88 protein-coding genes, 1 tRNA gene, 3 pseudogenes and 1 riboswitch (1 of these 93 running past the window's edge) are annotated in these 115,343 nt (G+C 55.5%); of the genes and pseudogenes, 41 read left to right on the top strand and 51 right to left on the bottom strand.

The genetic code is table 11. The annotated features are described in order from the left end of the window. The 11 genes and pseudogenes from OHL22_RS25000 to OHL22_RS08495 all read right to left on the bottom strand — a co-directional run. Positions 1-555 (bottom strand): annotated as a pseudogene (locus OHL22_RS25000) (nucleotidyl transferase AbiEii/AbiGii toxin family protein); the annotation flags it as partial. 478 nt (positions 556-1,033) lie between these two features. Further along, positions 1,034-1,321, bottom strand: a complete 288-nt coding sequence (locus tag OHL22_RS25005) for a type IV toxin-antitoxin system AbiEi family antitoxin domain-containing protein (RefSeq protein WP_377819331.1) — start codon at positions 1,319-1,321, stop codon at positions 1,034-1,036. A 736-nt stretch (positions 1,322-2,057) separates the two neighbouring features. Then, positions 2,058-2,690, bottom strand: a pseudogene (gene ribB, locus OHL22_RS08455) (3,4-dihydroxy-2-butanone-4-phosphate synthase); the annotation flags it as partial. A gap of 280 nt (positions 2,691-2,970) precedes the next feature. Continuing rightward, a complete protein-coding gene (locus OHL22_RS08460; RefSeq protein ID WP_263335497.1) occupies positions 2,971-3,693 on the bottom strand; it encodes a cupredoxin domain-containing protein in 723 nt (240 codons plus the stop codon). Further along, a complete protein-coding gene (locus OHL22_RS08465; protein ID WP_263335499.1) occupies positions 3,690-5,201 on the bottom strand; it encodes a hypothetical protein in 1,512 nt (503 codons plus the stop codon). Before OHL22_RS08465 ends, OHL22_RS08460 begins: the two co-directional genes overlap by 4 nt. Before the next feature lie 46 nt (positions 5,202-5,247). Beyond that, positions 5,248-7,122: a sensor histidine kinase gene (locus OHL22_RS08470; protein ID WP_263335501.1), complete on the bottom strand. Its 1,875-nt coding sequence runs from the start codon at positions 7,120-7,122 to the stop codon at positions 5,248-5,250. Beyond that, complete coding sequence (locus tag OHL22_RS08475) at positions 7,112-7,849, bottom strand: response regulator transcription factor (RefSeq protein ID WP_263335503.1); 738 nt, start codon at positions 7,847-7,849, stop codon at positions 7,112-7,114. The genes OHL22_RS08470 and OHL22_RS08475 overlap by 11 nt, the downstream gene beginning before the upstream one ends. Before the next feature lie 63 nt (positions 7,850-7,912). Then, entirely contained in the window at positions 7,913-9,211 is a 1,299-nt protein-coding gene (locus OHL22_RS08480; RefSeq protein WP_263335505.1) for an O-antigen ligase family protein, read from the bottom strand. Between the two features lie 15 nt (positions 9,212-9,226). Then, the gene (locus tag OHL22_RS08485) at positions 9,227-9,685 is read right to left on the bottom strand and encodes a c-type cytochrome (protein WP_263335508.1); all 459 of its coding nucleotides are present in this window, start codon (positions 9,683-9,685) and stop codon (positions 9,227-9,229) included. Positions 9,686-9,698: 13 nt separating this feature from the next. Then, entirely contained in the window at positions 9,699-10,136 is a 438-nt protein-coding gene (locus tag OHL22_RS08490) for a cupredoxin domain-containing protein (RefSeq protein WP_263335510.1), read from the bottom strand. A gap of 110 nt (positions 10,137-10,246) precedes the next feature. After that, a complete protein-coding gene (locus tag OHL22_RS08495) occupies positions 10,247-10,540 on the bottom strand; it encodes a c-type cytochrome (RefSeq protein WP_263335512.1) in 294 nt (97 codons plus the stop codon). Between the two features lie 278 nt (positions 10,541-10,818). On the opposite strand from OHL22_RS08495, the gene OHL22_RS08500 reads away from it, so the two are divergent. Beyond that, positions 10,819-12,549 carry an ATP-binding cassette domain-containing protein gene (locus OHL22_RS08500; RefSeq protein WP_263335514.1) on the top strand — a complete coding sequence of 577 codons (1,731 nt, stop codon included), beginning with the start codon at positions 10,819-10,821 and terminating at the stop codon, positions 12,547-12,549. An 89-nt stretch (positions 12,550-12,638) separates the two neighbouring features. Here the strand turns inward: OHL22_RS08500 and OHL22_RS08505 are convergent, their stop codons facing one another. Both OHL22_RS08505 and OHL22_RS08510 read right to left on the bottom strand, forming a co-directional pair. Continuing rightward, a complete protein-coding gene (locus tag OHL22_RS08505) occupies positions 12,639-13,700 on the bottom strand; it encodes a hypothetical protein (RefSeq protein WP_263335518.1) in 1,062 nt (353 codons plus the stop codon). A gap of 116 nt (positions 13,701-13,816) precedes the next feature. Then, complete coding sequence (locus OHL22_RS08510; RefSeq protein WP_263335520.1) at positions 13,817-14,755, bottom strand: phytanoyl-CoA dioxygenase family protein; 939 nt, start codon at positions 14,753-14,755, stop codon at positions 13,817-13,819. A 528-nt stretch (positions 14,756-15,283) separates the two neighbouring features. Here OHL22_RS08510 and OHL22_RS08515 point away from each other — a divergent pair. The 6 genes from OHL22_RS08515 (at position 15,284) to OHL22_RS08540 (ending at position 21,859) form a co-directional block, all read left to right on the top strand. Then, on the top strand, positions 15,284-16,483 hold the full coding sequence (locus tag OHL22_RS08515) for a nucleotidyltransferase family protein (RefSeq protein ID WP_263336870.1): 1,200 nt from the start codon (positions 15,284-15,286) through the stop codon (positions 16,481-16,483). 8 nt (positions 16,484-16,491) lie between these two features. Further along, positions 16,492-17,292: a class I SAM-dependent DNA methyltransferase gene (locus OHL22_RS08520; RefSeq protein WP_263335523.1), complete on the top strand. Its 801-nt coding sequence runs from the start codon at positions 16,492-16,494 to the stop codon at positions 17,290-17,292. Positions 17,293-17,323: 31 nt separating this feature from the next. Beyond that, positions 17,324-17,986: a GTP cyclohydrolase II gene (gene ribA, locus OHL22_RS08525; RefSeq protein ID WP_263335525.1), complete on the top strand. Its 663-nt coding sequence runs from the start codon at positions 17,324-17,326 to the stop codon at positions 17,984-17,986. Between the two features lie 220 nt (positions 17,987-18,206). Further along, entirely contained in the window at positions 18,207-19,637 is a 1,431-nt protein-coding gene (locus OHL22_RS08530) for a B12-binding domain-containing radical SAM protein (protein ID WP_263335528.1), read from the top strand. 12 nt (positions 19,638-19,649) lie between these two features. Beyond that, entirely contained in the window at positions 19,650-20,633 is a 984-nt protein-coding gene (locus OHL22_RS08535; RefSeq protein ID WP_263335530.1) for a class I SAM-dependent methyltransferase, read from the top strand. Beyond that, positions 20,630-21,859 (top strand): amidohydrolase family protein, encoded by a 1,230-nt coding sequence (locus OHL22_RS08540; protein ID WP_263335531.1) that lies wholly within the window; start codon positions 20,630-20,632, stop codon positions 21,857-21,859. The genes OHL22_RS08535 and OHL22_RS08540 overlap by 4 nt, the downstream gene beginning before the upstream one ends. A 6-nt stretch (positions 21,860-21,865) precedes the next feature. On the opposite strand, the gene OHL22_RS08545 is transcribed toward OHL22_RS08540, so the two are convergent. Next, positions 21,866-22,609 (bottom strand): class I SAM-dependent methyltransferase, encoded by a 744-nt coding sequence (locus tag OHL22_RS08545; RefSeq protein ID WP_263335534.1) that lies wholly within the window; start codon positions 22,607-22,609, stop codon positions 21,866-21,868. Positions 22,610-22,791: 182 nt separating this feature from the next. On the opposite strand from OHL22_RS08545, the gene OHL22_RS08550 reads away from it, so the two are divergent. Continuing rightward, entirely contained in the window at positions 22,792-24,078 is a 1,287-nt protein-coding gene (locus OHL22_RS08550) for a glycosyltransferase (RefSeq protein ID WP_263335536.1), read from the top strand. A gap of 48 nt (positions 24,079-24,126) precedes the next feature. On the opposite strand, the gene OHL22_RS08555 is transcribed toward OHL22_RS08550, so the two are convergent. Then, entirely contained in the window at positions 24,127-25,215 is a 1,089-nt protein-coding gene (locus tag OHL22_RS08555) for a phosphoenolpyruvate carboxykinase (ATP) (protein ID WP_263335539.1), read from the bottom strand. A gap of 938 nt (positions 25,216-26,153) precedes the next feature. On the opposite strand from OHL22_RS08555, the gene OHL22_RS08560 reads away from it, so the two are divergent. The 5 genes from OHL22_RS08560 to OHL22_RS08580 all read left to right on the top strand — a co-directional run bounded on the left by OHL22_RS08560 (position 26,154) and on the right by OHL22_RS08580 (position 33,494). Next, on the top strand, positions 26,154-28,487 hold the full coding sequence (locus OHL22_RS08560) for an SLBB domain-containing protein (RefSeq protein WP_263335543.1): 2,334 nt from the start codon (positions 26,154-26,156) through the stop codon (positions 28,485-28,487). Between the two features lie 99 nt (positions 28,488-28,586). After that, positions 28,587-29,900 carry a GumC family protein gene (locus OHL22_RS08565; RefSeq protein ID WP_263335545.1) on the top strand — a complete coding sequence of 438 codons (1,314 nt, stop codon included), beginning with the start codon at positions 28,587-28,589 and terminating at the stop codon, positions 29,898-29,900. Continuing rightward, a complete protein-coding gene (locus OHL22_RS08570; RefSeq protein ID WP_263335548.1) occupies positions 29,897-31,123 on the top strand; it encodes a glycosyltransferase family 4 protein in 1,227 nt (408 codons plus the stop codon). The genes OHL22_RS08565 and OHL22_RS08570 overlap by 4 nt, the downstream gene beginning before the upstream one ends. A 40-nt stretch (positions 31,124-31,163) precedes the next feature. Beyond that, entirely contained in the window at positions 31,164-32,621 is a 1,458-nt protein-coding gene (locus OHL22_RS08575; RefSeq protein WP_263335550.1) for an exopolysaccharide biosynthesis polyprenyl glycosylphosphotransferase, read from the top strand. Positions 32,622-32,690: 69 nt separating this feature from the next. Then, a complete protein-coding gene (locus OHL22_RS08580) occupies positions 32,691-33,494 on the top strand; it encodes a WecB/TagA/CpsF family glycosyltransferase (RefSeq protein WP_263335552.1) in 804 nt (267 codons plus the stop codon). Positions 33,495-33,593: 99 nt separating this feature from the next. On the opposite strand, the gene OHL22_RS08585 is transcribed toward OHL22_RS08580, so the two are convergent. The 3 genes from OHL22_RS08585 to OHL22_RS08595 are packed head-to-tail and all read right to left on the bottom strand — an operon-like array spanning position 33,594 to position 39,408. Then, positions 33,594-35,024: an efflux transporter outer membrane subunit gene (locus OHL22_RS08585; RefSeq protein ID WP_263335555.1), complete on the bottom strand. Its 1,431-nt coding sequence runs from the start codon at positions 35,022-35,024 to the stop codon at positions 33,594-33,596. Next, positions 35,011-38,196 (bottom strand): efflux RND transporter permease subunit, encoded by a 3,186-nt coding sequence (locus OHL22_RS08590; protein WP_263335558.1) that lies wholly within the window; start codon positions 38,194-38,196, stop codon positions 35,011-35,013. Before OHL22_RS08590 ends, OHL22_RS08585 begins: the two co-directional genes overlap by 14 nt. Before the next feature lie 12 nt (positions 38,197-38,208). Then, entirely contained in the window at positions 38,209-39,408 is a 1,200-nt protein-coding gene (locus OHL22_RS08595) for an efflux RND transporter periplasmic adaptor subunit (protein ID WP_263335559.1), read from the bottom strand. Positions 39,409-39,569: 161 nt separating this feature from the next. On the opposite strand from OHL22_RS08595, the gene OHL22_RS08600 reads away from it, so the two are divergent. Beyond that, positions 39,570-40,181 (top strand): TetR/AcrR family transcriptional regulator, encoded by a 612-nt coding sequence (locus OHL22_RS08600; protein WP_263335562.1) that lies wholly within the window; start codon positions 39,570-39,572, stop codon positions 40,179-40,181. A 150-nt stretch (positions 40,182-40,331) separates the two neighbouring features. Here the strand turns inward: OHL22_RS08600 and OHL22_RS08605 are convergent, their stop codons facing one another. From OHL22_RS08605 to OHL22_RS08625, 5 genes and pseudogenes are all read right to left on the bottom strand, one after another. Continuing rightward, positions 40,332-43,544, bottom strand: coding sequence for a DNA polymerase III subunit alpha (locus tag OHL22_RS08605; RefSeq protein WP_263335564.1), 3,213 nt, complete (start codon positions 43,542-43,544; stop codon positions 40,332-40,334). Next, positions 43,537-44,523 (bottom strand): DNA polymerase Y subunit UmuC family protein, encoded by a 987-nt coding sequence (locus OHL22_RS08610; RefSeq protein ID WP_263336897.1) that lies wholly within the window; start codon positions 44,521-44,523, stop codon positions 43,537-43,539. Before OHL22_RS08610 ends, OHL22_RS08605 begins: the two co-directional genes overlap by 8 nt. Positions 44,524-44,598: 75 nt before the next feature. Then, positions 44,599-45,048, bottom strand: a pseudogene (locus tag OHL22_RS08615) (Y-family DNA polymerase); the annotation flags it as partial. Further along, entirely contained in the window at positions 45,045-46,106 is a 1,062-nt protein-coding gene (locus OHL22_RS08620) for a RecA family protein (protein ID WP_263335567.1), read from the bottom strand. The pseudogene OHL22_RS08615 and the gene OHL22_RS08620, both read right to left, overlap by 4 nt. Positions 46,107-46,407: 301 nt before the next feature. Next, a tRNA-Glu gene (locus tag OHL22_RS08625) sits at positions 46,408-46,485 on the bottom strand. Positions 46,486-46,644: 159 nt separating this feature from the next. Between OHL22_RS08625 and OHL22_RS08630 the strand changes: the two genes are divergently transcribed. The 3 genes from OHL22_RS08630 (at position 46,645) to OHL22_RS08640 (ending at position 52,125) form a co-directional block, all read left to right on the top strand. After that, positions 46,645-47,412, top strand: coding sequence for a queuosine precursor transporter (locus OHL22_RS08630; protein ID WP_263335568.1), 768 nt, complete (start codon positions 46,645-46,647; stop codon positions 47,410-47,412). Positions 47,413-47,656: 244 nt separating this feature from the next. Next, positions 47,657-48,745, top strand: coding sequence for an efflux RND transporter periplasmic adaptor subunit (locus tag OHL22_RS08635; RefSeq protein ID WP_263335572.1), 1,089 nt, complete (start codon positions 47,657-47,659; stop codon positions 48,743-48,745). Between the two features lie 170 nt (positions 48,746-48,915). Beyond that, entirely contained in the window at positions 48,916-52,125 is a 3,210-nt protein-coding gene (locus OHL22_RS08640; protein ID WP_263335573.1) for an efflux RND transporter permease subunit, read from the top strand. A gap of 81 nt (positions 52,126-52,206) precedes the next feature. Here the strand turns inward: OHL22_RS08640 and OHL22_RS08645 are convergent, their stop codons facing one another. Further along, a complete protein-coding gene (locus OHL22_RS08645; protein WP_263335577.1) occupies positions 52,207-52,548 on the bottom strand; it encodes a ComEA family DNA-binding protein in 342 nt (113 codons plus the stop codon). A gap of 261 nt (positions 52,549-52,809) precedes the next feature. On the opposite strand from OHL22_RS08645, the gene OHL22_RS08650 reads away from it, so the two are divergent. From OHL22_RS08650 to OHL22_RS08695, 11 genes are all read left to right on the top strand, one after another. After that, positions 52,810-53,184: a phosphoribosyl-AMP cyclohydrolase gene (locus tag OHL22_RS08650; protein ID WP_263335581.1), complete on the top strand. Its 375-nt coding sequence runs from the start codon at positions 52,810-52,812 to the stop codon at positions 53,182-53,184. Then, on the top strand, positions 53,177-54,052 hold the full coding sequence (gene hisG / locus OHL22_RS08655) for an ATP phosphoribosyltransferase (protein WP_263335584.1): 876 nt from the start codon (positions 53,177-53,179) through the stop codon (positions 54,050-54,052). Before OHL22_RS08650 ends, hisG begins: the two co-directional genes overlap by 8 nt. Positions 54,053-54,152: 100 nt before the next feature. Next, entirely contained in the window at positions 54,153-55,457 is a 1,305-nt protein-coding gene (gene hisD, locus OHL22_RS08660) for a histidinol dehydrogenase (RefSeq protein ID WP_263335586.1), read from the top strand. Then, positions 55,454-56,545, top strand: coding sequence for a histidinol-phosphate transaminase (gene hisC, locus OHL22_RS08665; RefSeq protein WP_263335589.1), 1,092 nt, complete (start codon positions 55,454-55,456; stop codon positions 56,543-56,545). The genes hisD and hisC overlap by 4 nt, the downstream gene beginning before the upstream one ends. Beyond that, complete coding sequence (gene hisB, locus OHL22_RS08670) at positions 56,542-57,138, top strand: imidazoleglycerol-phosphate dehydratase HisB (protein ID WP_377819346.1); 597 nt, start codon at positions 56,542-56,544, stop codon at positions 57,136-57,138. The genes hisC and hisB overlap by 4 nt, the downstream gene beginning before the upstream one ends. Beyond that, a complete protein-coding gene (gene hisH, locus OHL22_RS08675; protein ID WP_263335592.1) occupies positions 57,138-57,740 on the top strand; it encodes an imidazole glycerol phosphate synthase subunit HisH in 603 nt (200 codons plus the stop codon). Before hisB ends, hisH begins: the two co-directional genes overlap by 1 nt. A 248-nt stretch (positions 57,741-57,988) precedes the next feature. After that, positions 57,989-58,261, top strand: coding sequence for a YcxB family protein (locus OHL22_RS25010; protein ID WP_377819484.1), 273 nt, complete (start codon positions 57,989-57,991; stop codon positions 58,259-58,261). Then, complete coding sequence (gene hisF, locus OHL22_RS08680) at positions 58,255-59,034, top strand: imidazole glycerol phosphate synthase subunit HisF (protein WP_263335595.1); 780 nt, start codon at positions 58,255-58,257, stop codon at positions 59,032-59,034. Before OHL22_RS25010 ends, hisF begins: the two co-directional genes overlap by 7 nt. Continuing rightward, positions 59,028-59,714 carry a 1-(5-phosphoribosyl)-5-[(5-phosphoribosylamino)methylideneamino]imidazole-4-carboxamide isomerase gene (locus tag OHL22_RS08685; RefSeq protein WP_263335601.1) on the top strand — a complete coding sequence of 229 codons (687 nt, stop codon included), beginning with the start codon at positions 59,028-59,030 and terminating at the stop codon, positions 59,712-59,714. The genes hisF and OHL22_RS08685 overlap by 7 nt, the downstream gene beginning before the upstream one ends. Positions 59,715-60,371: 657 nt before the next feature. Continuing rightward, positions 60,372-62,243 (top strand): ABC transporter ATP-binding protein, encoded by a 1,872-nt coding sequence (locus OHL22_RS08690; RefSeq protein ID WP_263335604.1) that lies wholly within the window; start codon positions 60,372-60,374, stop codon positions 62,241-62,243. 132 nt (positions 62,244-62,375) lie between these two features. Beyond that, a complete protein-coding gene (locus OHL22_RS08695; RefSeq protein ID WP_263335608.1) occupies positions 62,376-63,542 on the top strand; it encodes a pyridoxal phosphate-dependent aminotransferase in 1,167 nt (388 codons plus the stop codon). A gap of 31 nt (positions 63,543-63,573) precedes the next feature. Here the strand turns inward: OHL22_RS08695 and OHL22_RS08700 are convergent, their stop codons facing one another. Further along, positions 63,574-64,719: an FUSC family protein gene (locus OHL22_RS08700; protein WP_263335611.1), complete on the bottom strand. Its 1,146-nt coding sequence runs from the start codon at positions 64,717-64,719 to the stop codon at positions 63,574-63,576. A 231-nt stretch (positions 64,720-64,950) separates the two neighbouring features. On the opposite strand from OHL22_RS08700, the gene OHL22_RS08705 reads away from it, so the two are divergent. Together OHL22_RS08705 and OHL22_RS08710 are read left to right on the top strand one after the other, a co-directional pair. Next, positions 64,951-65,826, top strand: a complete 876-nt coding sequence (locus OHL22_RS08705) for a hypothetical protein (RefSeq protein ID WP_263335613.1) — start codon at positions 64,951-64,953, stop codon at positions 65,824-65,826. A 79-nt stretch (positions 65,827-65,905) separates the two neighbouring features. Continuing rightward, entirely contained in the window at positions 65,906-66,892 is a 987-nt protein-coding gene (locus OHL22_RS08710; RefSeq protein WP_263335615.1) for a 2-hydroxyacid dehydrogenase, read from the top strand. A 121-nt stretch (positions 66,893-67,013) separates the two neighbouring features. Here OHL22_RS08710 and OHL22_RS08715 read toward each other — a convergent pair whose 3' ends face one another. The 14 genes from OHL22_RS08715 to OHL22_RS08780 all read right to left on the bottom strand — a co-directional run bounded on the left by OHL22_RS08715 (position 67,014) and on the right by OHL22_RS08780 (position 86,663). Then, positions 67,014-68,612 carry a S10 family peptidase gene (locus tag OHL22_RS08715; protein WP_263335617.1) on the bottom strand — a complete coding sequence of 533 codons (1,599 nt, stop codon included), beginning with the start codon at positions 68,610-68,612 and terminating at the stop codon, positions 67,014-67,016. 98 nt (positions 68,613-68,710) lie between these two features. After that, entirely contained in the window at positions 68,711-71,056 is a 2,346-nt protein-coding gene (locus tag OHL22_RS08720; protein WP_263335621.1) for a TonB-dependent siderophore receptor, read from the bottom strand. Between the two features lie 68 nt (positions 71,057-71,124). Beyond that, a riboswitch (TPP riboswitch) is annotated at positions 71,125-71,225 on the bottom strand. Between the two features lie 37 nt (positions 71,226-71,262). Further along, the gene (locus OHL22_RS08725; RefSeq protein WP_263335625.1) at positions 71,263-71,826 is read right to left on the bottom strand and encodes an HD domain-containing protein; all 564 of its coding nucleotides are present in this window, start codon (positions 71,824-71,826) and stop codon (positions 71,263-71,265) included. A gap of 11 nt (positions 71,827-71,837) precedes the next feature. Beyond that, positions 71,838-73,253, bottom strand: coding sequence for an MFS transporter (locus OHL22_RS08730; protein ID WP_263335629.1), 1,416 nt, complete (start codon positions 73,251-73,253; stop codon positions 71,838-71,840). Positions 73,254-73,558: 305 nt separating this feature from the next. Beyond that, positions 73,559-75,424 (bottom strand): CRTAC1 family protein, encoded by a 1,866-nt coding sequence (locus tag OHL22_RS08735; RefSeq protein WP_377819352.1) that lies wholly within the window; start codon positions 75,422-75,424, stop codon positions 73,559-73,561. A 123-nt stretch (positions 75,425-75,547) separates the two neighbouring features. Beyond that, positions 75,548-76,195 (bottom strand): hypothetical protein, encoded by a 648-nt coding sequence (locus OHL22_RS08740; protein WP_263335634.1) that lies wholly within the window; start codon positions 76,193-76,195, stop codon positions 75,548-75,550. 52 nt (positions 76,196-76,247) lie between these two features. Beyond that, complete coding sequence (locus OHL22_RS08745; protein WP_263335638.1) at positions 76,248-76,787, bottom strand: hypothetical protein; 540 nt, start codon at positions 76,785-76,787, stop codon at positions 76,248-76,250. After that, positions 76,784-77,434, bottom strand: coding sequence for a response regulator (locus OHL22_RS08750; protein WP_263335641.1), 651 nt, complete (start codon positions 77,432-77,434; stop codon positions 76,784-76,786). Before OHL22_RS08750 ends, OHL22_RS08745 begins: the two co-directional genes overlap by 4 nt. After that, the gene (locus tag OHL22_RS08755; RefSeq protein WP_263335645.1) at positions 77,431-80,694 is read right to left on the bottom strand and encodes a sensor histidine kinase; all 3,264 of its coding nucleotides are present in this window, start codon (positions 80,692-80,694) and stop codon (positions 77,431-77,433) included. Before OHL22_RS08755 ends, OHL22_RS08750 begins: the two co-directional genes overlap by 4 nt. 246 nt (positions 80,695-80,940) lie before the next feature. Then, on the bottom strand, positions 80,941-81,969 hold the full coding sequence (locus OHL22_RS08760) for an alpha/beta fold hydrolase (protein ID WP_263335648.1): 1,029 nt from the start codon (positions 81,967-81,969) through the stop codon (positions 80,941-80,943). A gap of 8 nt (positions 81,970-81,977) precedes the next feature. Then, positions 81,978-82,763: an outer membrane lipoprotein-sorting protein gene (locus tag OHL22_RS08765; RefSeq protein WP_263335652.1), complete on the bottom strand. Its 786-nt coding sequence runs from the start codon at positions 82,761-82,763 to the stop codon at positions 81,978-81,980. Continuing rightward, a complete protein-coding gene (locus OHL22_RS08770; RefSeq protein WP_263335656.1) occupies positions 82,760-83,440 on the bottom strand; it encodes an ABC transporter ATP-binding protein in 681 nt (226 codons plus the stop codon). The genes OHL22_RS08765 and OHL22_RS08770 overlap by 4 nt, the downstream gene beginning before the upstream one ends. Beyond that, the gene (locus tag OHL22_RS08775; RefSeq protein WP_263335659.1) at positions 83,433-84,566 is read right to left on the bottom strand and encodes an ABC transporter permease; all 1,134 of its coding nucleotides are present in this window, start codon (positions 84,564-84,566) and stop codon (positions 83,433-83,435) included. Before OHL22_RS08775 ends, OHL22_RS08770 begins: the two co-directional genes overlap by 8 nt. A gap of 156 nt (positions 84,567-84,722) precedes the next feature. Then, the gene (locus OHL22_RS08780; protein ID WP_263335661.1) at positions 84,723-86,663 is read right to left on the bottom strand and encodes a family 20 glycosylhydrolase; all 1,941 of its coding nucleotides are present in this window, start codon (positions 86,661-86,663) and stop codon (positions 84,723-84,725) included. A gap of 413 nt (positions 86,664-87,076) precedes the next feature. Between OHL22_RS08780 and OHL22_RS08785 the strand changes: the two genes are divergently transcribed. Together OHL22_RS08785 and OHL22_RS08790 are read left to right on the top strand one after the other, a co-directional pair. Beyond that, positions 87,077-88,759: a nitrite/sulfite reductase gene (locus OHL22_RS08785; protein ID WP_263335663.1), complete on the top strand. Its 1,683-nt coding sequence runs from the start codon at positions 87,077-87,079 to the stop codon at positions 88,757-88,759. Positions 88,760-88,807: 48 nt separating this feature from the next. Then, on the top strand, positions 88,808-90,376 hold the full coding sequence (locus OHL22_RS08790; RefSeq protein WP_263335665.1) for a glycerol-3-phosphate dehydrogenase/oxidase: 1,569 nt from the start codon (positions 88,808-88,810) through the stop codon (positions 90,374-90,376). Positions 90,377-90,554: 178 nt separating this feature from the next. On the opposite strand, the gene kdpC is transcribed toward OHL22_RS08790, so the two are convergent. The 5 genes from kdpC to OHL22_RS08810 all read right to left on the bottom strand — a co-directional run bounded on the left by kdpC (position 90,555) and on the right by OHL22_RS08810 (position 95,371). Beyond that, the gene (gene kdpC, locus OHL22_RS08795) at positions 90,555-91,121 is read right to left on the bottom strand and encodes a potassium-transporting ATPase subunit KdpC (protein ID WP_263335669.1); all 567 of its coding nucleotides are present in this window, start codon (positions 91,119-91,121) and stop codon (positions 90,555-90,557) included. An 11-nt stretch (positions 91,122-91,132) separates the two neighbouring features. Next, positions 91,133-93,184 (bottom strand): potassium-transporting ATPase subunit KdpB, encoded by a 2,052-nt coding sequence (gene kdpB, locus OHL22_RS08800; RefSeq protein ID WP_263335673.1) that lies wholly within the window; start codon positions 93,182-93,184, stop codon positions 91,133-91,135. A gap of 13 nt (positions 93,185-93,197) precedes the next feature. Beyond that, the gene (gene kdpA / locus OHL22_RS08805) at positions 93,198-94,925 is read right to left on the bottom strand and encodes a potassium-transporting ATPase subunit KdpA (protein ID WP_263335678.1); all 1,728 of its coding nucleotides are present in this window, start codon (positions 94,923-94,925) and stop codon (positions 93,198-93,200) included. 1 nt (position 94,926) lies between these two features. After that, a complete protein-coding gene (gene kdpF / locus OHL22_RS25015; protein ID WP_377819362.1) occupies positions 94,927-95,016 on the bottom strand; it encodes a K(+)-transporting ATPase subunit F in 90 nt (29 codons plus the stop codon). Between the two features lie 136 nt (positions 95,017-95,152). Continuing rightward, a complete protein-coding gene (locus OHL22_RS08810; protein WP_263335681.1) occupies positions 95,153-95,371 on the bottom strand; it encodes a hypothetical protein in 219 nt (72 codons plus the stop codon). Here OHL22_RS08810 and OHL22_RS08815 point away from each other — a divergent pair. From OHL22_RS08815 to OHL22_RS08840, 6 genes are all read left to right on the top strand, one after another. Further along, a complete protein-coding gene (locus tag OHL22_RS08815; RefSeq protein WP_263335684.1) occupies positions 95,370-97,010 on the top strand; it encodes a UxaA family hydrolase in 1,641 nt (546 codons plus the stop codon). The two genes, OHL22_RS08810 and OHL22_RS08815, sit on opposite strands and share 2 nt — an antisense overlap. Positions 97,011-97,173: 163 nt before the next feature. Continuing rightward, positions 97,174-97,665: a DUF695 domain-containing protein gene (locus tag OHL22_RS08820; RefSeq protein ID WP_263335686.1), complete on the top strand. Its 492-nt coding sequence runs from the start codon at positions 97,174-97,176 to the stop codon at positions 97,663-97,665. Positions 97,666-97,724: 59 nt separating this feature from the next. Next, a complete protein-coding gene (locus tag OHL22_RS08825; protein ID WP_263335688.1) occupies positions 97,725-98,114 on the top strand; it encodes an RbsD/FucU family protein in 390 nt (129 codons plus the stop codon). A gap of 76 nt (positions 98,115-98,190) precedes the next feature. After that, positions 98,191-99,366: a mannonate dehydratase gene (gene uxuA / locus OHL22_RS08830; RefSeq protein WP_263335691.1), complete on the top strand. Its 1,176-nt coding sequence runs from the start codon at positions 98,191-98,193 to the stop codon at positions 99,364-99,366. 65 nt (positions 99,367-99,431) lie between these two features. Then, a complete protein-coding gene (gene uxaC, locus OHL22_RS08835) occupies positions 99,432-100,856 on the top strand; it encodes a glucuronate isomerase (RefSeq protein WP_263335693.1) in 1,425 nt (474 codons plus the stop codon). Positions 100,857-100,887: 31 nt separating this feature from the next. Beyond that, entirely contained in the window at positions 100,888-102,201 is a 1,314-nt protein-coding gene (locus OHL22_RS08840; RefSeq protein WP_263335696.1) for an MFS transporter, read from the top strand. A gap of 9 nt (positions 102,202-102,210) precedes the next feature. Here the strand turns inward: OHL22_RS08840 and OHL22_RS08845 are convergent, their stop codons facing one another. The 4 genes from OHL22_RS08845 to OHL22_RS08860 form a co-directional block, all read right to left on the bottom strand. Continuing rightward, positions 102,211-102,867, bottom strand: a complete 657-nt coding sequence (locus OHL22_RS08845) for a LutC/YkgG family protein (RefSeq protein ID WP_263335698.1) — start codon at positions 102,865-102,867, stop codon at positions 102,211-102,213. After that, complete coding sequence (locus tag OHL22_RS08850; RefSeq protein ID WP_263335701.1) at positions 102,860-104,332, bottom strand: LutB/LldF family L-lactate oxidation iron-sulfur protein; 1,473 nt, start codon at positions 104,330-104,332, stop codon at positions 102,860-102,862. The genes OHL22_RS08845 and OHL22_RS08850 overlap by 8 nt, the downstream gene beginning before the upstream one ends. After that, complete coding sequence (locus OHL22_RS08855) at positions 104,329-105,063, bottom strand: (Fe-S)-binding protein (RefSeq protein ID WP_263335703.1); 735 nt, start codon at positions 105,061-105,063, stop codon at positions 104,329-104,331. The genes OHL22_RS08850 and OHL22_RS08855 overlap by 4 nt, the downstream gene beginning before the upstream one ends. Positions 105,064-105,266: 203 nt before the next feature. Continuing rightward, entirely contained in the window at positions 105,267-105,704 is a 438-nt protein-coding gene (locus tag OHL22_RS08860; protein ID WP_263335706.1) for a VOC family protein, read from the bottom strand. A gap of 208 nt (positions 105,705-105,912) precedes the next feature. Between OHL22_RS08860 and OHL22_RS08865 the strand changes: the two genes are divergently transcribed. After that, positions 105,913-108,816: an FAD-binding and (Fe-S)-binding domain-containing protein gene (locus OHL22_RS08865; RefSeq protein WP_263335708.1), complete on the top strand. Its 2,904-nt coding sequence runs from the start codon at positions 105,913-105,915 to the stop codon at positions 108,814-108,816. A gap of 9 nt (positions 108,817-108,825) precedes the next feature. Here OHL22_RS08865 and glpK read toward each other — a convergent pair whose 3' ends face one another. The 3 genes from glpK to OHL22_RS08880 form a co-directional block, all read right to left on the bottom strand. Beyond that, on the bottom strand, positions 108,826-110,337 hold the full coding sequence (glpK, locus tag OHL22_RS08870; RefSeq protein WP_263335710.1) for a glycerol kinase GlpK: 1,512 nt from the start codon (positions 110,335-110,337) through the stop codon (positions 108,826-108,828). Positions 110,338-110,419: 82 nt separating this feature from the next. Then, the gene (locus tag OHL22_RS08875; RefSeq protein ID WP_263335713.1) at positions 110,420-111,058 is read right to left on the bottom strand and encodes a hypothetical protein; all 639 of its coding nucleotides are present in this window, start codon (positions 111,056-111,058) and stop codon (positions 110,420-110,422) included. A 94-nt stretch (positions 111,059-111,152) separates the two neighbouring features. Then, entirely contained in the window at positions 111,153-112,580 is a 1,428-nt protein-coding gene (locus tag OHL22_RS08880) for a DUF2252 domain-containing protein (RefSeq protein WP_263335716.1), read from the bottom strand. Here OHL22_RS08880 and OHL22_RS08885 point away from each other — a divergent pair. Next, positions 112,579-114,057: a UbiA family prenyltransferase gene (locus OHL22_RS08885; RefSeq protein ID WP_263335717.1), complete on the top strand. Its 1,479-nt coding sequence runs from the start codon at positions 112,579-112,581 to the stop codon at positions 114,055-114,057. The genes OHL22_RS08880 and OHL22_RS08885 overlap by 2 nt on opposite strands. Positions 114,058-114,403: 346 nt before the next feature. Further along, a protein-coding gene (locus OHL22_RS08890; protein WP_263335718.1) for an efflux RND transporter permease subunit crosses the window boundary here: on the top strand, positions 114,404-115,343 show its beginning. It continues 2,336 nt past the right edge of the window; 940 of the gene's 3,276 nt are visible here — the first part of the coding sequence; the start codon lies at positions 114,404-114,406; its stop codon lies off the right edge, out of view.

Genomic DNA, 115,343 nt, shown 5'->3' on the forward strand with positions numbered 1-115,343 from the left:
GGAAGAGCCGTTTTGCGGCGTCGAAAGGTACGTTGAATCGCGCTAACAAGCAGCTCACTCTCGAAGTGGAAAAGCTCCGACAAGGTCTTCAGATCGTGAAAGTCCTTCATACGCGTATTTGCCATTCCAAACTTGACCATAGCTTCAAATTTCTCGGCAATGACTGTCTCGCGCAGATAGGAAAGTAGCTGCGGTGCAGGGCTTTGCAGCAATGTTGGAAAGTCCGCTTCGATGGGACCCGGCGTTACGGCATCACCAAACCCTATCTATCTGCACTGGTAGACGAGCCGCCTCCATAAAACCGGTGAAAGTCACTCGGAGACCTTCATAGTCCTGCTCCTCTTTGATCTTCTCCACCTGGACGGTATTTCGGTCAAAACGAACGCCATCATCCTCGACCGTCATGTCGCAAATCTCATCGAAGATCTGCTGATATCGTTCGGAGCTGTTATCGCCCATCGACAGAAAGTCGGCGTCTCTTGTGGGACGGTATCGCTGTTCTGTCCATAGCTCGAATAGCAGCGCTCCCTTGAGTACAAAGGAGTCTTTGTACACCGACTTGCCGATTCTGTATAGGATTCACTCTAGCCCATATTTGGTGAGGAGAAGATTGAAGTCTTCCTTCCGTTCTCGGGCGCGATTGAGAAGTCGTTGTTTGATGGACGCCGCGACGTTGGTAGGTCCAGCCTGGCTCACGTTAGCGACTCCATATAGGGACGGATAACGTTGCTCACTCGGCAGACTTTTGCAGCCTTCCAAAGCTCATCCATTGTGGCCTTCTTTTCGCGATAGACAGCTCGAAGCGCCTGAATCGCGATCTCGGTTCCAATTTTGGACCGGAACTTGAAACAGTCGGCTACGGTCTTGGCTGGGCTGTAGATGCGAAGCTGCAGGCCGTCTACAGCATGGGTCTCAATACCAAAGTCAAAAGCTGGCCTCGAAACGTGAACGATGCGAACGAGTGGGAACTCGATTTTGGGAGTCCAAGTGCCCCGTTCGATTGCGAGCCAGATCTCCGACGGATTCTCCGTGGTTAGCTCGTTATAACGAAGCGCAGAGGAAAGACATAGAACACCAGGGGTACTCGTTTTGCAAGCTCCACGTAGGCTTCCTTATCGGAGATGGGAGAGTTCCTGTCCCGGTAAAGGCCGCGACCAATGCGTTCGAGCTTACCCGATTTCGCAAGGTTCCAGAGATGAGAGCGCGAACCCGCTAGAGAAGATAGATCCTTCGGGCGTACGATCTTCCGTTGTCGAACTTCTCCTGCGATGCGATCGGCCTTCGTCTCCATAAAATCAATAATTTGCCAAAACCTATACATTTGTTAATATGTGTAAATGTTTTGTTAACCAGCGGATGTGTAGAGATTTGCCAGCAAATCAACTTCTTCGGAGGCCTTCAACACGTACGTGCTGCAACAAGCAGCGTATGTTCATAGCCTCGATCAAATCGGAAGAGATGTAAGTTGCTCCCGCCACATGCACAGTTCATCGCCGTTCGAGGTTTTCAGCGAATGTAATGCTTTCAACATATGTTGAAAGCATTACATTCGCTGAAAATCGTGCAGAGACCCAGAGATCTGGAAAGCCATCACCCTGTGCCGGGAAAGGAAAATACAACCCCACAGTAGCCCCACAATAAGAATTACCTACCATTACTTTTCAAGGGTTTTGGCTGCCGACTATTCCCCACTTAACTTGTTGATAATAAATTATTTGTTTATCTCATAACCCAAAGGTCGTCGGTTCAAATCCGACCCCCGCAACCAAAAATCCTATAATTTACAAGATTCACCAAAATCAGTAAGTGAACTATAAGGGAACAGCGGCTAGATCTGATCCATTTTCGTTTTCCGGCATTTTCCCTCGCCATTTCTACGATCTGAGCGTTCGCCGGACGGATCACGCTGGGCATCGAATTCCGACCATTACTCGTCTTCATCGCGATGCTGGGGCTTAAGGAAATCGATAGCACTACTATGCCAATGTGTATGATTCTGGTCTTGCGGAGTGCCCCTGACTCAGGCTGGCTTCCGATAAAGTCAGGACCTCTGGCTCGATATACGATTCCTGCTGCAAACGATAACGAATTAACTCGGCGACAGTGATCATTTTTAGATTGTGTATGTCACAGAATGCAACAAGATCGGGAACTCTTGCCATAGTTCCGTCTTCGTTCATAATTTCGCAAATCACGCCAGCAGGAGTCATGCCTGCCATGCGTGTCAGGTCAACTGCCGCTTCTGTCTGACCGTTGCGCACCAGAACGCCGCCCTCCTGGGCACGCAGAGGAAATACATGTCCGGGACGCCCAAGATCGGAGGGGCGTGTAGCGGGATCGATTGCACACAAGATTGTTTGAGCGCGATCAAAGGCTGAGATGCCCGTAGTTACTCCACGGCCCAAGGCGTCAATGGACTCCGTAAATGCTGTCCTGAACTGCGCAGTATTCCGGGAGGTCATCTGGCGGAGATCAAGCTCATCAAGCCGCTTCTGCGTCATTGCAAGACAGATCAGTCCGCGCCCATAGCGAGCCATAAAGTTGATGGCCTCCGGTGTAATGGCTTCCGCAGCCATGGTCAGATCGCCTTCATTTTCCCGGTCTTCATCATCGACAACTACGATCATGCGTCCGGCGCGAATTTCTTCAAGAGCGGATGGAATGTCTGCAAACGGTGCGTTTCTTTTCATACGATTACTCCTCGATGCCCAGGACCCATGCTGAATGCTTCGGAAATAGTGCCAGGTAGAAAAGGATTGCCGCTCGCTGTTTTCTTGAAGGAAAACGGCTCGCAACAACCTTTCGTTACCCTACATCTTTTCCGAATCCGGTATAGACGGAAGAGGATGTCCTCGTGCTCCAATCGTCATCTGCCGTCAATCTAGGCTGCGACAGAGATGGAGTTGTCACTTCACTGTCATTGGATTGTCACAAAGCCAGAAATGTATTTCTTAAAGCTCACAGCTTTAACTATGGAAGATCTGAATACGGAGAGGTGGAATCCTGAGCATAAGGCTCACCGTACATGTTCGTATGAGAGCCTGCTCGCGCAGCGGCAATAGGCGCCCTTATAGTGCCCAGATCAACAACGCTTGATGTGAGCCGCACAGTGCGGCTCAATTTATCCAGAGAAGATTGCGGTACGCCTTCAATCCAGAAGTGCAGCTTGTATTCTCCGGGAGGAACATACCGTAATAACATCGTGTCTTCCGCATCTGCGATGGCGTAGAGTGGCGTGGCCAGTGAGATGATGACAGCGCTCATCTCCGGATGAATATTGCAGAAGATATAAGAGACACCGGCACGTGAGAAGGTAACCGACTTGCTCGATCCGGCCTCATAAAGCCCCAGATTGAATCGCTTGCCATCGAAGAGCGAGAAGACATTGTGAAAAAAAGGATCCTGGTTCGGAAAGGTAACGACACTGCCCACAGGAATCACCTGAAGATGCGGAAGGAAGGTGCGGTTCTTTTGCAGCAGTGTGTAATGCTCATGCGGAAGAAACGAGGCGCTTGTCGTTCCCGGCATTGGATCAAGCCAGATCACAGCCGGAACTGCGCGATGTTTGCCTTGCAGCGAAGAGGCAATGCGAAGATGCAGCTCTGCCGACGACACTTCCTGGGTGTGCAATGATCCGAGCACCAGCGTGGCGCTGGTGAACATCCAGATCCCGAAGATGACCAATCGTTTCAAAACTTGTACCCTGCGCCCACGCCGATGATATTGCTTGTCGAGGACGAGCCTGTGACAAGCGTGCTCTGAAAATGCCGGTATTCCAGCGAGAACAAAAGATACGCACTGGGGCTGTAAATTACATTTCCAGTGTAGGTGCGGGTTCTGTCCAGGTTTTGGTACAGAGTATTGCCTGAGATGTTGTAACGCCGCAGCTCATTGGCAAACACGTCATCGATTCCAAAAGCAGCGTTCAGCTCCAGCCTCTCCGCAAGTTTTTCTTTAAGCTGCGCCCAGCCTCCAACGTCGTCCAGCGGGCGAAAGTAGTATCCGGTCGAGTCATCGTTTGGCTTCAAGGCGAAGTCCTTGTATGCGCCTCCTCCCAATCCGCCGAGTGCCAGGCCCCGGTAGAAGCTGCCCGTAAATTGAAGCCTGGCCGGCAGAAGCAATCCCGCGTCGAGCGTGGCTGCCCATGAGTCGAATCCGTGATTGACCAAAGTTGAGGAATGCGACGCAAAATATCCACCTATGCCGAAGTGGTTATGGGGCTGGTCATTGCTTGCATGGTCTCCCAGCAAAGCAATGTGCGTTTCTACGCCGGGCCACCGGCTCTGCTCCGCACTGCTTGGCGGTGATGTAGTTGTTCCTACTTGTTCCGTCGTAAGCGGCGCATCCCCTACATCGACCAGAACAGCCTGTAGCCGGATCGTCCGTCCGTGCAAGGCTTCTACGTCCTGATTAATGCCAACCTGCGGATTCCACGTCCACAGGTTCCCCGACCATGCGAGTGCCGGGATGGCAACCGCTGTGAGAGAGGTGGGTGTATCGGGAGTAAAGATTGGGTGATCGAGGGAGAAGTAGGCTTCCGTATGATTCCACCGGAGCCCGGCGTGAGCGGTGCGAAGCCGGAGGATTGCCGAGTTGGAGTTGTAATAGCCGGTGTAAGGGCCTGTGCTGGAGGAGCTGCCGTTAAAGTCCACACGCAAGTCGGCATAGCTGCTTGCTCCAAACAGATGCGGGCCGCGTGCATCCAGTCCCAGTATGCTCTGGCGAATAGATGCACCTGTGCTGCCAGAGCCGGGGATCGCCACAGTCGGCGTTGCTGGCATATCAACCGCTCCGGTATTGACAAAACTATTCAGCAGCAGCAACCCGGTGATCTTTACCGGATAGCGTGACGCGCTTTCCACCTTGACCTGCTCCTGCGTGGCAATTTGGGTTTCATCCATCGCCTGACGCTCCCGTATTTCTTCTACCGCGGCACTGAGGTCGTGCGCATCGCTAGAAGACGAAGCAGGATCAGCGGACTCACTCACCGCATCGGTCTTACTTTGTGCCATCTGGTGCTGCAGTTCGATCAATTGTCTGCGCATCTCTGCCAGCGCCTGCTGTGACTGTTCTAGTTGGGCTTGTGTGCGCGCCAGGGCTTCGGTCAACTTCTGCACCTTCTGCTCCAGAGGTTCGGGAGCTTCACTCTGCGCATACACAGAGGGGATTGCTGAGCAAGCAGCAAAAATCAGGAGAGGCAACGCTCTCCATCGGCCACGGAAATCCAGACCGAAAGGCTGAGTCTGTTTAAATCCGTATATTCCCATCGGATATCACCTGATCGTGAATGCCGGCCTCTGGCAGAAGTGCTGTATCTTGCAGAGAAAGCACGCGCGCGACGGTTAATTGAAAGATCGTTTCTCCGGGACGGCTGCTCAGCAAAACGACATCTCCTCCATGCTCCACGGCAATGCAGTTGGCGAGAGTCAGTCCAAGTCCGGTTCCCTTCTGCTTGCCTTCGCTCACAAAAGGTTCAAAGAGGCTCATGCGGATATTTTCCGGCACGCCTGGACCATTATCCGTCACACACACAAGGATGCGCTGTTCTTCGGTCTTCATTGCCACGTGGACGCTGGCCTGAGCGCTGAGGATAGCAGCCTGGCATGCATTCAACAGCAAGTTAAATACTGCCCGCTCGATCTGCTTGCAGTCGACAACAGCCATTGTTTCTGCCGGATTACCGTAACTGGCTGTCAGCATCACGCCTTCTGCGTCCGGATGAGATCGAATCAGGTTCACCACCTGCTCAACCAGGGTGGCCATCAATTTCGGCTGCCTTTGTATATTGGCGCCGGTGCGGCTAAAGATCAGCAGGGACTCGATCATGTCTGCCGTGCCGTTTACCGCTGCGCGGATGTCAGCGAATATCTCGGCGCGTTCTTTGTTGGACAATCGATCGGAAGCGAGGAATTCGGCATTGGCAAATATAGCGGCAAGATAATGCCGCAGGTCATGGGAGACAGAGCTAGCCATGCGTCCAATCGTCGCCAACCGCTCTGATTCGAGTATGGTCTGGTTTGCTGTCTGGATTTCACTGCGCATTGACGCAAACGCAATGCTCAGTTGCCGCACCTCCTGCGTGCCGTGGCGCGGCACTTGGTGTTTTACATCTCCAAGGCCAAATGCACGCACACTGCGCGAGAGCTCTTCGAGAGGGCGCGTAACCAGCCGCGAAATCGCAGCCATCAGAGCCATTCCGGAGAGAAGCGCGAGAATGCCGATCACAAGCACCATGCGGTCGATACGGTTGATCCACTGCTCCGCAGGCTCAAGAGATTTCAGAACTACCAGTTGCAAAGGATCTGTGGCCGTAGCGGAGAGGTCTTTGGTAGTGGCCAGGAACCGTGAGTCTCCAAGCTTTACAGCTACGGGCGCCTGCGGCATTACAGAGAGCGAGCCAGACTGCTGCACAAGACCTACCTGGAGTTTTGTGGCAAGCGTGCTTGCTAGAATCTGGTGTCCGCTGAGGAAGGTGGCTTCGACCCCTGTGGGCTGGCTGATTTGCGGCACCGTGCGTTCAATCGAAATGCCGCTCAGCACATATCCCAGCAGCGTTCCATCCCGATCGCTGCCGAAATAGAGCGGACGTAGCGCGCAGGCATACAGCGATTCACCATCGATCAGATATTGCATGCGGGGCGAAGCAAGCAGGCGTTTCATGCCTTCGCGGAGGGTGTTATCGGCTGGTGCGCCTTTGACGTAGGCCGCAACAACCCTCCCGCTTGGGTCGGCAAGCATGAATAAATCAGTGCCGCTCAACTGCCAGAACTCGGCCGCCCCATCCTGGATCGTAAGGTCATCCCCGCTTGTCATCAGAGCCTTCAGCGTGGGCAACTCTGCAATCAGAGCATTCTCGCGCGCAAGTGCTCCAAGTCTCTCTGCCTGCAGATTTTGAAAGGCTATTACCGATTGATCCAGATCCCGCGACAAGTTGCTGGATACTTGCTCGCGCAAATGGTGGCGGATCAGCAGCAGACTGACGCCAGTTACAAAAGCGATTACCAGCGCCATGCTGATGACCAGGAGCGCGTAGGTGCTGAATCCTTGCTTCTCTCCGGCGCGCGTTTGTATCTGCGCGATTTCGTCCTCGGAGCGCGGGCCGCGCTTGGTATCAGGGGACAAATTTGTATCCTGCACCATAAATGGTCAGCAGATATATTGGATTCGCAGGGTCCGGTTCCAGCTTTTGACGAAGTTTCAGGACCTGGTTATCCACCGTCCGCGTCGTTGGATAAAGATTGTATCCCCATACCTCGTTCAGCAGGATGTCGCGTGTCAGTACCCGCTCGACATTTTCCGTAAAGAACTTCAATAGCTTGAACTCATGAGATGTAAGCACGACAGGTTTTCCGCTGCGCTTGAGGGTCATCTTTCTGAAATCGACTTCACAGTCGCCAAAACGATAGACGACGTCCGACGTGGGCTTGCGTTGCCTGCGAATGGCTGCCTGTACCCTCGCCATAAGCTCCCTGGGGCTGAATGGCTTGGTGACATAATCATCCGCGCCCAGTTCCAGCAGCAGCACCTTGTCCGCGACTTCGGTGATGGCGCTCAGAACGATGATAGGAATATCGCTCGCAATGCCCTTGAAAGTCTGACAAAGCTCCCGCCCAGAGATATTCGGAAGAATTAAATCAAGAACCACTGCGAGAGGTTGTTCACTCCGGAACAGATCCAATCCAGTGCGCCCGTCACCGGCAACGACTGCCGTGTAGCGTTCTTCTGCGAAGATTCTGCGCAACACCTTCTGCATCCGAGGATCGTCTTCGACAATAAGGATCGTGCCCAGGCTTGTTTCCACAGGAAGATCGGGTTGGGTGTCTGCTGTCATCTCCGTGCCATGGACCATGATTTTAGTTCCCTTCTATCTTTCTATTTTGGCTGATTCATCGTTGTCTTCGGGAGATATAAGCTAGAAATTACAATCGGATGACAATTCAGGCGATATATTTTGCGGCGCCATAACTGCCGATTGAGTGCCACGCTCAGTTGTAATCGCACCGATCAGGACTACGCTCCACAGTGGAAGAAGAAGATCGAATGCTTCCGCTTCGTCAAGACCTCGGATCACAATAAAAAGCAGGAAACAGAGCAGGAGCGGTTTCGTCGGTTCCTGTACCAGTCTGCGTAGCTGACGGTACAGGCTTCCATATATACCGGCTAGCACGACTATTCCTGCTGCACCATACGCATAAAGTTGCTGCAATACCTCATTCTCTGCATGCCGCGCCTCAAATTGCTCGTTTCCAAAAGGTGGCACTACCTTCCACCAAGCATCGAATCCATGCCCAATCCATGGAGTCCAGGCGTGATCGAAAACCGCACCAAGTGCATATAGCCAGATTGCGATGCGGCCGGTCAGCGTCGTCGCCTGATTGCCAGCCGTTGTGTAGACATCATAATAAGCTTCAAACAGTCCCCAGAACACCAGTGTGAGCACTAGAGCCAGGGAAATCAATGCTGCCTTGGTCTTCCGGCTCATTGATCGATCGCAAAACAGAAGAACGCCCTCGCTGATGAAAAATGCAATGATCGTTGTTTTGCTCAGGCTGCGAACCAGCGTAATCGTTAGGAATAGCGCGGGAATTCGCCATTTTCCATCGTTGCGGCGCGCGAGATATTGGGCGAAGAAGATCGCGAATGCGCAGACGTTTCCGATTTCATTGGCATTGAAATAAAGCTCGTCTCCAAGCCGTAGGTCGTCCCTCAACGGCATGATCCATGCAATGAGAGCCAGGAAACATGTGCTCCAGATAAAACCCTTTAGCAAGGACTGCGATTCTGCAAACGCGGATTCGCGGCACAGGAGCAGGGAAACGATGCCGACATCTGCGGCCAAGCCAATCCAGTAAGCTAACGAATTGACTATGGAAGCAGTATCGCTCCACAACAGACTACAAAGCGACAGAAACAGGAAAGCCAGCACCCACCGAAACGTGGACGCCTGCGCCAGCCGCTGAAAGACTGCACGCGATGAAAAGTCAGTATCAAAGCAGACAACGCCGAAGAGCAACAGGTCAATGCCGATGGCCATGGCGGTTCCTGTGCTGGGTTCCAGCCCAATAAGCCAGATGCCGAGTAGCGGGAGCGCAAGCCGGAAGGAAAAAAAGAAACCTGCCGCAAAGGCGAGCCCCTGCAGGGAGACTGGTTTTGCGGCTGTTTCTTCGATGAAGATGCTTGAGCTCACATCCTTCTCTTCCGCCGAAGCCATCAGGCTCCAGCATTCTCAATGGGTATACATGTCTGGAATCCCCTGACTTCCTGCCGGGGGTAAATGACGAAGATATGTGACGATCGACCATAACTCGTCATTACTCAGTGTGCCCTTGGATCCGGGCATGCCCGAAGGCTGTATCCCGTAATCGAGAATCCACTTCAGTTGACCGTCTGTATAACTTTGCACTTCAGGCGAAGCCAACGAAGGAATGGGTGGCGAGATGTGATCGGCGAAGGGAACACCGGTATTCTGCCCATCCATCCCATGACAGGCAACGCAGTAGTGGGAAAAGGCTTCTTTCCCATCAGCAAGTGTATTCGCATCATTTGGCAGAGGGTTCTTTTCGTCTTTGTTGCGGATGAGCAGGTGATGCTTGGCGAATGTAACCGTCTTGGTCTCGAATGTTCCTGGCTGGGTAGCCTTGCACCCAACCAGGCCCACTGCTACGAGCCCGCATAAGATGCTCATAGATAGCCGCATCTTATGCCACCACATGAATCTTGATAATCATTTCGCCATGGCCGGACCCGCAGAAGACCGAGCAATGGCCAATGAAATCTCCCTCCTTATCCGGTGTGAACTCAACTTGTGCTGGATTGCCTGCTTTTGCCTTCACATTGACGTTCCACTCGCGGATGCGAAGTCCATGCGTCACGTCTCCACTTTTGAGCACCAGAATAACTGGCTGTCCCCTTTTTACAGTGATTTCGCCGGGAGTATAGGCAAATCGCTTCGCCGTTATTTCAATTCGCTGCGGCGAAGCCTGGGCCAATAGCCTGGTGCCGGATACCGCTCCCATCCACAGTCCAAAGCCACACACCAGCAGTATGCATTTCTTCTTCATGAAGTTCTCCTCAATATTTGAATGCGCCATACAGGCATGCCAATGGACAAAGCTTGGACCGGCAGGGATCTGCATTGGCTGACCTCAGCCCACCGTATCCGGATCAGGGAAAAGTCTTGTCACTATGCCGTTGTTTAAAGGTCAGTTCCTTGTCATCGATAAGGATCAATGTCGTTGGAGGGCGATTATGGGTTGAGAAACCGCAACAGCGCCGTGTAGTCATCTTTGCTGAGGTTGGCCCGTACGCGCATGTGCATGGCAATCGTGCCGGATATGCTGGGACCAAATCCTTCCGGCGCGTTATGGCAACGGGAGCAATTCTGTTTAAAAACCTGTTGCCCTCTGTCAGGATTCACTGCATGTACCGGCGGCGAAGGCTTGCTTGGCGGGCTCTGCTGTTTCGTCTTTGTTTGCCCCGTGGCAGTGGTTGCTGCTGCAAGCACCAGGAGTACTGACAGCAGCGGTGCGGCGAACTTCATGGTCTATGTCCTTTCAGCACTGGTGTGCGTGGAGTGCGCCGCGAGGCCAAGATCGGCACGAATAGACAGCATGAGGTCCATTTGCAGGGACGCAATTGCTCCACAACCAAAAGGTATGCGTGGGCCTCTGCTTGCATGTCACGGAGGCGTCTGAAGCATGTCATTAGATTGTCTTTGCGCCCAGACTGCAGATCTTCTGCTTAGCCCGAGACAATTGGTTGACAATTGAAAGACCCATATCTGACAACTCCGTCACAATGCGCCAGTAGGCTCGGAATGTGACCAACCACTCATCCATACCCCTACCTCGCAAGGCCGATGAAGCGGAAAATACTTCTGCAGGCAGGTCAAGCCTTCGTATCGCATTCGCGTTGCTGAATACACGGCAGCGGCTCGCATTGGCCTTGCTGATCGTTGCGCGGATTGTTGTTGGGCTATGTGATCTCGCTGTAGCCGCAGCGATGTATCTGTTATTTCTATTGCTGCAGGGCCGTCCCATACCGCATTCACTCTGGTGGCTGCCCGGAACGACCCTTTCCGCTGCAACGGTTACATCGATTCTTGTCGCTCTTCGCGTCGGAATGGATATCTCTTCAGGCCGTGCGGTCGTCCAGTGGATATTCGGGCTTTATACGAACCTTCTTCTTCGACTCACTCGTGGGTATAGTGAGATGCAGTGGAGCCGTTTTGTAGCATGCAACCGCGGCATACTATCGAATCATGTTCTTCATACCGCCCGTGACGCGGCGGAGTTTTATCAGCGGCTCATCGACCTCACTGCCGCAGCAGTCATTGTCACGACGATGACTGCAGCGCTCGTCTATCAGAGTCCGCTTGCAGCCTGTGCGTTCGCAGTTGCACTCGCTGCGTTCTTTATAGCTCACAGGTTTTTCATTCGCAGCAGAGTTCAGCAGGCAGCATCCAGCCGAGAGACCTCTCTTCGCATGCTGCAGAGAAGTCTTGCGGATATGTTTTCGTCGGGTAAAGAAGTTCGCACCTATCGGAATGCCACCTTCTTTTATGAGCGCATCCGGAAACAAGCAGAAAGCATGGCCGGCAGCAGCATTCGCGCTGTGTTTCTCCCTCAGGTTGGCGGCAGCCTAGCCGATCAGGGCGCGGTGTTGCTCTTTCTCTGCATTATTATTGCGGTTCAGCTACGTCATGGCGATGCAAGGCAGGTGCTTTCGCTGCTGGCATTCTATTTTGTGCTTTCGCGTCGTCTCATACCTCTCATCAGCCAGATATCTCTTATCTCCGGCCAGCTGGAAAGCTCTATGGAAAGTGTTAGGTTAGTCAGCGACGAGGTGGGCGAATGTGAAAAATACCGCGAGCTTCCTACAACAGTGCGACTACCTGCGTCTGGTTTTGTTCTGCAGCTTCACAAAGTAAGCTTTGCGTTTTCTCATGGATCGTCCATTCTGCGGGATATAAGCTTCGAGCAGCTTGAAGGAGAAATGATTGTCTTATGCGGGCCATCGGGCATGGGCAAAAGCTCCCTGCTGAACCTGATCGCCGGTGTCTCTGAGCCCGTTATGGGTGAGCTTTGCGTGAATCGTGCCAGGATTTCCTATGTCCCGCAGGAGGTACCGTTACTCGACGACACGATCCGGAACAACCTGCTGTTTGGAATAGAGAATCGCAGCGACGGAGAGCTGATGCATGCACTCAGCGCCGCAAATCTCGATGAGTTCGTAATGGCGCAACCTTTGGGGTTGGAAACAGGAGTAGGCGATAATGGGGCGCTGTTTTCAGGCGGTCAACGACAGAGGCTTGGACTCGCACGTGCGTTTCTGCGTGGCAGTGATCTGCTCCTTCTGGATGAGGCGACCTCGGCTCTGGATATGGAGAGCGAGAGACAGGTTCTCGAAAACTTGAAAACCTCGGGAAGGGCTGTTCTGTTGGTCACACATCGCATTCCGCTTCGTGCATTCGCGCAACGCGTCTTTCTGTTATTGGACGGAACTCTGGTCGAAGAGACGGAAGAATCGACGGCAGCCTGCAAAAACTAAGTCGGCATACACGCCAGGCAGCGCCTGCATACGCTGCCTGTCATAAGCATATATAGAAGAGAAATTTATATCCCAGGGGCCTATCGCTGCTATCTAGCTTTCCAGGCCGGAAACAGGAAACGATAAACGATACCGGTTTCCCAAATATTTTCATCACCTGTAGAGGCAAACTGACGCGAATAGCTCGTGATGATCCTCGTACTGTGTAGCAGATTGTAATCGAGCCCGAAATCTGCGCGTTGCGTGTTGACCAAGGGCAGCCCATCGCTGGCGATCGTATCGCGGCGGAAGCTCTGCTGTATGCGAAAGAGCGGCTCAAAGCGGCCAATCCAGCTATTCAGGCCGCCAAAAGCCTGCGTACGATAATCGGCCTCTATCCAGTAGCCTTGCGCATGAAAGCCTCGTGCAAATTCTGAGCGAAGACGAAATGCAGTATTCGCCGGCTCCCACCATGCATGCGCGCCATAGAAATGTTCCCGCACTCCCTGCAACTGCTTGTCATAGGAAAGACCAACCTCTAAGCGTTTTTCCGGCAGATACAGGCTGGCGCGTGCACCAGCAGATCGCTGCGTGTCGAATTGTTCATTTCCGCTACGAGCGGAAAACCATGCCTTGTAATCAATGGAATATTTCGGCTTGGAAACGGCGGATCCGGCCAACATACCCCCAAGGCCGGTTCCGGTTGACAGTGTTCCAAGGCTGGAGATCAGTGGGCCATCCTGAAAATTGCTGATCCAGATAGGAGACAGGCGGTCGTTGTAGGTATTGAAGGGAAGCAGAAAGCTGCCGCCGGTAACAGTCACATGAGGCGAGAGAAAGTAGCTCCCTTGCAGATAGGTAAGCGCAATAAAACCAGTGCCGCTGTATCCGGACTGGCCATCTCCCTTTGGTGAATAACTCTCATCGAGGTAGGCTCGTGACTCTATCAGAAAATGCTTGCCGACAGGGGCGGCTAACAGCGGTTCGATCACAAATTGGTAGTTCGTGTTACCGCCGGTGGTGTTGGTGAAAAATCCACCGCCGCCTGATAGCAGCGGAGTGTCCTGTGCGCGGCTCTGCCAGGAGGTGCAAAGCAGGAACAGTGCGAAGGTCATAAGCCCAATGATTCGGGGCTTGCCGAGGAAGCGAATCTGCGATATCGAAGGCTGCATAGCAGTCACGATAGCGGGCAGTGTATATGGGCGTGTCTCCAGATCTTCTGCTTATTGTCAGTTGATTGTCATCCTGAGGCGGACCGGTCTTGAACGATATTGCGATTCTGCGCCTGTCAAGCGAGCTGGCACAACATTCGCGCATAACGCGCTCTTTTTTCCGGTGGTTCAGCTGTTTGCGAAAGCTGCTCTATCTCAGCCTCAGAAGGTTGAAGCGTGAGAGGCAATCTCTTCCAGTAATACTTCAGCTTGTCGGATCTCCATCCGGCGTATGTCTTTTCCCATGATTTTCCGGATTCACCGGAGAACACCAGATTCGCGGGATTAAGCGAGCGACGATAATCCTGAAATCTGCAGTCCAATGAAATGCGCATTCGATCAGAAAGATTTGGAGAAGCCGCATGCACAGTCAGGCTGTGGAAAAGAAGCACATCGCCAGCGTTGATTTGGCCGCTCACCCAGTCGTCTTCTTGCAGCGTATCGGACAATATCTCTGGCACATGCAGATTTTCATCGGCATGCTCTACATATCCGGCGCGATGCGAGCTTTCCAGAACTCGGAGCGGACCTGCATGGACAGGGCAATCGTGAAGTGGAATCCAAGCAGTGAAGCATTCGGTGTCTCCGCCCATGAAACGGTAATCCTGATGAGCGTGTACGGTAAGCCGCTCACAGTTTGGAAAGATCAGCCGTCCAATCGGCTTGGGGTGTACCAGAACACGCTCTCCCACAATCATCTTCATAGCTGACTGCAGCGCTGGATAATGCGGCAGCGCATGGAATGATTCGAGATCAAAAACAGTTTGATACGTGCTCTTGAACTCTGGATCAGGATCGCCGCATGCTGCATCCGGATTGGCGAAACGTTCCAGTGGATCATGCCCGGGCAGCAGCCAGCCTGCTGCGGAAAGAACCTCCGTGATCGCGTTGAGTGTGTGGGAAACATCTTCTAGCGACAGCAGGTTGCGAATCAGCGCATAGCCTTTCGTGTGGATCTCGTTTTGTAGAACTGAACCGCACAGATCACGCGCTTGTATTTCATGAAATTGTCGCATGGTTTCTCCTCTTTTGAATCAGTTCTGCTCTTCCTCGCTCGCAAACCTGCAAGGAGCAGGATCCCGCGGCGTTTTAAAATGCCGTGCAGCGCTGCAATCAAAATAGTGATCTGCTGTGGTTCGCGTGTCTCCGCATCGTCGTCTCTTTGTCAAAGAATTGTCATGAAGCAGCAAGCAGCGGAAACAAAGAGTTTCGTATAACTCTCGATTCAGGCGGTCGCGCAGCGGTAGAGCGCGATAAGAGAGTGACAATCGTCTTACATCCGCATGACAAATCTACGTGTTCCGCCGGATAGTCTGCTGTTGATTGTTCTCCAGGCGACTGAGTCGCTTGGGAGTACCCGAGGTGAAACTAGATTGTCACAGCGCTCTGTCTCTGAACATCCTGGTATCCATGAGTGGAGCGGTGCAGGTAAAAAGGCAATATCCTCACCGCATGGTGCTTCCGAGCTCACCCTGCTCCATGGCGTAATGCCAAGGAATACTCCTTTGCAAAACCGTGAACAGTACATACGCGAAGCCATCTTGATGAGCTTCTGCGACCCATATCCGCAGCGCTGTTCCATACTAGGGAATCTCTCTCGAAGAGAATGGGAAAGATCGCTTCGCTGGCTCGATATCAGCGGATTGGCGCTCTATTTTCTACATCGCATGATTGAGCTGCGCCTCTCTAATGATCTGCCTGAGTTTGTCTTGGCGCGCTTACGCAAGAACCTGGAAGATAACGCAGAGCGGACACAAAGCATGATTGCCGAATCGATAGCGATCCAGCGCGAGTTTCAATGTTCCAGCATCTCTTACGCTGTTCTGAAAGGGCTGTCTCTATGGCCGAGCTCCGTACCGGCACCGGAGCTCCGATCGCAATTCGACCTCGATTTTCTTATCGCAGAGAGAGATGCCTCCAGGGCAAGAAGCATACTTGAGCAGAGCGGTTACCGGCTTTACCACGCAAGCCGCAGAAGCTTGGAATTCAAGCGTAATGAGAAGCCTGGGCTGTCTCTTAAAGATTTATATAAGGCGCAACCATCGCATGCGGTAGAGCTGCATATTGAGCCGGACCGTGCGGGACATCCCACCCCGCTCGACAGAATCGAGATGCGTACACTCTATGGATGCGAGATGCCGGTGCTCTCTTCGATAGATTTGTTGCTGGGGCAAGGACTGCATGCATACAAGCATGTGTGCAGCGAGTTTTCTCGCGCCTCTCATCTGCTGGAGTTTCGGCGCCACGTTCTGGCACACTTTCATGACTCCGATTTCTGGGCCAAGCTCCAGACAACCGCCGAAAACAATACTAGAGCGTCGCTCGGACTTGGCGTGGTCACACTGCTGATCACGCATGTGATGGGTGATTTCGGTCCGCGAGCGTTGACAAAGTGGACTGTGCATTCACTCCCGGAATCCGCTCACCTATGGATAAACAGGTACGGCAAGCGCGCTGTTTTGGGAAACTTTCCCGGCACCAAGCTATACCTGCTTCTGCAAAAGGAGCTTGAGGTTGCCGGAGTTCCAGCAAAGCGTCCACTACGGAAGGTATTGCTGCCTCACCGTCTGCCACCTCCCGTCATCCAGGGATTCCCCAAGGAGACAACCGCCGTGCGGCTTGCGCGCTATCGTATGCAACTCGTATTCATTCTGTCTCGTCTTCGCTTTCATCTTATGGAAGGACTTCGTTTTGCATGGGAGTCTCGCAGTTGGCGTCGGCAAAAGGGTCGTCTGGCATTATGATGACCTCCTTGCGTCCTTCTGCAGAGGCATTCGATTCAATTGCTCCGGTCTTCGATGATCGCTTCGGGCAATGGCTCAGTGTTGCAGCACAGCGGCGAATGGTGCGCACAGCGCTGCTACAGGAGTTTCCCGCAGGCGGACGAATTATTGAATTAGGCGGAGGCACGGGAGAAGATGCGCTTTTTCTCGCACAACAAGGATTCAGGCCTTTCCTAACCGATCCTTCACCCACAATGATTTCGCTCGCTAGCGCCAAGCTGGCTCCATTCCATGCTCAGGCAGAAGTAGTCGCCGCAGAGGAATATGACGACTTTGCGTCGCGCCATGTTGCAGCAAACGGCACACTGTTCGATGGGGCATTCTCGAATTTTGCGCCACTCAACTGTGTCGCCAATCTGCAGCCGGTTGCAAGCGGACTTGCAAAATTGCTGAAACCAGGAGCCCCCGCCATGCTTGTTGTATTTGGAACCTTCTGTCCAGGCGAGTGGATAACGGAAGTTCTGCGAGGACGCCCCGGGCATGCATTGCGTCGCTGCCGCAGAGATGCAACACCTGCGCGTATTGCCGGGCATAATTTTCATGTTGTCTACCATCGGCGTACTGATCTGATGCAAGCGTTTGCGCCATGGTTCGTTTTGGAAAAACGCCTTGGCATTGGCGTTGCTTTGCCGCCCAGTGCGGCAGAGCCATGGATATCAGGCCATCCGCGCCTTCTGCGGCTAATGGAAACGATTGATCGCGCCGTTTCTCGAAGGATGGCGATCTTTGGTGACCACATTCTCTACCAGTTTCGCCGCACCAGCGTGTAAGTGGTACGGCATACAAAGGCAGGATATACAGATGCCTCTCAGAAAAATTGCTGACATAAAGTTTCCAACCTGCCACGCTAATTTTCGCCTTCTGGCATTTGAGCGTGACCGTATTGGCGCGCAGTTTGCGGAGGCGCACACGGAGACGGCATTAGCCTTGATACTGGGTGATATTCACAGTGTTCCTCCCATTGTTCGCATTCATTCTCAGTGCATCACGGGAGATGTTTTTCATTCTCTGCGTTGCGATTGTCATGATCAACTTCATCTGGCACTCAACAGGATTGTGGAAGAAGGTGTGGGCGTCCTAATTTATGAGCAGCAGGAGGGCCGGGGAATCGGCCTGTTAGAAAAGCTGAGAGCTTATGAGCTTCAGGAACAGGGATTCGATACCGTTGATGCAAATCTGCATCTCGGCCACGAAGTTGACTTGCGTGATTACGCGCTGCCCACGGAGATTCTCCGATTTCTCACTGTACGTTCCGTTCGGCTGCTAACCAACAATCCAGATAAAATGAACGCACTCCATGCCGCGGATATTGCAATTGTGGAGCGGATAAGCGCGGATGTTCCGCAAAATTCGCACTCGGCGAGCTATCTTTCCGCCAAGCGTGAGCGTCTGGGCCACCTGTCCGGTCAAGAGCCATTCCAGCTTCAGCACGTAGCAGACACTGTCTTTGCCGCAGCCAAATGACATTGAGTTGACAATTCCGCGACAAGCGCAAACGCGCAGAAAACTAACCTGAGCGATGAGTGCGATACGTGCAAGCAGAGATCCTTTCGCATGCGCATGCAGAAATGGGCTATGCCTGGAGTTGCCTGCGCGCAGCCGGATGTTTAGAGGTGAAATTGTGGCACAGGTATTGGTAACACATTCGTATCATCTCCCTTTTGACTCGAAGCAGCTTCGCAAAATGCAGCCGTACGCTCCACTCGGCACTCTCTATGCGGCTACCGCCTTGCGTGAGAGCGGCATATCCGTAGAAGTGTTTGATTCCATGCTGGAAGACCCCTCCGCAAAACTGCCGGTTCTGTTATCGCAGCATCGGCCGGATATCGTAGTTGTCTATGAAGACGACTTCAACTTTCTTTCAAAGATGTGCCTCACACGCATGCGCGAAGTAGCGCGGGAGATTGCCTCCGCAGCGCGCGCTATCGGTGCCATTGCCATTGTGCACGGGTCTGATTCCACAGATAATCCTGAGTTGTTCCTGGACAGCGGATTTAACTATGTCTTATGTGGTGAAGCCGAAGAATCGCTTGTGAGACTGTGCTCCGCAATTCTATGCGGTGAGGAACCACCTCGAATCGATGGTCTCGTGAAGCGCGACGATGCAGGAAGAATCGTTCGCAGCACGGTGCCACTCGCAAGAAATCCAGACTGGTCCTCCCTCCTGCTTCCGGCGCGCGATCTGATTGATCTGGAGTCGTATCGTGAGGCATGGAAGACGGCACACGGATATTTTTCAGCCAACATGGTGTCGAGCCGCGGATGCCCTTATCACTGCAACTGGTGCGCGAAACCGATCTCTGGCAACAAGTTTCATCTACGGGCCGCCGCTGCCGTCGCGGAGGAGATGCGAATTCTCAAAACAGTTATGCACGTTGATCATATATGGTTCGGCGACGATGTCTTTGCATTGAATCACCACTGGATACATGAGTTCGCGGAAGAGTTAACAAAAAGGGATGCAGTCGTTCCATTCAAAATTCAGTCACGAGCCGACCTGATGACGGAGCAGACTGTGCAGAATCTCAAAACTGCCGGATGTGCCGAGGTATGGATGGGAGTCGAGTCGGGATCGCAAACGGTACTTGCCGCTATGGACAAAGGTCTGAGCCTTAGTTCTGTGGTAGCTGCCCGCAGCCTTCTCGGACAGGCAGGTATTCGTGCCTGCTTCTTCCTGCAGTTCGGTTATCCAGGCGAGACCTGGAACGAGTTGCGGCAGACCATCGATTTTGTACGGCAGACGCGTCCCGACGACATCGGCATCTCATTTTCATATCCGCTCCCGGGAACGGTATTTTACGAACGTGTTCGTCAGGAACTAGGTTCCAAGCGCAACTGGGTTGACAGCGACGATCTCTGCGTCATCTTTGAGGCTGCTTATACTACAGATTTCTATCGCGCTGTTCGTGATGCATTGCATGCGGAAGTGGATTCCTGGAGCGATCCAGAAGATGAGACCGCAGAGGAGCGGATAAACGCTCTGTGGAAACGAGTCGCCGTACTGGAGCCCAAAAGCCGGAATACCGAAGCCTTCGTACAGGTTTCTTCTGCTCCTTCTCGTGTCTCTTCCGCGTTTGTATCTCTTGAATCTCTTGTGCCGGCAGAAAGAATCTGAATGGTGCGTTCAATGAAAATGGAAAGTTCAGCAAACACGCCACATCCGGATACGAATACTGTGGTTGAAAATGAATGGCCGCGGGATGTACGCCTGCAGTGTCCGCAATGTGGCGTAGGCATCGAAGCGGGTAACAGCTGCGCTTGTGGATCTCTGCTTCGTGTTTGCAACGGCATCCTCGATGCGCTGCTGCCGGCGCGAAGGGCACATTATGCGCGTTTTATGGAGGATTACGAAAGAATACGAATGGTGGAAGGGCGCGGCAGTATAAGCGAAGACTTTTATCTCGCGCTTCCCTATAAAGATATCTCTGGCAGAAACGAGCATCAATGGCGAATTCGCTCGCAAAGTTTCGACTGCCTCATGCGCCGAGTGTTGAAGCCAAACCTTCCGGAGGCTGGAGCGCGCATACTCGATCTTGGCGCAGGTAATGGTTGGATGAGTTATCGTCTTGCGGCGGCGGGCTATCATCCCGTCGCCGTAGATCTTCTGGTGAATGATTTCGACGGGCTCGGAGCGATCAAACATTATCACTCTCGTCTGCGGGGCCTCTTTCCGCGCATCCGCGCAGAACTCGTACATCTCCCATTGCGGCAGAATCAGTTTGACGCGGCGGTCTTCAATGCCTCCTTTCATTATGCGGAAGACTATACCGCATGTCTGCGCGAAGCTTTTCGGTGTGTGCGAGAGGGTGGCCTCGTTATCATCAGTGACACGCCGTGGTATTCCAGTGAGCAGAGCGGGCAGCAGATGCTTGCAGAACGTCGCAGTTCTTTTCTTGCGCAATTCGGTTTCGCCTCGGATTCAATAGCAAGCCTTGAATATTTGACACACGAGCGTCTCTGCACGCTCGAAGAGCAGTTATCAATTCGGTGGACTGTCTATACGCCGAACTTCGATCTGCGCTGGCGCATGCGTCCCCTTATAGCCCGGCTACGACACAGGCGTGATCCTTCAAGGTTCCGCATTTATGCTGCGCGGAAGCCTGCAGCATGACGGAGAGCATACAACAATATTCGTTCACGCTTTATGGAGCACGCTACGTAAAAGGACCATGGGAAAGCATTGCTGCGACAATTCAGATCAGAGCAGGGAGCATCGCTGATATTTCCCAGACCCTCTGCCATGGGCCTATCTCGCGAAACGATATCGATCTTGACGGGTTCTTGCTCATGCCCGGCCTCATCAATGCGCATGATCATCTAGCATTCGCACTCTTTCCTAAACTTGGAAATCCCCCTTATCGCAATTACATCGAGTGGGGAGAGGATATTCACCGGCAATTTTCCGAATGCATAGCGAAGCATAAAAGCATTCCGAAAGATGTACGTGTCTTGTGGGGCGGTATACGAAACCTGCTTTGCGGCGTCACCACGGTTAGCCATCATGACGCGTTCTCACCGGTGATGCTAACGAAGGGGTTTCCGGTAAAAGTAGTGCAGACGAATGGCTGGGCGCATTCGCCCGCGCTCGGCGGAAACCTGCATGCTGCACGCAAAGCTACGCGACCTGGAGGCACATTTGTCCTTCACGCCTGCGAAGGGATTGACGATCTTGCGTATGAAGAACTTTGGAAGCTTGACCGAGTCGGCTTACTCGATGCTGAAACCGTTCTCGTGCACGGTTTGGCCATTGATGCCATCGGGGTTGAGCTCATGCGTCAACGCGCAACATCTCTCATTGTTTGCCCCTCCTCAAACAATTTTCTCTTTGAACGTTTGCCTGATATATCGCTCCTTGCAAAAATAGAAAAGATTGCCCTTGGAAGCGATTCTCCACTAACCGCGGAGGGAGACCTATTGGATGAGCTTCATTTCATAATGCGTTACTGCGGTGTCGCCCCGCATGCTGCATATCGCATGGTTACGGAGACTTCATCTGAGATCCTCCGTCTGGAAAGTGGTACGGGACGTATAAAAATAGACGGCCCGGGCGATCTGGTTGCTATACGAGATACGGGCCAGGATATAGCGGCCAGGCTGCCTCAACTCTCACACCGAGATATCGAGCTGGTCATCATAAACGGCAGTGTGCAGCTTGCCTCAGAGGCACTCATAGACAGACTTCCCCATTCTCTAAAACAGTGTATGGAACCGTTGTGGGTGGACGGATCGACTCGCTGGCTGCGGGCACCTGTCGGCATGCTATTGGAGCAAGCGGAAAAGGTTCTCGGCATAGGTCAGGTGAAGTTGGGCGGTAAATCCATTCACATTCCGGTGTAGAAAGAATCAGCGATCTGGCTTGCGAAACAAAAATGCAGCCACAAGCTTTAGACCGATATGATTTCTATAAGCCTTCATGCCGATACCGCGGGCATAGAAATCACGAATCGACGGCCCGACTACCCCGTCCCGCTGTGCAACCAGAGACAGGCACGCAGCGCTGGCAAGCACGGCGTGATCACGGTGGACGTAATGCACAATTTCGTGCGCAGTTCCTACTGCATCGGTAAACGTGCGCTGGTGCCCGGCAGCCACCGCATCGGAATGAAAGTCAGTTACAAAGACATGCCCTCCCGGTGCGCAGACACGTGCCAATTCCCGATAGGCAGATTGTGCATCCGGCAAATGTCCCAGGACCAGACGACACCACACCATATCAAAGGTGTCCGCCATAAAGGGCATGGCTCTTACATCTCCCCTCACTGTATTGCGGCAGCCGCCAGCGGCCAGCATCTCCGGACTTGCATCCAGGCCGACAGCATCGGGAATATGAGCGATGCGTCTTCCAACCCCGCAGCCTGCATCCAGCAACTTTGTCTGTGACAGGTTGCCTAGCATAGTTCGCGCCAATTCTTCATCCAGAAAGCTGGTTGCTGTTTCATCTGAATAGCAGGAGGCCCAGAGGCGATAGCCTTCGTACGCATCGACTCTGTCTGCGATCGCACGCTGCGGTTTGCCATGCAGCCACAGGATGCGGGAAAGCTTGCGCTTCATTCGATCGTAAAAGCTAGCGGCGCGGAAGTCCTTCATTGCTTTGCATGGAGCATATCGTTCTCTCCGCTCTCCATATGTCATCGGATTGTCAGAACATTGTTCGTGCCGTCTCGAATGACATTTTGCAAACAACTTTCTCTGCGATGCATGGAAACATAAATGACGTGCAGCATGATGCTTAGTCAATTCCATTGTGCTTGCAGTCTGGAAAATAAAGTATGGCTCATTTCGGAGTACTGTCCTACAAAGGAGCCGGTCATCTGAACCCGCTTATTGCCCTGTCGCGGCAATTAATGGTGCGCGGGCACGGAGTTACATTTTTTTTGAATGCCGAGATGGAGAACTACATAGACGCTCGCGGGTTGGGATTTGTTCCCATTGGCGCGTCCAATAGCGACCATGTAAAACATGAAAAACCTTCCGGAGGTATCGCAGTTCTTCGCTACCGGATGCGCCGTACCATCAGCGAAATGGAAATGTTCTTGTATGAAACACCATCTGCGCTGCAACGCGTCAAGGTGGATGCACTCATTATCGATGAGTTGGCATTGGCCGGACCTACTGTGGCACAAATCGTGAATCTTCCGTATTTCATCCTCTCCACATCCGTCCCACATAACTTTGGCTGGTCTGCTCCACGCCACATGATGCCCTCAAGGTCTTTGCTGGATCGCATTCAGTGCGCGCTGCTTGAGGTTTCGGTGCTCGATATGAGAGGCCCGGTGCTTCATAGTCTGGATCGGTTTCGGTATAAAGCTGGTCTCGGTTCCATTCGAGAGATTCGCAATACCTTTTCTGAACTGGCACACATCACGCAATTACCACGATGTATGGATTTTTCGCGTTCGCACCTGCCAGCCAATTTCTGCTACGCCGGACCTTTCATCGATGAATCCGCAAGGCCGGCAATCTCCTTTCCGTGGGAGCGACTTGATGGACGGCCTCTGGTCTATGCATCGATGGGAACCACACGGAGATGCGAAGCAACAGTCTTTCACCGTATAGCAGAGGCTTGCGAAGGTCTCGATATACAACTGGTTATATCGCTCGGAGGCCGTCGTGATCCTGGCATCTTTCAAACACTTCCTGGAGATCCACTCGTTGTAAGCGAAGCTCCACAACTCGATCTCTTGAAAAAAGCCGCGGCAGTAATTACGCACGCTGGCCCCAATACTGTATTCGAGACGCTCATGTACGGTAAGCCTATGGTGGCTATCCCCACGGCATTTGATCAGCCAGCAATTGCAGCACGACTTGCATGGCGAAAGGCAACGATCGTATTACCGCCTGGAAAACTCTCAGCCAAACGCCTGCACACTGCGCTGAGAAAAATCCTGGAGGACCCAAGCTACAGAAAAGTAGCCGAAGAAATACAAGCGGAGTTACATTCGCATCGCGGCTTGGAACGCGCAGCGGAGAGGATCGAAACAGCCTTCAAGCAATACACAGAAAGTAGAGCATTGTCGAACATTCATTCTGCCGAACCTCGGGTCGAAAAAGAATAAATCGGTCGTGCGAACAGTCCTAACGGATAAAAATGCATTCGAAGAATTCTAGACAAAATCCTGCACCAGGAGATCCAACTGCTGTATGGCATTGGCAACGCCGGAATACTGCAGCTCATATGTAGGAACAGGAGAAAGGATTTCCAATATCTTTTCGTGTTTTTCGCGAATCTCTCCAGCGGAAAAAAGTTCCTGCCGGCTGCGCAACGCGGCCGTTCCTGCGGGTAGTCTTATCAGCGTTGCCGTCGACGTGGCAATACGGTTCAGATAGACAATCGCATGCACGCTGGCCTCGGCAGAAGCCTCAAGAATGGGAAGCTTGGACGTCGGCACTTCGATCGAAGGCTTTCCCTCCATACGGGGCGTAATTGCGCAATGTTCTAACTCAGGAAAGAACTCTTTCGCAGCAGGCCGAAAACGAACACGGTGCGAATGTCCAATGACACGCGGTTGTTTCAGTTTATTGATCAGATAACAGGTATCGTCCGAGGTATAGGTCCAGCCGTCTCTCGCACATGCATACGCCAACGTAGACTTGCCTGCGCCTGAATCACCAAACAGCAGAATCCCCTTTCCGTATTTGCTGACACACGCGGCATGCAGATCGGTAACGACCGAAGCGCCCAGCAGCAGGTACACAACTTTCTCAAGAAAGTTATAGCGAAAATAGAGCCTGTTCCGAAGCGAAGATTGTGTCAGCCAGAGAAAACTGACGCACGTCTTCAGATCGAGGAGTGCTTGATTTTCTGCATCAACAACTAGCGAATATAAGTGGCTGTATTCGCGTCGCACAGGTTCGGACAGACACTCCGAGGTACCGCCCTCGGTGATACCAACTCGCACCCGTAGAGCGGTATTTCCGCGACACAAGCGTCTGTGGCCAAAGCTTTCTGCTGCCGCATGCAACACATCGACATTATTCGTAAGAATCTCCACCGCAAATCCCAGCGGATAAAAAGTCTGGCGAAGCGGCAGATTCATATCGGCCAGAAGTGCAGCACGCAATTCTTGATGTTTAGCAGATCCACCTGTCAATCGCTTTTTTTCATGAACAGAGGTAGTGGTCACATCTTCGTATTCATTGCCGGCGGCAGACAATGGCGTTCGTAATTGTATAGAGGAATCAACGGATGCCATAGGAACTCCGGACAAAGAATGGCTGTTGCGATCATGCGTATTACACAGGATCTGCCTCGAAGGATAGCGTGTACATGTCTCGATGTTGTCACCGCAGCGTAATGCAATTGTCACTCCTGCTGGTATGCGTTCTTACAGACAATTCAGCGTTTGGCACGCAATTTCTGGACAACAAAGGAGTGACAATTCCCTGACGAAGGCATGACATGCACGGCGCATGTGTTCTTTACGTTCGAAAAAGTAAGAGAACAATGTCTATGCCCCTGCTCTTCAATTTCTGCGTGTCCGCTATCTTAATCAAAGTCCGATCATCGCGTACGAACAGCGATGCGGCGCTTGCTTCTCGGATTCTGCGCGTTGTCTTCGCATTGGTGGCCCTGTCATGCGCATCGGCCCATGCGCAGTTTCCATCTTCTTTGGCACAAGCGCAGGATTCGACGTCACCACAGTCAGACTATGGCGATAATAACGCCGCTATTCCTATGCAGAGAGGAAGTACATCTTCTTCCGAAGATAGTACGTCTTCATGGGGTCTAGGCAGTCTCGATTCCGGAGCCGCACTTTCCGCCGATCAGATCGTCCATATTCTGGAACAAAACCCTGACTTGGCAACGGACCTGAAATCCGAGCTGTCGGATCGATTGCAGCAACAAGGGGTGCAGGTTGACCCAGATGGTATCTCGGATCAGATGCTCTACAGTCAGATTGCCGCAAGCCCCGATTTGCGCGCGAACATCACAACAGTTCTGCGAGCCCGTGGATACATATCGGAGGATAGTCTTAGTTCGGCCAGGCTCGGCTCGGCAGCAGAAGATGACACTGATCCACACGTCCAGTCTGATGAGAATCTATCAAAATCTAACACCGAAGGAAGCGCTCAGACCACAAGTGGATCTCGCCTTACAAGCGACGCCGATAGGGCACTTGTGCTTCAGAACATGCCTACAGCCCACAACGGCAAGAAGCCTTCGGAAAGCCCTCGCGGCGAAGAGGAAACTAATGCATCCACGGATCTGCCAAAGGTCGTACAGAACCGCGCTCCATACAACATGCAGTCGCTAAATGATCTCTATACACAGATACCGTCTGACACACATGAGTTAAAGCGCTTCGGATCTGATGTGTTTATTCATCGCGACGTTTCGATTGCGACCTCTGCGCGCAATTCTGCTCTTGATGTGCCACTTGGCCCGGATTATGTTGTCGGTCCTGGAGATACCCTTTCTATCGATATATGGGGCGGCCTCACACAACATGTGTCACGCACGATAGACCGGGACGGGCGCATCCTGCTGCCTGAAGCAGGCTCCATCAAAATAGCAGGGCTGACACTCGGTAAGGCTCAGACCCTGATTGCGGCTGAACTGCAGCAGCAGTATCGCAACGCGCAGGTGGCGATCACAGTCGCGAATTTACGCTCGGTACGTGTGTATATCGTTGGCGATGTGCAGCGGCCAGGTGGATATGACATTAGCGGGCTGGCGACGCCGGTCAATGCGCTATACGCTGCTGGCGGCCCTACAGCCGTGGGGTCACTGCGCACACTATTCCACTATCGCGGCAAGCAATTAGTCGAAAAGATAGATTTGTACGATTTTTTACTGCACGGTATTCGCAACGGCAGTGTGTCTTTTGAGAGCGGAGATACGCTACTTATTCCACCGGCAGGCCCACAGATCGCAATCTTCGGGGCAATCAAACGGCCGGCAATTTATGAATTTAAGGAAGACGAGACAGTTCTCTCCAAGGTCATCGAAAATGCCGGTGGCCTTACCACTGCGGCATCGTTGGACCACATCAGAATCGAGCGTATTGACGCTAACCAGCAGCGAGTAACCATAACCCTGCCCGGAGACAGCGGACAAAATCCGCAGGCTGACCAGAAGGCGATTGATGATTTTCAGGTAAAGGATGGAGACCGGATTCGCATCGAGCCGATTCTTCCCTATAGCCAGCGTGCCGTATATCTTGCCGGTCATGTCGTTCGTCCGGGCCGCCTGCCTTATAGCGAAGGCATGCATCTCAGCGAGGTGCTCGGTAGTTATCGCGACATGCTACCCGAGCCGTCTGATCGTGGAGAGATCGTTCGCCTCGTCCCTCCTGATCTGCGTGCCGAAACCATCGAGTTCAATGTGCCGGATGTTTTGATCGGCAACGCTAATGTGGCACTCAGACCCTTCGACACGATCCGCATCTTTGGCCGATACCAGGCGGATGCACCGATGGTGACGATCCGCGGCGAGGTGCTACGTCCGGGAAGATATCCCATGTCCAAAGACATGACGGCTACACAACTGGTACGCATGGCGGGCGGCTTTAAGCGCGATGCACTGCAGGAGACTGCCGACCTTACCAGCTACCGAGTCGAGGATGGAAAAAGGATTGTTGAAAATCTGGCAACGATACGAATTGGGGCCGCCCTTGCGGGGAACAATCCCGATGCGGATATTTTGCTTAAGCCGGGCGACATTCTGTCCATTCACCAGATCACAAGCTGGAACGATATCGGTGAGTCAGTAACTATCAAAGGACAAGTGCGTATTCCAGGTAGCTATGGATTCACAGATGGAGAGAGGCTCAGTTCGGTTCTGCTGCGTGCAGGGGGCATGCTGCCAACAGCTTATCCGGCTGGCGCTGTGTTGATCCGCGACCAAGTGCGTGAGCTGGAGTTGAATAGTCGCGATGAGTTGGTGCGGCAGATCGAAGCGAGTTCCGCTGCCGCCAGGCTCTCGCCGGCACTGGCCGGATCAAACGGCTCTGGAACGCTCCAGTTGATCAAGGCTCAGCAGGACCAGATACTCACCGATCTGAAAAGTCATAACCCCTCCGGACGCATGGTGATTCACATCGCTGCCGATATTGGTAGTTGGGCTAACACACCCGCGGATATTGAGCTGCGCCGTGGCGATGTATTGATGATTCCTAAGCGTCCGGGTTTTGTATTGGTGACCGGGCAGGTGTACAACGCCACTGCGCTGGCCTATACACCGGACAAAACGGCGAAGTGGTATCTCAGCCACGCAGGCGGGGCAAACGCAGCAGCAAATCAAAAAGAAGTTTTTATCATCCGCGCCAACGGTTCGGTTGTGGGCCGGCGCTCCGGTGGATTGTTCGATGGGAATGTTTTGTCGACAAAGCTGAATCCCGGAGATGTCGTTGTCGTGCCACAGAAGATCATTGGCGGATCACTTTTCTGGAGAAACCTGTTGAGCGCAGGACAACTTGCTGCTTCTGTGGCAATCACCTCAGGTGTGGCCGTTGCGACGCTCTAGCAACGTGATAGCAACGGATATTTCGTTTGTGAACTATAGATGCCTCATGACGACTTTTGGACATAAGTTGACCATCCAGGTGCGCGGGAGAGAGATACGATGAGTTCGCATTCCGTTCTTGCGTTACCTGAGCAGCAAGCGCCAGTGCGTGGTGCTCAAAATCCTGTATGGTTTGTCCGCGCTTCGCTGCTCTGGAGACACAGGCATCTGCTCGCGCGTGTCACAGGTATCTCTCTGCTGATAAGCCTGGTTATCGCTTTCATCCTCCCCAAGACATACAAGTCCACCACGAGCATCATGCCGCCGGATCAGCCGGGCTCTGGCGCCATGATGTTAGCAGCACTCGCATCACGCTCGCCGAGCTTCGGCGCACTGGGCACGCTGGCTGGCGGCCTGCTGGGAAGCCATTCTTCTGGAGCTTTATTTGTCGATCTGTTACGCAGTGGAACCGTAAGCGATCATCTTATTGATCGTTTCAACCTGCAGCATGTCTATCACAAGCGGTACCGCATCGATACAGCCAAGCGGCTGGCACACCGCACAAAAATCACAGAAGACAAGAAAAGCGGCGTCATCACTGTCGTCGTGGAAGATAGAGATCGCGTGCGGGCGCGTGACCTCGCACAGGCATACCTGGACGAGTTAAACAAGATCGTTGCGAAAACAAGTACATCTACCGCACATCGGGAGCGCGTCTTTATCGAGCAGCGTTTGCGTGAGGCACAAGAGAACCTCGAACACGCCGAGCAAGAGTTAAGTCAGTTCTCCAGTAAGAGCAATGCAATTGATATTCAGCAGCAGACGCGCGCCATGGTGGACGCGGGTGCACGCGTGCAGGCCGAGTTGCTCGTTGAGCAATCTGGCCTTCAATCGCTGCGTCAGATATACGGCGATGGCAACGTCCGCGTGCGTGAAACCCAGGCGCGCATTGCCAGTCTTCGAAGTGAGTTGGAAAAGATGACCGGCTCTACGCCAACGGAACCTGCTGGCGATGCGGGTGCTCAGATCAGCTCCAACGATAACGCAGGCCTCTATCCTCCGCTGCACCAGCTTCCTCGTCTCGCCGTTCCATACGCAGATCTCTATCGCCGCGTAAAGGTACAAGAGGGAGTCTTTGAGCTGCTTACCCAGCAGTATGAAATGGCGCGCATAGAGGAAGCGAAAGACATTCCGGTGGTCAGCGTGATTGATGCTCCAGGAATTCCTGAGAAGAAGTCTTTTCCACCGCGTTTGCTCCTTTCCTTGCTGCTTACATTTCTATCTTTTGCGGCCACTTCAGCATGGCTGCTCTTCCGCGAGCGATGGGCGGCAATGGACCCCGCTGATCCAAGTAAACTGCTCGCCGCTGAAGTCTTGCCTGTTATACACCACAGAGCACATGCCATCTTGTCTTTCCGCCGGAGGGTTGAATGAACCATTTTTCCAGAGCGCCGGTACCTGCACAGATAAAAGTTTTGATTGCTGCGGCTTCATGGGCCTCAAACATCTCCGGAATTCAACGTCACGCACTCAATCTCACGCGCTGCCTGCTGCAGAGGCCGGAGATCACGGAACTTCATCTTGTGGTTGCCCCTTGGCAGAAAGATCTTGTACAGACTGGAGGCATTCCGGAAGATTCGCGTGTATCGGTGCATATCGCGGAAATGCAGATGGGTACGCTAAGCCGGAATCTCTGGCATTACCGCGAGCTTCCGAGACTTGCCGCGCGACTGAATGTTGATGTCGTTCATCTCAGCTATCCGGTTCCTGTCGTGGCTGCATCCTTCCATTGCCCTACAGTAGTGACTCTGCATGATTTGTACCCTTATGAGATCCCTGAAAACTTCGGCTTTCCGAAGTACATCTTTAACCGGGCTATGCTTCAACACTGCCTTCGGGGCGTGAATTCCATAGCGTGCGTGTCAGATACGACGCTCCGTACATTGCGTTGTTATGTACCGGAAATCATATGGAGAAAATCGGTCCGTATCTATAACTGTGTCGAGTCGTACCCACACTGCGTCGCTCAGTCGCCGATTCCAGGCTGGCAATTGGAGCCGTTTTTTCTCGCTGTTGCCCAGCACCGTCCGAATAAGAATCTTCCGCTTCTTGTTCAGACCTTCCATTCGCTGATCTGCTCCGGGCGAATTGACCCGCGTACGAAGCTCGTTATTGTTGGCATCCAGGCAGCTCAAACCGGCAAGATACAGCAGTGTGTTGCCTCGTCTGGCCTCCACCAGAATGTGCATTTTCTTGAGGGTCTACCCGAACCGGATCTGCAATGGTGCTATCGCCACTGCGCAGCATTTGTTGCTCCTTCGATTACAGAGGGCTTCGGTCTATCCGTTGCCGAGGCGTTGCTCGCCGGCTGCCGCGTCGTCTGCTCTGACATTCCCGCACATCGAGAGATCGCCGAAGATCACTGTATGTTTGTCGAGTTGCGAGGGAATGTAGAACAACAACTCGCCGAAGCAATTCTTACCGCACTCGATCAGCCCCAAAAGCAGCCTGTCGCATTGCCCCATTTTTCTGCTTCGGTACTGGTCGGGCAGTATGTCGATCTCTATCAAAGACTACTGGCATCGAGAGTCCCCGACGCAGTCAGCAACAGCCCCATCTCGGTTGAAATACCGGACGCAAAGAGCCAGATGCTATGAGAGCAATTCCCTTTGGGCGCGAATTCTTTGAGGAGCGGCGATGAGTACTTCTGATTCTGTCGCGCCACATCTTTATGCAGAGCCCTTCGAGACTTCGCGCGCAGAACGTCAGGCCGACCCGGACAAGCTTCTTGACGGCTTCTTATGCGCATGCGAAATAGCAGCGGATTTACTTGTCTGTATTAGTGGCATGGTGTCTGCGTTTTGGCTTCAACATTATTTTCACCTCGGGGGAGAATCTCCTGTGCGTGTGCAGCAAAGCGCTGCTCTCTTCCTCAGTGTTGCTTTCTTTACCGTGTTTTTTCTCTATCGCGATGGCATGTATCGTGGCGGGGGGCTGCTCCAGATCCGCACAACTGAGAATGTCCTGCGCGCGTCTGTTCAGGCTATGCTCATCATGTTCGTATTCGCTTGTTTGTTCGGGCTGCAGTCTGCCACTGGAACACTTTTAATCGCAATTGCCTTGGTTCCTGTATTGTTGATTATGGGCAAGTACGTATTCATGCTCTCCACTCGCCATCTGCGCCGCCAAAATAATGTGGTTCTATACGGTGTCGGTGATGCGGTCAAGCGTATCTTGTCTGCTCTATCGCATATACATGACCCAAGCCTGAATCCTGTATTGATAATTGACGACGATCGCCCGCATGCAGGTGAGTCAATATCCCAGATCCGGCATTGGCAAGACCGTCTTGTGCAGACGCGGCGCGGCCCCATCAGTGCTGCTCTGCTGCATTCCTGCCAATGCAACACTTTGGTTGTGGCCCTCCCCAACTCAACGCCGGACAAGGTGCATGCAGCTATCCAGGCCGCGAACCAGGCGGGAGCAAACGTAGCGTTCCTCTATGGAACAGAACTCGGAAGACAGCCATTCACAAAGACAGTGAATCTCGATGGCCTGTCTTTGGTCCCACTGTACAAGCCTGGAACAAACCGTTGTTCAGCAGTTGTAAAACGAGCTTTCGATCTTGCCGGTGCTTCACTCTCACTCCTGCTGTTGTCTCCGCTGCAGATCCTCATTGTGATCCTCGTAAAGCTCGATTCGCCCGGGCCGGCAATTTTCTGCCAGGAGCGAGTCGGCTATCGAGGAAAGCATTTCAAGATGTATAAGTTTCGCTCCATGCATACAAATGCAACTGTCTATGACGTCTCCCCCGTTACATCCGACGATCCCAGAATCACGAGAATAGGCAGATTGCTCAGGAAAACAAGCTTGGATGAATTGCCACAGTTGGTCAATGTTCTTCTGGGGCATATGTCGTTAGTGGGCCCTCGACCGGAGATGCCTTTCATCACACATAGCTACACGGCTGAGCAGCGGCTGCGGCTGCAGGTTATTCCAGGTATCACCGGTCTTTGGCAGCTAAGCGCCGCTCGCGCATTCCCCATCCACGAGAACATTCAGCACGACTTTTATTACATCCGCAATCGAACCTTCTTCATGGATATCGCGATCCTGATCCACACATTGTTTTTCGCCCTGAACAATGGCATATGAAACAGACCGGAAGTAATCACTCGCTGTGAATGGATCATGGCAATGCATTCAAGAGCACTGGGGTGTCACATGTCTAGCTTAGGAAAGTGCAATGTGCTTGGAATCATGGTGGACGCTACGGATTATGAAAGCACCGTAGATTTTATATTTGAGTGCGCCGCGCGGAGACGTGGAGCCATCCTTTCCGCGCTTGCAGTGCACGGCATTATGACAGGTGCCCTGGACCCCGAACATAAATACCGCCTGAACAGTTTTGACTTGCTCGTTCCTGACGGCCAGCCAGTGCGGTGGGCTATCAATCTTCTCTACAAGGCAAAGTTACGTGACCGCGTCTACGGACCGGAGTTGACCCGTCGCGTCTGTGAACGAGCCGTTCGCGAAGGCACGTCGATCTATCTGTATGGCAGTACACAGGAGACTCTGACTTCATTGCTCGATTCCCTGCAGGAAAAATTTCCGGGAATCAAAATTGCTGGAAGCGAGCCATCTACGTTCCGCAAATTAAGTCCTGAAGAAAGAGCCGCTGTCGTGCAACGCATACAGTCAACCGGAGCTGCAATTGTCTTCGTCGGGCTCGGTTGCCCCCGGCAGGAGGTTTTCGTCTATGAGCTGCGGAACATGATCTCGGTTCCCCTGCTTGCCGTAGGAGCTGCTTTTCCTCTTCTGGCGGGCATATTACCGCAGGCTCCGCCCTGGATGCAACGCCGAGGATTGGAATGGATGTTTCGTCTGTTGATGGAGCCGCGCCGGCTCTGGCGGCGATACCTCTATCTGAATCCTACATATCTATTCCTCACAGCATTGCAGTGGCTTCGTATTTGGCGGTTTTCAACCCATGGCCATCCACCCGCAAAAGAGATTTTGGTCGGTTAGTGGACTCCATCACAGCTATCTGAATCAATAAGGTCTGGTAAAGCTCTGAAACTGGCTGGCAATCTACCGGTCAAGTTGTTGCACGGATACAAACAAAAATCACGGTCGAGACGGGTGCGCTTGGGGCCAGCCGCCAGCCAAAGCTTTATACAGGCTAACCGCATCGGATGCACTTTCCAGGTGACTCGTTGCGTAAGCGTCTTCTGCCTGGAGTTCCACCCGTTCAGCGTCCAGCAGATCAAGCAGTCCAGTTGCGCCCTCTTTGTATCGGACATTCGCCAGATCGGCGGCTCGCTTACTGTCGAGAGCAGCTTTATGGAGCTGAGCATCTTGCTCACGAGAACGTGCATACCTCACCAGTGCGTTATCTACGTCTTCCAGCGCCAGCAAGACGGTTTGCTGATATTGAGCAAGTTGCGCATCTCCATCGGCACGGCTGGACGCGATTCGGGCCTTCACTCTGCCTCGATCCAGAAAGGACCAGTCGATATTGAGCGCTGCAAGATTCGCGGGACTGACACCATCGAAGGGTGAGTCGGCATGATACTCCATCATTCCCAACAGACCCGCGAAATTGACCCGCGGGAATAAGTCGGCCGTGTTGATGCCGATTTGCTCTGTCGCTGCATGGAGACGTTCCTCTGATGCATTGATATCCGGCCGGCGCCGAACGAGATCTGCAGGCGTTCCGGGATCGATGCTCTCGGGCAGATCAGGAAGGGATTTCTGCATGCCAAGCTCACTGACAAGGGAATCAGGCAGCTGGCCGCACAGAACCGCGAGCCGGTGTTCGTCGAGGGTGATCGCAGATTGCAGCGCAGGAATCCGTGCGGTGGTGCTTTCATATAGTGCGCGAGCCCTGGCTGTATCGAACTGCGTTCCTCGACCAGCCGTGTAGGTAGCCTCTATTAGCTTCACGGTTCGCTGTTCGTTGTCCGCATTCTGCTGGGCAACACGGAGACGCTCCTGCTGTCCTCGAAGATCAACGTAGGTAGACGCCACCTCTCCCACAATGGCAACCTGCATAGCAGCAAGGTCGTTGCTGCTTGCAAGAAGTTGCTGGTGCTGAGCCTCGATGTTGTGGCGGATACGTCCATAGAAGTCGAGCTCCCAACTGGCATTGATCGTGGAAGTCGAATAGCGATTGTTCCTTGGATAGCCGAACGCCTGGTCAGCAGCGAGTTTCTGTCGTCCTGTATCCTCGCTGGCTGTCACTGTCGGGTATTTGTCGAATTTGCTCAAGCGCCACAGAGCAGCAGCCGCATCGTAATGAGCGAGAGCCGAATGGAGATCTTTGTTGGAGGAGAGAGATCGTTCCACGAGGCTGGTCAGCTCCGGATCATGAAAGCTGTGCCAGAACTCCGGATCGTCCGGTTCCGCCTTGGCAGCGCCATCGGCCGGACCAGTCGCTGCTGGAGCTGTAAATTGAGATGGAAGAGGCACATCTGGCCGATTGTAGTGAGGACCAACGGAACACCCAATACTCCCAAGAAGCAAAATGGTTGCAAACAGAAAATTAGACACGCGCATGGCTGGCCTCCAGTTCTTCATCAAGGTCGTCTGTGCTGTGGTCGTGGAGCGTTGCTCCGCTCAACTTCCGCAACATTACATAGAACACCGGCGTTAAAAACAACCCGAATAGAGTGACGCCGAGCATTCCCGAGAACACGGTGACGCCCGTGACTTTTCTGACCTCACTGCCTGCGCCCTCGCTGAGAAGCAGCGGAATCGAACCGGCAATAAACGCAATCGAAGTCATGATGATGGGGCGAAGACGCAGGTGGCAGGCTTCCAAAGCAGCCTCCACCGTAGTCATTCCTTGCATTTCGAGTTCGCGCGCAAATTCGACGATCAGGATCGCGTTCTTGCAGGCGAGTCCCATCAGTACCACCAGGCCCACCTGCACGAAGATGTTGTTATCCCCTCCCGTAAGCCACACGCCGAACAGCGCCGCGAAGATACACACAGGCACAATGAGGATGACGGCTAGTGGCATCGTCCAGCTCTCATAGAGTGACGCCAGAACCAGAAACACTAGAAGGATGGCCAGGGGGAACACGATCACGGCAGAATGGTTCTGCGTCGTTTGTTGATAGCTCAGGTCTGTATATTCCAAAACCATGCCTGGGGGCAGCGTCTTCTTCGCAATCTCGTTGAGCTTGTCGATGACCTGCCCGGACGAGAGCACACGTGGGTCCGCATCGCCGATGAGATCTGCCGCGGGATAACCGTTGTAACGCATGACAGGGTCAGGGCCGAACGTTTGCGTGACCGTTGCGATTGAGCCAATCGGAACCATCTCCCCGTTTCCGTTCCGAACCCGGAGATTTGTGATGTCCTCAGGGCGCTGACGGTATTGGGCGTCCGCTTGCACCATCACGCGATAGACACGGCCGAAGTCATTAAAGTCGTTCACATAAATCGAGCCGAGGTAGATTTGGAGTGTGTCGAAGACTTCGGTGAGCGAAATGCCTTGAGCCTTCGCCTTCTCTCGATCGACCTGAACTTCCAGTTGCGGAATGTTCGCCTGATAAGAAGAAACCGGAAATGTCATCCCCGGTGTCTGCGCGACGGTAGCCTGAAATGCCGCCGTTGCATTCTGCAGAGCGCCGTAGCCCAGACCCGCACGATCTTCAATGTACAGCGAGTAGCCCGATCCGTTGCCTAGACCCTGGATAGGCGGCGGCATCAGAGCATAAGTGATTGCGCCATGAACGTGGGAGAACTTCTGATTCAGCTCAGCCACAATCTGCTGGGCTGTCTTGCGGCGGTGTTTGAAGTCCGTGAGACGAATATAGGTCGTCGCAAGGTTTGGTGTGTTTGCAAGCTGCAATGCGTTATAACCCGACATCGCTGGCAGATAGTCCACGCCGTCGACTTCGTGAGCAGCTTTTACCATCTGTCTTACAACATCGTCAGTACGGGAAAGTGATGCACCTTCAGGCAGCTTGGCTCCGCCGAAGACATAAAGCTCGTCTTGCGCCGGGATGAAGCCACCGGGTACGCGATTGAACAATACGTAGATCGATCCGAGCAGTACGGCATAGATAAGGAATACGCCGCCACGTAAGCGGAAACTTCGCCCAACAGCCTCTTGATAAGCTTCAGAGCTTTTCTTGAAGAGCAGATTGAAAGGACGGAAGAACCAGCCCAGTGCGCGATCGATGGCACGTGCGAGCCAATCCTTTGGAGCCCCGGGCGTATGCAAAAGTTTTGCTGCGAGAGCGGGCGAAAGCGTAAGCGAATTGATCGCTGAAATGACTGTCGAGATCGCGATGGTCACCGCAAACTGCTTGTAGAACTGACCGGTGATTCCCGTCAGGAACGCCATGGGAACAAAGACGGCGCAAAGTACAAGAGCGATGGCAATGATCGGTCCCGAAACCTCCTTCATTGCCTGATGCGCAGCCTCGCGCGGAGTCAGTCCATGTTCAATGAATCGCTCGACGTTCTCAACCACAACGATGGCATCGTCGACTACGATGCCGATCGCTAAAACCAGACCGAAGAGGGTTAGTGTGTTGATCGAATACCCGAGCACGTAGAGCCAGGCGAATGTTCCAACGATGGAAACAGGAACCGCAATCAACGGAATGATCGAGGCTCGCCATGTCTGCAGGAAAACAATAACCACGATCACTACAAGAATCACGGCTTCGATCAGCGTATGTTGGACCGCTGTGATCGAATCCTTGATAAAGTCAGTCGGGTCCCAGACGTTCTTATATTCAAGGTCTTCCGGAAACGCTTTCGATAGCTCCGCAAGCTTCGCGTCCACGTCTTTGGAGACGCCGAGCGCATTGGCTCCGGGGGTCAAAAAGATGCCGACGATGGCAGTGTCGCGGGTATCAATGTGGGGATGGAGCGTGTAGTCACTCGATCCAAGTTCTACGCGCGCGACATCTGAAATGTGGACAACCTGGCCGTTGGGACCAGACTTCAGAACGATGTTGCCGAATTCTTCCGGTGACGTAAGGCGCCCGCGAACATTGATCGAAGTGAGAAAGTCCGGCTTGTTCGGCGAGGGCTCAGCGCCAAGTTGTCCCGCGGACACTTGCACGTTCTGCTCTCGAATCGCATTTACGACATCATCTGAAGTGATGCCACGGGCTGCTAATCGATTGGGATCAAGCCAGACACGCATCGAGTAGTCACCGGATCCCACCAGTTGCACATCTCCGACGCCTGGCAATCGTGACAACTCGTCCCTGACATGCAGAACGGCGTAGTTGCGCAGATAAAGCGCATCGTGCTGTCCGTGCTTTGAAAGCAGCCCTACATACATCAGAGGCGTTGGTGACTGCTTCTGCGTGGTAACACCGAACTGACGCACTTCATCCGGCAGGCGGGACAATGCCTCACTGACTCGGTTTTGCACGCGAACAGCCGCAGTATCAGGATCGGTACCCGGGCGGAATGTGACGATGACTTGAAGGCTGCCGTCTGATCCAGCAACAGACTTCATGTACATAATCCCTTCGACACCGTTAATCGCCTCTTCGAGTGGTTCTGCAACCGTGTCGGCAATCGCCTTGGGATTAGCGCCGGGGTAGTTAGTGCGGACAACCACACTTGGTGGGACAACTTCGGGATACTGCCCCGACGGCAGGATGGGGATCGCGATGAGCCCAAGGCAAAAGATGATGATGGAGAGAACAATCGCGAAGATGGGACGATCGATAAAGAATTTAGAGATGTTCATTGCCGTGGCCCCTTATTTCTTTTCCACTGCGGCTAAGGTAGTGAGGCTCCGATTCGATGCCTCCATCTCGGTCTCCCTCGGCGTCACGGGAGCACCCGGGAAGAAGATCAGCTGAAAACCTCCAACAATGACGCGGTCTTCTGAAGTCAGACCTGACTTGACGATGCGTAATCCGTCCGTTGTGCTCCCGAGGACGATGTCTTTACGCAGCGCGGTGTTCCCCGGACCGATGACATAAACATACTTTCGGTCCTGGTCCGTCAGAACAGCTTTGTCATCGATCAGCAGCGCTTGCCTGGGAGCGGCACTCTGCAACTGAACGCGCGCAAACAAGCCGGGTGTTAACGTGTGGTCCGGGTTAGGAAGCACAACGCGAGCTCGAATCGTACCCGTGGATGGATTGAGTTGGTTATCGACGAAGTCGATGTGGCCCGCGTGGGGGAAGCCCTGTTCATCAGCCAAAGCAACACGGACTGGATTCTCAGAGCCAACACCAGTACCGGAATGCGCGCTCTGCTGAAAACGCAGATAGCTCTGCTCGTCGCAATCGAAGTAAACATACACTGGGTCGACCGAGACGACGGTAGTTAAGACAGTTTGGTCAGCCTGGACAAGATTGCCCAGTGTCAATTGCGTCCGGCTTATCCTGCCATCAATCGGTGAACGCACCTCTGTATATGAGAGGTTCAGTTCGGCAGAGGCCACCGCCGCTTCGGCGGCTTTGACGCGAGCTCCGCTCTGAAGCAGGTCTGAATCTCGATTCTGGAGTTCTTCCTGGGAGACAGCATCTGACTGCTTGAGCCGCTGCGCGCGATCTTCCTGAATCTTGGCGAAGTCCGCAGCCGCATGCTCTCGATCGAGTTGAGCCCTGGCATTGTCGGCCGCATCTTTGTAGGGCCTGGGATCGATCACGTAAAGAAGATCGCCCTTGTGGACCATCTGTCCTTCGCGGAAGGCGATGCGGTCTATATAACCCGTCACGCGCGGCCGAATATCTACGTAGTCCGTAGCCCACACCCGGCCGTTGAACTCGTCAGAGACGCGAACGTCTCTTGTAATGACCTGTGCTGCGTCGACCGGGGTTGCCGCCAACGCCGGCTTCGCTTGTGGCACCTGCTTGCAGCCGATTGCGGCGGCCGCAACCGCGGCCAAAACGATCATCCGCAGCCCCGCGCTCGCTAGCGATGATCCCTGCTTAAAAAAGACCAGCATGTTGCTCCTCCAAATCTTTGGAAATCACTTGCGTCACATCCGCCATCGGGATGCGTATTAGAACGATCGTTGCAAAATAGATGTTGCCCCGGACACTTTGGATTCGAGTGCTGTAACCTTTTTTGGAACGCGCACTCCAATAAAAGAGAAGGAGGCGACGGATGGGTCAGCGCGGGCGCCCAAAGAGCTTTGATAGGGAGGCGGTTTTAGATGCGGCTATGCTGCTGTTCTGGGACCGTGGATTCGAGCAGACAAGCGTCGATGAAGTGGCAGCAGCGATGGGGATCTGCACATCTAGCCTCTATTCGTCGTTCGGAGACAAAGAAGCGCTCTTTCTTGCGGCGGTCGAACACTATCGGACAGGTATGGGGAGCGTCTACGACATCGCAGTCAATAAGGGCAAGACAGCCAAAGAAGGTTTCACCAACTTGTTTGAATTGGCCGCTACCGAAATGACGCGCAATGACCAGCCGAAGGGTTGCATGCTTTCGCTTGCACTTCCTACGTGCTCTCCGGAATATGACGAACTGCAAAAAGAGTTGGAACGGCTTCGGATGATCTCCGAGACGGTCTGGGTGAAACGGCTGCAGACTGCCGTGCAATCCAAAGAGATTCCAAAGTCAACGGATGTTCACCTGCTGGCTACTTTTTTCAAGACAACACTGATGGGTATGTCCTTTCAGGCACGTGCTGGCGCAAGCCAGCAAAAGCTGATGGAGATCGGGAAGTTAGCTCTTCAGGTCTGGCCTGGCCGCTCCTCCTCAAAGTCATGAGGATCTGCCGCATGACGCCTCTTAATGGAAACAAAGACAGTGTATAGAAACTCAAGAGGTTGTACCGATGTATGCGCTCGAAGCGAGTCGGACAGCGTTCCTTTGAATTCCTCTGATCTGGCGCAGCTCAACAGACAAAATTAGCTGATCTCAGTGAAAATCATGCGATCGAACTTCTATGGCTCGGTCAGAAAGGGCGCTTAGGCGAGTAGCCTTTACATGGATTACATTGTCCCGGTTCTGAAGCGGCCCCTCGACTAGTAGAAACTTACTGCGGGTGACAACCAGCCTATCCCGATCGTAAAGGTCAGGTGTGACGATGACATTGGCAATACCTGTCTCATCTTCCATCGAAATGAAGATGAACCCCTTCGCTGTGCCCGGTCTTTGCCGGGCGATGATGCAACCAGCGATCCGGACATACTCTCCGTCACGGCGGCATCTCAGCTCCTCAGCAGAAAGGATATTGCTGCGCCGCAACTCTGGCCGGCGATAGTGCATAGGATGCTGCCCAACTGTGAGCCCTGTTCCCGCATAGTCCGCGACTAGACGCTCCTCTACGTTCATCGGCTGCAACGGGCGAGCGTCGGAATCTTCGCGCAGCGATTCACTGTCCCTGAGCAAAGGTCCCTCCAGCCTGCCGGCGCGCTCAACCTGCCAGAGCGCATCGCGTCGATGCTGAATACCATCGAGCTGGTTTAGTGCTCCAATCTGCGCAAGCCGTGTCAACTCTCTCCTGTTCAGGAACGGAACACGCCGGGCCAGATCTTCGACTGAGCGAAAAAAGCTAGCTTGCCGACGTGAACGCACCAGCGCTTCGGCGGATTGCTTCGTTAGGCTCTTTGCATAACCGAGTCCTATACGAAGAGAGAGAGTTCCGTCGCTTTCGTGTTCGACAGTGCAAGGCCAATCCGAGACCTGCACGTCGATAGGTTTCACGCGCAGACCATGTCGCTGCGCATCCTTGACCAGAACCGCTGAACTGTAAAAACCCATGGGCTGATTGTTGAGGATTGCCGTTGTGAATGCAGCGAGATATTTCACCTTGAAGTAAGCAGAAGCATAAGCAATCAACGCAAAGCTGGCTGCATGTGACTCGGGAAAACCATATTCCGCAAATGAGCTGATGCACTGAACAATATGTTCCTGCATGGCCCGGTCGATGCCATTTGCAGCCATACCGTCACGGAGATTGCTTTCGAGATTCCTCATGCGCTCCCATGATCGGCGCATTCCTACCGCACGGCGCAGTTCGTCTGCTTCTGCTCCTGAGAAATTGGCGACAGTCATAGCCATGCGCAGCAACTGTTCCTGGAAGAGCGGCACGCCGAGAGTGCGCTTTAAGACTGGCTCTAACGAGGGATGAGGATAGGTGATTTCTTGTTTTCTCTGTCTCCGTAGCAGATATGGATTCATCATTTTGCCAACGATAGGACCGGGGCGGACGATAGCAACCTGCACCACGAGGTCATAAAACCTATCCGGTTTGTTGCGTGGCAATGAAGCCATTTGAGCTCGACTCTCAATCTGAAACATCCCTACAGTATCGGCGCGCTGAATGGTCCGATAAACTTCCTCGTCTTCTGGAAGTTGCGCTAAATCGATCGGTTCCCCATAGTGCTGCGGAATCAACTCCAGGCAATCGTGGATCACGGCCATCATGCCCAGACCAAGTAGGTCCACCTTGATGATGCCAAGATCTGCGCAGTCTTCCTTGTCCCACTGGATGATAGTACGGCCTGGCATCGAGGCTCGCTCCAACGGGACAATTTGATTTAACTGTCCCTGGCAGATCACCATTCCCCCGGAATGCTGGCTGAGATGGCGCGGCAGATTCTGGATACGCATGGAAAGTTCGATATATTTCGCGATTCGCGGATGTCGAATATCGAAACCTGCATGATGGAAAGAATGCGCCATCGTCTCGCCCTTGCCGCGCCACTCCCATAGACCGGTGAAGCTCGACAGACGTCCCAGAGATTCGCCATCAAAGCCGAGAGCCTTACCAACTTCGCGGGCAGCAGACTTCTGACGATAGCTGCTGACATTGGCTGTCATGGCCGCTCCCAGTTCACCGTAGCGTTGATAGACATACTGGATTGCCTGCTCACGCTTTTCTTCTGAAGGCAGGTCGAGGTCAATGTCCGGCCATTCATTCCGGCTTTCGCTTAAAAATCGCTCAAAGAGCAATTCCATTCCAATGGGGTCGATAGCTGTGATTTCGAGGCAATAGCACACTGCGGAATTTGCTGCGCTGCCACGACCCTGTACCAAGATGTCGTGCTTTTTGCAGAAACGAATAATGTCCCACACGATGAGGAAGTATCCAGCAAATCCAAGCTTTGCGATGAGCGTCAACTCACGTTCGATCTGCTTCTTCGCTTTCTCCAGCTGGTTGTGGTCATTCTTGGGGCCATAGCGACGCTCAACGCCCTCCATAACACGTTTGCGGAGAAAAATGTCCATTGTTTCTCCGTCCGGTACTGGATAACGCGGGAACTCATAACCAAGATCGTTGAGCTGAAAGCCGAGCCTGGAAGAGAGTTCAACAGTGTTTTCTATTGCGCCCGGGACATCCCGAAACAGTGCCACCATCTCGCGCACCGTACGGAGGTGCCGAAGATTGTTGATAGCGAGAAGTCGGCCTGCCTGATCGAGCTCAACGTGGTTCCGAATGGCCGTAAAGAGATCTTGAATCTCGCGGTCATAAGCAGTTGCATGGCGGACGCCATTGGTTGCGACAACAGGTAAATGCAGAGAACGGGCGATGCGAATGGCGGCCTGATTGCGCCATTCTTCCTCGCGTTCCAGATGGCGCTGGACTTCAACATAGACGTTCTTGTACCCGAAGATGCGAGTAAGCTGCTCGACAGTGTCGCGGCCAGCGGTTTCTCCGCCGCGCGCAAAGGCCGCAGCCAAAGGTCCCTCGTCGCCTCCGGTAAGACAAACCAGACCAGAGGCGTATTGCTGGAGATCATCGAAGGTTGCCGCGCCATCTTCCTTAGTCGTTTCGCGCATCTTGAATTGCGTAATGAGCTGGCAAAGGTTTTGGTACCCCTGTCGCGATTCACAGAGCAGCGGAACCCGTGCGGGTTCACTCTTGTGCTGATGCGGAAGCCATGTCGGCGGAGTCAAACGTGAGCCAAAATCAGATACGGATATTTCCGCTCCGACGTGTGCACGAACTCCTTTGCGTTGCGCGCTACTGTGGAAGCGGGACACACCATAGATACCGTTATGGTCGAGCAGTGCCATCGCCGGCATTTCTAACTCAGCTGCTCTTTCAATCAGACTTTCTGGCTGGGATGCAGCCTGAAGAAAGCTGAAAGCGCTCGCGGCGTGCAGCTCAATATACTCAGTCATACAGCCCCATCATCTGCCACTGATTCTGCTGCAAATCACGAATCATACAGACACAGAGCATGGCGCCATCATGCGCGCGGGCCGCAATATCCCATTGCTCATATCTCCATTTCGTTGCAGCCCACCACTCTCCCCCTGCCAGCCACGGACCATATGCGCGCTCCACGGAATAACGACGCTTTCTAAACGTGAACACCCTGGGACGCTCGCTCTGCAGCATCACTGATACGGTTTCTGCCGGACGCAACCGTCGCATGGCTGGGCGCAGCGAAGCGTATGGGATTTCCGAAGATTCAGTTGAGGAGATACTGAAGGATTCCATGCGGAAGCCGTCAAGCTGATGTGTGTCCGCGAGAACGGCTCGGCCTACGTTCTCATCGCCGACGATGGCGCGAATACGCGCGAGTGTGACGTCGAGACGTGATGGTTCCGGTAACTGCGGCGAGAACAACCCAAGCTGCACCTGGCTCGTACTTCCTGGTTCTGCGTTGAGCTCGGCGGCTAAAATCGCAGCCCGAGGTGGATGGGCTTCGAGATCGAGGTGCAGTAACTTGAGCCAGATCTGGCGGTCGCTCGTGGGTAATGCGGGACGAACAGTGCGCGTGTGGGTCGCTCCATCTTCGAGTAAAAGAATGATAGTGACAGAGGTTAGCGACAGCACGCGCGCGGTTGCGCGGAGAATCAACTGCTCAAGCATCAGATTTGCCACGAACATCAGTGCATCGAGAACCTCGACGGGTGAGTCTAGCTCTATGCGCTCTTGCAGCGAAAAGGCAGGTTCGAGCGGCTGAAACAGATGTGTTGCTTCTCCGCGGGCCATTTGGCGAAGCCGCCTGCCTGCCTGTCCCATGCGGGAGATGAGCTCTTTCTCTGGCAGCGCGGCCAGCTGACCTAGTGTGCCAATCCCCCAAAGCGCAAAAATCTCCGCTTGTTCTTCGGTTGGATCGAGTACCGAGAGCGGCAACACAGCCAGCGCCATGCTCTCCTCGCCGGAAGGTATTATCTGTACCAGCTGCGGCAACGATGCCTTAGCAACAGCAACTGCAACATGGAAATTGCTGCTAACCGCAACGTGAGCAGTGATCCCTAGCGCACCGGCTCGAGTGAGAAGATTCCGAGCCAGCGTCTCCGGCGGACCTAATAATCCTGTCATTCCCGCGATATCTTGCACGCAAAGAAAGGAGCTATCATCGCTGCAATCTTCAACACGCGGCGAATAACAGCCGGCACATTCAAGCAAAACCCCCTTTGCCGTGGCCTCCTCTTTCAGGGATCGTTGCAATACAGTGATATCGGAAAAGGTGTCTATTTCCACCTGCGTCATACCTCGCGCTATACCGAGACTTCGCGCTTTGCGAGTAAGAGAGCATACCTCTTCGAGAGGTGGCTCACCTTCCATGACCACACATGGTTTGTTTCGCAACTCCGGTCGGAGACGGAGCAATGCTTGCACCGGAAATTCTTTTACATAAAGGCAGGCATAGATTTCGGATTGCTTTGTCATCGCGCACCTGACCAGGTAGTTTGGCTCTTCCAGTGCGTGACATTCGCCCTTTGCTGCAGCTTGTTCAGCAGGACTACATTTGCGGGTTCTTGCGCGAAGCGCATGCGCTCGACCCGCAGGTGGTGTTCGATTCCCATGAATACAGTCGCCTCATCATTACGCGCCTCGCCTGGCAGGAATCGCAGCAGCAACTCGCCACTGCTCTTGGCGCACGAATGCTGCGTGAGAAGCAGAAAGATAGCTTGCGTCCGTTCCGCCGCTGCACGGTATCGGAACCATGTAGCCAACGGAACGCGAGAGGCGTGTTCCGGGCAGATGCTTGCCATGTCGAGCACGATTGCACTGAAGCCCCCAACCTGCAACAGCAGGTCTGTCACGTGGAGGGCCTGCTCGATGCGCGACCACGGCTTGTCGGTGTTCGTATGCATATTCGGGCGTGGCATGTTGGCATGTGGTTGCAGCGTGAAGATCTCGCGATCTGGTCGCATCCTTCGCTGCGGCTCCGCGCAGCGCACGATGACCTCTGGGCGAAGCAGACCGCTTACTGCTTTTGAGAGTCCTTTGCCCTCATTTCGCGGATGTCCTCCACCGCCATCGCCGGGCAAACCTTTCTTGAGAGTGGTGGAATTCAGATACTTTTCAGGTAGTGAGAATTTATACTCGACGGCTGGTTTCTCCTGCGTTTGAGAAACACCGCATCGCACCCATAGCAGACGGGCAAGATTGACACCTTCCGCCGCCACGGATTCCGGGGAGAGCATGTCGGAAACGTCGACCCAGGCGCAGACTCTTCCTGCGTGAGTAAGGTGGCGCAGGAGCGAAAGCGCGATTGCCGTACGTCCACTCGATTCTGGCCCCACCATCTCGGTAATGGCTCCAACAGGCAGTCCACCGTCAAGCAGCGCGTCTACTTCGCTCACACCGGTCGGCGCAATCGGGTGAATCACCCGTGGCGCCGGAGAGAGTGCTGCGGGAATCTTACAGGCGAGTTCGGCTTCGACCTGGAACCGGATTGTGGCGGCGGAAAGCATGGATATATTCGCCTTATTTTCGCCCATCAATACTCTACAAAGTCAACTGACCAATGCTCCGAATTAGGTGCAGGCTCGGTCTAAGTTGAAGATTTTAAACATTCATAAAAGATGATGAAGGTGCATCTGACAGAGGCAAGCACTGCTGTCGACATCAGTTTGAACCTGTCCACGTCGGTGACGTGGACAGGACTAAAACCAGAAAGACAAGGCCACTACAAGAAAAAACCAACAGGCGGTTATAGCTTGCCAAGGTACCGTAGCCGAGCTGCACATCTGTAAGCAATTCGGGGATGCCGGCGAAAGTCTTATAAATTATTGATTTTATTGGCGTCCCCGACGGGATTCGAACCCGTGTTATCGCCGTGAAAGGGCGGTGTCCTAGGCCGGGCTAGACGACGGGGACGCAGGAGCAGGGATGGGTGGAGCTTGCCACCGCACTCTTATGAGCCTAACAACTTGCCTTCGGGGTGTCAAAACACCTGAACTGGTACTTGCTAGTCCTTAAAGCAACCTTCTCAGAGATTTCTTCCTGATCACTCCTGATACGTTTGAATGGACACGTTTGAATCCGCATCGTGCCAGTTGCCAGGATGCAGCATGGCGGCCTGCTGAAAATCAGATATGCTCCTGCATTCCGAGCGGTCCGCTATCCTTTGGCAATGCCTCCACGTTACCGCTATCTCGATCTGCTGACCATCGGATTCGTGATAGTTCTTCTGTCTCCAATCTCATCGGACCCAAGATATGCCAGATCGGTCCATTCCTCGTCAGCGGAGCGCAATTACTCTTTCCTGTTACATATATCTGTGGAGATATCTTCACCGAGGTCTATGGCTATTCTGCGGCGAAGCGAGCCATTTGGATGGGGTTCTTTGGCATGTCGCTGCTCGCCGCAATGGGACAGGTGGCCGTTTCTCTGCCGCCAGCTCCCGGCTGGCCCAGTCAACAAGCCTTTGAGACTGTCTTCGGTCTCGTGCCACGTTTTGCAATAGCAAGTCTGATCGCCTATTGGGCTGGCGAATTCACCAACAGTTACACCATGGCTAAACTTAAGCTCTTTACCAATGGGCGTCATTTGTGGACCCGAACGATCGGCTCAACCATTACTGGTCAACTCGTGGATAGCATCATGTTGATATTGATCGCATTCTGGGGCGTACCACCGCTGCCGAAGATTCTTTTGATGATTGCCTCCTCGTATGGCTTCAAAATTGCCTATGAAGTCGTTGCCACACCACTCACGTATCTGGCAATTCGGAAGCTCAAACGCATTGAAGAAGCTGACGTTTACGACCGGGGAACCAATTTCAATCCATTTGCGTTGTTCTAAAGGGTTATTGGGCTTCGGCAGAACTGGCAGAATCGTTAGTTGCTAAAAATGACTTCTCAAGCGAAATTCTTGCGACATTTTGGCAACCAGCTTCATCTACCATGCGAACTTCGACTTCCCTGTTCAACTGCAACCGAGTCAAAGTTGTTTTAGGACTTTGATGCTCCCCGTTAACCCGTTTAAGATCTATTGGATACAGAAAACTGCCCCATTGCCAATCTATGCTTCAGTGTGAGGTTGATCGTTGAAACGTCTTATTTTTTCATGCACTCTCCTTTCAGTCCTGTCGACCGTCGCGTCTGGCTGCAAAAAAACGGAAGCGGCAGCGAAGACTCCCACAGGACAGGCAGTCCCTGTACAGACGCTTTCTGTGACTCTCGCTCCTGTTCAGCAAACCTCCGATTTTGTGGCAACCGTCAAATCTCGCCGCTCCGCAACGCTCATGCCGCAGGTTGACGGCAACCTGACACGCATTCTGGTTCGCTCTGGAGACCATGTTCATTCTGGCCAGCCTTTAATGGAAATCGATCCACGCCGTCAGCAGGCGCTTGTGGATGCACAGGTATCGACCGAAAATCAGAAGAAAGCTGTTTACGACTACGACACCATCGAGGTAGAACGCCAGCGCAAGCTCTTCGCGGCAGGTGTAACCAGCCGTGATGTGCTCGATCAAGCGGAGCAGGCCTACAGCAATTCCAAGGCTGATTGGCAGTCCGCGATCGCTACCCGAAAGTCCCTGGAGCAGGAACTGGACTACTACAATGTCAAATCTCCGTTCGATGGCATCGTAGGCGACATCCCCGTTCACGTCGGCGATTACGTTACAAGCACCACCACGCTCACGACAGTAGATGAGAACAAGGATCTCGAAGCCTACATCTACGTGCCGACCGAGCGCAGCTATGAAGTCCACATGGGGCTTCCGGTTCAGATTCTCGATGCCGATGACAAAGTCATCGAGAACACATCGGTCGATTTCTATTCTCCGCAGGTTGATAGCCAGCTTCAGGGAATTCTACTCAAGGCTCCTGTCCACAGCACGGCAACGGTTTTCCGCACAGCCCAGTTGGTGAAGGCGCGCGTTGTCTGGAAAACCGCACCACAGCCATTGATCCCGGTGCTCGCGGTTTCTCGTCTTGGCGGACAAACTTTCGTCTTCGTTGCACAAAAGCAGAGTGATGGGCACTATGTCGCTCGCCAGACACCAGTTATGCTCGGAGACACCGTCGGGAACAACTATGCTGTCAACTCGGGCCTGCAAGAAGGTGACAAAGTGATCGTGTCCGGCACTCAATTTCTAGTCGACAATGTCCCCGTTACACCAATCGGGTAGTCCGGCTGTATTTCTGCTTGACCCAGACCTTCGTTCTTCGTGATCTGGCGAAATTAAAAAGAGCTCTATGTGAGTTCATCCACTCTCGCATATAGCTTCATTTGCTGAAGAAGAGCTGTATTTCCAGCTCCGCCCGCCGGCGGCGAATCGCTCGGGAAGGATGACTTAACTTGTTTGTTGATTTCTTCATTCACCGCCCAGTCTTCGCAACGGTCTCGGCCCTGCTCATCATTCTGGCCGGCGCTGTCTGTATTCCTACGCTGCCAATTTCTCTCTATCCAACACTGGCGCCTCCGCAAGTCGTCGTTACAGCAACTTACATTGGCGCAGATGCAGAAACCGTAGAGAAAGCGGTCACCATTCCGCTGGAAGAAGCCATCAACGGCGTCGAAGGCATGCACTACATCAGCTCAGCCAGCACCAACAACGGCGTGAGCACAATCACTGCGACCTTCGATACCGGCTACGATCTCGATATCGCCGCGGTTGATGTACAAAACCGCGTTTCGAGCGTTACTGGCCGCCTCCCGGCAGCTGTCAATTCCGCAGGTATCACCATTACCAAGGCCAACAGCAACTTCGTATTTGGCGCTGGCTTCTACACAACGGACAACCGCTACTCCAACGAATTTATCTCCAACTACCTCGATGTTTACGTCAAAGACGCAGTCAAGCGTGTCAAAGGCGTCGGCGACGTAGTTATCTTTGGCGAACGTAAGTACGCGATGCGCATCTGGCTCGATCCGGCCAAACTCGCTGCCCGATCGCTCACCGCAGCCGATGTAGTCAATGCGCTCACCGAACAGAACGTTGAAGTACCCGCCGGTCAGCTCGGCCAGCCACCGTCCGACCCTCACCAGTCTTACCAGGTTGCGGTTCGCGTTGTAGGGCGCCTCAGCGACCCGAAACAGTTCGATGACATCATCGTCAAGAATTCGCCCAACGGTCTGGTGCAACTCAAGGACGTGGGGCACTCTGACGTCGGCGCGGAGGACTACAGCAGCGATCTCAAATTTCAGGGTTACACCGCCGTTGGTCTCGGCGTGCAGCAGCTCTCCAACGCGAATGCACTCGATGTCGATCGCAACGCCAAGGCCATGCTGCAGGAACTCTCAAAGACCTTCCCGCCTGGCCTCAAATACGCCGTAGCTTTTGACTCGACCACCATCGTCGGTGACTCCATTCACGAGGTGATTATCACGCTCGGTGAGGCCATCGCGATCGTCATCGTCGTCATCTTCCTTTTCCTGCTCGATTGGCGCGCCACCATCATCCCCGCCGTTACCATCCCTGTCTCTCTTATCGGCACATTTGCGTTCATCAAGATCTTCGGCTTCTCCATCAACTCCCTTACTCTTTTCGGAATTACGCTGGCAACTGGTCTTGTCGTTGATGACGCAATCGTTGTTATCGAAAATGTTCAGCGCCACATAGCGCTCGAGCACTGCGACCCGCACAAAGCCACCTCTGAGGCCATGGGAGAAGTTACTAGTGCGGTCATTGCAACTTCACTGGTGCTCATTGCCGTTTTCGTTCCTGTATCGTTCTTTCCCGGAACGACCGGTATCTTATACCGTCAGTTCTCACTAACGATCGCATTTGCGATCGCGATCTCAGCCTTCAACGCCCTCACGTTGTCACCTGCTCTCTCGGCGCTGTTCCTGCGCGGAGAAGAAGCCAAGTATCACCAGCTTGACTTCACTCGTATTCGGCCACTTGCGAAAGGCTACTCTGCCCTTGCTCACGGCATCGATGATTTCATCCTTTGGATGTCTCGCACCTATGCACGCATCATTCACGTCACGCTCAAACTGCGTTATGTCTTGCTGATTGTCTTCTTCGCCGGTCTTGCAGCCACAGGCTGGATTTACATTCATGTGCCTACCGGTTTCATTCCTCAGGAAGACCAGGGCTACCTCATGATCGTCGTACAGGCGCCTCCGGGAGCTTCACTCTCCGATACGACATCTATCGCCGACCGTGCCCAGAAGATCCTCGCTCAAGATCCTGAAGACATTGAGGGCGCCTTCGCTGTCACCGGCTTCAGTCTCAACGGCGCATCACCGAATCAAGGCATCATCTTCGCCGCTCTTACACCTTCGGATCAACGCCGCGGCAAAGGCCACTCCTCCTCTGAGATTGTCGCTAAACTCGGCCCGAAACTCTTCATGGTCCCCGGTGGCACTGTTGCCATGTTTGAACCACCTGCAGTTCAAGGTCTCGGTTCGTATGGCGGCTTCCAATTCATGCTCCAGGATCGCGGTCAGAATACGTTGGCCGATCTCGATCGCGTTGCCCACACCATGGTCGGCGTCAGCCGGCAAGATCCGAGCCTCGGTCTTACAGGCCTCTTCACGAGTTTTTCGGCCAGCGATCCGCAGCTTATCGTCAATATCGATCGCGAAAAAGCCAAAGCCATGGGCGTCTCCTTCACGCAGATCTCCACTGCGCTCAACGTATTCATGGGTTCTGAATACGTCAACGACTTCGACTACAACAACCGCACCTACCGCGTTTATGTCCAGGCCGATGAGCCATTCCGCATGAACGCGCGCGATCTGCACTCCTTCTACGTTCGCTCCGACACCACCAACCAGATGATTCCGCTCGACAGCGTCGTGATAGCAAAAGAGACATCCGGCCCGCAGGTCATCTCGCACTATAACCTCTTCCGCTCTGTTGAAATCGACGGCTCAGCCGCACCGGGCAAAAGCTCCAGCGAAGGCATTGCTTCTATGGAGAAGCTCGCGAACAAGGTCATGATGCCCGGCATGATGTTTAGCTGGACCGGCCTCACGCAGGAAGAAATTGAATCCAGTGGCAAAGCCATCATTATCTTTGCCCTTGGCCTACTCGTCGTTTACCTCACGCTCTCAGCACAATATGAAAGCTTTGCTCTGCCCTTCATCATTCTGCTCGCCGTGCCCATGGCGGTGCTCGGCGCCCTTGGAGCGGTCGCACTACGCGGTCTCTCAGACGACGTCTATTGCCAAATCGGACTCGTCATGCTCATCGGACTATCCGCCAAAAACTCGATCCTCATCGTCGAATTTGCCGAACAGCTCCGGCGTAAAGGCCGATCCATTGTCGACTCAGCCATTGAGGCCGCCGAACTTCGTCTGAGACCCATCCTCATGACCTCGTTCGCGTTCATCCTCGGCGTTCTTCCCCTCTACTTCGCAACAGGTGCCGGAGCGCTCGGACGTCACTCTGTCGGCACCACCATTGTCGGCGGTATGTTGTTTTCAACCGTGCTCAACCTTATCTTCATCCCGGTCCTCTACGTGATCTTGAGCAGCTTACTCGTACGCATCAAACCTCGCAAACGACCTGAGGGCTGCGACGAACCATCTCCCGCCGAAGCGAGCGCAACGATCTAGCTCGTTCGCACTGAAGAGCCCATCCTTTCACTGATTGACAGGAAAGGATGGGCTTTTTCTTTGCATGCATTCTCGCTGTCTCTATTGCACGCTCGCCTGTTTATCTTTTTCGTCAGTAACGCGATGCGCAATCAGATAATCACGAATCTTCCCGTATTCTTCTGCCGATACAACACCGCGATCCACCAAATCCGTCTTTCGACGATACGGGCGAAAACGCACAATTCGCTTCGCCCATACCTCTGTCATCCCTGGCACTGTCATCAGCTCCGCAACGGTCGCTCGATTCACGTCGACAGCCGCCGTTGAGCTGCCAAAAGATTCGGATACGCCAGGAGTCGCAATTACCAATATGATCCCCGCCGAAATTACCAGACACCGCAGCCAACCATGAATCGTCATAGCGCAATTTTGCGCGATCACGGCCGCTTAGACAAATAATCTGGATCGGAAACGTTGACAAATCGAGCCATCCTGCTTAACGTTGTCCTTGAGATGCAGACGCACCGCCATCATCGTCACCACCATCATCATGGGACGACCATGCCGGCGGACTGCTACGGCCTGAACTAGAGGCCAGATCAAAGCAGACAAGATTCAGAAGCCCGCCGGCGATCAACGCTGGCGGGCTTTTCGCTTTGTCCAGCACCGGCGCAAACACAACCTCAACCACCATGAGGACCCATGACTACCGCAGTGAACGCACCAACCATCGACTTCGACAAAATGGACGGCCTGGTTCCCGGCGTCGTACAAGATGACGCCACCGGCCAGATTCTGATGCTCGGCTTCCTCAATCCGACGAGCTACGCCAAATCTCTCGAATCCGGCTTTGTAACCTTCTGGTCGCGCACACGCCAGAAGCTATGGATGAAGGGCGAAACCAGCGGCAATCGCCTGCGCATCGTCTCCGCCTTCACTGACTGCGATAACGACACACTCGTCTTTCGTGTGGTCGTCGAGGGTGACGGCCTCGTTTGCCACGAGGGCACTGTCTCCTGCTTCACCAAGCAGATTCCCCTGCAGACCACCGCTACAGCGGAGGCTGCCAATGTCTAATAAAATCCGCCTCGGCATCCCCAAGGGCAGTCTGCAGGATGCCACTATCGCTCTCTTCAAGCGCGCAGGCTGGAACATCTACGCTGACGGCCGCAGTTATTTTCCTTCCATCGATGACAAAGAGATTGAGTGCATGCTCATTCGCGCCCAGGAGATGGCGCGCTACGTCGAGCACGGCGTGCTTGACGCCGGACTTACCGGCATCGATTGGGTCGTCGAGAGCGGCCTCAACGTCACCAGCATCACTTCCCTGGTCTACGCCAAGCAGAGCCGCCGCAAGGTTCGTTGGGTTCTGGCTGTTCCCGAAGGCAGCGGCTACGAAAAAGCCGAAGACCTGGAAGGCAAAACTATCGCCACCGAGTTGGTCGGCGTAACAAAGAACTACTTCGAGAAAAAAGGCGTTAACGTCAAGGTTGAATTCAGCTGGGGAGCGACGGAAGTGAAGCCTCCAATGCTCGCCGACGCCATCGTCGAAGTCACAGAAACCGGAAGCAGCCTGAAGGCCAATCGCCTCACCATCATCGACACGGTAATGGAGAGCGAAACTCACCTCATCGCCAGCCAATCCGCAGCCGCCGATCCATGGAAGCGTCAGAAGATCGAATCCATTGCATTGATGCTCCGTGCCGCCATTGATGCTCAAGGCCAAGTCGGTCTCATGCTCAACGTACAGCGCCAACATCTGCAGACGATCATCGAAGTACTGCCCGCTCTCAACTCACCTACGATCTCCGAACTAAGTAATCCAGCGTGGGTCGCAGTCAACACTATCCTCGAAGAATCCTGTGTTCGCGACGTCATACCCAAGCTGAAAGCGGCAGGCGCTACCGGCATCGTTGAGTATCCCCTCAACAAAGTGGTGTTGTAGTCAGAACTATTGCCCGACTTCCAACCTTTCCATCAGCAAGTGGAAAGGTTGGGCCACAGATTGAACACAAACCTCGCTAGCCACGCTAGCTCCAAGAGCCATGCGACTCTACCGAACTCAAGGCCGTAGCTCCAAACAAACCGAGACCGTTCTCCGCGCTCTCGAGCAACGTGGCGGCTCCTCGCTGGAAGAGGTTCTCCCAACCGTCCGCAAAATCCTGCGTCGCGTCCGCGAGAAGGGCGATACAGCGCTGCTCGAATACGGGAAGAAGTTCGACGGGTTGGCAAGCAATGCCAAAGAAGCAACCGTTCTTCGCGTTTCGACAGAAGAGATGTCTGCAGCCTGGGCACAGCTTGATCCTGCTCTTAAGCAATCTCTCAAAACCGCCGCAGCTAACATCCGCTCCTTCGCCCGGCGGCAACTACCCCGGACATGGAACTTCTCTCCTGCGCGCGGCCTCAGCACAGGTCAGCTCGTGCGCCCTCTCGACTCCGTTGGTTGCTATGTTCCAGGCGGCCGTCATCCTCTCCCATCGACTATGCTCATGACCGCGATTCCCGCGCAGGTCGCCGGCGTCCCGCGCATTGTCGTCTGCTCCCCACGTCCGGCGCTTGAAACACTCGCGACTGCCCATCTTCTAGGCATCACCGAGTTCTATCGCATCGGCGGAGCACACGCTATTGCGGCGCTCGCTTATGGAACCAGCAGCATTCCTCGCGTTAGCAAGATCGTTGGTCCCGGCAGCCTCTATGTCACCGCAGCCAAGCGCGAAGTGTCTTCCGATCCGCAACGCCCCTGCGCCATCGACATGCTTGCCGGCCCGACTGAGATCGTCCTTACAAGTGATCGCGGCAATGCTGCGTTCATCGCATCTGATCTCGTCGCGCAGGCAGAACATGATCCAGCAGCACTCGCCATCTTCGTCACTACGAATGAAACGCTGGCAAACGAAGTAATGGACGAAGTTAAGGAACAAAGTCGTACTAACGCGACAGCGATACAGGCGCTAAAGAAGAACGGCTACATCTTCCTTGCATCCACTATTGAAGAGGCGCGAATCATCACCAATCGCCTGGCTCCTGAACATCTCACCATCGATACCGAAGACGATCTCAATTGGGTGCAGAATGCCGGCAGCGTTTTCATCGGCAACCTTTCCGCTCAACCCCTCGGCGACTATATCTCCGGTCCCAACCACACGCTGCCCACCGGAGGCATGGCCACGGTACGCGGCGGCCTGAGCGTAGTGGATTACGTAAAGCTCATCACGGTTCAGCAATACAGCCCCAAGGCCATCGAAAAGCTTGGTACACAAGCCATTCGACTTGCAGAGGCCGAGGGGCTCACCGGTCATGCAGAGGCAATCCGTATTCGCACAAACTCCTCCGCGAAGGAGGCGAAATGATGAAAGTTGCCAGCACACCGCAACCACGCGCGCGTGTCTTGTCGATGCCCGAATATCATCCGCCGCTCGGCAATCGTGATACTCTCCGCCTCGATTTCAACGAGAATACCGTCGCCTGCTCACCAGCCGTCGAACGCGCCATTCGCAACATGACTGCCGCTGAGCTCACACGCTATCCAGAGCGCGAACCGGTTGAAGCTTTGGCCGCACAGCAACTGGATCTCGCACCGGAACAAGTCATCCTTACCAACGGCGTCGATGAAGCAATCCACGTTCTTTGCCAGGCGTTCCTTGATACCGGCGATGAACTGCTGCTTCCCGTGCCCACGTACACCATGTACGCCATCTACGCCTCGGCCACCGATGCAACGCTATGTACAGTCCAGGCTGACTCAACCCTAGCGTTCCCGTTTGAAGCTCTCAAAGCCGCTATCACTCCGCGAACCAAGCTCATCGCTATCGCCAATCCTAACAGCCCTACCGGCAGCATTGCTACGCGCGAGCAACTGATTACACTCGCCGAAGCAGCGCCGCACGCAATCCTGTTAGTCGATGAAGCCTACTTCCACTTCTACGGTGAAACCGTCATCGATCTCATCGGCAAGCTGCCAAATCTCATCGTTGCCCGCACATTTTCCAAAGCCTACGGACTCGCGGCGTTGCGTCTCGGCTTACTTGCGGGACCTGTGCATCTCCTGCGCTGGACTCGCCGCGTATTGTCTCCTTATAGCGTCAACTCCGTCGCGCTCACGGCTCTCACTGCAGCACTTCAAGACTCTGCTTACATCGATTGGTATGTCCGGCAGATCAAACAGGCCCGCACTGAGTTCCTGGCTGCACTGGACACGATGGGCCTGCAATATTGGCCGACTGAAGCCAACTTCGTCCTCGTGAACATCGGCACGCTGCATCGCGAATTCGTCTCGGCCATGCGTGATAAGGCAATCCTGGTACGCGACCGCTCAGCAGATCCTGGCTGCGATGGCCTAGTTCGTATCACTATCGGCACTCCCGAGCAGATGCATTCCGCTATCACAACCATTCAAACCTTTGTCAGAACATACAAACTTGCCGGAGTAGTTCGATGACCGCAATGCGTACCGCAGAAATCATTCGCCACACTACCGAAACCAAAATCGATCTGCATCTGACGCTTGAAGGCACGGGACAATACAAAGTCTCTACCGGCATTCGCTTCTTCGATCACATGCTTGAGCTTTTCACACGCCACGGCGCCTTCGATCTGACACTCACATGCAAAGGCGATCTCGACGTCGATCAGCATCACACCGTCGAAGACGTCGGCATCGCCCTCGGGGAAGCCTTCGCCCGAGCCGTCGGCGATAAGAAGGGCATCAACCGCGCCGGCTACTTCCTCATGCCCATGGACGAAACCCTCGCCATTGCAGCTATCGACCTAAGCGGACGCACCGCCTACGCCGTTGACACCAAGGTTCGCACGCGTCTCGTGGGCGATCTGCAATCCGAGCTCGTCACCGATTTCTTCGAGGGCTTCGCTCGCGGTGCGCATGCCAACGTCCACGTCAAGACAATGTATGGCCGCAGCAATCATCACAAGATCGAAGCGATCTTCAAAGCCTTCGCCCGCGCGTTGCGCGTTGCGGTATCGCGCGATCAACAACTGGCTGAGACGCTTCCCAGCACCAAAGGCCTGCTCTGATGCGCGTCACAGTCATCGACTACAAAGCCGGTAATCTAACTTCTGTCGTAAAGGCGCTGCGCCATCTCGGCGCGGATGTCACGGTCACCGACCGCCCCGAGCCGTTGGCGCATGCCGAACGCATCATCCTTCCCGGCGTTGGCCACTTTGCCGCGACGCGACGCCTCGACGATACCGGCCTCACTGGCGCGATCCGAGAAGCCATCGGCCGCCACGTTCCGTTCCTTGGCATCTGCGTTGGCATGCAATGGCTCTACTCAGGCAGCACGGAGGCACTCGAGCAACCTGGCCTCGCGGCCTTCACCGAGCAATGCACGCGCTTCCCCAACGCAGCAGACAAGGTTCCCCACGTCGGCTGGAATTCCATTGACGTTTCATCTTCCTCGCGTCTCTTTTCCGACGTCGCCTCCGGCGAGCACGTCTACTTCACCCACTCGTATCACGCGCCGATCACAGCCGATACCGCAGCAAGCACTCATTACATCGAGCCATTCGCATCGGCAATCGAACGCGGCAACATATTCGGCGTTCAATTCCATCCCGAGAAATCCGGCGAAACCGGCCTAAAAATCCTCCGCAATTTTTTGGAGCTTGTGCAGTGACATTCAAGTACACGGTCAGTCTTGAAGACTACAAAGCAGCCCTCGCCTTGCATTCGAGACGATCTCTTTCTGCGAGGATCGCACACCTATGCCTGTTTTGGCTGCCAACAACGGTCGGTACATTCATAGGTCTGCTGATAATGCATTTGGGATTCCACTTACAATACATGCGTATTTTCCCGTGGCTAAGCGCGCTCTTTTGGGTCGCTGTTGTATGCATAGCAGCACCCATTCAACACGCAAGTTATATGCGGCGTGTCTTTGACAAACGGATTCCCGCCGGAAATCGAGCGAATTGGACAGACATAAACGACCAAGGCGTTACCTCTGCTATTGTCGGGACAGAAGAAGGCGTATTCTCGTGGGAGGATGTGGCTGGATTCGCGCAGAACGAGAAAATTACCCTTCTATATTTAGACAAGAGGCGGTTTCTGTTTTTCCCAACTTCGGTCTTGAACCAATCTCAACGTGCAGAACTAAAGGACCTCGTCGCGCGTAACTTGGTGAGGGACAAATGCTGACCCGACGCATCATAGCCTGTCTCGATGTGCGCTCCGGTCGCGTCGTCAAAGGCGTTCAATTCGTTGATCTCATCGACGCCGGCGATCCCGCTGCGCTTGCGCATCGCCATGCGCTGGAAGGCGCGGACGAGATCGTGTTGCTGGATATCACTGCTACCCATGAAGGCCGCGGCACGTTGCTTGAAACAGTCCGCCGCACAGCCAGCGAACTTTTCGTGCCCTTTACTGTTGGCGGTGGCATCCGTACTGCAGACGATGCAGCCGCTGTCTTCGATGCCGGAGCGGACAAGGTCAGCATCAACTCTGCCGCACTTGCTAACCCCGAGCTGATCGGCCAGATCGGCGCTGACTTCGGCGCACAGGCAGTTATCGTCGCTATCGATGCGCGCCGCAATACCGACTCAGGAGATCCGGTGCGCGATGCTCATGTATTTACCCACGGTGGCCGCCGCGATTCGGGCCGCTCTGTGATTGAGTGGGCACACGAGGCCGAGTCTCGCGGCGCAGGCGAGATATTGCTCACCTCGATGGACTCGGACGGCACCCGTGCCGGCTTTGACTGTGAGCTTACCGCTGCTGTCAGCGAAGCTGTGCGCATTCCAGTGATCGCTTCCGGTGGAGCGGGCACAGTTGCTCACTTTGCCGATGTCTTTGACCGAGGTAAAGCTGATGCGGCTCTGGCCGCGAGCATCTTCCACTTCGGCGTTTCCACTTCGCGCGCGCTCAAGCAGGAGCTTGCACAACAAGGCATTTCCATGAGGCTTCCATGCTGATTCCCTCTATCGACCTGCTTGGCGGCAAAATCGTTCAACTGGTGCAAGGTGAAAAACTCAAGCTTGCTTTCGACGACTTCGAATACTGGATCGACCGCTTTTCCAAATATCCGCTTGTACAACTTATCGACCTCGATGCCGCGATGGGTTCTGGCGACAACTCCGAGCTTGTTACGCAAATTGCCAAACGGCTCCCATGTCAGGTTGGCGGCGGCATCCGCAACGTTGAGCGTGCAAAGCAAGTTCTCAACGCTGGTGCTCAGCGCGTAATCATCGGCTCATCCCTGTTTACCGAGGAGAGCGGCATCGGGCGCGTCAACACCAACTTTGCGAGCGAACTCGCCGACACTATCGGCACCGGCCACATCGTCGCCGGCATCGACTCGCGCAATGGCCGCATCGCTATCAAGGGATGGAAGGCCCAGGTCGCGCTCACTCCCGATGAAGCCATACCGCAGCTTGATCCATACGCAGCAGCTTTCCTTTATACCCACATCGATGGCGAAGGCCTGATGCAAGGCTTTCCAATCGACATTGCCATTCGCCTTCGTGCTCTCACACAGCGCGAACTCATCGTGGCCGGTGGCATCCGGTCACAAGAGGAGATCGACGTGCTCGGCGGCCATAACATCGATGCCGTTGCGGGCATGGCTGTGTATACCAATCTGCTGCCGGCGTAATCCCAACGCCGGTCACGACAGCCGTGCATGGCCCGCAACCAGACACGAATTGCGCGGAATGGCACGCAAATTGTGCCAATGGGGAGGGGGGCACACGAAAAACCCTCTCAAGCCATTGATAAATCTATAGTTACGCCAGAAATCAAACACACTTATGACGGGATTTGAGCCGTATTTGCGCTATATTTTGATCGCACTTTCGCGTGCATCTCGCGGCATGGCAACTTCCAAAGAAGCTGCCGCACAATCAGTATGCAGCAGAGCAAGGTAATTCCACGCAATGTCAGCTCTCTTGCAGATTAGTTACGACTCGATCCCACTTCCCTTCACACTCCGAACTAAACCTGTGCTACTCTTGAACCACTTACTCAGGCGATCCCTTCGCCGAAAGGAAGGTCCCATGAAGACATTTGATTCGTCCCGCGCCCCCAAAGCGCCGTGGCCCGTGGACCCTTCCGGAACGATGCGACGTTAGAACCAACACTCAGTTCCTAAGCCCCTCCACAACAAAACCAAGGCAGCTAACGGGTACCCGCTAAGGTTTCGCGTTCTGTATTTTTCTGCACGCGTTGAAGCCTATGCCAACGCAACTTCCCAGCCGAAGTTCTGTTTCTCGGCCTTACCGAATCCTTTGCCGGATTCACCGATGGGATCATTATGAGTCAACCATCCAAACAAGACTCCAGGCATCGTAAAAGCGCAATGCAGCGGGTGCTTTCTTTCCTCTTTCGCCACTGGAAGCAGGAAGGTTCTGTTGTGCTGCTCATCGCCACATTCATGATTCTTGCTACAAGCGCCGACCTGTTGATGCCGATCTATTCCGGCAGGCTGGTTGATGCAATTGCGTCGCATGCCAGCGGCCGCGCCGCTGCGCTTGCCGTTGCCGTGCGCTGCATTGCCATCATGGCTGGGCTGGGGCTCATTCTGCTTGCGGCGCGTCATTGCGCATTCCTCGGCATCGTACGTCTGACACTAAGGCTGATGTCGCGCATGGCGAGCGACGCCTTCTGGCGCGTACAACGCTTCTCCACCGATTGGCATGCGAACCATTTCGGCGGCTCGATCGTTCGCCGCGTCACTCGCGGCATGTGGGCCGTCGACCTGATGGACGATACGCTTCTGCTGGCTCTGCTGCCGGCGCTGCTTGTGTTATGTGGCTCTTCCATCATCCTTGCCTTGCGCTGGCCGAGCATGGGTTTGCTGGTCGCCGTGGGAGCGATCTGTTATGTCTCGCTCTCGATCTCCCTGTCACTGGGATACATCTCACCAGCCGCGCGTCTTTCCAATGCGCAAGACACGCGACTGGGCGGCGCAATGGCGGATGCGATCACATGCAACACGGTCGTGAAAGCATTTGGGGCAGAGGATCGTGAAGATTTCCGCCTCTCACGTGTTCTCGACAAATGGAATCGCCGCACGCACCGCACGTGGATGTCTGTGACCAATAGCGGTACGCTGCAGCTTATCGTACTGCTCGCACTACGGATCTTGATCGTGAGCTATGCAGCATGGCTGTGGTGGTGCGGCCATGCAACGGCGGGCGATGTTACGTTCGTATTAACCAGCTATTTCATCATTCACGGATATCTGCGCGATGTTGGACAGCATGTTGCAAACCTGCAGCGCTCGGTGAACGAGATGGAAGAGATGGTCGATTTTCACGATCAGCCGCTCGGCATCGCCGACCATGCGAATGCCTATCCGATTCGTGTCTCTCGCGGAGAGATCGTCTTCAACCGCGTCACGTTTTGCTACGACGCGCATGTGGAGCCGCTCTTTCGCAACTTCTCTCTGCTCATTCAGGCCGGCGAACGCGTTGGACTGGTCGGCCATTCCGGCTCAGGCAAGAGCACGTTTGTGAAGCTGCTGCACCGGCTATACGACATCAACGGAGGCTACATCCTCATCGATGGACAGGATGTTTCCCGCGTTGCGCAGCAATCGTTGCGGTCGCAGCTTGCGCTTGTGCCGCAGGAACCAATTCTGTTTCATCGCTCTCTTGCTGAAAACATCGCGTATGCGCGTCCCGATGCTTCTCTGCGCGAGATTGAGAAAGCTGCTCGCCTCGCCAACGCGCATGAATTCATCATCCGCCAGCCAAAGGACTACCAAACTCTCGTAGGTGAACGCGGCGTCAAGTTATCCGGTGGTGAACGCCAGCGTGTCGCGCTCGCTCGCGCGTTTCTAGCTAACACGCCGATCCTGATCCTTGACGAAGCGACTTCCAGTCTCGACTCAGAATCGGAAGCGCTGATTCAGGAGGCGATGGAGCGGCTGATGGCAGGACGCACCTCGATCGTCATCGCGCACAGGCTCTCGACCGTGCGCATGCTCGACCGGATTCTTGTCTTCGACGATGGGCAGATTGTGGAACAAGGCACGCATGATGAACTCGTGCAGCATGCCGATGGAGCTTATCGGCGGCTCTTCGAAAAGCAAGCCATGGGTCTGCTCATTGACACTTTCGACGGAGAAGAAGCAAGTCTGAAAGACAATGTCTCCGAGGAATTTGAAGATCAAGCGATTTAGCTCTGTTCCTCGACGATGAACGGGCCGAGAAACGGATCGGCCCGCTTCTTATCTTCTGAAAACAGCAGCCAGCTCATCGGTTCTATCGGCTATTCTGTCGATGAATTAGCTTTTTCATGTCCGGGAGCCTTAATGACTACGAAAGCCATCCGTCTCGCCAAGCGCCTCGATGAAGTCGGCTTCTCCGATATCGTCCAGATCCGCAACAAGGTCATGGCTCTTCGAGCTGCCGGCAACAAGGTTCATTCACTCCACGGTGGAGAGCCTTATTTCGAGACTCCAGAGGCCATTAAATACGCCGCTATTCAGGCGCTTGTTGCAAACGAGACGCACTATGCGCCGTCTTCCGGCATTCCAGCATTGCGCGAGGCACTTGCGGAAAAGATCAGAACCAAAAACAATATCCCTGCAACGGTTGACCACATCATCGCAACCGTTGGTGGCTCGCAGGCCCTCTATGGAGCTTTTCAAGTTGTCCTCGACCCAGGAGACGACGCGCTGGTCTTCTCGCCCTATTGGACACCTATCGCCGATCTTGTACGAGGAGCGGAAGCGCGGCCACTGCTCGTACCTACTTCCACAGCACGGCGCAACGGCATCACCGCGACGTTGACCCAGTTTTCAACACCAAAGACGCGATGTATCTACTACAACACCCCGCAGAATCCTAGCGGCGTGGTATTCACTCGTGCGGAAGCAGAGGAAGTGGCAGCCTTCGCGCGGGAGCGCGATCTCATCGTGGTCGCCGATGAAGCGTATGAAGATCTTGTCTACGATGGCAGCCACTTCTCGATTGCATCGCTGCCGGGCATGGCTGAGCGCACCATCACCTGTTACACCTTTTCCAAAACATACGGCATGACGGGCTGGCGCGGAGGATATGCTGTCGCACAGGAACCGTTCATGACGGCTCTGCGCAAGATTGTCCTTTACTCCACGAATGGCGTGCCTACCTTCATTCAACATGCCATGCTTCACGCACTGCAAACACCTGAGTCAGAAACCGCAGCCCGCCTCGAAGAATATCGCAAACGCCGCGATCTGCTCGTGGCCGGGCTTAATGCGGTTGGCCTGGAATGCGAACCGCCAGCAGGCGCTTTTTACGCTTTTCCTAACGCTGAAAAGATCCATAAGAACAGCAGAACCGCCGCAGAGATTCTTCTGGAAAAGGCGCACATCTCCACGATTCCCGGATCTGTCTTCGGAGCGCAAGGCGAAGGTCATCTCCGCTTTGGCTACGCTATTTCCATACCTGAAATTGAAGCCTGTGTCGAAGCTCTCAAAGCTTTCTTACACTAATATGCGATCGCCGACTATCGAAGTCTGACGCTTAACGGCCACCGACCGCATGGTTCGTCTCGAGCCGTGAAGTTCGCAGCAGACGCGCTAGTTGCTTTAGGTGCAATTGCACTGCATAGGCCCGCAAAATTTCGGCCTGTGGGAACTGGAAGTTGTCGGGGCGGACCTGCGCCATTTTCTGCTCCAAGGCTGTTACGTCATCCTCCAGCGAGATCCCTTCCGGCGTCTCTTGAAATCGCCAGCGATGCACACAAGTGGCGAGAGATCGAAATCCGCGGCCAATATCAACTACCAGATTGCCCAGTTCCGGATCCAGCTGCGCAGCATATTTGTGCGACTCCGCAGATTCAAGCGACTCTCTGGCGCGCACCGCAATGTGCAGCGCTTTTAGCAGATCAGCAATCTCAATTTGAAAGTGATGCAACATCGACAAGCCTTCGAGCGATGCCGCTCCCAAAGAAGGCTCGTTGCGCGCTGCATCCAACAACTGGCTATCGGCTTCGATTCCCGAATCGACAGCTTTCCATGCGGCGTCGATGTTCTCCACCGCCTGCCCGCGAAACTCACGCAAGATCTCTTCAAACAGTGGCGCCATCTGCAGATATTCCTGCGCCAATCCATCGCGCAGTCGATGCTGGGCACGGCTGGGAAAAACGACAGTGGAAACGACGAGCGCGACTACGATCCCCAAGAGCACTTCCAGGACGCGATGTGCCGGCAGAGTCCAGTTGCCTCCGGTGCGATGCACCAGCATGAGGATCGTGACCGTAACGCCAGCCAGACGGGAGCTGTTTTTGAGCCCCAGGAGGCTGCAGGTCACCATCGATAGGATGACCGCCAGCAGATAGAGCCACAGGCCGGCTCCGAGCAGAGAAATGGCTCCTCCAACCAGCGCGCCAATCAGCGTTCCGATCATGCGGTCCCGTGATGCAGTGACTGTTGAGCCGACATTGGACTGCAGTACGATGATTGCGCTGATCGAGCCCCAGTAGCCGTCCTGCAGATGAACCAGCGTTGCCAGCCAATAGCAAAGACCGGCCGCCAGAGCGGTTTTGCCTGCGTTCAGCAGCATGGTCTGCTTTTCGTAGCTCAACCACACAAAGCGCTGTGGATTTGCCAGCCGCTTTTGCAAAGCTGCCGTGTCCTGCGACCAGCTCTCCTGTATGCCTCGGCTCATGCGAAATGACTTAACGGCCAAGTCTTATTATCTCTGTTGGAGTTGATTTAAAAAGCTGGCGGTCGACGTTTCTCTTGTGCGAATTATCGTCTAAAGATAAGTGCGACATAGTACAGCGTGGAATCATCAGAGAAGGTCAGAGCCGCAGATTTGCAGCACCTTTTGCCGATTTGCTGAGTCCAATACCTGCTGGATTTGCTGCTAGAACTTAATTTTGGAGCGCTATTTTTAATGCAATTCCCTTCTCTACTTGTTCTCCCCCTTGCCCTGGCCCTGCCTGCTTCGATATGCCACGGCCTTGAAAATGCCGGAACTTCTGCCCCTCCAGCAACTCTTAATAGCTCTGTCGCGGCACTAACGGCAGCGGCAAATGACAAATTCTCTTCCGCCTCAAATCTGGACGCATTAGACAGCGACAGCGCATCAGCATCCAGCACAACCTCTTTGCCTGATGCTCTTGATGTGCAGGCATCGTCTTCGCCGCAAAGCAATCAATCGCCACAGGATGGTCCCGCCCCGAAGCAGACCAAGCGGATTCTCTTCATCATTCCCAACTTCCGTTCCGTTACAGCGGACGAGAAACTGCCGCCTACCACGACCAAAGAGAAATTTAAAATCGCGTTACTCGACAGCTTCGACTACTCAGCGTTTGTCGAGGTTGGCATTCTCGCGGGCCTGGGGCAGATCGAGAATTCCGAACCGGAATTCCACCAGGGAATGGCTGGATACGGCCGTTATTACTGGCACAGCTTCGCCGACAACCTTGATGGCGATCTGTGGGTAGAGGCAATCATTCCTACTGTTTCACGCGAAGACCCGCGCTATTACACGCTGGGACATGGTGGTTTTTTCAAGAGAACCTACTATTCTGTTTCGCGCCTTGTAATCACCCGTGACAACAACGGCAACCCGACTCCGAATTTTTCCGAGGTTGTCGGCAATGGCATTGCGGCCGGCATCTCGGAAACTTACTATCCAAGCTCTGAGCTGAGCTGGACCAAGACCGGCCAGCACTGGATCACGCAGATCGCCATCGATGGGCTCTCCAATGTGGTTAAGGAGTTCTGGCCAGACGTCAATCAGAAGATCTTTCACGACAAATACTGAGCCAGATCATCTGCCCGGACAAGAATCCCTGGTCGGCACTGTTTTAGTAGCATGGCTATGAGGACTCTTCTCATACGCCATGCTTAAAGTTGGATACCCTGACGCTATCGGTGTGGAACTGCTTCAGCAGTTCCCGAGCGGAATCGAATTAGTTCCAGTTCCAGCGACTCCTGCCCATGAAATTGCGCTTGATGTCTGGATTGCTCCACCGGTAGCCGGATGGGGCCGCAAGGTCTGGCCTCATCTTCGAGGAGTGAAGACAGTGCTGGCACTGACCGCCGGTACTGAGTGGATCACCGAAGTAGCAGGTCCGTCTGTAACCGTGTGCAACGCGCAGGGAGCGCACAATGTTTCCACTGCCGAGTGGACAGTTGGCGCAATACTCGCGATGCTGAAATATTTTCCGCTGTATCGCGACCTTCAAAATGCGTCGGACTGGAGGGGGCGCTCGCGGGCAAGTCAGGATTACAGTGCAATTCACAACGACCATCGTGCACAGTATCCGCCCATTCTGCAGGAGGAGTTAAATGGCAAGCGCGTGCTCATCGTAGGATACGGAGATATTGGCAAGACGATTGAGCGCTACCTTGCTCCCTATGATGTCGAGCTGACCCGCGTAGCCCGCAGCGCTCGTACCAATCCTAAGGTTCACTCTGTCAGCGAACTGGATCGCCTGCTGCCTGAAGCAGAGATTGTCATCCTGATCCTGCCGCACACGCCTGAGTCGCACGGTCTCATTGGGGCAGCGCAAATCGGCCTGATGCAACAAGGAGCGCTCCTGGTCAACGCTGCACGTGGCCCTATTGTTCAGACCGATGCGCTGGTTGAGGCGCTCAACTCATGGCGCATCCGCGCAGCTATCGACGTTACCGATCCTGAGCCGCTGCCGTCTGACCACCCTTTGTGGAAATGCCCCAATCTGCTGATTACTCCGCATGTGGCCGGCTCCACGCCACAGTTCAGCGCACGCGCCATGCGTATTGCCGCAGAGCAAGTTACGCGCTTAATCTCCGGTCAGCAGCTTATCAATGTGGTGCAGCAAGGAACAGCAACTGTCACAGCTTAAGCAGCAATATGATTTGGCTTTCGTTGATGACTTACTCTCAGCAAAGCTCTCATAAAACTCAGGCGCCGCATCTGGCTAGGATGCGGCGCCTTTCCTGTGTAGACGGGCTTACCTCATCGTTTTATTTTGCTGACTCAGTGTTCTTAATAAACGCAGCGACATCATCGTGGAAGTGCTTGAGCACATCGCTGTTCACATAGATCATGTGACCTGCCTCGTAGTAGTGGTAGCTGATGTTGGACTGAAGATTCTGTGGGATCGGCAGATGATGCATCTCGTACATGCCTTCAAAGAACGGCGTGGCGAGATCGTAGTAGCCACCTGCAAGGAACACCTTCATCTTTGGGTCCTCCTTCATCTTCAGCGCCAGATCCGGCATCACATTCTGTCCACCTTCGGAATAACGCATCTGCCAATGAAAGCCTTCAGCGCCGTAAGCATTCGGCCGGTAAGTCCAGTTCTGTCCATATTTCAGATCGTTCCTCAGATACTCATTGATAGCTGTCGTATATGCAGCCGAAACAGCCGAGCTTTGAGGATCGTATTCGGTCTGCTCACTCAGCGGATCGAAATCCGGCCCCTGATAACGAGTGTCCAGCCGCCCGACCGAAATACCCTCGGCGTCCTTGAGCGTCTTTGAGAATGCTCCACCTTCCACACGAAGATTGCTCTTCATCAGGTAGTCGACCGGTAGTCCTGTATACGAGTGCAGTTTCTCCGCAACGGCCTGTTTACGCGCCTCTGGTAATTCAGAGCCCTGCAGCAATGCGCTCATGTAATCACCCAGCGCGTAGTCTTCCACTTCCTTAAGAAACGGCTCCAGGGCTGGCGGCTGCGACGGCAGCTTCTTGTGATACCACGCTGTCGCAGCATACGTCGGCAGTGCAAGTGCATAAGCCTGGTCCACGCCAGGATTTTCTTTCGGCCCATCGACGCTGTTGTCAAAGCTGAGAATTGCCGACAGCAGGATGACGCCATTCAAATCTATGCCTTGCAGATCCCTGCTCAGCACGGCGCTGCGCGGAGTTCCGTAGCTCTCGCCGAAGATGTATTTGGGCGAGTTCCAGCGATCATACTGCGTCATGAAGCGACGGATGAAGCGCTCAAAAGCGCGAGCGTCCTGGTCTATGCCGAAGAAGTCCTTGCCTGCATCCTTACCATAAACACGGCTGAAGCCCGTTGCCGGCGCATCGATGAAGACCAGATCGCTTACGTCGAGCAGACTGTAGTCGTTATTTTCGATCTTGTAAGGAGCCGCAGCCTCGTGCACCGTATCCTGCGTGACTACGCGTTTGGGTCCGAACGAACCCATGTGCAGCCACATGGTCGATGAACCCGGACCGCCGTTGTAGCAGAACGTGATAGGCCGCGATTGATTCGAAGCGCCTTTCTTGAAGTACGCTACGTAGAAGAATCGCGCTGTCGGCGGCTCATCGCCGGGCTTTACGCCAGCCTCGGGCAACCAGTGGCCTTTCAGATCCAGCTCCGAATCCTGCGCTGGCGTTGCACCCACCGTTATAGTTCCAGCAACCGCCGTATAAGCAATCGCCTGCCCGCCAACCGTCACCGTACCTTCGGTCGTCGAATCCGGCTGTGCGTCCGCTTTCGCAGCTTCAGCGTGCTTCTCATCAGTCTTCTTATCGTCTGCCGACTGCGCCTGGAGCACACTTGCGCTCATCAGCAGTCCAGCCAGCACATAGACCCAGGTACGCCTTTGCATGGAACATCCGCCTCCAAATCTGGATTGAAATCGAGATTTAACTATAGCGGATGAAACCGTAATCTTTCCGTTTTTTCGAGTTATTGTCGACGCAATGTTTAGAACTTGTATTGCATCGACAGCCTTACCGTCGTCGGCGCACCAAGATGAATAAAGGTATCTCCATAGCTAGCGCCGGTATCTTTCCAATACCGTTTGTCGAGCACATTATCTGCATAAAGATGAACCGCGACACGGCCTTGCTCTCCGCCAGGATGATAACTGGCGCCAATGTTGAAGAGGTTGTAGCCGCCCACCGATACCGCATCATCTCGCGTGGCAAATTTGCGATCGGTATAACTCCAACCGGGCATCAGGTGAAAATCAGCAAACGAAAACCCTTTCCACTGCGGGGCATGCGCTGAAAGCCACGCAAGGTCTGCGAAGAGCGTGGTCTTGAACTTTGGAGCATTGATGACCTGCTTGCCATTAAAGGCAATAGTTCCGGAATCATCAGAAACGGCGCTGATACCAGCCGCGGAAAACGATAGCCGAGCCCAACTGGCAGCCTTGCCTTGTGCAGTAATTTCCGCGCCGTCATGCGTTTCATGCCCGTCCGCCTCAAAACACTGGCCAACTTCCGTCACATCAGTACAAAACGCGTCCGGCTGAGAAATGACCTTGGGATAGAAGAATGGCGCGCGCATACGAAAAACATCTGCACTCAACAAAATCTTCTGTCCTGGCTCGAATTTCGCACCGATTTCCGACTGCCGCGTGAAGAATGGCGCAAGATAGGCGCTTCCGTTGATTGCCCAGAAAGGAGCCTGCGGTCCGAGCGATAACAGCACACTATAACTTCCGTACAGCATCAAGTTATTGACCGAAGACCACGTCACGGAATACTGCGGCAACCATATTCCTCTTGCACTCGCATAGTTGAAATCGCTCACAGACGCATACCGGCCACCCGCGGTCAGGCGTACGCGCTCCGGCAATTCGATGCGATCCTGCACGATGCCCGCGGATTGATGATTGAAATCTGCAATAGACAACGGACCAGCCTGCTGCACCGGGCTCTCGATGGGATAAATTACATTCGATTGATAGATATTCTCGCTGCCGATGTAGGTGTACACCGCGCCATCCTGCACCGTATCCGGCGCATCCGGTCCCGGCGCACCGGGCAGATACACGCCGCGGTGAAAGATCGATCCGCCGAAGACGAGATTGTGCTCAATCGCACCAGTCCTGATGCGGCCTGCGGCAATCACTTCGCCGGTCGAGTCGTAACGCCGCTCACCAGGATCGCGATAATCGTAGATATCGTATGTGCCATCGGGCGCGAAGAAATACGGTGGCGCAGTACCACCCTGCGTTGGATCGCACGCCGCCTCGTAATAGCACCCGTACGGATAGATGACATCGTCATCTATGAGTGAGTGACTGTAATTAGCCTGCTCGTAGACATGCCATATCGGTGTGACGTCCAAATCGAGCCGCGCATCAGTATTGATCGCGTCGAAGATGTTCGGCTTCGACCAGATCTGATTGCCTAACATCACCGAAGGAAATACGCTGCTCAGTGAAGGAACCTCATCCCCGCCCAGCAACTGATACCCGGCTACGGACCGCTCGCGTTTGTGCTGATACTCAAAGTCCGTTTTCAGCATTGCGACGGGCGATATCTTCCAGTCCGTCGAAAGAGTCCCCAGACCACGCCAGCCATTGGCGCTCTCAACGTAGGTATGAATATCCTCGCCGGCCATGTTGGTTCTAACGCCGAACTGCTTCTGCGCGCCAAACAACGCACCAAGATCAAGGTCTGCAAAAGCTGTTCCGCGATGATCCGTCGCCAACTCCACCGTCTTCACAACTGCCGGCCGTTTCGTCACATAGTTGAATAAACCACCTGCTGTTGTTACGCCACTCTCGATTCCAGCGATGCCTTTCAGTATCTCCACGCTTTGCTTGTTCTCAAGCGGCACATCCTGCTCGCCCGCCACAGGCATGCCGTTGATTTGAAATCCGGTCGCCAGATCGATTGTGAATCCACGGATCTGATAGTCGCCGTAGTAGCCAACCGGTGCGTAATCCTCGCCGACCGAAGCATCGTTCTTCACCACATCGGAAAGCAACCGCGATACCTGGTCATTCAGCAGATCGCGCGTCATCACCGTAACCGTAATTGGCGTCTCTGCTAGTGGCAGGTTATCTAGGCTTCCAACCGAGTTCTCCTGCGGCAGATAGTCATCAGGAGCCTGCCCTGTAACCACCACAGTGGTAGTAACGGGCTTCACCGTTTGCGCGCTCTGCTGCTCATCCTGTGCAGATGCTTGAGTTGATGCAGACTGTTGCGCATAGCCATGGATCGCGTAGACGCAGCAAAGCGCCAGAATGATAATCCTGCATGATCTATTGCGTTGTTTAAGACGGAAAAATCGCGGTACTGCAAGGTCGAACATAACTCTCTCGTTTCTGGCTCAAATCAAAGCCATCGAAACAAGAGGCGCTCGCTAGACCGAGCTATGACGCTCAGGTCTTGGAAACTTCCCACGCCGGTATTATCCGGTTCGGGTCCAAAGGGACTCTCTCAGCCCCGCCGCGATCGGCGGAGCACCCCTGTTTCATTTTCTTGAATATATCGTAATTAGGCATGAACTGCCTGACATTACCGCCAAAGCGTCTTAAGAAGCGGTAGATATGTCTCAGCCTGCGGAACTTTGAGCTCCGGGATCTTGGCTTCATCATCCCATCGCCGCAGCTTGACCGCGTCCTGCGCAAAGGGGAGCGCCATGAATGATCCAGCTTCTTCTTCCGACATTGGACCGCCCTGCAACTGCAGGCTCAGCTCCGAGGAAGACGAGAGCGATGCGCAATAAGCAGGCTCGGCAAAACAGAGATAACGCTTGGCTGCTACATGCATGTGGATCGGATCCATCACCGCCGCAGGCAGATGCTCGGCGAGCAAATGAACCGCCAGTTCTTCATGGCGCGTATCGATGCCCTCGCCGGCAATGTCTTCCGCTTCGTTATGCAGCAGATGCCCGACATCGTGCAGCAGCGCGGCTGCCACCAACTCCGGCGAGCTTTTCGTCTCTACTGCAAAGTGCGCTGCCTGCAGGCAGTGCTCCAACACTGTTACATCCTCGCCGAAATAGGATTCGCCGCCGCGGCTGTTCATCAACTCCAGCACGTCTTCGGGGGTCTTCAATTGAATCGCTGCAATCTCCATTTTCTCTCCGTCTATACGGCTGTCTGCGCGCGTAGCTTTGCCGCTCGTCTCTGACTGATGGCAAGCACGAGAGCCACAGCCGCCGTGAGCAAGCATACCGCAGCCAAACCAAGAAACGCGTTACGCCAGCCGTACTGCACGGTAACGCGCGCCATCGTATCGCCTGACATGACGCCAGCCAGGTAACCGACGCCATCGATGATCCCTGCTGCGGTCGCACTTCCCTTTTCGCCACCAAAATCCATGGACATGGCGCCGGCGAGATACGAGTAAGGCCCCAACAGAAGAAATCCCACAAGCGCGACCAGTGCAACCGGAATCCACGGACTGCCGTGTTGTTGCACGCGCCCCAGCAGAAACAAGCATCCAGCCCCGGAAGCGAGACCCCCAAATAACACCAGGCTTCTGCCATTCAACCCGAGGCGATCGCTCAGGAAACCAGCCAGCAATACCGATACCCCGCCAAATAGCGGAAATAACGCGCTGCGGCTCGCGGCATCAGCATTGGAAAGCCCCACGAAATCGACAAAGTATGTCGGCGTCCAGAGATTGAATGTCTCGCGCAGCAAGGTGGTGCCGAGAGACAGCAGACAGACCAGCCAGAAAAAGCGGCTTGCCAGCAGGGGTTTGAGAATCTCCATCAATCCCGGCTTCGCGATAGTTTGCGGATGCTCATCTTTACCCGCATAGACATTTAGCGGATTCGTTCGCGGTGCTGGTAATCCACGCTCTTGCGGCGTCTCGCGCAACAGCAGCAGATTCGCCACCAACAGCACCGCAAGAAGTGCCGCGCCAGTAAAAAAGATGCCGCGCCATCCCATGCCATGTTTCAACAGTTCAGACATGATCTCTCGCGAGGCCGCATCACCAAAGAGGTAGCTCAGACTCAACACGGCCATGACTGTTCCGTATACCGAATACGAAAACCACCGCGATGAGACTTTCACAAGTCCCACCCATCCAGACGACTGCACCAGGCGATTGCCCATCCAGGCGAGAGTGAAGATAGGGAATCCTCCGCCCAGCGCAAACATCACCGTAAACAGAATCGCTCCGGCCATACCGGCAAGAAAGCTGTTGCGTCCGCCAAAGATATCGGCGAGCGATCCGCAAACGAATTTGCCAATTGCGTAAGCCAGCACCCCAAGCGAAGCAATAAAACCGAGCCTCACCTGCGCCACATCGGCGGGAATGCCATGCTGCCCGAGATCGCTAATCAAGAGCGGCAGCACGACAGAAAGATCAGAACGGCAAAAATAGTAGCCCGAGTAACCCAACACCAGCAGCGCGACAGTAATGATGTGCCATCTTGTTAACGCTGAGCTCTCTGCGCCGGCAGCTTCGGAGCCAGCCACTATAGCTTCGCGGCTGAATCCTTCATCCTTGATTAATACCTCTGTCGAGATATCTTGCTGATCAAATGCCATTTGCGCCTATGGTACGGAAGATTAGAGCTTGCCGTTTGACACGCCCGGCGGCAAGCCTCAGAAAAGGCACGCCATGCCGCAAGCGTTCTGTACGCAAAGCTTCCTTTTCACAATTAACAAAGAATTCTTGACTTGCGGTGAAAAGTACCCGAGAAAAGCAGAAATTTCCTCATTGAGGAATCCTTCTTAAAGGAGGCGAGCGCTTTACAGCTCTGGGCGGTCTTCTGATCGCCATGCATTGCCACGTAACAAAGACGCCAGAGACAGGAGTGCCGCCGGCGTTTTCCTTGTAGAGATGTCTGGGTTCAGCGCATTCCAGCCGCCAGTTGGGTCTTGGTCATTTCCTGTCCTGAGCCTTCCTTGAGAGTGATAATCCGATCTACTCCCGGCGCGCTGAACTTCTCGACCTTCCCGCTCGGCCAGTGCACTTCGATGGAATCCACGCTCGTCGCATCACCCAGCCCGAAATGCGGACGTTGATCGTTCGAAGAGATATAGCTGCCGCCACTCATCACATCCTGGCGCTGCCGCATATTGTTCGCTGTCACGTACACTGTTGCGCCGACGGCATCACGAGGGCTCTTCGATCCGCCCTCGAGTTTCAGTTCCAGCCAGTGATGATGATCCGGGCTTACATTCTTCAGGATCACCGGATGCTGATCCTCGACATTGATCACCACATCCAGCTTCCCATCGTTGAAGAGATCTCCGACCGCCATGCCGCGCGCCGGAATGACCAGCGCCAACCCTGTGCCCTCCACAGCCGGAACGTTTTCGAACTTCTTGCCCTGCATGTTGTGGAACAGCATCGGCCGCTCAGCCCACGATGTTCCCCACGGATGCTGATCTACCTGCGGATAAACATGTCCATTTACAGACAAAATATCCTTCCATCCATCGTTGTCGTAATCGATGAATGCATCGCCCCACCCCAGAAACGGCACCGAAATCTCAGCGATGCCCATCTGGTAGCTCACATCTGTAAAGCTGGCATCGCCGTCGTTCCGATACAGGGGCTTATAGTCATCCGAAAATGTCGTGTTGTAGAGATCGAGCTGGCCGTTGTTTTCGTAATCGCCGACAGCTATGCCCATCGTCGCCGTTTCGCGCCCTGCCTCATTGAGTGCATAGCCCGAAGCATAACTCACATCCTCAAACGTGCCGTCGCCCTTGTTGATGTAGAGATAGTTGGGCGTCGAGTCGTTACCCACTACCACGTCCGGCTTGCCGTCGTTATTGATGTCCACAAAGATCGAGGTCAGCCCGTAATAGCCGGGTGCATCCGCCACGCCCGCCTTCACGCTCACATCGGTGAACGTGCCGTCCCCATTGTTATGGAAGAGATGATCCGGCTCACCCTTCAACCCATGCGGTCCGCAATTCACCGCAACGCCGCGGAATGAGCAAAACGCGAACGAAACGCCTTCCTGGCCGACCACGGGCAGATGATTGCGGTCGAAATGCACATATCCGGCAACGAAGAGATCGAGCTTTCCATCGCCGTCATAATCACCCCACGTCGCTCCTGACGACCAGTTGCCCAGCGTCACGCCGGCTTTTTCCGCCATATCGGTAAACGTGCCGTCATGGTTGTTGTGATACAGCCGGTTCTTGCCCCAGTTGGCCACAAAAATATCGGGCCAGCCATCGTTGTCATAGTCTGCGATCGCCACGCCAAATCCCCAGCGATCGTTGGTCACTCCAGCCTTTGCTGCTACATCGGTAAACGTGCCATCGTGGTTGTTGTGGAAGAGTGCCGCATGCGGCGCAGGCTCCTTGCCATCCATCGCCTGAAAGGTCGATCCGTTCACAAAATAAATATCGAGCCAGCCATCGTTGTCGTAGTCGATCAGCCCCACTCCAGAGCCGTTCGACTCAATGATGAACTGCTTGTCGGGGTTGCCCATTTTATGGACCCAGTGCGTTATGCCAGCCTTATCTGAAATATCTTCAAAGACCACGGGTCCTGAGGACACGAATCCTCCTGCCGTAATGGGACGCCGATGACTGTCATACTGTGTCGGATGCGGTGAATCCGCAGCCGTACCGGAAGCTGAGGCCGGTTGCGCTACCCCGGCAGAGGCCGTACCGCTTTGCGCAAACAGGAAAAACCCGGACAAGGAGCAAAATACTGCTCCAAAAACTACACCATGACGTACTGCCGAGAGCATGCAAGATAGTATATGAGGCTCCGGCCTCGAAGGCATACTCCGGCGAAGGATGGAGATTCTGGTTGAGCGACACACTGCATCAATCCGCGGTCCTAGACTTGATCACCCCATATCTCACACATTTCACGATGCATGAATCCTCTTCCTTCGGTCTAATCGTCTTTTGAGGAAAATACCGGCCACAAGCACGACTACGAAAATGCCTGCCCATAGCTTAGCCCGCGTCGGATGCGCAGTATAATCCCGATGAAAATCGGAGAGCAGGACCGGTACGTAAAAAAGGATCAAGGCAGCACGCCAGATGATCCCGAATTTCTGACGCACCATCGCTGAACGTTCTGGGTGTTCGCGAACATACACCTCGCAGGCCCAATCAGAAGTAAAGAAAGCAATACCAATCAATCCAACGATGTGGATCCCTAAAAGGTGAACGAAGACCTGCCATGCGTCGCCGTAAAAGATATGCCGGAAAGTCAGTACCCATGAATCGAGAGCAGCGAGCGCTCCAACAATGGCGCAAATGAACCAATACTGCCCATAACCCTCAGCTCCGCCGACACTTCGAGGCGCATTCTCGACTGCAAGATAAATCAACGCAGTGATTAGGCCAAGCGCCACAGTCGAAAGGAGTATCAACCCAATTCCCCAGACGGTATAGGTTGCGTGACCTAAGGTGCTCTTAAGCTCACACGAATCTGCGATCAGCGCAATCCAGACGGTAGATAGCGAAAAGACTATCCACTGGGTCCGTTTTCGTATAGACAAATCCATCCGTACGATTCCGCAGAACTAGAGTTTAATTAGGGGATAACTAACTATAACCCTACTCTGGACCTAACTCGTACGAAACCCCAAACCGGCCGATCTGAAAAATCTGCCTGTCACCCGGCGGCCAGATGCGCAGCGAAGCAATCCCAACCTTGCCGGTCAGCTCGTGCGCCTCAACTTCGCCCACTAGCTTTCCTGTAAGCGCCTCGTTAAAGTGCACCTTCAGGGCAGTATTATCGCGGTCGCGTACGAACCCGAGCACATACTCGCCCGCCGCCAGAGATACTGTTCCAATCCTGATCGGCTCCTGCACCAGCAGATAGTGCGAATATTTTCCCTCTGCAGAATATCCAGCAGTAATCAATACCACGCCGGCTATGAAATGCCCCTTGCCATCCGTGATGCCAGTCGCCGTCCGCATCTCGGTTTCGATGTGTTCTTTCTCCACCGGAGCGCGCGCCGGTAATTGCGCGGCGAGTTCCGCATCGGTCGCCTGGCGCCATATCGGCTTCTCCGCATGCGCCAGAGTCGCGATTCCCAACAGCAGAACCGCCGCGACCCGACCTGCAAAGGCTAGCCCGGCGCCACGGCTCATAAGCGAATCCCTCCTTTAGGATCCAACTGCACCAGCCCGCGTTGAATGGCAGCTGTAGCTGCCTGCGTGCGATCCTCTACGCCCAGCTTACCAAGCAAATTGTTGATGTGCGTCTTCACCGTCGCCTCGGAAACTCCAAGCTCCGAGCCTATCTCCTTATTGCTCTTTCCGCGCACAATCTGCTCCAGCACTTCCTGTTCGCGCTGCGTAAGTGGTTCGCTTGCCATGCGTTCGGCCAGTTTCTGCGCAATCGCCGGAGGAATGATGGATTTGCCCGCATGAACCGACTTGATCGTCGACAGCAGCACATCCACGCTCATGCCCTTCAGTAGATAGGCTCGCGCTCCAGCCTGTAGCGCCCGATAGATATCCTCATCCCCATCGTAAGTGGTGAGCACAATAAATCGGGCATTCGAGTACCGGCTCCGTATTCGCTGAATCGCCTCCACGCCGCTCAACTTAGGCAGCCGCAAATCCATCAGCGTAACGTCGGGCTGCCTGGCCTCGAACTCCTTGACCGCTTCCATGCCATCCGATGCCTGCCCCACCACTTCCACATCATCGGCAACACTTAGCAGCGCCACCAAACCCTGGCGCACAATCTGGTGATCCTCTACCACCAACACTCGAATCGCATTTTCCTTCACAACTGCTCCTTGCTCGATTCTGTCATCCCAATATCATCCACACCGCGCTCAGATCCTTCAGCCGGCACACGCAGTGTCACCGTTGTCCCCTGTCCCAATTCACTTGCAATCTCAAGCTCCGCATGAATCAGAGCCGATCTTTCCCGCATGCCAGTCAAGCCATAATGTCCCGCTCCATTCAATTGCCCGTCGGCTGCTTCGGTCGCGAAACCATGTCCGTTATCGCTCACCGTCAGCGTAAGCGACCGGGCATCGTACTCTACTCGCACAGAGAGCCGTGAAGCATGCGCATGCTTCTTGACGTTGTGGATGGCCTCCTGCGCGATCCTCAGCACCTCACGCTCAACCTCTGGCACCAATGGCCGGTACGCACCATAGACCCGGATCGTCGCCGTCAGCGCTTCATCGCGCGCCCGCTCCACAAACCGCCGCAGTCGAATCGGCAGATTCTGTTCTCTTGAGTCCTGTGAACGCAGCGCCCATATCGACTGCCGGGCATCATCCAAGCCCTCGCGTACAAGCCCCTGCGTCTGCTCCAGATGTTTCTGCGCTGCATCAGCCTTACCCATACGCAGCAACTGCCCCAGTATCTCAAGTTGCAGCGAGATTCCCACATACCCCTGGGCCAGTGTGTCGTGAATCTCCCGCGCGATCCTGTTCCGCTCGCCCATCACCGCGGCAAACTCCCGTTCCACACGCACCACTCGCCGCCGAACGACTAAAACCACCAGCACCAGCGTTGCCAAAACAGCCAGCGCCCAGAACCACAGCGTTTGATAGTAATGCGGCACCAACCTGAACTGTAGTGATGCTTGTCGCCACCTGCCTGTCCCCACCGGTGTTATGAGGTGCGGCTCCAGCTCGCATGCGCCGCCCGCGTCCACAAACGCTCCCTCGCCCAGCGCCGCCTCTACGCAAAAGCGGTAGGCTCCAGGAGGAATGTTCGTGTAATACGCAGTCCTGCGCAGCCCTGCATCTATCCAGCTATGATCGAATCCACGCAGCATGTAGCGGTACCGCACCTTCTGCGGCTCCGCAAAACTCAGTCCAACGTAGTCGAACTGAAACCGCATAGCTCCGGCGCCAATCTTCAGAGTGCCTGTCTTGGAGCTCTCATGGTCATCCACTGAAAAGCGCTCGATCGCAACCGGAGGCGGCCCAGGTAATTCGGCAAAATGCAATGGATCTACCACGATGACGCCACGTGGTGTCGTAAACCATAGTCTGCCGTCGCTTGACTTCATGCTCGTGGGATGGCTGTTGCTGCTCATCTCGCGGCTGCGCAATCCATCCGCCGTTGAGAAGTGCGCAACATGTTCGCTTTCCTCACTGCAATGTCCTGACCGCAAGCAACTCCACAAAAAGAGCGCGTCTGCCCTCGTCAGCCCGTTATCTGAAGCCAACCACAAATGCCCGCGATCATCCGGCGTAATAGCATGGATTACTTGCGGCAAGATCGAATTCTCTCCGCTCGCACGTAAGGCGAGAAATCGCTGTCCGTCCCAGAGATTCAATCCGGCATTCTGCGTTCCCACCCAGATCAACCCATCGGGAGTAACGCTTAGCGCCGTAATGACATTGCTGCTGAGACCGTCCGTAGTGGTGTAATTACGCAGCTTTCCAGCATGCAAACGCGACAGTCCGTGAAACGTGGCAATCCAGAGATCTCCATCTGCTGTCCGCGCCAGCGCGCCGACCAGATCGCTGCCCAGCCCATCCGCCTGCGTCAGCGTCGTAAACCGTCCGTCAACCAGGTGCGTCAGTCCCCGCCGCGTTCCTATCCACACCGACCCATCCGGTTCCACCAGTAGCGAGCGTACAAAATCATCCGGCAGTCCGTCAGCCGAGGTATAGCTGCGCACCCCGGCGGAATCGATCCGGCTCAAACCATCCGGCGTTCCGACCCAGATATCACCGTGATATCCGGCTGCGAGAGAAAGAACCACATTGCTGATAAGGCCCTGGTTCGCCGTAATACTCCCGACTCTCGGATTATTTGCAGCGTCCAAAGAGACACAGTTGACTCCCCCATCTGCGGTCCCAATCCACTCGCGGTGCAAAGAGTCTTCCACAACGGCCGTTGTCGCATCAGAACTGAGCCCTTCCGCATTTCCGATCCCCTGAAACCGGGCGTCGCGCAGTATGTGCAACCCACTGGTTTCGGTACCCGCCCACACATCTCCTTCCTCGTCTTCACGTAATGAGACCACTGAATTTTCGGCAAGAGGATCGCTCGCCGGAAACTGCTCGACAACATGCGCCTGCCCTCGTGCCGGAGAGTAAATTCGCGTCAGTCCGTGGTTTGTTCCCACCCACAAACAATCTTCCCGATCTGCCATCAGCGACTCGATTCTTGACCCAGGCAGCCGGTCGCCTACCGTGTACCGTTCCACGTGGCCCTGCCGCCAAAGCACCAGCGTCGATTTAGTCGCTACCGCGATCGTGCCATCTGCGAGCCGTTCCAGATAACTGACATTGCCTTCTGGCACATCCGACGTCGGAATGATGCTCGAAACAAACCCCGTGTGGACAGAAAGAACTCCGCGTGCGTCGGCAATCAGAACATCGCCATCCGGCATGGTCTTGACCAGCGCACGACCCGCTCCGTGAAGTAAATCCCGCTGCTCTGCCGCGTTCACTGACCATCGGCCATTGCGAAATGACGCCAGCCCATTCTCTGTACCGACCCAGAAACCACCGGCTCCGTCCGATGCAATCGAGGTAATCTCCGCCTTTGGCAATGCCCCTGTCGGAACCGCTGCAAACGCGCTACCCGACCATCGCGCCAGCCCAGCGTCGCTCCATACCCAGACTGTTCCGTCGGCAGTTTGCGTCAGACCGCGGATGGAACTGCTGCCCAGTCCGTCGCTGGCGTTAAAAATCTTCAAGACCCCGTCGCGCCACGAGATCAGCCCGTCGCTGGTGCCGATCCACAATCCACCCTTCTTCGCATCCTCCAGCAGGCATCGGATCTCGGCATCAGGAAACGCCGGCATCGAAGTATGATCGAATATCCGGAACGCCGTACCGTCAAACCTGGCCAGGCCAAGCTCCGTCCCTGCCCAAAGATAGCCATCGGAGGATTGCATCAGCACCGGTACGGTGTTCTGCGGCAAGCCATTCTCCATCGTCCACGCCTGCCGGTTCAATCGGGCCAGTGGAGTCGCCGGCTCCAAAGCGGCACTCGTCTTCGCCGCACCGATTCCGGCAACCAGAATCGCGCAGCAGAGCAGCTTCCGAAGACGACGACAGCAGGGCATATCCTCAAATCCAACACGGAATCAACGCGATATGCAACTGAAGAGGGCTGTTTTGGACCTAAAATCCGCATCGTTTCCACCTATAGATGGAGAAGACACTCAGCCCAATGGCCCAAGATTTTCCACAGGAAGTTTTCTACTCTATGTATGTCTCTTGGATCTATTTAGGGGCAGCCGGTAATCTTGCGAGCCGCTGCCCTTTTTCTATGCCTCTGAGTTACCCACCGGGACCAGATTCGCAGCGAGTTAGACCGAGACCGGTAATGCTTCCGGTATGGTGCTCATTACCATGCCCCGAATCGACTCGATAACCAGATCAGGCTCATCCAGATGAATCCAATGAGCGCTGGCGGGCGCAATAATCTGCTGCACATTATCGCCAATGCGAGCCAATCGCTCCTGACACAGCGGCGAAGATTTCGCGGGCGTCAATATAGTCACCGGAATGCCATGAATCGGCTCGGCATCCATCATTTCGCGCACAGTCTGCGGTACTGCTCCAACATGGCTGCTCATGCCGACGTAATAGCTCGGCCTCGACCAGTGTGCCGCCACCATTGGCCACGTTTCCGGAGGCATTTTGCCTACCTCTTCGCGCACTCGTCCCAGCACATGCTTGCCGCCCTCACCCGCCGCGCCGGCAAGCTTGCCGCAAACAAGGCCAGACCGGCATAACAGCGAAGTCACCGCCAGCCGGGCCAACCCCACTCGTGCAATCGGTACCGCGTATGCCGTCAGTTTCACCCCGCGATCGATCTGCGATTGCTTGCTCGGATCCAACGGCGGCCATTCCTCGCAACGCATCGGGTCCACCAGTACGATTCCGCAAACCTCTTCCGGATACGTCAGCGCAAACCGTCGCACCACCAGCCCGCCAAACGAGTGTCCGACCAGCACGTAGGGAGGCTCAATACCCGCGCTGCGTAGCATCGCATGCAGCTCAGTCGCAATATTGCCTGGCGTCCTCACCGAGCTCGCTGGACTGCTCCAGCCCAGTCCGCTCCGGTCATAAGAGGCCGTATGCGCAAACTGCGCCACATGTTCCTGGATATGAAACCAGTTGAGATTTGTCGCCGCAATTCCCGACTCGAAGATCACCGACGGGCCGCCTGCTCCCTGCTCGCGCACGAACAACCGGCAACCGCCGCCGATCGTCACCCAGCGTCCCATGGCGGTAAAACGCTTCTGGTCACGGCGTGCGCCGACGCGCTGATAGACCACACCGAGAACCGCGAGTACTGCAAACATAGCGAAGGGCGCGAGAAGGAGAATCATGATTCGTCCTAGAAATGCGTCAATTCTGCCGTACTAAAATCACCGGCGCCGAGCTTGGCTTTAGGGCTTCCTCTATCCACAATCAACAGGCTCGATCCCGCCTGACCACGTATCTTGACTTCTATCTGGCTCGCCGACCAGACACCTTCCGTCTGGCGCAGTCCAAAATACGTAAATTCCTTCGTTGGACCGTTTGCCTTGAGTGATTTTTCTACGTATACCGGAAATCCGATCCCTCGGTCCAGCCAAGATTGCACAGACGCATAATGCGACCTCTGTCCGGCTCCCGGAACACTCTTTAATACCTCACAATCCCGCGCACCGTACCGAGTCTCTTTCTCTACCGTCTGGCCAGGCCAGAAATACTGCGCCTCAAGCAGATCCTCGTAGCTATACCCCGCCGTCGTACCAGATGTGTTCCACTTGCGCACCGGACTTTCTGACCATCGCTCGAACGGAACCGCGCTCGCTGCCTTATCTCCCGGCCTTGCCTCGCGAATCGTAATCTGTCCTTCGGGCCGCATCTCCAGCAGCACATGCACCCGCGCTGGCCCGGACGACCCAATCTCCGCCAGCACTTTCAAGCCATCTGAAAACCAGTGCCCTTTGATCGTCACCGGCATATTCGACCGCGCGCCCTTCGCGTCCACCCGCACCAGGCGCCCAACCGCGCGAAAGTCCGCTGCCTCAGTGCGTTGTTTCGCTTTTGCCAATACCGCGCGCGCATCCGGTGCCTGCGCCGATAACGCGCACGCCGCCATCACCAGAAATGCCGCCAAACCCCACCGTTTCATGACTCTACCCTTCCGTCGCGAATCCGGATGTGGCGCGGCGCCATTTCAGCAATATCGTTCTCGTGCGTCACGATAATCAGCGTCATTCCATGCTTCTTCTGAATACCCGTCAACATTTCCATGATCCGCGCCGAATTCACACTGTCCAGGTTCCCAGTCGGCTCATCTGCCACCAGGATTGAAGGACTGTTCGCCAGCGCCCGTGCAATTGCCACCCTCTGACGCTCACCTGCGGAAAGCTGATTCGGATACTGCCCCATCCGGTTTTCCAATCCCATCTCCATCAGCAGCGTCTCGGCCCGTTTCACACGGTCGTCCGCGCTCGTCTTCAGCGCAAGCATCGGCACCTGGACATTTTCGATCGCTCGAAGCGTCGGCATCAGGTGGAACGCCTGGAAAACAAACCCTACGTGTTTCGCACGATAGGTGTCCAGGTCTATTGCGCTGCCCAGCAGTGATCCCTCGAAATAAACTTCCCCGCTCGTCGGCGCATCCAGACCGCCGATCAACTGCAGCAGGGTCGACTTTCCGCTTCCGCTTGGTCCGCTGATCGCCAGAAATTCTCCGTGCTGGATAGAAACACTCACTTCTCGAAGCGCCTCGATCCGTCCCTCATCATAGCTTTTGAACAGATTGCACGCCTCGAGAATGGGACCAGGTTTCGCCGGATTACTCATACCGCAGTGCCTCCACAGGCGAGAGCTTCGCTCCACGCCATGCCGGCACTGCCCCGGCAAGCAGCCCAGCCAGCACTGCAACAAACACTGCCTCGATGAGCAACGAAGGAGCAATGGTCGAAGTGACGATGCTCGCCGTCTGCGGCAGCCGCGACAACAACCGCAGTGCTGCTACGCCAAAACCTATCCCCAGGATGCCTCCCGCAAAGCCCAGCACTGTCGCTTCAAACTCGATCAGCAGCAAAATGTTCCAGCGTTTCCAGCCAATCGCTCGCAAAATTCCAATTTCCCTGGTCCGCTCAAAAACAGACATCGCCATGGTATTCGCAATTCCCAGAATTCCGATGATCAGGGCGATCAAAGACGTTCCCCAGGCTGCAGCATGAGCGGCGCCCACCAGTTGATTGTTGGCAGCGCGTTCGGCAGCCGGAATTGCCTTCAAACCAGGTAATGCGGCCTCAATCTGACCTTGCGCCTGCTTCAGATATTGCTCGCTGGACACTCCCGGTGGGGCGGGTTTCAAGCGCACGTGAAACGTCGTCACCTTACCCTGCAGACTGGAGATCTCCTGTAATTCATCCAGCGGCAAGATCGCCGCGCCTTCTTCAAGCGCCGAAGCCCCATGAAAGATGCCGACCACCTTGAAACCTGTACCCTGAATATCCAGTGTGTCCCCAACTTGCTTGTTGAGGTTCTGTGCCAGCAGTTCACCCAGAATCACTTCGGACTTGCCGTCGTGAAACCGGCCACCCGATACAAAATGCAGCGATTCAAACTCATACGTATCGGCCGTCCAGCCAAAGGCAAGCGCATTGACCTCAGGGGTCAGGTCCATCATGTTCAGGATCATTGGGCTGATGCTCGCCACATCCGGCAGCTTCATCAGCGTCGCGCCGTCTGATTCATCGACCGAGGTATTCAGAAACGTCTTCTGAACTACCGCAATATCCGTACCGCTGCTCTCGTAAGCGCGTTTCCACTCGGATTCAAAGGAGTTAGAAAAGCCCACCAGCGCCACAAAGGCCGCAATAGCCATTCCAATCCCGAAGAGTGTCAACAATGTTCGGAAACGCCGGCGCCAGAGATTTCTCCAGGCAAACCGCGCAAAGGACAGATGGGCACTCATGAATAGGAGACAACCTCGGGACAACAGCGTCTGACGGGCCGTAAGAGACTCAAGTGTAACGGCCACACCGTTCCCTGTCCAAGCAATCTGTATCAAACAAAACAGCGCGACAGCCTTCTGCCGTCGCGCCGTCCATATGTGAATGTAGTGTTAAGGCTACTGAACCGGCACTGCCTTGACCAGCCCCTCAACAGAAGGCGCAACCGTCAGCAGCAGTACAGCCTGCGGTTTCTTCGCTGCTTCCAGCGCAGTAACCTCTTCGCCCTGCATGGCGGCCGCCATCGGCTGCTTGCGCTCGATACGGTCCAGTGCATCGAGGCCAATCTCAGCCACGGTATGCAGCGATTGCGAAAGTGGCACCAGTTCCTTCGTCAAATAAGTCTTTCCCAACTCCGGCTGTAGCTTCGCATCATTGTCACGCCACAAGGTCAGCCATCGCTGCGCCGTATGCAGATCGCTTTCTGAAGCATTACCAGCCGCGATCCGCGCACAGATCAAAGCAAACTCCCGCCCAGTCTCGCTTTCCGGCGGCACTGTATCGATCAGATGATTCAGTGATGAACTGGTATCGTTGTGCTCCAGACCCTCGCGCTCATAGCCCTTCGGAGGCTGCACTACTGAGGCCAGGACGCGCAATGCCACAGGATCTGTGTCGCCGCTCAGCCGCTCCAGCATTTGCTCTTCGGTCGCTTTCGGCTCGATTCCGTAAGCCTGCAGGCGCACTGCCTCTTCATTCATGCGTGCATACATCGAGGGCACATCCTTCACCGATGCAGGGGACCAATACCGCTCCGCAATCGCCGCCGTACGAGGCCAGATGCGGCTGTCGACATTTTCCCCATCAACAAACTCCGACCACATCGTCGCTTCGCCGCCCAGTATGCTCGCCGCCTGTTCCGGCGTCAGCTTGTCCTGAATCCCTTCCAGCGGATCGACCAGATAATGCTCCGATGCAGGCTGGTTCAGGTCGATGTAGTATCCGTTTGAAAGCAACCCGCGATATCCACGCTGCGCTGCATCCAGCAACGATTTCCGTCCTCGCCACGACTGGATCACCACATCTTTCGGTGTATCGGACTGCAGCACCTCGTCCCAACCCTCCATGATCTTGTGGTGGCTTGTTACGATCTTTTGCACCCGGCTCGAAAAATACGCCTGTAGCGCCGCGTTGTCTTTCAGATTGTGTGCCTGCTTGAACTCCTGAATCTTCGGGTTCGCGTCCCACTCCTTGCCATTGCACTCGTCGCCGCCAACGTGGAAATACTCATCCGGGAACAGCCTCGTCATCTCCCCAATAAAGAGGTTCAGGAACTGATACGTGCTCTCCCGCGTCGGGTCCATCGCCGGGTCCAGCACACCCCACTCCTTACCGATCTCGTAAGGCCCTTTGCCGCTAGCGAGGTTCGGATAGCCCACAAACCACGCCGTCGCATGGGCCGGCATGTCGAACTCCGGCACCACGCGAATACCGCGATCTCGTGCATATTCGATCACATGCTCGATCTCGGCCTGCGTGTAATAAAACCCGTTTGATCCCTTCATCTGCAACAGTGGAAAGACCTTGCTCTCTACACGAAATCCCTGATCGTCGGAGAGATGCCAGTGGAAGACGTTCAGCTTCACCGCCTCCATCGCGTCCAGGTTGCGCTCGATCACCGGCAGCGGAATGAAATGCCGTCCTACATCGATCATCAGCCCGCGCCACAGGAATCTGGGCTTGTCCTCGATTGTTACGGCTGGCGCTGAGAAGCCCTCAGGCGTAATCCGCACCAGCTGCAGAAACGTCTGCAGCCCATGCAGCACACCCAGCGGATTTGCAGCTTTCAACTGCACTCCATCCGCGCTCACCGTCAATGAATAGGACTCATCCTCGCCCAGCTTCTGGATCACCTGGCTCGGCCCATCGGTGTGCACCACAAATTTCGCCGAACTCTCCGGCGCGTCCAACAGAAACGGGATTCCCGTCTCACTTCTCAGCGTTCTCAGAAACCGCTCCCTGGCCCGGTCAAGTCTCGGCTCCTTAAATCCTTCAAATCGCACCGCAAACGAACCTTCGATGGCAAATTCACCCGATCCCACCTGCACGCTCGAAGGCATCGGCATCAAAGAAAGTGTCGAAGAAGATTGCGCCCCGACGCATTGCGTTAGAACAGCAGCGCCCGGAAATATCACAAATAACAGGAGGAAACGCGACCAAAGGCGAGAGGACAAGACTGTATTCTCCATGGATTTAGCTTCTTGGTGGGCAGGTTCAAATTGCCTGCAACCTGCGCTTTTGGTAACATCAGATCATACATGGCCGTTGCCCACCCATACCGCTGTTGTTGTCGTCCGTCGTACATCGCTGACGGGTGTCTCTAACCGGTTGCCGGCCACTTTTCTCAATCCATCGAGATTGATCCCGAGAATCCAGACACACACCCGTAGCTGAACGCTAGGGTTCTTTGCACGTTTGGATCCAGTCTTCGGTGAATTATCCCAACATCACCCTTCACTTCAGGAGCAGTCCCGTGACCACGCCCCTCACCGCCGAACCCGCTGCCAAACCCGTCAAGGAAACCAAAGCCCAGAAATCCGAGCGCCTCAAGCTCGAAAAGAATCCCTGGGAGGCACTGGACGAGATCCGCGAATTCGCCCGTCAGGGCCATTCCAGCGTTATTCCGGATTGGGCTGAGTTCTACTTCAAATGGTGGGGCATCTATACCCAGGGTGACGGTGCAGGAGTCACCGGCGGCAGCGGGGGTCACGGCAAGTCTACGGAGTTCTTCATGCTCCGCGCGGGTATTCCCAACGGTCTGGCGACTTCCGAACAGATACGCGCCATCGGCAAGCTCTCACGCGATCACGGCCGCAATCTGGCCGACATCACAACGCGCCAGGCGATCCAGCTTCATTGGCTTACCATCGAGTCTGTTCCCACTGCCATTGAAACCCTCTTCAGCGTCGGCCTGTCGCCGAAAGGCGCCTGCGGAGATGTGGTTCGCAACGTCACCGGTTGCCCGCTCGCCGGCCTCCACGCCCATGAACTCATTGACGCCTCGCCGCTCGCCAAAGCCATCGCCCGCGAAGTCAACGGCAACTCTGAGTTCTACAACCTACCGCGTAAGTTCAAGATCACCGTTACCGGCTGCCCCCTCTGGTGCTCCTACCCCGAGATCGACGACATTGCCCTCACCGCCGTTCGCCGAGGCGATGAAGTAGGCTACTCCGTCCACGTAGGCGGTGGCCTTTCGAATCAGCCGCACATCGCCATCAAGCTTGATGCTTTCATTCACGAAAATCAGGCTGTGGCTGTCGTCCGCGCCATCACGGAAATCTTCCGTGAACAGCAGGGCCTGCGCCAAAGCCGCGACCGCGCTCGTCTCAAATACCTCTTCATGAACGAGGGCTGGACCGCGGAGCGATTCCTTGAGGTGCTGCAAGGCAAGCTGCCGTTTCAACTCGATCCCGGTGTCGCTGATCCAGTGCCGCAAGACGTTTTTCGCGATCATGCAGGCGTCCACCCGCAAAAGCAACCCGGCTTTTACTCCGTCGGCGCAAGCGTGCTTAACGGCCGCGTGACCGGTGAACAGCTCATCGCCGTTGCGGACCTCGCCGACGAGTACGCAGGGGGCGAGGTCCGCACCACAGTCACGCAAAACTTCATCATCCCCAACGTCCCGAAAGCAAATCTGCAGACCGTTCTCAAGCGCCTCTCCGAAATCGGCTTTACTGTCGAAGGCACAAACTTCTGGCGCGGAGCAGTCGCCTGCACTGGCACTGAGTTCTGCAAGCTCGCCATCACCGAAACCAAGGGCTTCGCCCGCTGGCTCGTCGCCGAGATGGAAGCCCGCATCCCCGGCTTCGATCAGCAACTTACGGTGCACGTCACTGGCTGCCCGAACAGCTGCGGTCAGCACTGGATCGCCGACATCGGCCTCGAAGGCAAGAAGCTCAAGCACGAGGGCAAGCTCACCGATGCCTGGTCCTTCGCCCTCGGTGGCGCGCTCGGTCAACATGCGGGCTTTGCGCGCGTCGTCAACTATCGCTGTGTCTCCGCACAGGTACCCGATGCTCTCGAATACCTGCTACGCAGTTATCTCGGCACGCGCAACCGCGATCAGAACCTTTGCTCGTGGTTTGCAGCACGCACCAACGATGAATTGCGCTCGCTGCTGGAAACCGGCGTGCAAAGCATCCCTGTCGAAGCCTGAGTCTGTCCGCTGCCGTTACACTCATTCGAGAAGTAGATCGAGGTAAGAATGAACCGGCAGCAGATGTTACAGCAGGCAATAGAGCGCTCGACACCCTGGGACATGATCGTCATCGGCGGCGGAGCCACCGGCGTAGGTGTCGCCATTGACGCGGCGGCCCGAGGCTTTTCAGTCCTGTTGCTCGAAGCGCAGGACTTCGGCAAAGGCACCTCCAGCCGCAGCACCAAGCTCATCCACGGCGGCGTTCGCTACCTTGAGCAGGGCAACGTCTCACTCGTGATGGAGGCTCTTAAGGAGCGCGGTCTACTGCGCCAGAATGCGCCACACCTGGTTCACGATCTCGCCTTCATCGTGCCCAACTACTCCTGGTGGGAAGCACCGTTCTACGGCATCGGCATGAAGATCTACGACCTTCTCGCCGGCAAATACGGCTTCGGCCGCTCGCGCATCCTTTCCTCGGAAGAAACTATCGAGAAGCTGCCCAATCTTCAGACCGAGGGCCTGCGTGGCGGCGTTATTTACTACGACGGCCAGTTTGACGACACACGCCTGCTCATTCATATGGCCGCAACCGCCGCCGATCATGGCGCAACCGTGCTCAACTACGCCCCCGTCACAGAAATCACCAAAGATGAAGAGGGCTTCGCCAACGGCGTCGTCTTCCGCGACGAGGAAACCGGCCGGGAGCATCACGCGCTAGCCCGCGTCGTCATCAACGCCACCGGCATGTTTGCCGACAAAGTGCGCCGCATGAGCGATCCGGAAGCCCGCCGCCTGATCGCCCCAAGCCAGGGCATTCATCTTGTCTTCGAGAAGTCCTTCTTGCGCGCGGACGCAGCGATCATGGTCCCGCACACCAGCGACGGCCGCGTCCTCTTCGCCATCCCGTGGCACGACCACACCGTCGTCGGCACAACCGACACACCCATCGAAGAGGCCAGCTACGATCCCCTGCCCTTTGAAGAAGAAATTGCCTTCATCCTCGACACCGCCGCGCGGTTCCTCAGCCGCCCACCCGAGCGCAAAGACATTCTCAGCGTCTACGTCGGCATCCGGCCATTGGTAAAGCCTGCTGAAAGCAGCGCGGGCAAAACCTCCGCGCTCTCACGCGATCACACCATCGATATCGATAGCTCCGGCCTCATCACCATCGTCGGCGGCAAATGGACCACCTATCGCCACATGGCCGAGGACTGTGTCGACCACGCCATCACCATCGGCAAGCTTGACGAAATCTCCTGTAACACCCGCAACCTGCGTCTGCACGGCTATCACGAACACTCCGAAGACTTCGGCCGGCTATGGATGTACGGCTCCGACGCACTCGCCATCCGCGAACTAGCTGCCGGCAATCCAAAGCTACTCCAGCCGATACACCCGGACCTGACCTACAGCGAAGCCGAAATCATCTGGGCCGCCCGCCGCGAGATGGCCCGCACCGTAGAAGATGTTCTCTCACGCCGCACCCGCGCACTCTTTCTCAACGCCAAAGCCGCCATCGACCTCGCGCCGAAAGTAGCCAGCATCCTCGCCCGCGAACTCAATCACGATGAACATTGGATCACCGAACAGCTCCAATCCTTCAATGCCCTGGCGCAAGGCTACTTAGTCACATAGTAACCACGTGAATATCGCACTCCGGAGTTGTCATCCTGAGCAATGCGAAGGATCTGCTGTTATTTTTGCTTTTGTCTTTGCTCTTGCTTTTTTGTCTGCCATTCCCGCAGGGAATCTGCTTCCAGCGAGCGCAAAGCGCGAGCCCGATCACCCACTCACACCTTGTGAAGTAGCGTTGCTACTTCGTCAGCCCGTCCAGATCCAGATTCAACTCCAGCACATTCACCCGCGGCTCACCCAGCAGCCCGAGCGTCCTCTGCGTAGTGTGCGCAGCAATCAGCTTGTTGATCGTGTCTTCGGAGAGATGACGAGCCGCAGCCACGCGGGCCGCCTGGTAATAAGCCGCATCCGGCGTGATATCAGGATCGAGCCCTGAACCCGAGGTCGTCACCAGATCAATCGGCACAGGCTTGCCGCCATTTGCCTTCGCCAGCTTGTCGATGTCGCCCTGAATACGGTCCACCAGCTTCTTGTTCGACTGCGCAAGATTGGAACCGCCAGAGTTCGTCGCGTCATATCCATTGCCTGCCGCCGATGGCCGAGGATGAAAGTACTGGTCGCTGGTAAAACTCTGCGCCAGCAGTGCCGAACCAATCACCTTGCCGTCTTTCAGGATCAGGCTTCCATCCGCCTGATAGGGAAACAACACATGCGCAATCGCCGTGAGTGCCAGTGGATACGCGAGGCCCAGCAGCAGCGTCGTCACAATCGTAAACCGAATCGAAGTCTTCCAAACCGAATGCACAGTCAATCTCCTTACGCCAGCTTCAGCGCCACAAGCAGCAGATCAATCGCCTTGATGCCGATAAACGGCACAATCACGCCGCCCAGTCCATAAATCAGCAGGTTCTGCCGCAGCAGCATTGCCGCCGGCTTCGGCTCATACTTAACGCCTTTGAGCGCCAGCGGAATCAGCGCAACAATGATTACTGCGTTAAAGATCACCGCCGACAAAATTGCCGATTGCGGTGTCGCCAGGTGCATGATGTTTAACGCGTTCAGCACCGGAAACACCCCGGCAAACATCGCCGGAATAATCGCAAAGTACTTCGCCACATCGTTCGCAATCGAGAAGGTCGTAAGCGCCCCGCGTGTCATCAGCAACTGCTTGCCAATCTCGACAATCTCGATCAGCTTCGTCGGATTCGAATCGAGATCCACCATGTTGCCCGCTTCTTTGGCCGCCTGCGTACCCGAGTTCATCGCCACGCCTACATCCGCCTGCGCCAGCGCTGGAGCATCGTTCGTGCCATCACCGGTCATTGCCACCAGCTTGCCCTTGGCCTGCTCGCGCTTGATCAGGTCCATCTTGTCCTTGGGCTTCGCCTCGGCAAGAAAATCATCCACTCCTGCCTCGCGCGCAATCACAGCAGCCGTCAGCGGGTTGTCGCCGGTAATCATGATGGTGCGAATACCCATCGCCCGCAGCCGCGCCAGCCGGTCTTTCAAGCCGCCCTTCACAATGTCTTTCAGGTAAATTACGCCCAGCGCCGTCGCATTCTCCGCGACAACCAGCGGCGTTCCCCCTGCCCGCGCAATCTCTTCCACCTGTTCACGGACCTTGCGCGGCAGCGACGAGCCCTGCTCCTCAAGAAACCGTGAAATCGCATCCACCGATCCTTTGCGAATCTGCGCTCCCGGCAGATCCACACCCGACATGCGCGTCTGTGCCGTGAAAGGTACAAACGTGGGATGAATCCCTGAAAGATCGCGCCCGCGCAGGCCGTACTTCTCTTTCGCCAGCACCACAATCGACCGGCCCTCAGGCGTCTCGTCCGAGAGCGACGACAACTGCGCCGCATCCGCCAGCCGCTCCTTCGACACATCCGGCGCAGGATAAAACTCCGTAGCCTGCCGGTTGCCCAGCGTGATCGTTCCAGTCTTGTCCAGCAGCAGCGTGCTTACATCGCCTGCCGCCTCCACTGCGCGCCCGCTCATCGCCAGCACGTTGTACTGCACCAGCCGATCCATGCCCGCAATGCCAATCGCAGAAAGCAACCCGCCAATCGTCGTCGGAATCAGGCACACCAGCAGCGACACCAGCACAAAGACTGTCTGCGGCGCATGCGAGTAAATCGCAAACGGCTGCAGCGTCACCACCGCCAGTAGAAAGATGATCGTCAGACCCGACAGCAGAATGCTCAGCGCGATCTCATTCGGTGTCTTCTGCCGCGTCGCTCCTTCGACCAAAGCAATCATGCGATCCAGAAACGTCTCACCCGGATTCGAAGTGATCTTCACTTTGATGAAGTCTGACAACACCTTAGTTCCGCCCGTCACAGCAGAGCGATCTCCGCCTGCTTCGCGAATCACCGGTGCCGACTCGCCCGTAATCGCTGACTCATCGACTGATGCAACACCCTCGATCACCTCGCCGTCGCCGGCAATGAAGTGCCCGGCCACGACATAGATCACATCGCCCGCGCGCAGCAGGCTGCTCGTCACGTCTTCAAGCGAACCATCTGCGGCATAGCGCTGGGCGATCGTCTCACCTTTAGCCTTGCGCAGCGTGTCGGCCTGCGCCTTGCCACGGCCCTCAGCCATCGCTTCGGCAAAGTTCGCAAACAGCACCGTAAACCAAAGCCACAGCGTGATCTGCAAATTGAATCCGAAGCTTTCAGCATGCTGCGCGGCCCCGCCATGATGCATGGCATTGGTAATCAGCAGCGCCGTTGTCAGCACGCAGCCCACCTCGACCACAAACATCACGGGGTTCTTCGCCATCGCGCGCGGATCAAGCTTCTTGATCGAATCGACCGCGGCCTGCCGCACAATTTCACTATTCCAAAGATTTTTCTTCGTCGCCATCGCCGATCCTCCGTTAGAAAAGCTGCCCCGCGTGCAGCAGCAAGTGTTCAAGAATCGGACCCAGGCTCAGCGCCGGGAAGAACGTCAACGCACCCATAATCAAGATCACCGAAATCAATAGCACCGTGAATAATGGTGTATTCACCGGAAATGTTCCCGGCGAAGGTGGAATACTCTTCTTTTGCGCCAGGTTGCCTGCGAGCGCCAGCACCGGCACAATCATCAGAAAACGCCCTGCCAACATCGCGAAACCCAGCGCCACGTTGTACCACCACGTGTTCGCGCTCAGCCCCGCAAACGCCGATCCGTTATTGCCAACTGCGGAAGTGAACGCGTACAGAATTTCGCTCAGCCCATGCGGTCCCGCGTTGTTCAACGCACTTAACCCGATGTTGGGAGAGAGCACAAACGCCGCCGTCAATGCCAGGATGATCAATGGAAAGATCAGCACATACAGCATCGCCATCTTCACGTCATACGCTTCGATCTTCTTGCCCAGATACTCCGGCGTACGCCCCACCATCAATCCGGCAATGAAGACTGACACCACCACAAAGATCAGCACCCCGTACAGTCCCGCGCCCACACCGCCAAACACTACTTCGCCCAGCATGATGTTGGTCATCACCACCATGCCCCCCAGCGGAGTAAACGAGTCATGCATCGCGTTCACCGCGCCGCAGCTTGCATCCGTCGTAATCGTGGCAAAAAGCGACGAATCGGTGATACCGAAGCGCACCTCCTTGCCCTCCATGTTGCCGCCTGGCGCCGTCGCAGTATTCGCCTGCACTGCGCCATGAATCAGTGGATGCGGTTGCGACTCCGACCAGTAAATCGTCGTAAAACCCACCGCAAACAACACGAACATCGCCGCCAGCACCGCCCATCCATGCCCAGGCGAGCCAGTCAGCCTTCCCAGCGTCACTGTCAGCGCTCCAGGAATCACAAAGATCGCCAGCATCTCCAGCAGATTCGTCAACGGCGTTGGATTCTCGAATGGATGCGCGCTATTCGCGTTGAAGAAACCGCCGCCATTCGTGCCCAGCATCTTGATCGCTTCCTGCGATGCCACAGGCCCCTGCGCAATGGTCTGGGTCTGCGCCTCCAGCGTCGCCGCCTGCGTATACGGATGGAGATTCTGGGGCACGCCTTGCCATATCAACAGCAGCGCAAAGATCACACATGCCGGCAGCAGCACATACAAAATGCTGCGCGTCGCATCCACCCAGAAGTTTCCGATTGTTCCCGACTCCGTTCGCTTCACACCGCGAATCAGCGCCACCGCCACAGCAATGCCCACTGCCGCGCTCGTAAAGTTGTGATACGCCAGGCCTGCCATCTGCGTCAGATAGCTCATCGTCGTTTCCGGCGTATACGACTGCCAGTTGGTATTGGTCGTGAACGATGCCGCCGTATTCCACGCCAGCGCCTGCTCAACACCCGCCAGATGCTGGGGATTAAGCCATTGAATCGCGCCCTGCAGCCGCTCTAGCGCGTATGTCAGCAGAAGGCTCACCGCCGAGAAGCCCAGCAATGCAAACGCGTACTCGCGCCAATTCATCTCCTGATCGGCCTTAACGCCGCTCAGCTTGTAAATCAGCCGCTCAAAAGGCCGCAGTACTGGATCGAGCCAGGTCCGCCCACCCTCCAGCACGCGCGCCAGATAAAGCCCCAGCGGCTTCACCAGCGCGAGCAGCACAATAGAAAAGACGGCAAATTGCAGCCATCCATTGATTGTCATTTCAGAATTTCTCCGGGAAAAGAAGGGCTGCCGTTAGATAGGCAAATAACAAGACTGACAAAATCAACACAATCGCCGTAACTATACTCATCGGGCTACCTCAGTTTGTTGCAGGCCCGGATATAACCAAAGGCGAGCGTGAAAAATAACACGGTAAAGACCAGCATCCAAATGTCCTGCATCTCAGGCCCTCTAGCGTAACTTCTCGCAAAAGCGCTCACTATCTTTCACGCGGCGGTTCTGCTCATACCCATTCTTCTCTTCAGACCTTCATAACTGGCTAATTCTTTCGTAAAGAAAGCGTAAGAACTGCTATCCCGCAGGAGCCTTTCTCTCGAAATCCCGGCATCACCCGTCGCACGGTGCCAGGTGATAGAGTGGTCTGTTAATGGTGAAAGTGTTGTTTCAAAAAATGAAACAGCTTTCGCAATATGTGATTTATCCATGACCGCCCCAAAAGCCATCCAACTCGACCATCGAGACAACGTCCTCGTCGCGCTTGCCGATCTTCCGGCGGGCAGCACCGTTTCTGTTACAGGCACCAAATACTCCGTCACTGAGGCCATTCCTGCCAAGCAAAAATTCGCCATCCATGATTTCCCTGCCGGCGCCGAAGTCATCATGTATGGGGTTATAGTGGGCCGGGTTCGTCATGCCATTCCCCGCGGAGGCCTGCTGACCACTGCGAACGTCACCCATGAAGCCGCCGGCTTTCATAGCCGTGACACCCGCGCCGCCTGGCGGCCTCCCGACGTCGCCCGCTGGACCAGCCGCACCTTTGACGGCTACCACCGCTCCGATGGTCAGGTAGGCACACGCAACTACTGGATCGTGCTACCCATGGTCTTCTGCGAAAACCGCAACGTGAAAGCGCTGCAGGAGGCCTTCGAGGAAGAGCTCGGCTATGGCCGCCCCACGCAGTACCGCGATCAGGTGCGCGCCCTGCTTTCCGAACTCCACGGCAACGGATCCTCAAGTCAATCAAGCGCCGGGCCTTCCACAGCCACCTACGCTCCCGTCTTCAAAAACATCGACGGCATCAAGTTCATCACGCACCAGGGCGGCTGCGGAGGCACCCGTGAAGACTCCGGCGCTCTCTGCGGCCTGCTAGCCGGCTACATCCACCACCCCAATGTCGCCGGAGCCACCGTCCTCAGCCTTGGCTGTCAGCACGCGCAGGTCGCCGACATGCTCGATGAGTTGAAAAAGCGCGATCCCGCTCTCTCCAAGCCCGTCCTCGTTTTTGACCAGCAAAAGTCGGGTAAAGAATCTGAAATGCTTGCCGAGGCCATCCGCGCAACATTTCAAGGCCTCGTTGAAGCCAACAAGATCGAGCGCAAGCCCGCTCCGCTTTCAAAGCTTACCGTCGGCCTTAAATGCGGAGGCTCCGACGGCTTCTCCGGCATATCTGCCAATCCGGCCCTCGGCTATGTTTCCGATATGCTCGCCGTCCTCGGTGGCAGCACCCTGCTCTCCGAATTTCCGGAGCTCTGCGGAGTCGAGCAAAGCCTGATCAACCGCTGCGTCGATGACGTCACTGCCGACCGCTTCATCCAGCTCATGCGCAGCTACGAGGCTCGCGCCAAAGCCGTTCACTCCGGCTTCGAGATGAACCCATCGCCCGGTAACATCCGCGACGGCCTGCTTACCGACGCCATGAAATCCGCAGGCGCAGCCCGCAAAGGCGGCACCTCGCCCGTCAACGATGTGCTCGACTACCCGGAATACGTCCGCAAGCCCGGCCTCACCCTCCAATGCACTCCCGGCAATGATGTCGAGTGCGTCACCGGTCAGGTCGGTGCTGGCGCCACCGTCGTCCTCTTCACCACCGGCCTCGGAACCCCCACCGGCAATCCCATCGCGCCCGTAATCAAGCTCGCCACCAATACCAAACTCGCCGAGCGCATGCCCGACATCATCGACATCGACACCGGCCCGATCATCGAGGGCACAAGCTCCATCCCATCGATGGCCGATCAGATTCTCGAGCTGATCGTTTCCATCGCCAGCGGCAAAACGCACACCAAGGCCGAAGGTCTTCGGCAAGATGATTTCATCCCCTGGAAACGGGGCGTTTCGCTCTAGTCTGAGCTTCCCTTCACCGAAAACTGACCCACAATAAACGTTGTTAGATCGCAGTCTTAGATAAACTCCACACTAGATTGCTCCACGAATCTCGTGACATCCAACGTTCCGCCAAAGGTGGCGATGGCTTAAACTTGCAGCATTCCTCACTGAGGACAAACTGATGTGGCCGTTTGGAAGAAAACCAGGGAAACCATCTAAGGATCCGCAGCCCACTGACTGGATCCTCGGACGAGGAGAGCGGGACGGCTTTCCAATGATTGTGCGCATGGCCGACGCTTACTCGGGACTTGCCCCCATCTCGGGCTACGACCATCACGTCATTGTCTCGGTGCGTTTTCGAAACCCCCAACCGAACGGATTTCCATCCAGCGAAGAATGCGATGAGCTAGAAATGCTAGAAAAGAATCTATCTCGGCTGCTGGAAACGGAAAATGAGTGCCTTGATGTCTTGGTAGTCACAAATAACGGACTGCGCGACTTCATTTCTTACACACGAAATGTTGATTACGTCTGGCGAAAATTGGAAGACAACGTTTCCTTGTTTCACGGTTTCGTCGTTGAGTTTGCAATTGAACCTGATCCGAGGTGGGATATTTACCAAGCGTTTTGCCGCATGTTGGGCCGAACTACCTCCTATAGAGGTAGCAACTGAACATGTGACCTTAGTCCCCACCGGAAGCTCTCCAGCCGATCACTCAGAAGGAACACACCATGCTCATCCGCGGCATCCTCAACCCGGCCATCAACTCGCTGCTCAGCCGCGTCCGCCACACCAACACACTCATCATCGCTGACCGCGGATTCCCTTTCTGGCCGCAGATCGAAACCGTCGATATCTCCCTCGTCGATGACATCCCGCGCGTTCTGGACGTTCTAACCGCCATTCGCAGCAATTTTGTCTTTGGCCGCGTCTTCGCCGCGCAGCAGTTCGTTGAGGTCAACACGCCACAGACCGTCGGCGCCCTTGAAGACGCGCTCCTCGGCGTCCCCATCACCTTCGAGCCGCATGTGGAATTCAAGAAGCGCGTTCCCTCCGCCATCGGCCTCATCCGCACCGGCGACACCACACAATATGCCAACCTGATCCTTGAGTCGGCATGAACCATTTTGACTCGGCATAATAAGACTTGCCTTCACCACTTCCCCACACCCAGGCGTAAGGCTCAGGAGTCCTCTGGTGGAACAGACCTGGCGCTGGTTCGGTCCGCACGATAATGTCACTCTTTCCGATGCCCGCCAGGCAGGCGCATCCGGCATCGTATCGGCTCTGCACGACATTCCACCGGGCGAAGTCTGGCCTGCCGAGGCCATCCGCGAGCACCAGCAGATCATCGCCGCCGCCGGCATGACGTGGTCCGTCGTCGAAAGCGTCAACGTCAGCGAACAGATCAAACAGCGTGGCCCGCTCTGGCGTCAGCATATCGACAACTACATCGACACTCTGCGTAACCTCGCCTCCTGCGGCATCCATATCGTCTGCTACAACTTTATGCCGGTCGTCGACTGGGTGCGCACCGATCTCGAATACCCGCTCCCCGACGGCTCCATCTCCCTGCGATATGAGAGTTCGGCCCTCGCCGCCTTTGATCTCTTCATCCTCAAGCGTCCCGGCGCAGATTATGACTGGACACCCGACCAGCAACGGCAGGCTTCGATCCGCCTGAGCCACATGAACGAGACCGAGCGCGACCGCCTCACCCGTACCCTTCTGGCGGGTTTGCCGGGTACCACAGAGGTCTATTCGCTCGACTACGTTCGCAACGCCATCGCCGCGTATCACGACATCGGCCGCAACGGTCTACGGGCCAACCTGGGCGAATTTCTCCGCGCTGTCTGCCCATCCGCGCAGGAGCTGGGCGTTTGCCTCTGCATCCATCCTGACGACCCGCCATGGCCCGTCTTCGGCCTGCCTCGCATTGCAGGCACCCTCGATGATCTCCTCTTTCTGCTCGATCAGGCTCACGAGCAATCGAACGGCATCACTTTCTGTTCCGGCTCCCTTGGCGCACGCTCCGATAACGATCTGCCCCAGATCTTTCGGCGTATCGCGCATCGCATCCGCTTCGTTCACCTGCGCTCAACGAAACAACAGCCCGGCGAACACGCCTTTTACGAGGCTCCGCATCTCGCCGGCGATGTTGATATCGTTGCCCTCATGAAGGAACTCGTCTTAGAAGAACGCCGCCGCCACGCCGCGGGTGACTACCGTCCAATCCCGTTCCGTGCAGATCATGGAAACAAGATACTTACCGACATTGGACGTCTCTCCGTTCCCGGCTACCCAGCCGTCGGGCGGCTCAAAGCATTGGCCGAGCTGCGCGGAGTGATGACAGCAGTCGAGGCTTTGGCGTAGACTGCTCTCGCATTTTGTTCGCATTCACAACGAATTGCAAAATGGAAGGCTCAGGATCAAAATCAATGCCGTTCTTGGATGAAAACTTCCTGTTGGAGAGTGACGCCGCACGGCAGCTCTATCAGGAATACGCGGCCCCACAGCCCATCTTCGACTATCACTGCCACCTGCCCCCGCGCGATCTCGCTCGCAACCGGCAGTTCGAAAATCTCTTCGAAATCTGGCTCGAAGGCGATCACTACAAGTGGCGCGCCATGCGCTACAACGGCGAGCCCGAGCGCTTCTGCACCGGCGACGCCACGCCCTATGAGAAGTTCGTCGCCTGGGCCCGCACCGTTCCCCACACCCTGCGCAATCCTCTTTATCACTGGACCCACCTTGAGCTGCAGCGCTATTTCGGCATCTACGAGCCGCTGAACGAACACACCGCCGCCAACATCTGGGAACGCGCTAATGCGGTGTTGCAAGATGGCCTTGACGCACACGCCATCCTTGCCAAATTCAACGTCCGCCTCATCGGCACCACCGACGACCCCGCCGACACCCTCGAATTCCACGAGCAGATCGCCGGTTCCACGCTTGCCACTCGCGTCGTTCCTACGTTCCGTCCCGATGCTTCACTCCGCGTCCATCTGCCCGTCGCATGGAACGCCTGGATCGAGCGTCTCGCCGAGATCACCGGCAACAGCATCGACACGCTACCCGCCCTGCTCCGCGCCATCGAGCAGCGCATGGACGACTTCGGCGACCTGGGCTGCCGCGCTTCTGACCACGGCCTCGATCACTGCTACGCCGAACCCTGCACCGAGTCCCAGGCCGCAGCCATCTTCGACGCCGTCCACGCAGGCCATGCCGCCAATACTCAGGACCATCTTCGCTTCGCCAGCTTCCTCATGCACTTCCTCGGCGCGCAGTATGCGCACCGCCAGTGGACGATGCAGCTTCATCTCGGTGCCCTGCGCAACCCCAATACCCGCGCATTCAAGCTTCACGGCCCCGATACTGGCTTCGACGGCATGGGCGCAACCCCACAGCTTCACGCTCTCGCTACCTTCCTCGACAACCTCGAGCGCGAAGGCGGTCTGCCGCGCACCATCGTCTACAACTCCAACCCCGTTGAAAACTACGCCTTCGCCACCCTCATCGGCAGTTTCTCCGCCTGCAACATTCCCGGCAAAGTCCAGTTCGGCAGTGGCTGGTGGTTCCTCGACCAGAAAGAAGGCATGGAGTGGCAGATGAACGCACTCTCCAACGCCAGCCTGCTTTCGCGCTTCGTCGGCATGGTCACCGACTCACGCTCTTTCATGTCCTACCCTCGCCACGAATACTTCCGCCGCACGCTCTGCAACCTGCTCGGCAGGGACATTGAATCAGGGCTTCTGCCCAACGACATCCACCTCGCCGGCAGCATGGTCAGCGACATCTGCTACGCCAACGCCGAGCGCTATTTCCAAATCCCCGCACTCAACACCGTACCCGTCGCGCAGTAGGCGGAACGCCCAGTAGCGGCAAAGGAATAAGATGAGCGAGCCAGTCACCCAAGCACCTCCGCCACCCCCATCCCTGGCCGCCTCGCTCGCAACCGGCCTCACCAGCTACCGCTGGCACATCTGCGCGCTGCTCTTCATCGCCAACACCATTAACTACATGGATCGCCAGGTGCTCAGCTTCCTCGCGCCCATGCTGCAAACCAAAATCGGTTGGAACGAGGTCCAATACGGCTACATCGTCGTCGCCTTCCAGCTCGCCTACGCCATCGGATTGCTCTCCGTCGGCGGCATCATCGACAAGATCGGCGTCAAGCTCGGCTACGCGATTTCTATCGGCGTCTGGAGCCTCTCCTCCATGAGCCACGCGCTCGCCCGCACCGCGCTCGCCTTCGGCACATCGCGCTTCTTCCTCGGCCTCGGCGAATCCGGCAACTTTCCAGCCGCCATCAAGACCGTTGCCGAGTGGTTCCCAAAGAAAGAACGCGCACTCGCCACTGGCCTCTTCAACAGCGGCACCAGCGTCGGCGCCATCCTCGTTCCGCTCACCGTTCCCTGGATCGTCGATCACTGGGGCTGGCAGGCTGCCTTCCTTTTCACTGGCGGATTCAGCCTCATCTGGGTCATCCTCTGGCTCATTACCTACAAAAGTCCAGAGCACGAATCGCGTGTGAACGCCGCCGAGCTGGCCCACATCCGCAGCGATGCTGGCGAAGCCGTTGCCTCCACTCGCATTCCCTGGCTACACCTGCTCGGCTACCGTCAATGCTGGGCCGTTCTCATCGGCAAGTTCCTCACCGATCCCGTCTGGTGGTTCCTGCTCTTCTGGCTGCCCAAATACTTCTCCACACGCTTTCACCTCAAGCTCGAAGGGCTCGCCGGCCCTATCATGGTCATCTACATCGCTGCGTGCGTCGGCAGCGTCTTCGGCGGATGGCTCCCTGCCATCTGGCTGCGCATGGGCCTCAGCATCCGCGCCGCACGCCGTGGAGCCATGCTCACCTGCGCCCTCTGCACGCTACCCATCGCCATGGTCGGGCACATGAGCGGCCTCTGGAGCGTCGTCGCCGTCATCAGCCTGGCCTGTGCAGCCCATCAGGGCTGGTCTGCCAACATCTTCAGCCTCTGCTCCGATCTCTTCCCGCGCGCCGCTGTCGCGTCTGTAACCGGCATCGCCGGCTTCGGCGGAGCAATTGGCGGCATGCTCGCCGCCTGGATCGTCGGACTAGTCCTGCAGCACTTCCACACCTACGCCAACATCTTCCTTGTCGCAGGCATGGCCTACCTCACCGCGTGGCTTGTCATCCAGTACCTCACGCGCAAACCGGAAATCAGCTTTTCAATTTAGAAATTCGAATCAGTCCGCAACAATCACCACGTCAAAGAACCGCGGCCCATGCACGCCCTTGATGCGCGTCATCTCGATATCCGCAGTCGCCGACGGCCCCGAGATAAACGTCGTCGGCAGCGAAGCCGTAGGCATCAATCGATCAAACGCGTCCGGCACCGAAGCTACAACCTGCGAAGCAAACACCACACACAGGTGATAATCCGGCACCAGCGACATTTGCCGCGCACCCTGCCCCGGAGCGTTCTGCAGCGCAATCGATCCCGTCTCCGCGATCGCCACCGTACACGCCGTCAGCACGCCTTCAACGCGATCAAGCTGATGCTCATCCAATCCGCTGGCATCGGTAAATACAAACCCATCCGGCAGCCACTCAGCAGGAATTCCAGCAGGCATAGCCAACCCAGCCTTCCCGCGTGAAGCAAGAATCTCCGCCACCACCTGAGCAATCGACGTGGTTGATGCCCTATAAACACCAGCGTCATACTCCCTCAGCCGATCCTCAAAGTGCTCCAGCAGCGCCTCGCGCGTACGCTCCTCAGGCCTGCGGTAGTCGCGCATGATCCCGGCATACTCCGCAGCAATCACCGTATCCTGCCGACGCTCACCCAGCGACATCCGAATACTCGCCAATATCTTCGCGCGGCTATCGACTGCGTCAGCCATTGGCTTTCTCCTTCGGCTTTTGAGTACTGTGCTCCTGCGCCCACCAGTCCCGAAACGACTGCTCCGGAATCGCCTTCAGATCACGCGTTTGCGTCCATCCGCTCAACATTCCAGGCATCCACGAGATAAACCCGTTCTTCGAAACCAACGGTTTCTGCGCTACCTGCGCCAGATGCGCCGCCATGCTCAGCCGTCCACTGTCCGCCAGCGTAAACGCCGCGGCCTGCATGCCGATATTCCACAAGCCCAGCTTGCCGCTCAGCGTCTTCTGATCCTCTTGCACCACCTTGCCGCGCAGATGAATCAGTACCTCGGGAATGTTGATCTTCACCGGACAAACCTCATAGCAGGCCCCGCACAGCGACGAAGCATACGGTAGTGACCGTCCTTCTTTCATTGCCAGCAACTGCGGAGTCAGAATCGCCCCAATCGGCCCCGCATACACCGACTCATACGCATGACCGCCGGTCTGGTGATAGACCGGGCACGCATTCAGACACGCCGCGCAGCGCACGCACTTCAACGTCTGCTGCGCCTCCTTGTCTGCCAGAATCGGCGAACGCCCATTGTCCAACAGCACAACATGAAATTCCTTGGGCCCATCCCCCGGCGTCACACCGCTCCACGTCGAGTTATACGGATTCATTCTCTCGCCCGTAGCCGACCGCGGCACCGTCTGCAGAAAGATCTCCAGGTCGCGATAGCTCGGAATCACCTTCTCTATGCCGACCAAAGAAATCAGCACATCGGGCAGCGTCAGGCACATGCGCCCGTTGCCTTCGGACTCCAGAATGCAGACCCCGCCCGTATCGGCAATCAGAAAATTTGCCCCCGAGACCGCAACCTTGATCCTCAGATACTTCTCGCGCAGATAATTTCGCGCCGCAGTCGCCAGATCCACCGGCTGCTCACCCAACTCCGGCAGATGCATCTCGCGCTGAAAGATCTCCCTTACCTGTTGCCGGTTCTTATGCAGCGCCGGAACCACAAAATGCGAAGGCCGGTCTTTTCCGAGCTGAATAATCAACTCCGCCAGGTCCGTTTCGATCGGCCTGACTCCATGCGCTTCAAGATGCGCATTCAGCCCAATCTCTTCCGAAGTCATCGTCTTGATCTTGATGACCTCTTTGGCTTGATGCCGCTGAATCAACTCCAGCATGATGCGCCGCGCATCGGCCGCATCTGAAGCCCAGTGCACATGCCCGCCTGCCCTCGTACAGTTTTCTTCAAACTGCAACAGGTAGTGGTCCAGATGCCGCAGCGCATGCGCCCTTACCTGCGACCCGGCCTCGCGCAGATCCTGCCACTCCGGCAGCTCTCCCACCACGCGGTTTCGCTTATCCTGAATCACCGTAGTCGCATGCTGCACGTTGCGCCGCGTCTGCGAGTTCTCCAGCATCTCGCGTGCAGCCTCGGGAAACTCATGCTGGTGCCACTGGTGCGGTTGTTGATGCGGCGCGTTCATCCTTCCACTCCGGACGCCAGAATCTCTGCAATGTGAGCCGTCCGCACCAGCGTCCTTTGCCGGTGCAGCGAGCCGTAGATGTGCATCAGGCAACTGTTATCCACCGCCGTACAAACCTCCGCGCGTGTATTCAGCACACAACGCACCTTGTCCGCCAGCATCGCCGAAGACACATCCGCATTCTTGATCGAAAAGGTGCCGCCAAACCCGCAGCATTCCTGCGCATTCTCCACTGGCAGCAGCTCCAGTCCCTTCACGTTCTTCAACAACCGTATCGGAACATCGCCCAGATGCAGGCTTCGCATCGAGTGGCAGCTCGCATGGTAAGTCACCTTATGCGGAAACGACGCACCCACATCCTCCACGCCCAGCTTCTTCACCAGAAACTCGGAGAACTCAAACACCCGCGGCAGCAGCGCCTCAACCTCCGTCACCAGTGCCGCGTCGTTCACCATCTCGGCGGCCTTCACATAGTGATCCCGCATCATCGCCACGCAAGAGGACGAAGGCGCCACCACCATCTCCGCATCGCGATAGACATCAACAAAGTGGCGAATAATCGGCACCGCCTCGCTCAGGTATCCCGTATTCCAATGCATCTGCCCACAGCACGTCTGCGCCGGGCGAAACTCCACCTCATGCCCCAACCGCTCCAACACGCGCACTACGCTCTTGCCCGTCTCCGGGAACAGCACATCGTTATAGCAAGTGATAAACAGCGATATACGCAACGGAGCGCAAGCCTCCAACTACATTGCCAAAGTCCCACCAGTGTACGACGCCAGCAGTATCACTAGCCCACACTATGAGCCACACTCCAGATTGTCATTCTAAGCAGGTGAGAAAGATTTTTAGATTGCCGTTGCAAAACTTACCCTTTGTGAGACGTGCTCGCCGGCATTGCTTGCTGCGCTTCATCGCTTTCGTATTGCGCTCAGCTGAGTTCCTGGGCGAGTCCGATGAGAAGTCCTTCAGGCCCGCGGATGTAGCAGAGCCGGTATGAGTCTTGGTAGCGAACTACTTCACCTACGAGCTGCGCGCCGCGCTTGCGAAGTCTCTCAAGCGTTTCGTCGATATCGTCAACGGCGAACATAACGCGGAGGTAGCCGAGAGCGTTCACCGGGGCGTTACGATGATCTGAGACCACAGGCGGCGTGAGGAAGCGGGACAGCTCGAGACGGCTGTGGCCGTCCGGCGTACGCATCATGGCAATCTCCACGCGCTGATCGGCCAGTCCGGTCACACGTCCTGCCCATTCTCCTCCGATCATAGCCCGTCCTTCGAGCTCGAGGCCTAGTTCTCGAAAGAAATCAATTGTCTGTCCGAGGTCTTCGACGACGATTCCTACGTTGTCCATCCGTTTGAGTGCCATGTGTCGAGTCTATAAGATGTGTGAACGAAGCAAAGGCTCTGCTTCCTGCTCGTGCCATCACGACTTGCGCCGCCACCCACCCTCACGTTTTCCCAACCAAACCACTAGAATGGCGATGTATCGTCCGTCCTCGATTGACACTCGCATACGTATCGCCAATCATGAGGAAACATAGCCGTATCGCGCTACGTGCAACCCAACCATCTTCATGGCGACAACAATCCAATCTGACCCCGCAATCGTCTCCAAACCCGGCCTGCCCAGTCCGGAGCAGATTCGCGAGCACCTCAGCGATCGCATCGACCCCACTCGCATCCTCATCCGTCACATCGACCGCATCGCCTTCGCCTCAGACGCAAGCTTCTACCGCCTCATCCCGCGCGCCGTCGTTCAGCCGCAGGCTACGGAAGAGATCAAACACCTCTTCCGCTTCAGCCACCAGCACCAGATTCCCCTCTGTTTTCGCGCCGGAGGCACAAGCCTCTCCGGCCAGGCCATCACCGACGGCATCCTCGTCGACATTGGCCGCTACTGGCGCAGCATCCGCGTTGAGGAAAACGGCAAAACCATCCGCCTCCAGCCCGGAGTCATCGGTCAGCAAGCCAACAATGCGCTCAAGCTTTACAGCCGCAAAATCGGCCCTGATCCTGCATCCATAGCAAGCTGCCGCATCGGCGGCATACTCGCCAACAATTCCAGCGGCATGTGCTGCGGCGTTGTGCAGAACGCCTACCACACGCTGCGATCTCTCACCTTTGTCCTGCCCTCCGGCACACAGGTCGATACAGCCGATCCCAAGGCTGGCAGCCTCTTCCAATTACTCGAGCCCGAGCTATGCAAAGAGCTCCTGCGCCTCAAGCACGAAATAGAAGCCGACACCGAGCTATCGAGCCGCATTCGCTCCAAGTACCGAATGAAGAACACCACCGGCTACTCCCTCAACGCCTTCCTCGATTACACCGAGCCACTCGACATCTTCACTCATCTGCTCATCGGCTCCGAAGGCACACTCGCCTTCATCGCGGAAGCGGTTCTTAACACCGTTCCCGACTACCCACTCAAATCGACCGCACTTTTGCTCTTTCCGGACCTTTTCGCCGCCTGCTCCGCCATCGAAGCCTTCACCAAAGCCGGAGCGGCAGCCCTTGAAGTCATGGACCGCGCCTCACTGCGCTCGGTCGAAGGCCACCCCGGCGTCCCGGAATATCTGAGTACCCTACCCGCAGACGCCGCAGGCCTGCTCGTAGAATTCCAGGCCGCCAAAGAAGACGTGCTCCGTGCTTACGAAGCCGCTGCCGCGCAGGCCATCGTCAGCCTCTCTTTGCTACGCCCTGCCGAATTCACCCGCGACCCCGCGCAGCAGGCCATTTTCTGGAAGATCCGTAAGGGCATGTTCCCCTCCGTTGGCGCGGTGCGTGCGGCCAAAACCACAGCGCTCATGGAAGACATCGCCGTCCCGGTGCCGCATCTCGCGCACGCCGCCAATGACATGCGTGCCCTCTTCGACAAACACGGCTATCCGGACGGCATCATCTTCGGCCATGCGAAAGACGGCAACCTGCATTTCGTCATTACCCAGGGCTTTAACACAGATCGTGAGATAGCCCAATACCGCGACTTCATGGATGACGTCGTCAACCTCGTCGTCCGCAAGTACGACGGTGCGCTCAAGGCCGAGCACGGCACCGGACGCAACATGGCGCCCTTTGTCGAAACCGAGTGGGGCGCTGAAGGCTACCGCATCATGCGGGAGCTTAAATCCATCGTCGATCCGCACAACCTGCTCAACCCCGGCGTCATCGTCAACCCCGATCCGCTAGCCCACGTAAGCGATCTCAAGAACATGCCCGAGGTCGAACCCGAGGTCGACAAGTGCATCGAGTGCGGCTTCTGCGAACACTCCTGCCCCAGCCGCGACATCACCCTCACCCCGCGCCAGCGCATCGTCGTCCGCCGCGAACTGCAGCGCCTCAAAGACGATCACGCTCCCACATCTGAATACACAGCCCTCGACCGCGACTTCCCCTATATGGCTCTCGACACATGCGCAGTCGATGGCCTCTGCGCCACCGACTGCCCCGTCTCCATCAACACCGGCAATCTCACCAAACACTTCCGCGCCATCCGCCATTCGCACACTTCAGTAAAGCTCGCAAATTTCGCCGCACGCCACTTTGGCCTTGTCGAAACCGGCTCGCGAATCGCCCTCGCTTCCGGCCATCTTCTGGAAAAACTCTTCGGCAAGAGCTTCATGATCTCGTTGACCGGGACGCTTGATCGTATCTCCCACAAGCTGACCGGAGAGCCCTTCTGGCGATGGACCGACCCGATGCCCAGCCCCCGGCGCGGTGCGATTCCATCCGCCAGCCCTGCTTCCGCCGAAGCCGTCTACGCGCCCAGTTGCATCTCCCGCATGATGGGCGCTTTACCAGGCGAGCCGGACGACATCACCAACATGCAAGCACTGCTGAACATCGCAAGCCGCGCGGAATTGAAGCTTCGGATTCCCTCAGGGCTAGGCGGTCACTGCTGCGGCGTTCCCTTCTCATCCAAAGGCTTCGACACGGCACACGACATCTCCGTCAATCGCATGATCGAAAGCCTCTATCAATGGTCCGACGCGGGAAAACTACCGATCGTGATCGACACCAGCCCATGCACCTACGGACTCAAAACCAGCCGCCCGCATCTGACCGCCGAGAACCAGCAGAAATTCGACCAGCTCCGCATTCTCGATTCCATCGAATTTGCCCAAAGCATGATCCTGCCCAAACTGCCAATTGTGCGAACCATGCCGTCCGTCGCGCTGCATCCAGTCTGCTCGGCCACCAAAATGGGCATCGCAAACAAACTCGTCTCCATCGCGCAGTCCTGCAGCAACAACGTCACCGTACCCATGGAAGCGGGCTGTTGCGCCTTCGCGGGCGACCGCGGATTTCTGCACCCAGAGTTGACCGCATCAGCTACACAGAGTGAAGCTGCTGAGCTCGCCGAGCACGCGCACGACGGCTACTACTCTTCCAGCCGTACTTGTGAGATCGGCATGACCCGCGCCACAGGCAAGCTCTATCGCTCCTACCTGCACCTCCTCGACTACGTGTCAAAGCCCTAAAAAGAAGCGTCAGCTAGTCCAGTGCATCGCGCGGGTAACGGCTTCCTTCCATCGTACGCGGCTGGCTTCCATGTCTTTCGCGCCAGCCCCAGGATCAAAGCGACTATCCTGCGTACGTTGTTTCCGCAACTCCTCAGTACCGCTCCAGAAGCCCGTCGCCAGCCCAGCCAGGTAAGCAGCACCCAGCGCCGTCGTCTCCGTCACCGCAGGGCGAATCACCGGCGCACCCAGCACATCCGCCTGAAACTGCATCATCAGATCGTTCACCGCCGCGCCGCCGTCCACGCGCAGCGCTGGCAGTTTAATCCCCGTTCCAGCCTGCGAATCCTGCTGCATCGCCTCCAACGCATCCGCCACCTGGAAGGCAATGCTCTCCAGCGCCGCCCGAGCAATATGCCCCGGCTTCGTGCTGCGCCGCAAACCAATCAGCAATCCAGTTGCATGCGGATCCCAGTGCGGCGCTCCCAATCCAACAAAACCCGGCACAAACACCACACCATCGCTATCCGGAACCGATGCAGCCAACGCCTCCACATCCGACGAACTGCGAATCAATCCCAGATTGTCCCGCAGCCACTGCACCACAGCCCCGCCAATGAAGATGCTCCCCTCCAGCGCATATTCAAGTCTTCGGCTGGTACTCGCAGCCAGCGTCGTCACCAGCCTGTTCTTCGATTCGAGAAACTTACCGCCGATATTCTGCAACAGAAAGCAGCCGGTTCCATACGTATTCTTCGCTTCACCCGGCTCAAAACAGAGCTGGCCAAAGAGCGCCGCCTGCTGATCGCCCGCAATGCCAGCAATCGGAATACCCAGCAGCCCCAACGAGGTATTCACCTCGCCCACCCGCTCGCTCGACCAGCGCACCTCAGGCAGCATTGATGCAGGGATGCGGAAGAGCTTCAGCAACTCCTCATCCCAGCGGCCTTCGACAATGTTGTAAATCAGCGATCGGGAAGCATTCGTCTGGTCCGTCACATGCACCGGCTTGTGCCCCTCACCATTCGTCAGGTTCCAGATCAGCCAGCTATCCACCGTTCCCCACGCCAGCTTGCCCGCATCCGCCTGCGCTCGAGCTCCCGGCACTTGGTCCAGAATCCACGCCACCTTCGTCGCCGAAAAATACGGATCGAGCAGCAGCCCCGTTCGCTCGCGGACCATCGGCTCCACGCCATCCGCCGCAAGCTTCGCGCATACATCCGCCGTGCGCCGGTCCTGCCAGACGATCGCGTTATAAATCGGCATCCCGGTCTCGCGTTCCCAGACAACGACCGTCTCGCGCTGGTTAGTGATGCCGAGCACGGCGACATCATGCGGCTCGGCAGCCGCACGCACCAGCGCCTGCACAGCGCAGCTCATTTGCGAAGTCAGAATTTCCGTCGGATCATGCTCCACCCATCCCTGCTGCGGATAGATTTGGTGAAACTCCTGCTGCGCGGTCGAAACAATCGCGCCGGATTTGTCGAAGAGAATAGCGCGGGAACTCGTCGTTCCCTGATCAAGTGCCAATACGTATCGCATAACCGCCCTGTGTATCACGCAAGCCTGATTGGCTGCAACAAATCAGTCGTTCACAGTTCGTACTCAAAAATTGAAGAATTGGCTAGTCAGTGTCGGTAGCCGCTAGAACCCAAAGGTTGCGCAATCTGCTATCGAACAAGATTGCGGTCCAATCCCAAGCAACGTCATAGAACCAATTCGTCCACGCATCTGAACAACGGTAATACTCTATCTCTGCAAATCGTTCTTCAAAGATCGCTTTGCAAAAAGCGAGGGCAAATTGTTTCTCGGTCCTGCCATCGCCGGACGGCTTCCAATACGCACCTCCATGCCAGAGATCATGTGCGAGATCTCCATCAAACGTAAAAGGACTTTTCCACGTAAAACAACCTGATGGACCCTTTGAAAAAGGAAACTGAAAGAAATCTGTTGGCAAAGCAACAGGGATCTCAAGTTCCGGGAGAGCCTCTCGAACTTCTTTGCCGGAAAGCATAGCTGAATACACGTCATACGGAGCCAACCATCTGCGTGAAACGAAATACTCGAACTCCTCATCTGACTGGACTTGAAATCCAGCTAAGAGGATTTTGCCGTTGGGATGAGTTTCCAAGTATCGATCGAGAAGTATCTGAGATGCATCATTCTTTACTGAAATTCTAGTCAGTTGGAGACGCTGAACAATCTCGCCTACCTCCTGCAACGTAGGCCTTCTGCCTTGAAATTTGTTTAGCGATTCGTTCATTCGTCGACTTCGGTCTTTCTCAAATTTTCTCGAATATATACGGACACAGGAGCAGTCGTAGAACCGTTTCCATTCTCGTAACGCACCACGACATCTACTTCTTCACCTTCTTCAACTCCCGCCAATCCTTATCCGTCTGATTAGCATACTTGCGCCCAAACTCAGCCAGCGTCTCGGCAAACCCTTCGCCCGAGCCAAGATACGCCGCAATCTGCCGTGCATCGCCTGATCGCGCATGACCGCGCGCCAGCAACTCGCCGCAGACCACTGCATAGCCAAGCAGGCCATCACCACAGAGAATCGCCGGGTCGACCGACCCCTTGTGATCCGCAAGCTGACGCACCAGATAGTCGCGTCCATCCAACGTGGTATAGCCCAGCAGGATATCTGTGCCGGTCTGAAAGAGCCGTTGCCCTTCTACCACGCGCTGCCCCTGGTGACGCGCCACATGCGGATCCTGCAGATACGGCGCATACGCCGAGTGCGCTTCTTCCTTGATCTGAATGAACAGCGGATCGTCCGGCCCGTTCCCCTGCAGATAAATGCAGTAATCGCGCAGCCCCACCGATCCGGTTCCGACAACCTTAAACGCCACATCGACCGGATGGTACTCCGCCAGAAAACGCTGCCGCTGCGATTGCAGGGTTGGCCGGTACTCTTCAAATGCTTTAAGCACAGCCTCTGCCTTACTGCCCGTGACACGCGTAAGAATTGGCTTCTGCTCTTTGAATCGCCGTGGCGCGCCAGGCTTTGTAGCATCCGGCCCCGGCACCGGTTCGGTCAGCTGCTCGAGCGTGTGCATCGGCGTGCCACGTACCGCTTTTTGCAACGCCTGATGAACCGGAACGATCTCTTCGATGCGGCTGATCTGGTCCCGCACCTGAGTAAGAAAAGGCATAGGAGCGTAAGCCCGCATGCGCTCCGTGTAATTCGAAATGCAATCGATCACGGCGCGCGCGCAAAGCTTGTCGTCATTGCCGGCTTCGCGCCCGGCAACCACCAGCGAAGCAGCCATGCGTTTCAGATCCCATTCGAAAGGACCACGAAACGTCTCGTCAAAGTCATTGACGTCAAAGATCAGCCTGCCGTCCTCCGCCGCATACGCTCCGAGATTGCGAACGTGAGCATCGCCGCAAAGCTGCACCATCAGTCCGGTATTGGGCATCGATGACAGATCGGCAGCCATCACCGGCACGGCTCCCCGGAAAAACCCAAAAGGCGAAGCGCACATACGCTCATGTTTCAGCTTGAGCAATGCCGGCACGCGCCCCTTCTCGGCTCGCTGCAGCAAAACCAGCGGCGGCGTCAACCGCGCCTTGGCTGAAAAATCAGCATGTGCGCGCCGGGCGATCTGTTTGCGACGGGCCAGCCCCAGATTCTCTCGTTCTTCAATCGTTGCCAATGACATGACGGGACCATACAACCGGAAGGCAACAAACTGCAACTCTGTTTCAGAGCCGAAGTATGCTACTGGATATACTGGAGCAAGCCACTCCGAGCCATACAGGATATGTGCCCGCATGAGCGAAGAAAACTTTGCCTCTCAAGCGGCTGCGGTCGCATACGAACCTGAGGCCAAAGATACCGGCGTGCCAGTCTGTGTCGATCTGGACGGCACCCTGGTCAAATCCGACACGTTTTACGACTCCGTCTGCCTCCTGCTGAGGATGAAGCCGGCGAGCCTCCTTCGTTTCCCGCAGTGGCTCCTCTCCGGCGGCAAGGCGCGGGTGAAGCAGGAGGTCAACCTCCGTGTCTCCATCGATGCCGCTCACCTGCCTTACAACCAGCCGCTTCTCATCTTTCTCCGCGAGCAGCAGGCGATGGGCCGCCCCATCTACCTGACCACCGGCGCAGATATAGGCCTGGCGGAGCGAGTAGCCGCGCATCTCGGCTTCTTCTCTGGAGTTCTGGCCTCCGATGGATCCACCAATCTCACCGGCAACCACAAGCTAGCCGGGTTACAACAGCGTTTTCCGGTCTTCGACTACATCGGCAATGCAAAGCCTGATCTGCCAGCGCTCGCGCATGCCCGCAAGGCATACCTGGCCAATCCAACTCAAGGCCTGCGCATGGCCTTGAAAGCACGCCGCCTCTCCACGGAATACACCTTTGAAGACCGCCGCAAGCTTCTTCCCGCCATTCTCAAAGCGGTTCGGACTCATCAGTGGGCAAAAAATTTCCTTTTGCTCGTTCCGTTGCTCATGTCGCATCAGCTCACGGTCCGGTCCGTCAGCCAGGCCATCACGGCCTTTTTCTGCTTCAGCTTCGTTGCCTCAGCCAATTACCTGATCAATGATCTGCTGGACATGGAAAGCGACCGGCGTCATCACAAAAAGCGGTTCCGGCCCTTCGCCCACGGAGATCTAACCGCCGCATTTGGCGCCTTTCTTGCTTTCGTGGCCGTCGCCGTCAGCGCCGCTATGCTGCCGTTTCTGCCCATACCCTTCGCGCTTTGGCTGATCGTATATGTGGTGGTCACTTCCGCGTACTCGTTCTACTTCAAACGTGTCCCGATCGTCGACGTACTGGTCCTCTCCGGCCTCTACACGCTTCGTCTCATGGCTGGTGGCGCTGCAACCCAAACACCTATCTCGCCCTGGCTTTCAAGCCTGTCCATCTTTCTGTTCCTCTCTCTGGCAATGGTCAAGCGCTTCAGTGAGCTGGCAAACCTGCGCGAACGCGGCGTCTCGTCAACGCACGGCCGCGGGTACCACGTCTCGGACATGGAGCAGATCCGCGCTTTCGGCACATCAAGCGCCTATGCAGCCGTCGTAATCTTCTCCCTCTATATCTCGCATCCGGACGTCTCCCGCCTGTACCGCCATCCGGGACGATTATGGCTCATCGTCCCCCTCATGCTCTATTGGCTCACCTGGGTATGGCTCAAAGCCTCGCGCGGCGAAATGCACGAAGACCCGGTTATTTTCGCCATCCGCGACCGGCAAAGCATGGCGATCGCCGTCTGTATTGGCATTCTGGCTTTGTTTGCTGCTCTCTGAGCGAGCATGTCAGTAAATCGTCAGGCTTTACCTGGCGATCCAGACCCACCTTCCTGCATCCTGCGGGGTCACAGGTCCGTCTTATAAACGAAAACCTTTCCTCTGTTGGAATCAGCCGCTGAAGATCCATTCGCTGACTGTTTCCGGCTTGCAATGCACATCAACAGCAGGACGGCGTGATCGGGGCTGTAATTCCCCGGAGCGGACAGTCGACCATATAGGCGAAGAAACGCTGAAGCCATTGATTTTTCATGGCTTCGTGCTTCCAGACCGTAAGCCTGCCGTTCTGCTCTAGACTGAACTCTGGGCTACCGTTTTCGGCGAGCTTCCAGGAGCGACAAACAGTATGTGGATTGTCCGGCTTGCCTTACGGCGGCCTTACACCTTTGCCGTCTTTGCCATCCTCCTGCTTTTGATTGGCACCGTGAGCATCCTGCAGATGCCAACGGATATCTTTCCCAATATCGATATTCCTATCGTCAGCATCGTCTGGAATTTCACCGGTCTCTCCGCCCAGGAAATGTCCACGCGCATCGTCGCCAACAGCGAGCGCGGCATGACCACCACCGTCAGCGATATCGAGCATATTGAGTCTCAGTCGCTCAACGGCATCGGTGTCATCAAGGTTTACTTCCAGCCCCATGCAAACGTCGCGGAAGCCGTCGCCGAAATCACCTCTATCAGCCAGGTGCAGTTGCGCTCTCTGCCTCCCGGATCGACACCGCCATTCATCATCCAGTACAACGCATCGAGCGTGCCGGTTCTGCAGCTCGGCCTTTCTGGCCAGGGTCTGAATGAGCAGCAGTTAAATGACCTTGGAACAAACCTGATCCGTACCCGACTGGCAACCGTCGAAGGAGCATCCCTCCCTTGGCCCTATGGTGGCAAGCAGCGTCAGATTCAGGTCGATCTCGATCTGCATGCGCTGCAATCCAAGGGTCTCTCGCCCACGGATGTGGTCAATGCCATCAGCGCGCAAAACATCATTACTCCGGCCGGCACAATGAAAGTCGGCAACTATGAGTACGCGGTCGAGACCAACTCTGCCCCGCTCATGGTCAATGAGTTGAACAACCTGCCCATCCGCACTGTCAACGGAACTGTAATCTACATCCGCGATGTAGCCCACGTCCGCGACGGTTTTCCGCCGCAGACCAACATCGTGCGCGTCGATGGCCAGCGCGCCTCGCTGATGAACATCCTCAAGACCGGTTCGGCATCTACGCTCGACATCATTGCCGGTGTTCGCGAAAAACTGCCCGGCATCCTCGCCCAGATGCCTCCGC

The organism is Acidicapsa dinghuensis, from assembly GCF_025685685.1.
Taxonomy (GTDB): Bacteria; Acidobacteriota; Terriglobia; order Terriglobales; family Acidobacteriaceae; genus Acidicapsa; species Acidicapsa dinghuensis.

What these genes read in the sequence shown, in the direction of transcription:
- OHL22_RS08765 (WP_263335652.1), bottom strand. Translation starts at nt 82,763, where the DNA reads ATGAAACGGTGGGGTTTGGCGGCATTTCTGGTGATGGCGGCGTGCGCG.
- OHL22_RS08550 (WP_263335536.1), top strand. Translation starts at nt 22,792, where the DNA reads ATGGCTCATTTCGGAGTACTGTCCTACAAAGGAGCCGGTCATCTGAAC.
- hisG (WP_263335584.1), top strand. Translation starts at nt 53,177, where the DNA reads ATGTCTAATAAAATCCGCCTCGGCATCCCCAAGGGCAGTCTGCAGGAT.
- OHL22_RS08565 (WP_263335545.1), top strand. Translation starts at nt 28,587, where the DNA reads ATGAGTTCGCATTCCGTTCTTGCGTTACCTGAGCAGCAAGCGCCAGTG.
- OHL22_RS08710 (WP_263335615.1), top strand. Translation starts at nt 65,906, where the DNA reads ATGCTTAAAGTTGGATACCCTGACGCTATCGGTGTGGAACTGCTTCAG.
- hisH (WP_263335592.1), top strand. Translation starts at nt 57,138, where the DNA reads ATGCGCGTCACAGTCATCGACTACAAAGCCGGTAATCTAACTTCTGTC.
- OHL22_RS08480 (WP_263335505.1), bottom strand. Translation starts at nt 9,211, where the DNA reads ATGGCTTCGGCGGAAGAGAAGGATGTGAGCTCAAGCATCTTCATCGAA.
- hisD (WP_263335586.1), top strand. Translation starts at nt 54,153, where the DNA reads ATGCGACTCTACCGAACTCAAGGCCGTAGCTCCAAACAAACCGAGACC.
- OHL22_RS08760 (WP_263335648.1), bottom strand. Translation starts at nt 81,969, where the DNA reads ATGATTCTCCTTCTCGCGCCCTTCGCTATGTTTGCAGTACTCGCGGTT.
- OHL22_RS08560 (WP_263335543.1), top strand. Translation starts at nt 26,154, where the DNA reads ATGCCTACAGCCCACAACGGCAAGAAGCCTTCGGAAAGCCCTCGCGGC.
- OHL22_RS08755 (WP_263335645.1), bottom strand. Translation starts at nt 80,694, where the DNA reads ATGCCCTGCTGTCGTCGTCTTCGGAAGCTGCTCTGCTGCGCGATTCTG.
- OHL22_RS08650 (WP_263335581.1), top strand. Translation starts at nt 52,810, where the DNA reads ATGACTACCGCAGTGAACGCACCAACCATCGACTTCGACAAAATGGAC.
- OHL22_RS08475 (WP_263335503.1), bottom strand. Translation starts at nt 7,849, where the DNA reads ATGGTCCATGGCACGGAGATGACAGCAGACACCCAACCCGATCTTCCT.
- OHL22_RS25010 (WP_377819484.1), top strand. Translation starts at nt 57,989, where the DNA reads ATGCGGCGTGTCTTTGACAAACGGATTCCCGCCGGAAATCGAGCGAAT.
- OHL22_RS08695 (WP_263335608.1), top strand. Translation starts at nt 62,376, where the DNA reads ATGACTACGAAAGCCATCCGTCTCGCCAAGCGCCTCGATGAAGTCGGC.
- OHL22_RS08720 (WP_263335621.1), bottom strand. Translation starts at nt 71,056, where the DNA reads ATGTTCGACCTTGCAGTACCGCGATTTTTCCGTCTTAAACAACGCAAT.
- OHL22_RS08885 (WP_263335717.1), top strand. Translation starts at nt 112,579, where the DNA reads ATGAGCGAAGAAAACTTTGCCTCTCAAGCGGCTGCGGTCGCATACGAA.
- OHL22_RS08860 (WP_263335706.1), bottom strand. Translation starts at nt 105,704, where the DNA reads ATGGCACTCAAACGGATGGACAACGTAGGAATCGTCGTCGAAGACCTC.
- OHL22_RS08865 (WP_263335708.1), top strand. Translation starts at nt 105,913, where the DNA reads ATGGCGACAACAATCCAATCTGACCCCGCAATCGTCTCCAAACCCGGC.
- OHL22_RS08575 (WP_263335550.1), top strand. Translation starts at nt 31,164, where the DNA reads ATGAGTACTTCTGATTCTGTCGCGCCACATCTTTATGCAGAGCCCTTC.
- OHL22_RS08790 (WP_263335665.1), top strand. Translation starts at nt 88,808, where the DNA reads ATGAACCGGCAGCAGATGTTACAGCAGGCAATAGAGCGCTCGACACCC.
- OHL22_RS08845 (WP_263335698.1), bottom strand. Translation starts at nt 102,867, where the DNA reads ATGGCTGACGCAGTCGATAGCCGCGCGAAGATATTGGCGAGTATTCGG.
- OHL22_RS08515 (WP_263336870.1), top strand. Translation starts at nt 15,284, where the DNA reads ATGAGCTTCTGCGACCCATATCCGCAGCGCTGTTCCATACTAGGGAAT.
- OHL22_RS08745 (WP_263335638.1), bottom strand. Translation starts at nt 76,787, where the DNA reads ATGAGCCGTGGCGCCGGGCTAGCCTTTGCAGGTCGGGTCGCGGCGGTT.
- OHL22_RS08740 (WP_263335634.1), bottom strand. Translation starts at nt 76,195, where the DNA reads ATGGATTTGTCTATACGAAAACGGACCCAGTGGATAGTCTTTTCGCTA.
- OHL22_RS08585 (WP_263335555.1), bottom strand. Translation starts at nt 35,024, where the DNA reads ATGCGCGTGTCTAATTTTCTGTTTGCAACCATTTTGCTTCTTGGGAGT.
- OHL22_RS08505 (WP_263335518.1), bottom strand. Translation starts at nt 13,700, where the DNA reads ATGCAGCCTTCGATATCGCAGATTCGCTTCCTCGGCAAGCCCCGAATC.
- OHL22_RS08600 (WP_263335562.1), top strand. Translation starts at nt 39,570, where the DNA reads ATGGGTCAGCGCGGGCGCCCAAAGAGCTTTGATAGGGAGGCGGTTTTA.
- OHL22_RS08725 (WP_263335625.1), bottom strand. Translation starts at nt 71,826, where the DNA reads ATGGAGATTGCAGCGATTCAATTGAAGACCCCCGAAGACGTGCTGGAG.
- OHL22_RS08815 (WP_263335684.1), top strand. Translation starts at nt 95,370, where the DNA reads ATGACCGCCCCAAAAGCCATCCAACTCGACCATCGAGACAACGTCCTC.
- OHL22_RS08685 (WP_263335601.1), top strand. Translation starts at nt 59,028, where the DNA reads ATGCTGATTCCCTCTATCGACCTGCTTGGCGGCAAAATCGTTCAACTG.
- kdpF (WP_377819362.1), bottom strand. Translation starts at nt 95,016, where the DNA reads ATGAGTATAGTTACGGCGATTGTGTTGATTTTGTCAGTCTTGTTATTT.
- OHL22_RS08590 (WP_263335558.1), bottom strand. Translation starts at nt 38,196, where the DNA reads ATGAACATCTCTAAATTCTTTATCGATCGTCCCATCTTCGCGATTGTT.
- OHL22_RS08850 (WP_263335701.1), bottom strand. Translation starts at nt 104,332, where the DNA reads ATGAACGCGCCGCATCAACAACCGCACCAGTGGCACCAGCATGAGTTT.
- OHL22_RS08730 (WP_263335629.1), bottom strand. Translation starts at nt 73,253, where the DNA reads ATGGCATTTGATCAGCAAGATATCTCGACAGAGGTATTAATCAAGGAT.
- OHL22_RS08605 (WP_263335564.1), bottom strand. Translation starts at nt 43,544, where the DNA reads ATGACTGAGTATATTGAGCTGCACGCCGCGAGCGCTTTCAGCTTTCTT.
- OHL22_RS08595 (WP_263335559.1), bottom strand. Translation starts at nt 39,408, where the DNA reads ATGCTGGTCTTTTTTAAGCAGGGATCATCGCTAGCGAGCGCGGGGCTG.
- OHL22_RS08530 (WP_263335528.1), top strand. Translation starts at nt 18,207, where the DNA reads ATGCAGCCGTACGCTCCACTCGGCACTCTCTATGCGGCTACCGCCTTG.
- OHL22_RS08780 (WP_263335661.1), bottom strand. Translation starts at nt 86,663, where the DNA reads ATGCCTTCGAGCGTGCAGGTGGGATCGGGTGAATTTGCCATCGAAGGT.
- OHL22_RS08775 (WP_263335659.1), bottom strand. Translation starts at nt 84,566, where the DNA reads ATGAGTGCCCATCTGTCCTTTGCGCGGTTTGCCTGGAGAAATCTCTGG.
- kdpB (WP_263335673.1), bottom strand. Translation starts at nt 93,184, where the DNA reads ATGGCGACGAAGAAAAATCTTTGGAATAGTGAAATTGTGCGGCAGGCC.
- OHL22_RS08705 (WP_263335613.1), top strand. Translation starts at nt 64,951, where the DNA reads ATGCAATTCCCTTCTCTACTTGTTCTCCCCCTTGCCCTGGCCCTGCCT.
- OHL22_RS08735 (WP_377819352.1), bottom strand. Translation starts at nt 75,424, where the DNA reads ATGCTCTCGGCAGTACGTCATGGTGTAGTTTTTGGAGCAGTATTTTGC.
- OHL22_RS08540 (WP_263335531.1), top strand. Translation starts at nt 20,630, where the DNA reads ATGACGGAGAGCATACAACAATATTCGTTCACGCTTTATGGAGCACGC.
- glpK (WP_263335710.1), bottom strand. Translation starts at nt 110,337, where the DNA reads ATGCGATACGTATTGGCACTTGATCAGGGAACGACGAGTTCCCGCGCT.
- OHL22_RS08580 (WP_263335552.1), top strand. Translation starts at nt 32,691, where the DNA reads ATGTCTAGCTTAGGAAAGTGCAATGTGCTTGGAATCATGGTGGACGCT.
- hisB (WP_377819346.1), top strand. Translation starts at nt 56,542, where the DNA reads ATGACCGCAATGCGTACCGCAGAAATCATTCGCCACACTACCGAAACC.
- hisC (WP_263335589.1), top strand. Translation starts at nt 55,454, where the DNA reads ATGATGAAAGTTGCCAGCACACCGCAACCACGCGCGCGTGTCTTGTCG.
- OHL22_RS08820 (WP_263335686.1), top strand. Translation starts at nt 97,174, where the DNA reads ATGTGGCCGTTTGGAAGAAAACCAGGGAAACCATCTAAGGATCCGCAG.
- OHL22_RS08495 (WP_263335512.1), bottom strand. Translation starts at nt 10,540, where the DNA reads ATGAAGTTCGCCGCACCGCTGCTGTCAGTACTCCTGGTGCTTGCAGCA.
- OHL22_RS08545 (WP_263335534.1), bottom strand. Translation starts at nt 22,609, where the DNA reads ATGAAGGACTTCCGCGCCGCTAGCTTTTACGATCGAATGAAGCGCAAG.
- kdpA (WP_263335678.1), bottom strand. Translation starts at nt 94,925, where the DNA reads ATGACAATCAATGGATGGCTGCAATTTGCCGTCTTTTCTATTGTGCTG.
- OHL22_RS08570 (WP_263335548.1), top strand. Translation starts at nt 29,897, where the DNA reads ATGAACCATTTTTCCAGAGCGCCGGTACCTGCACAGATAAAAGTTTTG.
- OHL22_RS08715 (WP_263335617.1), bottom strand. Translation starts at nt 68,612, where the DNA reads ATGCAAAGGCGTACCTGGGTCTATGTGCTGGCTGGACTGCTGATGAGC.
- OHL22_RS08770 (WP_263335656.1), bottom strand. Translation starts at nt 83,440, where the DNA reads ATGAGTAATCCGGCGAAACCTGGTCCCATTCTCGAGGCGTGCAATCTG.
- hisF (WP_263335595.1), top strand. Translation starts at nt 58,255, where the DNA reads ATGCTGACCCGACGCATCATAGCCTGTCTCGATGTGCGCTCCGGTCGC.
- OHL22_RS08880 (WP_263335716.1), bottom strand. Translation starts at nt 112,580, where the DNA reads ATGCGGGCACATATCCTGTATGGCTCGGAGTGGCTTGCTCCAGTATAT.
- OHL22_RS25005 (WP_377819331.1), bottom strand. Translation starts at nt 1,321, where the DNA reads ATGTATAGGTTTTGGCAAATTATTGATTTTATGGAGACGAAGGCCGAT.
- OHL22_RS08555 (WP_263335539.1), bottom strand. Translation starts at nt 25,215, where the DNA reads ATGGCATCCGTTGATTCCTCTATACAATTACGAACGCCATTGTCTGCC.
- OHL22_RS08840 (WP_263335696.1), top strand. Translation starts at nt 100,888, where the DNA reads ATGAGCGAGCCAGTCACCCAAGCACCTCCGCCACCCCCATCCCTGGCC.
- OHL22_RS08490 (WP_263335510.1), bottom strand. Translation starts at nt 10,136, where the DNA reads ATGCAGATCCCTGCCGGTCCAAGCTTTGTCCATTGGCATGCCTGTATG.
- OHL22_RS08690 (WP_263335604.1), top strand. Translation starts at nt 60,372, where the DNA reads ATGAGTCAACCATCCAAACAAGACTCCAGGCATCGTAAAAGCGCAATG.
- ribA (WP_263335525.1), top strand. Translation starts at nt 17,324, where the DNA reads ATGCCTCTCAGAAAAATTGCTGACATAAAGTTTCCAACCTGCCACGCT.
- OHL22_RS08875 (WP_263335713.1), bottom strand. Translation starts at nt 111,058, where the DNA reads ATGAACGAATCGCTAAACAAATTTCAAGGCAGAAGGCCTACGTTGCAG.
- OHL22_RS08485 (WP_263335508.1), bottom strand. Translation starts at nt 9,685, where the DNA reads ATGAGCATCTTATGCGGGCTCGTAGCAGTGGGCCTGGTTGGGTGCAAG.
- OHL22_RS08510 (WP_263335520.1), bottom strand. Translation starts at nt 14,755, where the DNA reads ATGCGACAATTTCATGAAATACAAGCGCGTGATCTGTGCGGTTCAGTT.
- OHL22_RS08810 (WP_263335681.1), bottom strand. Translation starts at nt 95,371, where the DNA reads ATGGATAAATCACATATTGCGAAAGCTGTTTCATTTTTTGAAACAACA.
- OHL22_RS08700 (WP_263335611.1), bottom strand. Translation starts at nt 64,719, where the DNA reads ATGAGCCGAGGCATACAGGAGAGCTGGTCGCAGGACACGGCAGCTTTG.
- OHL22_RS08610 (WP_263336897.1), bottom strand. Translation starts at nt 44,523, where the DNA reads ATGGCGCTGGCTGTGTTGCCGCTCTCGGTACTCGATCCAACCGAAGAA.
- OHL22_RS08825 (WP_263335688.1), top strand. Translation starts at nt 97,725, where the DNA reads ATGCTCATCCGCGGCATCCTCAACCCGGCCATCAACTCGCTGCTCAGC.
- OHL22_RS08535 (WP_263335530.1), top strand. Translation starts at nt 19,650, where the DNA reads ATGAAAATGGAAAGTTCAGCAAACACGCCACATCCGGATACGAATACT.
- OHL22_RS08620 (WP_263335567.1), bottom strand. Translation starts at nt 46,106, where the DNA reads ATGGGCGAAAATAAGGCGAATATATCCATGCTTTCCGCCGCCACAATC.
- uxaC (WP_263335693.1), top strand. Translation starts at nt 99,432, where the DNA reads ATGCCGTTCTTGGATGAAAACTTCCTGTTGGAGAGTGACGCCGCACGG.